Origin of the sequence: Veillonella rodentium (assembly GCF_900187285.1) — a bacterium.
GTDB classification, from domain to species: domain Bacteria; phylum Bacillota; class Negativicutes; order Veillonellales; family Veillonellaceae; genus Veillonella; species Veillonella rodentium.
In genome coordinates this window covers 985,857-1,101,199 of sequence record NZ_LT906470.1, presented here as the reverse complement: position 1 = coordinate 1,101,199, position 115,343 = coordinate 985,857, and the positions used below count along the sequence as shown (strand labels likewise).

General features: G+C 41.0%; 108 protein-coding genes, 1 pseudogene and 2 riboswitches (2 of these 111 cut by a window edge). Of the genes and pseudogenes, 51 read left to right on the top strand and 58 right to left on the bottom strand.

Going from position 1 to position 115,343, the window contains the following annotated elements; all coding sequences use genetic code 11:
• From ligA to hslU, 26 genes are all read left to right on the top strand, one after another.
• On the top strand, positions 1 to 1,170 hold the 3' portion of the coding sequence (ligA, locus tag CKV62_RS04980; protein ID WP_095065968.1) for an NAD-dependent DNA ligase LigA. 828 nt of this gene lie to the left of the window's left edge; only the last 1,170 of its 1,998 coding nucleotides appear in the window; its start codon lies beyond the left edge, outside the window; it ends in the stop codon at positions 1,168 to 1,170.
• A 60-nt stretch (positions 1,171 to 1,230) separates the two neighbouring features.
• Positions 1,231 to 1,521 (top strand): Asp-tRNA(Asn)/Glu-tRNA(Gln) amidotransferase subunit GatC, encoded by a 291-nt coding sequence (gene gatC / locus CKV62_RS04975; RefSeq protein WP_054673477.1) that lies wholly within the window; start codon positions 1,231 to 1,233, stop codon positions 1,519 to 1,521.
• 11 nt (positions 1,522 to 1,532) lie between these two features.
• A complete protein-coding gene (gene gatA, locus CKV62_RS04970; protein ID WP_095065967.1) occupies positions 1,533 to 2,993 on the top strand; it encodes an Asp-tRNA(Asn)/Glu-tRNA(Gln) amidotransferase subunit GatA in 1,461 nt (486 codons plus the stop codon).
• Positions 2,990 to 4,438, top strand: a complete 1,449-nt coding sequence (gene gatB, locus CKV62_RS04965; RefSeq protein WP_095065966.1) for an Asp-tRNA(Asn)/Glu-tRNA(Gln) amidotransferase subunit GatB — start codon at positions 2,990 to 2,992, stop codon at positions 4,436 to 4,438. The genes gatA and gatB overlap by 4 nt, the downstream gene beginning before the upstream one ends.
• A 172-nt stretch (positions 4,439 to 4,610) precedes the next feature.
• Positions 4,611 to 5,021 carry a DUF4229 domain-containing protein gene (locus tag CKV62_RS04960; protein WP_231968291.1) on the top strand — a complete coding sequence of 137 codons (411 nt, stop codon included), beginning with the start codon at positions 4,611 to 4,613 and terminating at the stop codon, positions 5,019 to 5,021.
• 58 nt (positions 5,022 to 5,079) lie between these two features.
• Positions 5,080 to 6,828, top strand: a complete 1,749-nt coding sequence (locus CKV62_RS04955) for a B12-binding domain-containing radical SAM protein (protein ID WP_095065965.1) — start codon at positions 5,080 to 5,082, stop codon at positions 6,826 to 6,828.
• Positions 6,829 to 6,909: 81 nt separating this feature from the next.
• Positions 6,910 to 7,875 (top strand): tRNA modification radical SAM protein MnmL/YtqA, encoded by a 966-nt coding sequence (gene mnmL, locus CKV62_RS04950; protein WP_095065964.1) that lies wholly within the window; start codon positions 6,910 to 6,912, stop codon positions 7,873 to 7,875.
• A gap of 8 nt (positions 7,876 to 7,883) precedes the next feature.
• On the top strand, positions 7,884 to 8,903 hold the full coding sequence (locus CKV62_RS04945; protein ID WP_095065963.1) for a PhoH family protein: 1,020 nt from the start codon (positions 7,884 to 7,886) through the stop codon (positions 8,901 to 8,903).
• Between the two features lie 2 nt (positions 8,904 to 8,905).
• The gene (gene ybeY / locus CKV62_RS04940; RefSeq protein WP_095065962.1) at positions 8,906 to 9,382 is read left to right on the top strand and encodes an rRNA maturation RNase YbeY; all 477 of its coding nucleotides are present in this window, start codon (positions 8,906 to 8,908) and stop codon (positions 9,380 to 9,382) included.
• On the top strand, positions 9,375 to 10,274 hold the full coding sequence (era, locus tag CKV62_RS04935; protein WP_095065961.1) for a GTPase Era: 900 nt from the start codon (positions 9,375 to 9,377) through the stop codon (positions 10,272 to 10,274). The genes ybeY and era overlap by 8 nt, the downstream gene beginning before the upstream one ends.
• Positions 10,275 to 10,408: 134 nt before the next feature.
• The gene (locus tag CKV62_RS04930; RefSeq protein WP_095065960.1) at positions 10,409 to 11,740 is read left to right on the top strand and encodes a hemolysin family protein; all 1,332 of its coding nucleotides are present in this window, start codon (positions 10,409 to 10,411) and stop codon (positions 11,738 to 11,740) included.
• Positions 11,727 to 12,434, top strand: a complete 708-nt coding sequence (gene recO, locus CKV62_RS04925; RefSeq protein ID WP_095065959.1) for a DNA repair protein RecO — start codon at positions 11,727 to 11,729, stop codon at positions 12,432 to 12,434. The genes CKV62_RS04930 and recO overlap by 14 nt, the downstream gene beginning before the upstream one ends.
• Before the next feature lie 106 nt (positions 12,435 to 12,540).
• Positions 12,541 to 14,058: a capsule assembly Wzi family protein gene (locus CKV62_RS04920; protein WP_095065958.1), complete on the top strand. Its 1,518-nt coding sequence runs from the start codon at positions 12,541 to 12,543 to the stop codon at positions 14,056 to 14,058.
• Between the two features lie 367 nt (positions 14,059 to 14,425).
• Positions 14,426 to 15,301 (top strand): glycine--tRNA ligase subunit alpha, encoded by an 876-nt coding sequence (glyQ, locus tag CKV62_RS04915; protein WP_095065957.1) that lies wholly within the window; start codon positions 14,426 to 14,428, stop codon positions 15,299 to 15,301.
• A 1-nt stretch (position 15,302) separates the two neighbouring features.
• Positions 15,303 to 17,354 carry a glycine--tRNA ligase subunit beta gene (glyS, locus tag CKV62_RS04910; protein WP_095065956.1) on the top strand — a complete coding sequence of 684 codons (2,052 nt, stop codon included), beginning with the start codon at positions 15,303 to 15,305 and terminating at the stop codon, positions 17,352 to 17,354.
• A 168-nt stretch (positions 17,355 to 17,522) separates the two neighbouring features.
• Positions 17,523 to 17,897: a MarR family winged helix-turn-helix transcriptional regulator gene (locus CKV62_RS04905; RefSeq protein WP_231968290.1), complete on the top strand. Its 375-nt coding sequence runs from the start codon at positions 17,523 to 17,525 to the stop codon at positions 17,895 to 17,897.
• Between the two features lie 154 nt (positions 17,898 to 18,051).
• Entirely contained in the window at positions 18,052 to 18,393 is a 342-nt protein-coding gene (rplS, locus tag CKV62_RS04900) for a 50S ribosomal protein L19 (RefSeq protein WP_038115149.1), read from the top strand.
• Between the two features lie 236 nt (positions 18,394 to 18,629).
• Positions 18,630 to 19,535, top strand: coding sequence for a ribosome biogenesis GTPase YlqF (gene ylqF / locus CKV62_RS04895; protein WP_095065955.1), 906 nt, complete (start codon positions 18,630 to 18,632; stop codon positions 19,533 to 19,535).
• On the top strand, positions 19,528 to 20,322 hold the full coding sequence (locus CKV62_RS04890) for a ribonuclease HII (protein ID WP_095065954.1): 795 nt from the start codon (positions 19,528 to 19,530) through the stop codon (positions 20,320 to 20,322). The genes ylqF and CKV62_RS04890 overlap by 8 nt, the downstream gene beginning before the upstream one ends.
• A gap of 216 nt (positions 20,323 to 20,538) precedes the next feature.
• Positions 20,539 to 20,937, top strand: a complete 399-nt coding sequence (locus CKV62_RS04885; RefSeq protein ID WP_038115143.1) for a YraN family protein — start codon at positions 20,539 to 20,541, stop codon at positions 20,935 to 20,937.
• Between the two features lie 13 nt (positions 20,938 to 20,950).
• Positions 20,951 to 22,513 carry a YifB family Mg chelatase-like AAA ATPase gene (locus CKV62_RS04880; RefSeq protein ID WP_095065953.1) on the top strand — a complete coding sequence of 521 codons (1,563 nt, stop codon included), beginning with the start codon at positions 20,951 to 20,953 and terminating at the stop codon, positions 22,511 to 22,513.
• Positions 22,514 to 22,521: 8 nt separating this feature from the next.
• Positions 22,522 to 23,721, top strand: coding sequence for a DNA-processing protein DprA (gene dprA, locus CKV62_RS04875; protein WP_095065952.1), 1,200 nt, complete (start codon positions 22,522 to 22,524; stop codon positions 23,719 to 23,721).
• Entirely contained in the window at positions 23,711 to 26,038 is a 2,328-nt protein-coding gene (topA, locus tag CKV62_RS04870; protein ID WP_095065951.1) for a type I DNA topoisomerase, read from the top strand. Before dprA ends, topA begins: the two co-directional genes overlap by 11 nt.
• A gap of 37 nt (positions 26,039 to 26,075) precedes the next feature.
• A complete protein-coding gene (gene trmFO, locus CKV62_RS04865; RefSeq protein WP_095065950.1) occupies positions 26,076 to 27,392 on the top strand; it encodes a methylenetetrahydrofolate--tRNA-(uracil(54)-C(5))-methyltransferase (FADH(2)-oxidizing) TrmFO in 1,317 nt (438 codons plus the stop codon).
• Between the two features lie 65 nt (positions 27,393 to 27,457).
• Positions 27,458 to 28,000 (top strand): ATP-dependent protease subunit HslV, encoded by a 543-nt coding sequence (gene hslV / locus CKV62_RS04860; RefSeq protein WP_095065949.1) that lies wholly within the window; start codon positions 27,458 to 27,460, stop codon positions 27,998 to 28,000.
• A 1-nt stretch (position 28,001) separates the two neighbouring features.
• Entirely contained in the window at positions 28,002 to 29,396 is a 1,395-nt protein-coding gene (gene hslU, locus CKV62_RS04855) for an ATP-dependent protease ATPase subunit HslU (protein WP_095065948.1), read from the top strand.
• A 64-nt stretch (positions 29,397 to 29,460) separates the two neighbouring features.
• Here hslU and lgt read toward each other — a convergent pair whose 3' ends face one another.
• The gene (gene lgt, locus CKV62_RS04850; RefSeq protein WP_095065947.1) at positions 29,461 to 30,288 is read right to left on the bottom strand and encodes a prolipoprotein diacylglyceryl transferase; all 828 of its coding nucleotides are present in this window, start codon (positions 30,286 to 30,288) and stop codon (positions 29,461 to 29,463) included.
• A gap of 169 nt (positions 30,289 to 30,457) precedes the next feature.
• Between lgt and CKV62_RS04845 the strand changes: the two genes are divergently transcribed.
• The 3 genes from CKV62_RS04845 to CKV62_RS04835 all read left to right on the top strand — a co-directional run bounded on the left by CKV62_RS04845 (position 30,458) and on the right by CKV62_RS04835 (position 35,117).
• Positions 30,458 to 31,999 (top strand): glycosyl hydrolase family 18 protein, encoded by a 1,542-nt coding sequence (locus tag CKV62_RS04845; protein ID WP_095065946.1) that lies wholly within the window; start codon positions 30,458 to 30,460, stop codon positions 31,997 to 31,999.
• Positions 32,000 to 32,090: 91 nt separating this feature from the next.
• Positions 32,091 to 34,559 (top strand): leucine--tRNA ligase, encoded by a 2,469-nt coding sequence (gene leuS, locus CKV62_RS04840; protein ID WP_095065945.1) that lies wholly within the window; start codon positions 32,091 to 32,093, stop codon positions 34,557 to 34,559.
• Positions 34,560 to 34,637: 78 nt separating this feature from the next.
• On the top strand, positions 34,638 to 35,117 hold the full coding sequence (locus CKV62_RS04835) for a deoxycytidylate deaminase (protein ID WP_038115121.1): 480 nt from the start codon (positions 34,638 to 34,640) through the stop codon (positions 35,115 to 35,117).
• A 131-nt stretch (positions 35,118 to 35,248) separates the two neighbouring features.
• On the opposite strand, the gene CKV62_RS04830 is transcribed toward CKV62_RS04835, so the two are convergent.
• The gene (locus tag CKV62_RS04830; RefSeq protein WP_095066707.1) at positions 35,249 to 36,478 is read right to left on the bottom strand and encodes an aminopeptidase; all 1,230 of its coding nucleotides are present in this window, start codon (positions 36,476 to 36,478) and stop codon (positions 35,249 to 35,251) included.
• A 112-nt stretch (positions 36,479 to 36,590) separates the two neighbouring features.
• Between CKV62_RS04830 and CKV62_RS04825 the strand changes: the two genes are divergently transcribed.
• The 4 genes from CKV62_RS04825 (at position 36,591) to CKV62_RS04810 (ending at position 44,113) form a co-directional block, all read left to right on the top strand.
• Positions 36,591 to 37,157 carry a ComEA family DNA-binding protein gene (locus CKV62_RS04825; protein ID WP_095065944.1) on the top strand — a complete coding sequence of 189 codons (567 nt, stop codon included), beginning with the start codon at positions 36,591 to 36,593 and terminating at the stop codon, positions 37,155 to 37,157.
• A 127-nt stretch (positions 37,158 to 37,284) separates the two neighbouring features.
• Positions 37,285 to 39,309: a ComEC/Rec2 family competence protein gene (locus tag CKV62_RS04820; protein WP_231968289.1), complete on the top strand. Its 2,025-nt coding sequence runs from the start codon at positions 37,285 to 37,287 to the stop codon at positions 39,307 to 39,309.
• An 11-nt stretch (positions 39,310 to 39,320) separates the two neighbouring features.
• Positions 39,321 to 40,298 carry a DNA polymerase III subunit delta gene (gene holA, locus CKV62_RS04815; RefSeq protein WP_095065942.1) on the top strand — a complete coding sequence of 326 codons (978 nt, stop codon included), beginning with the start codon at positions 39,321 to 39,323 and terminating at the stop codon, positions 40,296 to 40,298.
• 2 nt (positions 40,299 to 40,300) lie between these two features.
• Positions 40,301 to 44,113: a PolC-type DNA polymerase III gene (locus tag CKV62_RS04810; protein WP_095065941.1), complete on the top strand. Its 3,813-nt coding sequence runs from the start codon at positions 40,301 to 40,303 to the stop codon at positions 44,111 to 44,113.
• A gap of 457 nt (positions 44,114 to 44,570) precedes the next feature.
• On the opposite strand, the gene CKV62_RS04805 is transcribed toward CKV62_RS04810, so the two are convergent.
• Both CKV62_RS04805 and poxB read right to left on the bottom strand, forming a co-directional pair.
• Entirely contained in the window at positions 44,571 to 46,178 is a 1,608-nt protein-coding gene (locus CKV62_RS04805) for an IS1182 family transposase (protein WP_095065940.1), read from the bottom strand.
• A gap of 175 nt (positions 46,179 to 46,353) precedes the next feature.
• Positions 46,354 to 48,096: a ubiquinone-dependent pyruvate dehydrogenase gene (gene poxB / locus CKV62_RS04800; protein ID WP_095065939.1), complete on the bottom strand. Its 1,743-nt coding sequence runs from the start codon at positions 48,094 to 48,096 to the stop codon at positions 46,354 to 46,356.
• A gap of 168 nt (positions 48,097 to 48,264) precedes the next feature.
• Positions 48,265 to 48,380: riboswitch (FMN riboswitch) on the top strand.
• 74 nt (positions 48,381 to 48,454) lie between these two features.
• On the opposite strand from poxB, the gene ribD reads away from it, so the two are divergent.
• From ribD to CKV62_RS04755, 9 genes are all read left to right on the top strand, one after another.
• Positions 48,455 to 49,669 carry a bifunctional diaminohydroxyphosphoribosylaminopyrimidine deaminase/5-amino-6-(5-phosphoribosylamino)uracil reductase RibD gene (ribD, locus tag CKV62_RS04795; RefSeq protein WP_095065938.1) on the top strand — a complete coding sequence of 405 codons (1,215 nt, stop codon included), beginning with the start codon at positions 48,455 to 48,457 and terminating at the stop codon, positions 49,667 to 49,669.
• Complete coding sequence (locus CKV62_RS04790) at positions 49,650 to 50,306, top strand: riboflavin synthase (RefSeq protein ID WP_095065937.1); 657 nt, start codon at positions 49,650 to 49,652, stop codon at positions 50,304 to 50,306. The genes ribD and CKV62_RS04790 overlap by 20 nt, the downstream gene beginning before the upstream one ends.
• A gap of 20 nt (positions 50,307 to 50,326) precedes the next feature.
• Positions 50,327 to 51,529: a bifunctional 3,4-dihydroxy-2-butanone-4-phosphate synthase/GTP cyclohydrolase II gene (locus CKV62_RS04785; RefSeq protein ID WP_095065936.1), complete on the top strand. Its 1,203-nt coding sequence runs from the start codon at positions 50,327 to 50,329 to the stop codon at positions 51,527 to 51,529.
• A gap of 66 nt (positions 51,530 to 51,595) precedes the next feature.
• Positions 51,596 to 52,057, top strand: a complete 462-nt coding sequence (gene ribH / locus CKV62_RS04780; RefSeq protein WP_095065935.1) for a 6,7-dimethyl-8-ribityllumazine synthase — start codon at positions 51,596 to 51,598, stop codon at positions 52,055 to 52,057.
• A gap of 23 nt (positions 52,058 to 52,080) precedes the next feature.
• Positions 52,081 to 52,959, top strand: a complete 879-nt coding sequence (gene hslO / locus CKV62_RS04775; RefSeq protein WP_095065934.1) for an Hsp33 family molecular chaperone HslO — start codon at positions 52,081 to 52,083, stop codon at positions 52,957 to 52,959.
• Positions 52,960 to 53,069: 110 nt separating this feature from the next.
• A complete protein-coding gene (mtnP, locus tag CKV62_RS04770) occupies positions 53,070 to 53,864 on the top strand; it encodes an S-methyl-5'-thioadenosine phosphorylase (protein ID WP_095065933.1) in 795 nt (264 codons plus the stop codon).
• Between the two features lie 30 nt (positions 53,865 to 53,894).
• Complete coding sequence (gene mtnA, locus CKV62_RS04765) at positions 53,895 to 54,959, top strand: S-methyl-5-thioribose-1-phosphate isomerase (protein ID WP_095065932.1); 1,065 nt, start codon at positions 53,895 to 53,897, stop codon at positions 54,957 to 54,959.
• A gap of 53 nt (positions 54,960 to 55,012) precedes the next feature.
• Entirely contained in the window at positions 55,013 to 56,257 is a 1,245-nt protein-coding gene (locus CKV62_RS04760; RefSeq protein WP_095065931.1) for an adenosylhomocysteinase, read from the top strand.
• Between the two features lie 79 nt (positions 56,258 to 56,336).
• A complete protein-coding gene (locus tag CKV62_RS04755; RefSeq protein WP_095065930.1) occupies positions 56,337 to 57,626 on the top strand; it encodes an amidohydrolase in 1,290 nt (429 codons plus the stop codon).
• Between the two features lie 135 nt (positions 57,627 to 57,761).
• On the opposite strand, the gene CKV62_RS04750 is transcribed toward CKV62_RS04755, so the two are convergent.
• Complete coding sequence (locus CKV62_RS04750) at positions 57,762 to 58,511, bottom strand: class I SAM-dependent methyltransferase (protein ID WP_095065929.1); 750 nt, start codon at positions 58,509 to 58,511, stop codon at positions 57,762 to 57,764.
• A 234-nt stretch (positions 58,512 to 58,745) separates the two neighbouring features.
• On the opposite strand from CKV62_RS04750, the gene CKV62_RS04745 reads away from it, so the two are divergent.
• The 3 genes from CKV62_RS04745 to CKV62_RS04735 are packed head-to-tail and all read left to right on the top strand — an operon-like array spanning position 58,746 to position 61,403.
• The gene (locus CKV62_RS04745) at positions 58,746 to 59,684 is read left to right on the top strand and encodes a DUF1848 domain-containing protein (RefSeq protein WP_095065928.1); all 939 of its coding nucleotides are present in this window, start codon (positions 58,746 to 58,748) and stop codon (positions 59,682 to 59,684) included.
• 15 nt (positions 59,685 to 59,699) lie between these two features.
• On the top strand, positions 59,700 to 60,596 hold the full coding sequence (locus CKV62_RS04740) for an HAD family hydrolase (protein WP_095065927.1): 897 nt from the start codon (positions 59,700 to 59,702) through the stop codon (positions 60,594 to 60,596).
• A 60-nt stretch (positions 60,597 to 60,656) separates the two neighbouring features.
• Positions 60,657 to 61,403 carry a DUF4241 domain-containing protein gene (locus tag CKV62_RS04735; protein ID WP_095065926.1) on the top strand — a complete coding sequence of 249 codons (747 nt, stop codon included), beginning with the start codon at positions 60,657 to 60,659 and terminating at the stop codon, positions 61,401 to 61,403.
• A 255-nt stretch (positions 61,404 to 61,658) separates the two neighbouring features.
• On the opposite strand, the gene CKV62_RS09475 is transcribed toward CKV62_RS04735, so the two are convergent.
• The 3 genes from CKV62_RS09475 to CKV62_RS04725 form a co-directional block, all read right to left on the bottom strand.
• A complete protein-coding gene (locus CKV62_RS09475; RefSeq protein ID WP_169835174.1) occupies positions 61,659 to 61,808 on the bottom strand; it encodes a hypothetical protein in 150 nt (49 codons plus the stop codon).
• A 324-nt stretch (positions 61,809 to 62,132) separates the two neighbouring features.
• Positions 62,133 to 62,750: a phosphatase PAP2 family protein gene (locus CKV62_RS04730; RefSeq protein ID WP_095065925.1), complete on the bottom strand. Its 618-nt coding sequence runs from the start codon at positions 62,748 to 62,750 to the stop codon at positions 62,133 to 62,135.
• A 184-nt stretch (positions 62,751 to 62,934) separates the two neighbouring features.
• Complete coding sequence (locus tag CKV62_RS04725) at positions 62,935 to 64,257, bottom strand: VanW family protein (RefSeq protein WP_095065924.1); 1,323 nt, start codon at positions 64,255 to 64,257, stop codon at positions 62,935 to 62,937.
• Between the two features lie 110 nt (positions 64,258 to 64,367).
• On the opposite strand from CKV62_RS04725, the gene CKV62_RS04720 reads away from it, so the two are divergent.
• On the top strand, positions 64,368 to 65,378 hold the full coding sequence (locus tag CKV62_RS04720; protein WP_095065923.1) for a site-specific integrase: 1,011 nt from the start codon (positions 64,368 to 64,370) through the stop codon (positions 65,376 to 65,378).
• A 90-nt stretch (positions 65,379 to 65,468) separates the two neighbouring features.
• Here CKV62_RS04720 and CKV62_RS04715 read toward each other — a convergent pair whose 3' ends face one another.
• Entirely contained in the window at positions 65,469 to 65,777 is a 309-nt protein-coding gene (locus CKV62_RS04715) for a LysM peptidoglycan-binding domain-containing protein (protein ID WP_095065922.1), read from the bottom strand.
• Positions 65,778 to 66,016: 239 nt separating this feature from the next.
• Between CKV62_RS04715 and lexA the strand changes: the two genes are divergently transcribed.
• Positions 66,017 to 66,688 carry a transcriptional repressor LexA gene (gene lexA, locus CKV62_RS04710; protein ID WP_095065921.1) on the top strand — a complete coding sequence of 224 codons (672 nt, stop codon included), beginning with the start codon at positions 66,017 to 66,019 and terminating at the stop codon, positions 66,686 to 66,688.
• 169 nt (positions 66,689 to 66,857) lie between these two features.
• Here lexA and CKV62_RS04705 read toward each other — a convergent pair whose 3' ends face one another.
• The 29 genes from CKV62_RS04705 to cobU form a co-directional block, all read right to left on the bottom strand.
• The gene (locus tag CKV62_RS04705; RefSeq protein ID WP_095065920.1) at positions 66,858 to 67,778 is read right to left on the bottom strand and encodes a bile acid:sodium symporter family protein; all 921 of its coding nucleotides are present in this window, start codon (positions 67,776 to 67,778) and stop codon (positions 66,858 to 66,860) included.
• 8 nt (positions 67,779 to 67,786) lie between these two features.
• Positions 67,787 to 68,632: a pantoate--beta-alanine ligase gene (gene panC, locus CKV62_RS04700; protein ID WP_095065919.1), complete on the bottom strand. Its 846-nt coding sequence runs from the start codon at positions 68,630 to 68,632 to the stop codon at positions 67,787 to 67,789.
• Between the two features lie 79 nt (positions 68,633 to 68,711).
• Entirely contained in the window at positions 68,712 to 69,113 is a 402-nt protein-coding gene (gene panD / locus CKV62_RS04695) for an aspartate 1-decarboxylase (RefSeq protein ID WP_095065918.1), read from the bottom strand.
• Positions 69,114 to 69,398: 285 nt separating this feature from the next.
• Positions 69,399 to 70,289, bottom strand: coding sequence for a 4-hydroxy-tetrahydrodipicolinate synthase (gene dapA, locus CKV62_RS04690; RefSeq protein WP_095065917.1), 891 nt, complete (start codon positions 70,287 to 70,289; stop codon positions 69,399 to 69,401).
• 24 nt (positions 70,290 to 70,313) lie between these two features.
• A complete protein-coding gene (locus CKV62_RS04685) occupies positions 70,314 to 71,345 on the bottom strand; it encodes an aspartate-semialdehyde dehydrogenase (RefSeq protein ID WP_095065916.1) in 1,032 nt (343 codons plus the stop codon).
• Positions 71,346 to 71,368: 23 nt separating this feature from the next.
• Positions 71,369 to 72,166, bottom strand: a complete 798-nt coding sequence (gene dapB / locus CKV62_RS04680) for a 4-hydroxy-tetrahydrodipicolinate reductase (RefSeq protein WP_095065915.1) — start codon at positions 72,164 to 72,166, stop codon at positions 71,369 to 71,371.
• A 79-nt stretch (positions 72,167 to 72,245) separates the two neighbouring features.
• A riboswitch (Lysine riboswitch) is annotated at positions 72,246 to 72,419 on the bottom strand.
• Positions 72,420 to 72,460: 41 nt separating this feature from the next.
• Positions 72,461 to 74,125, bottom strand: a complete 1,665-nt coding sequence (gene recN / locus CKV62_RS04675; protein ID WP_095065914.1) for a DNA repair protein RecN — start codon at positions 74,123 to 74,125, stop codon at positions 72,461 to 72,463.
• 2 nt (positions 74,126 to 74,127) lie between these two features.
• Positions 74,128 to 74,583 (bottom strand): arginine repressor, encoded by a 456-nt coding sequence (argR, locus tag CKV62_RS04670; protein ID WP_038115034.1) that lies wholly within the window; start codon positions 74,581 to 74,583, stop codon positions 74,128 to 74,130.
• A 314-nt stretch (positions 74,584 to 74,897) separates the two neighbouring features.
• Positions 74,898 to 75,473 (bottom strand): tRNA 5-(aminomethyl)-2-thiouridylate-methyltransferase MnmM, encoded by a 576-nt coding sequence (gene mnmM, locus CKV62_RS04665; protein WP_095065913.1) that lies wholly within the window; start codon positions 75,471 to 75,473, stop codon positions 74,898 to 74,900.
• Between the two features lie 26 nt (positions 75,474 to 75,499).
• Positions 75,500 to 76,384 carry an NAD(+)/NADH kinase gene (locus CKV62_RS04660; protein ID WP_095065912.1) on the bottom strand — a complete coding sequence of 295 codons (885 nt, stop codon included), beginning with the start codon at positions 76,382 to 76,384 and terminating at the stop codon, positions 75,500 to 75,502.
• 10 nt (positions 76,385 to 76,394) lie between these two features.
• Positions 76,395 to 77,198, bottom strand: coding sequence for a TlyA family RNA methyltransferase (locus CKV62_RS04655; RefSeq protein WP_095065911.1), 804 nt, complete (start codon positions 77,196 to 77,198; stop codon positions 76,395 to 76,397).
• Positions 77,195 to 77,677: a divergent PAP2 family protein gene (locus CKV62_RS04650; RefSeq protein ID WP_095065910.1), complete on the bottom strand. Its 483-nt coding sequence runs from the start codon at positions 77,675 to 77,677 to the stop codon at positions 77,195 to 77,197. Before CKV62_RS04650 ends, CKV62_RS04655 begins: the two co-directional genes overlap by 4 nt.
• 30 nt (positions 77,678 to 77,707) lie before the next feature.
• Complete coding sequence (locus CKV62_RS04645) at positions 77,708 to 78,586, bottom strand: polyprenyl synthetase family protein (RefSeq protein WP_095066706.1); 879 nt, start codon at positions 78,584 to 78,586, stop codon at positions 77,708 to 77,710.
• A 10-nt stretch (positions 78,587 to 78,596) separates the two neighbouring features.
• Positions 78,597 to 78,803 carry an exodeoxyribonuclease VII small subunit gene (xseB, locus tag CKV62_RS04640; RefSeq protein ID WP_095065909.1) on the bottom strand — a complete coding sequence of 69 codons (207 nt, stop codon included), beginning with the start codon at positions 78,801 to 78,803 and terminating at the stop codon, positions 78,597 to 78,599.
• Complete coding sequence (gene xseA / locus CKV62_RS04635; protein ID WP_095065908.1) at positions 78,778 to 80,001, bottom strand: exodeoxyribonuclease VII large subunit; 1,224 nt, start codon at positions 79,999 to 80,001, stop codon at positions 78,778 to 78,780. The genes xseB and xseA overlap by 26 nt, the downstream gene beginning before the upstream one ends.
• Positions 80,002 to 80,003: 2 nt before the next feature.
• A complete protein-coding gene (locus CKV62_RS04630; protein ID WP_095065907.1) occupies positions 80,004 to 80,948 on the bottom strand; it encodes a Kae1-like domain-containing protein in 945 nt (314 codons plus the stop codon).
• On the bottom strand, positions 80,948 to 81,352 hold the full coding sequence (gene nusB, locus CKV62_RS04625) for a transcription antitermination factor NusB (protein WP_095065906.1): 405 nt from the start codon (positions 81,350 to 81,352) through the stop codon (positions 80,948 to 80,950). The genes CKV62_RS04630 and nusB overlap by 1 nt, the downstream gene beginning before the upstream one ends.
• On the bottom strand, positions 81,342 to 81,737 hold the full coding sequence (locus CKV62_RS04620) for an Asp23/Gls24 family envelope stress response protein (RefSeq protein WP_095065905.1): 396 nt from the start codon (positions 81,735 to 81,737) through the stop codon (positions 81,342 to 81,344). Before CKV62_RS04620 ends, nusB begins: the two co-directional genes overlap by 11 nt.
• A gap of 9 nt (positions 81,738 to 81,746) precedes the next feature.
• Complete coding sequence (locus CKV62_RS04615) at positions 81,747 to 82,127, bottom strand: Asp23/Gls24 family envelope stress response protein (protein ID WP_095065904.1); 381 nt, start codon at positions 82,125 to 82,127, stop codon at positions 81,747 to 81,749.
• A 137-nt stretch (positions 82,128 to 82,264) separates the two neighbouring features.
• Complete coding sequence (gene efp, locus CKV62_RS04610; RefSeq protein ID WP_038115007.1) at positions 82,265 to 82,822, bottom strand: elongation factor P; 558 nt, start codon at positions 82,820 to 82,822, stop codon at positions 82,265 to 82,267.
• Positions 82,823 to 82,837: 15 nt separating this feature from the next.
• Positions 82,838 to 83,911, bottom strand: a complete 1,074-nt coding sequence (locus CKV62_RS04605) for a M24 family metallopeptidase (RefSeq protein WP_095065903.1) — start codon at positions 83,909 to 83,911, stop codon at positions 82,838 to 82,840.
• A gap of 70 nt (positions 83,912 to 83,981) precedes the next feature.
• Positions 83,982 to 84,680 (bottom strand): pseudouridine synthase, encoded by a 699-nt coding sequence (locus tag CKV62_RS04600; protein ID WP_095065902.1) that lies wholly within the window; start codon positions 84,678 to 84,680, stop codon positions 83,982 to 83,984.
• Positions 84,680 to 85,318, bottom strand: a complete 639-nt coding sequence (cobC, locus tag CKV62_RS04595; RefSeq protein WP_095065901.1) for an alpha-ribazole phosphatase — start codon at positions 85,316 to 85,318, stop codon at positions 84,680 to 84,682. Before cobC ends, CKV62_RS04600 begins: the two co-directional genes overlap by 1 nt.
• Positions 85,319 to 85,326: 8 nt before the next feature.
• Entirely contained in the window at positions 85,327 to 86,457 is a 1,131-nt protein-coding gene (locus tag CKV62_RS04590; protein ID WP_095065900.1) for a pyridoxal phosphate-dependent aminotransferase, read from the bottom strand.
• A 30-nt stretch (positions 86,458 to 86,487) separates the two neighbouring features.
• Positions 86,488 to 87,153, bottom strand: a complete 666-nt coding sequence (locus CKV62_RS04585) for a GHMP family kinase ATP-binding protein (protein WP_231968386.1) — start codon at positions 87,151 to 87,153, stop codon at positions 86,488 to 86,490.
• A 274-nt stretch (positions 87,154 to 87,427) separates the two neighbouring features.
• Positions 87,428 to 88,321 (bottom strand): adenosylcobinamide-GDP ribazoletransferase, encoded by an 894-nt coding sequence (cobS, locus tag CKV62_RS04580; RefSeq protein ID WP_095065899.1) that lies wholly within the window; start codon positions 88,319 to 88,321, stop codon positions 87,428 to 87,430.
• Positions 88,318 to 89,313 carry an adenosylcobinamide-phosphate synthase CbiB gene (cbiB, locus tag CKV62_RS04575; protein WP_095065898.1) on the bottom strand — a complete coding sequence of 332 codons (996 nt, stop codon included), beginning with the start codon at positions 89,311 to 89,313 and terminating at the stop codon, positions 88,318 to 88,320. The genes cobS and cbiB overlap by 4 nt, the downstream gene beginning before the upstream one ends.
• Before the next feature lie 14 nt (positions 89,314 to 89,327).
• The gene (locus CKV62_RS04570; RefSeq protein WP_095065897.1) at positions 89,328 to 90,845 is read right to left on the bottom strand and encodes a cobyric acid synthase; all 1,518 of its coding nucleotides are present in this window, start codon (positions 90,843 to 90,845) and stop codon (positions 89,328 to 89,330) included.
• Positions 90,838 to 91,416, bottom strand: a complete 579-nt coding sequence (gene cobU, locus CKV62_RS04565; RefSeq protein WP_095065896.1) for a bifunctional adenosylcobinamide kinase/adenosylcobinamide-phosphate guanylyltransferase — start codon at positions 91,414 to 91,416, stop codon at positions 90,838 to 90,840. Before cobU ends, CKV62_RS04570 begins: the two co-directional genes overlap by 8 nt.
• Positions 91,417 to 91,479: 63 nt before the next feature.
• Between cobU and CKV62_RS04560 the strand changes: the two genes are divergently transcribed.
• A complete protein-coding gene (locus tag CKV62_RS04560; RefSeq protein ID WP_095065895.1) occupies positions 91,480 to 91,815 on the top strand; it encodes a hypothetical protein in 336 nt (111 codons plus the stop codon).
• Between the two features lie 45 nt (positions 91,816 to 91,860).
• Here the strand turns inward: CKV62_RS04560 and CKV62_RS04555 are convergent, their stop codons facing one another.
• From CKV62_RS04555 to CKV62_RS04505, 11 genes are all read right to left on the bottom strand, one after another.
• Entirely contained in the window at positions 91,861 to 92,376 is a 516-nt protein-coding gene (locus CKV62_RS04555) for a cob(I)yrinic acid a,c-diamide adenosyltransferase (protein WP_038114983.1), read from the bottom strand.
• Positions 92,377 to 92,443: 67 nt separating this feature from the next.
• Positions 92,444 to 92,851, bottom strand: coding sequence for a nucleoside-diphosphate kinase (gene ndk / locus CKV62_RS04550; protein WP_095065894.1), 408 nt, complete (start codon positions 92,849 to 92,851; stop codon positions 92,444 to 92,446).
• A 13-nt stretch (positions 92,852 to 92,864) separates the two neighbouring features.
• Positions 92,865 to 93,737, bottom strand: a complete 873-nt coding sequence (htpX, locus tag CKV62_RS04545) for a zinc metalloprotease HtpX (protein WP_095065893.1) — start codon at positions 93,735 to 93,737, stop codon at positions 92,865 to 92,867.
• Positions 93,738 to 93,794: 57 nt separating this feature from the next.
• Positions 93,795 to 94,709, bottom strand: coding sequence for a homoserine kinase (gene thrB, locus CKV62_RS04540; protein ID WP_095066704.1), 915 nt, complete (start codon positions 94,707 to 94,709; stop codon positions 93,795 to 93,797).
• A 5-nt stretch (positions 94,710 to 94,714) separates the two neighbouring features.
• On the bottom strand, positions 94,715 to 96,004 hold the full coding sequence (locus CKV62_RS04535) for a homoserine dehydrogenase (RefSeq protein WP_095065892.1): 1,290 nt from the start codon (positions 96,002 to 96,004) through the stop codon (positions 94,715 to 94,717).
• A 25-nt stretch (positions 96,005 to 96,029) separates the two neighbouring features.
• On the bottom strand, positions 96,030 to 96,479 hold the full coding sequence (locus CKV62_RS04530; protein ID WP_038114976.1) for an ACT domain-containing protein: 450 nt from the start codon (positions 96,477 to 96,479) through the stop codon (positions 96,030 to 96,032).
• 13 nt (positions 96,480 to 96,492) lie between these two features.
• The gene (locus CKV62_RS04525) at positions 96,493 to 97,485 is read right to left on the bottom strand and encodes a lysylphosphatidylglycerol synthase transmembrane domain-containing protein (protein ID WP_095065891.1); all 993 of its coding nucleotides are present in this window, start codon (positions 97,483 to 97,485) and stop codon (positions 96,493 to 96,495) included.
• Complete coding sequence (locus CKV62_RS04520; RefSeq protein ID WP_095065890.1) at positions 97,482 to 98,336, bottom strand: ChbG/HpnK family deacetylase; 855 nt, start codon at positions 98,334 to 98,336, stop codon at positions 97,482 to 97,484. Before CKV62_RS04520 ends, CKV62_RS04525 begins: the two co-directional genes overlap by 4 nt.
• Before the next feature lie 135 nt (positions 98,337 to 98,471).
• Positions 98,472 to 99,266, bottom strand: coding sequence for a TrmH family RNA methyltransferase (locus tag CKV62_RS04515; RefSeq protein ID WP_095065889.1), 795 nt, complete (start codon positions 99,264 to 99,266; stop codon positions 98,472 to 98,474).
• A 1-nt stretch (position 99,267) separates the two neighbouring features.
• Entirely contained in the window at positions 99,268 to 101,013 is a 1,746-nt protein-coding gene (locus tag CKV62_RS04510; RefSeq protein ID WP_095065888.1) for an ABC transporter ATP-binding protein, read from the bottom strand.
• Positions 101,000 to 102,724, bottom strand: coding sequence for an ABC transporter ATP-binding protein (locus CKV62_RS04505; RefSeq protein WP_095065887.1), 1,725 nt, complete (start codon positions 102,722 to 102,724; stop codon positions 101,000 to 101,002). Before CKV62_RS04505 ends, CKV62_RS04510 begins: the two co-directional genes overlap by 14 nt.
• A gap of 218 nt (positions 102,725 to 102,942) precedes the next feature.
• Between CKV62_RS04505 and tpx the strand changes: the two genes are divergently transcribed.
• The 3 genes and pseudogenes from tpx (at position 102,943) to CKV62_RS04490 (ending at position 106,741) form a co-directional block, all read left to right on the top strand.
• On the top strand, positions 102,943 to 103,458 hold the full coding sequence (tpx, locus tag CKV62_RS04500) for a thiol peroxidase (protein ID WP_095065886.1): 516 nt from the start codon (positions 102,943 to 102,945) through the stop codon (positions 103,456 to 103,458).
• Positions 103,459 to 103,661: 203 nt separating this feature from the next.
• Entirely contained in the window at positions 103,662 to 105,542 is a 1,881-nt protein-coding gene (locus CKV62_RS04495; RefSeq protein ID WP_095065885.1) for an alpha/beta hydrolase-fold protein, read from the top strand.
• Positions 105,543 to 105,660: 118 nt separating this feature from the next.
• Positions 105,661 to 106,741: pseudogene (locus CKV62_RS04490) on the top strand (IS30 family transposase).
• Between the two features lie 206 nt (positions 106,742 to 106,947).
• On the opposite strand, the gene CKV62_RS04485 reads toward CKV62_RS04490, so the two are convergent.
• The 9 genes from CKV62_RS04485 to dnaK form a co-directional block, all read right to left on the bottom strand.
• Positions 106,948 to 108,849 carry a type I glutamate--ammonia ligase gene (locus tag CKV62_RS04485; protein WP_095065884.1) on the bottom strand — a complete coding sequence of 634 codons (1,902 nt, stop codon included), beginning with the start codon at positions 108,847 to 108,849 and terminating at the stop codon, positions 106,948 to 106,950.
• 280 nt (positions 108,850 to 109,129) lie between these two features.
• Positions 109,130 to 109,573 (bottom strand): GatB/YqeY domain-containing protein, encoded by a 444-nt coding sequence (locus CKV62_RS04480; RefSeq protein WP_095065883.1) that lies wholly within the window; start codon positions 109,571 to 109,573, stop codon positions 109,130 to 109,132.
• Positions 109,574 to 109,702: 129 nt separating this feature from the next.
• Positions 109,703 to 109,882, bottom strand: coding sequence for a 30S ribosomal protein S21 (gene rpsU / locus CKV62_RS04475; protein ID WP_004695751.1), 180 nt, complete (start codon positions 109,880 to 109,882; stop codon positions 109,703 to 109,705).
• 158 nt (positions 109,883 to 110,040) lie between these two features.
• Positions 110,041 to 110,385, bottom strand: a complete 345-nt coding sequence (locus tag CKV62_RS04470; RefSeq protein WP_095065882.1) for a histidine triad nucleotide-binding protein — start codon at positions 110,383 to 110,385, stop codon at positions 110,041 to 110,043.
• An 11-nt stretch (positions 110,386 to 110,396) separates the two neighbouring features.
• Entirely contained in the window at positions 110,397 to 111,692 is a 1,296-nt protein-coding gene (gene mtaB / locus CKV62_RS04465; RefSeq protein ID WP_095065881.1) for a tRNA (N(6)-L-threonylcarbamoyladenosine(37)-C(2))-methylthiotransferase MtaB, read from the bottom strand.
• Between the two features lie 37 nt (positions 111,693 to 111,729).
• On the bottom strand, positions 111,730 to 112,461 hold the full coding sequence (locus CKV62_RS04460) for an RsmE family RNA methyltransferase (RefSeq protein ID WP_095065880.1): 732 nt from the start codon (positions 112,459 to 112,461) through the stop codon (positions 111,730 to 111,732).
• The gene (locus CKV62_RS04455; RefSeq protein WP_095065879.1) at positions 112,458 to 113,321 is read right to left on the bottom strand and encodes a 50S ribosomal protein L11 methyltransferase; all 864 of its coding nucleotides are present in this window, start codon (positions 113,319 to 113,321) and stop codon (positions 112,458 to 112,460) included. The genes CKV62_RS04460 and CKV62_RS04455 overlap by 4 nt, the downstream gene beginning before the upstream one ends.
• Before the next feature lie 55 nt (positions 113,322 to 113,376).
• Complete coding sequence (dnaJ, locus tag CKV62_RS04450; RefSeq protein ID WP_095065878.1) at positions 113,377 to 114,534, bottom strand: molecular chaperone DnaJ; 1,158 nt, start codon at positions 114,532 to 114,534, stop codon at positions 113,377 to 113,379.
• 16 nt (positions 114,535 to 114,550) lie between these two features.
• Positions 114,551 to 115,343, bottom strand: the end of a protein-coding gene (gene dnaK, locus CKV62_RS04445) for a molecular chaperone DnaK (protein WP_095065877.1). 1,046 nt of this gene lie beyond the right edge of the window; the window shows 793 of its 1,839 coding nt (coding positions 1,047-1,839); its start codon lies off the right edge, out of view; its stop codon occupies positions 114,551 to 114,553.

Here is a 115,343-nt window from a genome sequence, read left to right as displayed (position 1 = left end):
TATGATACGGACGGTATGGTTATAAAGGTCAATAGTTTTGATGATCAGGAGTTATTAGGTAGTACCGCAAAGGATCCGAAATGGGCTACAGCTTATAAATACCCTCCTGAAGAGGTGGAAACGGTCCTTAAGGATATAACGATTAATGTGGGGCGAACCGGTGTTCTCACGCCGACCGGTGAATTGGAGTCCGTATTCGTATCCGGCACTAATGTGAGTCGTGTCACCTTGCATAATCAGGATTTTATCGATGAAAAAGATATCCGAATCGGAGACCATGTAATGATTCACAAGGCTGCTGAAATCATTCCCGAGGTTATCCGTGTGCTACCTGAAAAACGTACCGGTTCAGAGGTTAAATTCACGATTCCTAGTACATGTCCCGTATGCTCATTTCCTGCGGTTCGACGTGAAGGGGAGGCGGCCGTACGCTGCACAAATAAGCATTGTCCTGCTATTGAAAAGGAACAAATCATTCATTTCGCATCACGCGATGCCATGAATATAGACGGTTTAGGACCGAGCATAGTAGAAAATCTGATCAATGCAAAATTGATTACCAATGTAGTTGATTTGTATCATTTAACTGTGGATCAGTTGGTTACGATGGAGCGAATGGGTACGAAGTCGGCTGAAAATTTGGTGAAAGCTATCGCCGATTCTAAAAATCGAGGTCTTGATCGAGTGTTATACGGTTTAGGCATCCGTCTTATCGGAGCAAAGGCGGCAGCTACTATAGCTCACGTGGTCCAATCTATGGACAGATTTCTTACGATCACGAAGGATGAACTTGTTTCTGTAGAGGAAATCGGGCCTACCATGGCGGACAGTATTGTAGAATATCGCGAAGATCCTTCTCATATAGAGATTATTGAAGGGTTACGGGCTGCCGGTTTAAAGATGAACGTTGATGTGGCTGAGCCTGCAGGCAATGAAATGGACGGAGAAATCGTCGTATTAACGGGAAAATTGGAATCCATGGGTCGCAGTGAAGCCGGTAAAATTCTTGAGGCACACGGAGCGAAGGTGACCGGATCCGTTTCGAAGAAAACAACCCTTGTCGTGGCAGGGGAAGACAGCGGCAGCAAATTAACGAAGGCCAATGAATTGGGAATTCGCATCATGAATGAAGATGAATTTCTGGAGCTCATAAAGTCTTGGAATGGTTAATGCCTTTGAAAATGTAAGCTATATGAATTATAATAATACAATATGAAAGGATGTGTATCGATGAAAATCAGCCAAGAGGAAATTAAGAATATTGCCTTGCTTTCACGATTAGAAGTAAAAGAAGATCATATGGCACATATAGAAAAAGAATTGTCCGACATCTTGTCCTATGTTGCGGAACTAAATGCCCTGGAACTTGATGGTGTAGAGCCGATGGCTCATGCCGTACCGTTGCAGAACGTATTGCGAGAGGATGAATTAAAGCCGTCTCTCGATCATGATTTAGCATTATCCAATGCGCCGGAAGCAGAGGACGGGTATTTTAAGGTACCTCGTGTCGTACAGGAATAGGAGGTTTTGCAGTGGCAACCATTCATGAATTACATAAAAAATTAGTGAATAAAGAGATCAGTGCCGTTGAATTGACGAAGGCTGTTATCGCTCATAAAGCACAAGTAGAACCGACTGTACATGCGTATCTTTCCGATTCTCATGAACGTGCGCTCGCTACGGCGAAGGCTGTAGATGAAGCTATCGCTAAAGGGGAAGCAATTTCTCCATTGGCCGGGATTCCGGGTGCATTGAAAGATAATATATGTGTAAAAGGAGAAACGACGACGTGTGCATCTAAAATGTTGGAGCACTTCGTACCTCCTTATAATGCATCTGTTGTGGAACGTCTTGATGCGAATCAGTCCGTTATTCTCGGGAAATTGAATATGGATGAATTCGCTATGGGCGGATCTACGGAAAATTCCGCTTTGGCTAAAACGGTTAATCCCTGGAATAATGATTGTGTTCCGGGCGGATCTTCGGGCGGTAGTGCGGCTGCCGTTTCCAGTGGCAGTGCAATTTGGGCTCTCGGTTCCGATACGGGCGGTTCCATTCGTCAACCTGCATCTTTTTGTGGTGTAGTAGGTTTGAAGCCGACTTACGGTAATGTGTCCCGTTATGGGCTTATCGCTTTTGCGTCCTCATTGGATCAGATTGGACCTGTTACGCGGGACGTGACGGATGCCGCCTTGGTATTAAATGCTATTTCCGGTCATGACGCGAAGGATTCCACATCGATTCCGGGGGATCGTGTAGACTATACAAAGGCCCTTGTAAATGATGTGACTAAGCTTAAAATCGGTGTGCCTAAGGAGTTTTTTGGGGACGGTCTTAACAGCGATGTTCGCAAGGCTATGGATGAGGCTATTGAAACATATAAGAAATTAGGTGCTGAAATCGTTGAGGTTTCATTACCTAATTCTAAATATGCGTTGTCCGCATATTATATCATCGCTTTGGCTGAGGCAAGTTCCAACCTGGCTCGCTATGACGGCGTAAGCTATGGTATGCGCGTACCGGCGGATAATTTGGTAGACATGTCCACGAAAACCCGTACCGAAGGCTTCGGTCAGGAGGTACAGCGTCGTATCCTCCTTGGTACATATGTATTGAGTTCCGGTTACTATGATGCCTACTATTTGAAAGCCTTGAAAGTACGTCGCTTGATAAAAAATGAATTTGATGAAGCATTCTCAAAGGTTGATGTATTGTTGACTCCGACAGCCCCTAATACGGCATATAAATTCGGTGAAAAGCTAAATGATCCGTTGGCTATGTACTTAGAGGATATCTGTACGGTACCGGCAAACTTGGCCGGTATCCCGGGTATCAGTATTCCTGCGGGCATGAGCAGCAATAATTTACCGATTGGGCTACAATTATTGTGTCCTGCTATGGGTGAAGAAACATTGCTTCGCGCGGCTTTCACATTTGAACAGGCCCGTCCGGATTGTCAATTAGTAGCACCGATAGGGGAGGTTTCTCTATGAGCAGTAAATATGAAACGGTCATCGGTTTGGAGGTTCATACGGAGCTTAAGACTAAGTCTAAAATCTTCTGTGGTTGCACTACTGAATTCGGCGGTGACCAAAATACACATGTATGTCCGGTGTGTCTAGGCTTACCGGGGGCCATGCCTGTGTTGAATAAAAAGGTCGTGGAATATGCTATTAAGGTAGGTTTAGCATTAAATTGCGATATTCTTCACTTTAATAAATTTGACCGCAAGAATTATTATTATCCTGATTTGCCTAAAAATTATCAGACATCTCAATATGACTTGCCGATCTGTCTAAATGGTCACTTGGATATCGAGGTAGACGGTGAAACGAAGCGTATCGGTATCACGCGTATCCATATGGAAGAAGATGCGGGCAAGCTCGTTCATAGCGGGAATACTATTTCCGATTCCAATTTCTCCAATGTTGACTACAATCGTACAGGTGTACCGTTGTTGGAAATCGTATCGGAACCTGATATTCGTTCCGGTGCGGAGGCAAAGGCATACGTTGAAAAACTGCGCTCCATTTTACAATATCTGGAAGTATCCGACGGCCGTATGGAGGAAGGTTCTCTTCGTTGTGACTGTAACGTATCCGTACGACTTCGCGGTGCTAGTGAATTCGGCACACGCACAGAAACAAAGAACGTCAACTCTTTGACGGGTATTCAAAAAGCTATCGAGTATGAAGCGTTACGTCAGGCTCAGTTGATTGAAGATGGCGGTACTGTGGATCAGGAAACGCGTACATGGGATGATGCTCAGGGCATTACATTGGGAATGCGCAAGAAGGATGCGGAAAATGATTACCGCTATTTCCCGGAACCTGATTTGGTACCGATTGTTATCACTGATGAAGAAATCGAAGCGGCTCGTAAGGCATTGCCAGAATTGCAGGATGCCAAGATTAACCGCTTCATATCTGAATACGGATTACCTCGTGAAGATGCGACTATCCTCACGGTATCCCGTAAGACGGCAGATTATCTTGATGCGACTGTGCAGGCCGGTGCGGACCCTAAAACGGTATCCAACTGGATGCTCGGCGATTTGTCCAAGATGATTAATGAAAACGGTTTAACCTTTGCTGAATCGAAGGTAAGTCCAGAAAACCTTGCCGGTATGATTGCTCTTATTGAGAAGGGCACAATTTCCGGTAAAATTGCGAAAAAGGTTATCGTATCCATGTGGGAATCCGGTAAGGATGCGGACACTATCGTTAAAGAAGAAGGTCTCGTACAAATTACCGATACCGGTGCGATTGAAGAGATCGTTAAGCAAGTTATTGCCAATAATCCGCAACCCGTTGCCGATTTTAAAGGCGGTAACGGTAAAGCTATCGGCTTCCTGGTAGGTCAAGTTATGAAGGAATCCAAAGGTCGCGCCAACCCTGGTATGGTTAATGAATTACTTCAGAAATTCTTAAAGGACTAATCTGAACCAGGCTTTTGACATATACCTTAACAGTTATAACATCCTCTACATACACATGTCATGTATTAATAGACTGTATAGTAGAGGATGTTTTTATATGTATAACAGTATTTTATGATATAATACATTGTATAAAATTTATTGATGTTTGTAACCTAAAAAGGATATAATCATGACTGACAGAACAGATAAACGAGAGAAAAATATACATCAAGATACTGAGCAATATACGGATTCTACAGGATATACGCAAAGTGAACCGAATACACGGATTTTGTCGGATGATGAACGTCGTGATTTTGATGGTGTCACCATCGATGAAGCGGGTGATTCTGTTCATGTCGAATCTACACCGACCGCTACGGATCAGGAGCGAGCGTACTATGAAGGATATGAGCAATACGGTCCGCGTGTTAAGGTATATCACTTTGGTGGTTCAAACTGGCTCAGCCGCATCATCATGTTGATAATCCTTGCGGCGGGCTTGGCGGCCATCGTGATTTTCGGTAGTCTTATTTTTACCGTCGTAGGTGCTATCATCCTGATAGGTGCCATCATTTCCTTTATCTTTGGTCTCTTTTAATGATATAATATTTATATTATGACTAGACGGTGGCGAGGCCATTCGATGATGAGGAAATATGAACGTAGTTTTATCGACATTGAATTCAAAATTTATACATTCTTCTTTGGCCTTACGCTATCTTAAGGCCTATGGCAAGGCTCATGGACAGGCATACGATATAGTGGAATACACTATTAATATGCCTGTTTTACATATTCTCAGCGATATAACGGAACGCAATATCGATGTGCTCGGCTTTGCGTGCTATATCTGGAATATCGAGATGACATTACATGTGGTGGACATGGTGAAAGCCGTCCGTCCGGATATTAAAATTATCCTCGGCGGTCCCGAAGTATCGTTCACGGCTGATGAAATTCTGGAGCGATGTTCTGCTGTAGATTATGTTGTGCAGGGGGAGGGTGAGGAAGCATTTTATCATCTGATTACGGCGCTATCCGATAATCGTGATGGGCTAGAGGAACCTATTGCCGGTGTACGAGGGCGTCATATATCCGGTGCTCTTATGGGATCTACGACAACTGTGGAGGTTAAAGATCTTAGCACCATTCCGTTTCCTTATGTAGAGGAAGATATGGTCGATCTGGAACATAAGATAATTTATTATGAATCGTCTCGCGGATGTCCGTTTTCCTGCCAATACTGTTTATCAGGCAATAAAAATACGGTACGTTTTTTTCCGCAGGAAAGAACGTTTAAAGAATTGCAATGGTTCATCGATCATAATGTCAAGCAGGTAAAATTTGTGGACCGCACCTTTAATTGCGCACCGGCTCATCATAGACCGCTGATGGAATTCATAAAAAATGCTGATACGGATACAAACTTTCATCTGGAAATGGAACCTGAGCTCATGACGGAATGGGAGACAAATATTCTGTGTGAAACACCGCCGGGACGAATTCAAATTGAAGTGGGCGTGCAGAGTACGCATAAGAAAACCTTGGATGCTATTAACCGTTACAATGATTGGCCATACATTCAGGCCGCTATTCGGCCGATTATCGAGGCGGGCCGTACACATGTGCACATGGATCTTATTGTAGGATTGCCGCATGAGGATAAAGCTCGCTTTGGAAAATCATTCAATGATCTGTTCAGCTTGCAGCCTCATGCGTTGCAAATTGGCTTTTTGAAATTGCTGAAAGGTTCCGGTGTACGTCGCATGGATGAATATCAATATGTGAGTGATCCGTTGGCACCCTATGAGGTGTTGAGCACGCATGTATTGTCCTATGAAGATGTACGTTTTTTAAAGCACTTTGAAGACGTATTTGAACGATTCTATAATAGCGAACGCTTTAGGACTGTGTTCTCGTATATTGGGGCTAAATTGATCAATGGTCCTGTTGATGCATTTACATATTTTGTGGAAATGACTGAAGCCTGGCTTGCGGCCGGACACCATAAGGTAAATCTGAAGGATATAGATCAGATAGAGTTTCTTTATAGATTTTTTCTGGACCGAAATGATATGATTGCTGCAGAACTATTGCAATATGATACATTGGTGAGCTATCGCGGAAAGATTCGCAGTGAGGCCGTAGGGCTGCCTAAGCAGACGAAGGAGCTTTTACAAGAAGGGGAAGCATTCTGGCGTAATGAAGAGCTGGCATCTCAATATATTCCAAATTACACGTTTAAGGAGTGGCGCAAGATCCGTCAGCAATACGTAGAAATGCCTATGTCTGAAGAGACGGCAAACGTACTGGGCATCAAGAATATACAGGATGAACCGTTTACGGTTGTCATCGATGTTAACAAAGAGGTGCCGCCGTTTATACGACCGTACGTTGAGTCTTAATAAAACGATATCGATAATTTCAAATCGTGATCCGATTGTATATTGTAATATATATGAATAGTGTATATAAACAGGAGTGTCATGACTGATACGATAAGACCGAAGCGATACCGTATGGTATCAAAATTTTATAAGGAACGATATGGTGAAAAGGTGTATAAATTGCCTGTCGCCTTACCGCTCACATGTCCTAACAGGGACGGTTCCGCCGGTGTAGGCGGATGCACGTTTTGCGGAGAAATCGGCGCAGGGTATGAAAATCTGCCCGCAACTATGACGGTTGCGATGCAGTTAGAGGAGAATATCGCGCATATCGGTCCCAAGTACAAGGCGAAAAAATTTATTCCCTATTACCAGAATTTCAGTAATACCTATTTGGGATTGGCCGCTTTCAAAAGTTATATGGAGCAGGGCTGCATCGATGCGGCTGTAGGCATTGCCATTGCCACGAGACCTGATTGTATTGCTGATGAATATCTGGATATTCTCGCCGATATTAGAGACCGCTTTCACAAAGATATTTATATTGAGCTGGGGCTGCAAACCGTTAATTATGATACATTGGAAAAGATTAACCGCGGTCATGATCTAGCCCAATTTATTGATGCTGTACTAAGGATCAAGCGGTATGGATTTAATGTGACCGCTCATATGATCGTTAATCTGCCGTGGGATACGATGCAGGATACGGTGGAAGGGGCGCGCATATTGTCAGCCCTCGGAGTCGATCAAGTTAAATTACACGCCTTGTATATTGTTAAGAATACGCTGATGGCGAAATGGTATCAGGAGGGTCGGTTTACATTGATCAATGCTGAAGAATATGCTGACCGCGTGGTTAATTTTGTGCGTCATCTGCATCCGGACATTGTGTTGCAGCGTTTAGTGGGACGTGCACCGGAGGATAATACCCTGTTTACCAATTGGTCCATGGGTTGGTGGCGTGTACAGGATTTAATAGATGATAAGATGGATGAACTGGATGCCCGTCAAGGTGATCTATGTGATTATCTGAACGGTAAGGCGGTTCGCCAGTTTATAGATTAGGAGGTTGTATGAGCGAACAAATCTTTACATTTCCTACATATGACCTAGCACAGTCGATTTTAGGTCAACATAATCGTTATCTGCATATGATGCTTGATGTCATCACGGCGGATGTGGTGGCTCGCGGCGATACGGTGGTCATCAAGGGCGACGAAGAACAAGTGGCCGCTTTGTATCGCACCTTGGAGGAACTCGTGTTTCTCTATCGTGAAGGCAGTACGATTACGGAATCTCAAGTGCGTATTGCGGCGAAGCTTGTAGCTAATGGCAAAGCGGATGCGGTACATACCATGTTTGAGGATACATTATCCGTAAATATGCGCGGTAAAAATATTACGCCTAAGACGGAAGGTCAGAAATATTATGTGGACAGTATCCGTAAGAATACCATTACATTTGGCATCGGTCCGGCCGGTACAGGTAAGACGTTCCTGGCGGTGGCGTTGGCGGCTTTTTATTTAAAGAACCGCAATGTGGATAAAATCATATTGACTCGTCCTGCCGTCGAAGCCGGTGAACGACTCGGCTTTCTACCCGGTGAATTGCAAGATAAGGTAGATCCGTACTTACGCCCTTTATATGATGCATTGCATGAAATGTTCGGTATCGAACAGGTACAACGGTTTATGGAGCGCGGCACCATCGAAGTGGCACCTCTTGCTTATATGCGCGGACGCACGCTTGAAAATGCTTTCGTCATTTTAGATGAGGCTCAGAATACGACGGCGGAACAGATGAAAATGTTTCTGACCCGTTTAGGGAACAATTCTAAAATGGTGGTCAACGGTGATAAAACACAAATCGATTTACCTCCACGGGTTGTGTCGGGCCTCGGTGAGGCGGAAAAGGTATTGCGCCATGTGCCGGGGATAAATATGGTTTACTTTAGTGATCAGGATGTGGTGCGCCATGATTTGGTGGGACGTATTGTGAAAGCATACGACGTCTATCGTGAACAGAAGTCGATTCGGGATGCAATTAAAGTAATTCCGGTTCAAGATGCTAATAAGGGTATGGTGAAAGAATAAGTATGTATATACATATCAGCTATGACGAAGATATAGAACAAGACTCACGAATTGAGGCGATTATCCGTAAGGTATGTGATGAAGTGAGTCGCGTTTATGGTCTTGAAGAGGATGAGATGAGTATTCTCCTCTGTAATAATGCGAAGATTCATGAACTTAATAAGCAGTACCGCGATATCGACCGGCCGACGGATGTACTCTCTTTCGCCCTTAATGAAGGGGATGACTATGAAGGTAGTGAAGAGGAGCATCATTTATTGGGTGATATGATTATCTCTCTGGAGCGTGCTCGTGAACAGGCTATCGAATATGGTCACAGCTTTGAGAGGGAACTGGCGTACTTAACGACTCATAGCTGTCTGCATATTTTAGGTTACGATCATATGAATGATGAGGATAAAAAGGAAATGAGAACGGAGGAGGAATTCGTTCTCGGTCATCTCGGTTATGTGAGGGAGGATGCACCATACAATGAATAACAATGAACATTTTAAATCGGGCTTCGTAGCCGTTGTAGGCCGTCCTAACGTGGGAAAATCTACCCTTATTAATGCCCTTATAGGCGATAAAATTGCCATCGTTTCCGATAAGGCGCAAACGACGCGTAATCGCATCATCTGCGTATATACGGATGATGCGAAACAAATCGTCTTCATGGATACCCCGGGTGTGCATAAGCCTAAACATAAGCTGGGAGAATTCATGGTGGATGCAGCCATCGAATCATTAAAGGAAACAGAAGCGGTCCTCTTCGTGGTGGCCGGCAATGAAAAGCGCGGTCCCGGAGATAATTTCATCATAGAACAGTTGAAGCGCGTAAAAGTACCTGTCTTCTTGGTGGTAAATAAAATCGATACCTTAAAAAAAGAAGAACTGTTAGAGGTAATCGTGTCTTATCAGGATGCGTATCCATTTGCAGGGGTTATTCCTATTTCCGCAAAGAATAAGGAGAATTTATCCGAGGTTTTGCGCGTACTGGAAGAAGTCTTGCCGGAAGGCCCTCAATATTTTCCTGAGGATATGATTACGGACCAACCGGAGCGGCTCATCATTTCCGATATTGTGCGTGAAAAAATTCTGCTCGCGACACGCGATGAAATTCCTCATGCCATTGCCGTAGACGTAGATGAAATGAAAACACGTCCCGATGGCACAACGTATGTACGTGCCACCATTTACTGTGAAAGGGACTCACAAAAGGGGATTATTATCGGAAAACGCGGTGCTCTATTGAAACAACTTGGTGCAGAGGCACGGGCTGATGTGGAAAAATTGTTGGCTACAAAGGTATATCTCGACCTCTGGGTTAAGGTTAAAAAGGACTGGCGCAATAAATCCGGTATGTTATCCGAATTAGGGTATAAGAAGTAATAAACAATAATCGATTGTTTTGATATACTCAATATATAATGTTCTGTAATTAAAATACGAAATCATACATATAAGTAAAATCGTATTTATAAGTTCGATGATATCATCATGTGATGATATGGAAAGGATATTGCATGGATAGTGTAGATGGCCTGATACCGTTAGGATTCGGTCTATTATGTATATTTTTAATTAACTTCTTTGTGGTTGCAAAGTTTTCATTTGCTCGGCTTAGAAAAGAACATGTCGAAGATATGGATATTCTCGCAGAAAGGGACAGGGAATTTCTGTTAAAGTTATATCAAAATCCGGAATACTTTTTGAATACGACCCAGTTTTTAATTCTGTTCTTTATTCTTGCTCTGGCAGGAACGGGGACTTTCGTATTTGATAATGTAGTGGATAGATTGATGTCCTTTCTAAATGTACAGACCGAGTGGATGCATTTCTTGTTGGATATTTTGTTGTTGCTGTTTATCAGTCTTATCGTGCTCATCTTCGGTGAAATCGTACCGAAAGCGTTAGGACTATCTTTTCCTACAAAATACGTAAATACATATAGCCGCATCGTTGTGGCTGCCGGTCGTCTAGTATATCCTTTCATCTGGATTGCCGGTAAGATTTCCACGGTTATTCTTAAGTTTTATAAAACAAAATACCTTACAGAACTTGATTTGGTGTACACGGAAGAAGAAATCCGTATGATGATTTCCCGCAGCCATGAAGAGGGACAACTGGATCAGGTTGAATCGGAACTCATCGATAATGTATTCAACTTTGTGGACCGTATGGCTAAAGAGGTTATGGTACCGCGGCAAGATGTGGACTGTGTCTTTGTCGAGGACGGCTATGATGAAGCGATGAAGGTGATTCGATCGACCGTTCATACGAGATATCCTTTGTGTGTAGAGGATAAGGATCACATCATCGGCCTCGTTCACATTAAGGACCTCATGGAGCGTCCTAACCAAGCGAAGAAGGATTTACGGAACATCAAGCGGGATATTTTAACGGTTCCCGAAGTCATGAAGTTATCCACATTGCTGCAATATATGCGTACGCGCCGAATCTATTTAGCGGTTGTCGTCGATGAATATGGCGGCATGGTCGGCCTTGTTGGCCTTGAAGATATCATTGAAGAACTGGTCGGAGATATTCAGGACGAGCATGAACCTCATTTGCCGGCAACCATGTCGTATGCGGACGGGTCATTTGAATTTGACGGAAAGGTTCTCGTTGACGAAGTTGAGGAAATAATGAATGTTGAGATTGAAGATTCCGATTCAGACACTATCGGCGGATATGTATTCGGTTTACTGGAGCGCACGCCAATCGTAGGGGATACGGTAGATGCTAACGGATATACCTTCGAGGTAACACAGATGCAGGGATATCGTATTTCACGACTCAAGGTAACGCCGCTTCCTGAAGAGGAACCTGTGGAAGAAGAACATGAAGAATCTTAACGGCGCTTTCAATACACCGGCTATCGTTATCAGTCGAAAAAAGTATAAGCTTTATTCTGTTTTTACTTTTATCACGCCGAGCTTAGGTATCATACGGGCATCGTTACCGCATAAGCGCCTGCAGAGCATGCGTAACAGTTCTTATCTACGACCTTTCAGCGCCATGTACATTACAGTTGTTCCCGATGGGGAATACGTGAATGTAACGCAGATTGACGGATCCTATGTGGTGGAGCCGTTAGATACTAATCTTGAAAATATCGCTTATGCGGCAGTGGCCAGTGAACTCATACAGGAACTATTTGCGCTGTATGATGCGGATCGCAACGTATTCGATGTGGTGGTAAATTATTCAAAGTCCATTCGGCAACGTAATGTCCGATTGGGAACGATTATGCTGGGATGGCAACTGTTGTCATTGGCCGGTGTTGTGCCTAAAGCACATTATTTCATGAATCGGCAAAATGCCGATAATTTCTGGCGGGAACTTTACACTGTAACACAGATGAGTGTATCTCCGTCAGTAAAGAAAGCATTACCTATACTCTTAGGTTTTCAATGGCGTGATGAGCTGCAGACGGAATTTTCCGGTTCTCTCTGGACCGAGCTGGAAAAAATATTATATGCCTATGCCTCTCATGAGATTGGTAAACCCTTAAACAGCGTTATTTTTCTGAATACTATGATAAAATAAAGTGATTTGAATCTGTTGGAAGAATTTTAATCAGATTTTAGTATTTCTTACATTAAATTGTGTGTGTTCGTTATGTGTGATTTAGTATAGTGAGGAGAGTTATTCCGTGAAAGTAAATAAATTATTGATTACCGCTGCTATTATGACCATGTCATTTGGTGCTGCTTATGCGACACAAATCGTATCGCCAAATATTAATCTCAGTTCAACAACTTATGATATGATTGATTCTTTGCATGCACAAGGATATATTGATACATTACCGACGTCAAAACCGTATACGCGTTTACAGGTAGCACAATGGATTGCAGAGGCTAATAGTAAGGTAGACAGTAATACACCTCAATTCATCCAATCCATGATTCATAATCTTGAAACTGAATATGCCGATGATATGCAGACCTTGGCAACTGGTAAACAGGATTCCAAGATTGTTGTTGACTCCGTGAAAGTATCGGTAACATCCACCAATTTACCGGCTTATAACCAAAATCAAGGTGGATGGACTCGTACCGCCAGTACATATCAACCGTTAAATGGAAATAATAACGGATATACGTATAATCGTGGTACTACGGTAAGTGGTGAAATGAATATTCGCGGTACCGCCGGTAATCATGTGGCGTATGCTGTTACACCTCGTACCGATTTATTTGCCGGAAATAACAGTGCACGATTTATCAACGGTTATGTTAAAACACATATCGGGGCCGTAGAGGTTCAAGCCGGTAAAGATGAACTCTGGTGGGGCCCGACGCATCAATCATCCCTTAATTTGTCCAATAATATGAATGCCTTAACCGGTGTGAAAGTGACGACAATTAACCCTGTAAAAATAGGTGGTACATTTAGATTTTTACGATCTGTAAAACCTACATTCGTATATGCAAAATTGTCGGATGATAGAAACGATGTTAAGCATCCGGACTTTTTCGGTGCCCGTATTGAGGTATCTCCGACTAAACGACTTGTATTGGGTGCCAGCTTGACATCCATCATGGGTGGTGAAGGTCGTCATTTAAGTTTATCTGACTACGGTCGTTTCTTAACGGGAAAAAATGAATCGGTACGTTCCAAAGATAAGTGGAACAGTATTGCCGGGTATGATATAAAATGGACATTACCATCTATGGAAGTATATGGTATGGTATATGGCGAGGATCAGGCGACAGGATTAGGATTCATACCGAGTCCATCCCGTATTGCGTGGACCGCAGGGGTATACGTACCGAAAATTGGTAAAAACCATGATTGGAATCTTCGTTTAGAAGGTGGCAAGACAAGTAACTGGTGGTATTCTCATTGGTCATATAGTGACGGCTATGTGCATAAAGGTCATATCATTGGCGACTATATGGGCAACAGCAGTAATCGTTTATATGCTCGACTTGGCCATTGGGATAAGAAGGCAAACCTGACAGCCCTTAATGTGGAATATTTACAGTTAAATCGTGAAGTTAATACTGATGTGACGGCTCTCAATGTATGGCTTGATCACAGTCGTAAATTATCTCAAAATTGGTCCCTTGGCGCTAAAGTTGGCGTATCCAGACTCCATAATATGACTGAGAAGAAAGATAAAACGGCTTATTTAGTCGGCGTTGATGTGAAACGTACATTCTAAAAAATGATGATTAAATGATAGAATTTGAATAATGTAGTATTGAGATGTTGATTATGTGTATAAAAGTATTAGATTGACATTCTTCCCTCTGTATTGCTACAATATTATGTATAATACATGCGATGAAGCAGAGTAGTAGACCTCTCTAGCGAGTGAGGACGGTGTAAGCTCACATTTGGTTGAAGGCGCTGTAGAGCATTGGCAGGAACGCAGTTTTGTTAGTAAAGGCCAACATAGAAAAAAGAGGGCGCAAGCCAAATAGGGTGGAACCGCGGGTATACTCGTCCCTGTAACGTTTTTCGTTACAGGGACTTTTTGTTTGTAACGAAAATACTTTCACAGAAAGCATTGTATAGTGGAGGCAACAATGACATTTCAAGAGATTATTTTAAACCTACAAAAATTCTGGAGCGAGCAAGGTTGTATCGTTCAAAATCCATATGATGTTGAAAAGGGCGCAGGTACAATGAATCCTGCAACATTTTTGCATGCTATCGGTCCTGAACCTTGGGCCGTATGTTATGTGGAGCCGTCCCGTCGTCCGGCAGACGGTCGTTATGGTGACAACCCTAACCGTCTGTTTCAACATCATCAATTCCAAGTTATCGTGAAGCCGTCACCTGATAATATCCAAGAATTGTATTTACAGTCCTTAGCTACATTGGGAATTCACGCTGAAGATCATGATATCCGCTTTGTAGAGGATAACTGGGAATCTCCGACACTCGGTGCGTGGGGGCTTGGTTGGGAAGTATGGCTCGACGGTATGGAAGTGACTCAATTTACATATTTCCAACAGGTCGGTTCCATCGACTGTAAACCAGTTTCGGTAGAAATTACATACGGTTTAGAACGTTTGGCTATGTACATTCAAGGCGTAGAAAATGTATATGACCTTAAATGGAATGAAAATGTTACATATGGTGATGTATGGCATGCTAACGAAGTTGAACAATCCGTTTACAATTTTGAATTAGCAGATACAGATATGCTTTTCAAATTGTTTGATATGTACGAAGCAGAAGCAAAACGCGTTTGCGAGGCGGGTTATGTTCTTCCTGCTTATGATTATGTGCTGAAATGTTCTCATACGTTTAATCTGCTTGATTCCCGCGGTGCTATTTCCATCAGCGAACGTACTGCTTTTATCGGCCGCGTACGTGCATTGGCGCGTATTTGTGCACAACAATACCTCGCTAAACGCGAAGAATTAGGTTTCCCGCTTTTGAAAGGAGATAAATAAGATGGCAAAGGATTTATTATTTGAAATCGGTGCAGAAGAAATTCCTGCCGGCTTTATGCCAAATATCTTAGGTCAATTGAAACAATTGGCTGAAACAAAATTAAATGATGCCCATCTTCCTTTTGAAAGCATCGCAACATACGGCACACCACGTCGTTTGGCTCTTATCGTGAAAGGCATTGCCGATACATCTGCTGAAATCAGCGAACGTCATAAAGGTCCTTCCGCCTCCATCGCATATGATGCAGACGGTAATGCTACAAAGGCGGCAATCGGCTTTGCTCGTGGGAAAGGTCTTGATGTAGATGATCTCGTCGTAGAAGACGGATATATCTATGCGGAAACTAAAACCGCAGGGGTTCCTGCAAAGGATATCGTAACAGATATGTTACCGCAGTTGATTACAGGGCTTAATTTCCCTAAATCTATGCATTGGGGCGATTTAGATGCTAAATTCGTACGTCCTGTACGTTGGCTTGTGGCATTACTTGATGAAGAAGTAATCCCTGTAGCGTTTGCCAATGTAAAATCCGGTAATGTAACACGTGGTCATCGTTTCTTAGGTGCTGATGAAATTACTATAAAAAATGCAGCATCTTATGTAGACACATTAAAAGAAAACTTTGTCATGGTTGATCAGGATGCACGTCGCGAATTGATTTTCAAGCAATTACATGATATAGCAAAATCTAAACATGCATCCATTGTGTGGGATGACGACTTGTTGGAAGAAATCAACTATCTCGTTGAATGGCCTACCGCTTTATGCGGTGGTTTTGAAGAATCCTATTTGGCGTTACCTGATGCTGCTATCATCACACCGATGAAAGATCATCAACGTTACTTCCCGTTGGTCGATAAAGACGGTAAATTGTTACCGATGTTTTTAACTGTTCGCAATGGTTCTGATCATTCCATCGAAGTGGTGCAGGCCGGTAACGAACGCGTATTGCGCGCTCGTTTAGATGACGCAAAATTCTTCTTTAATGAGGACCGCAAGAAACCTCTTATCGACCGTCAGGAAGGTTTGACTAAAATCGTATTCCAAGAAGGCCTTGGCAATTTAGCGGATAAAACGGAACGCTTGTTAGAATTAGGTCGTATCTTCGGTGAAGAGTGCGGTTTACACGAAGATGCAGCTGTTGTGCTGGAACGAGCCACCATTCTTGCAAAAACGGACTTAACTACTGGTATGGTTACAGAATTTACCGAATTACAGGGTGTTATGGGTAAGGAATATGCGCTACTTGATGGTGAATCCGAAGACGTAGCGGAAGCGATTTTTGAGCAATACTTACCTCGCTTTGCAGGTGATGTATTACCTCAAACAGAAGCCGGCAAAGTATTATCCATCATTGATAAAGTGGATAATATCGTTGCTACCTTCAGTCGCGGCTTGATTCCTACAGGTTCTCAGGACCCATATGCGTTGCGTCGTCAAACTATCGGTATCTTGAATATTTTACTGGGCAGTGACTGGAATATCAGTTTGCGCCCTATCTTTAAAGTGTCTATGAAATTGCTTAACGTACCGGACGATAAGCAGGATGAATTGCTTGGCCAGATTGAGGAATTCTTTACTCTCCGCTTGAAAAATATTTTCCTTGATCGCGAAGTGCCGCATCATGTTATCGATTTGTTGTTATCTAACAACGAATTGTCCGTTGCAGATGCGGAAGGCCTTGTAAATGCATTGCTTGCAAATCGTATCGACGATGATGTTGAATTTGTTCAAGCCTACACACGTATGTATAACTTAGTGAAAGATGTGACATATGAATCCGTTAATGTGTCACTTCTCAAGGAAGATGCGGAAAAGGCGTTGTTTGAGGCGGCTTCTAAAGCATATGAAGCTAGTCTTGCTGCATGGGATGCTCATGATTATGATGCCGTTGTTGCCGTACCGGCTATGTTGGTTCCTGTAATCAATACATTCTTTGAAGATGTGATGGTTATGGATAAAGACGAAGCAATTAAGAATAATCGTTTGCAATTACTTCGGTTAGCTTATAATGTGATGGCTATTATCGGTGATATTAACGCATTGAAATAGAATGGTGAAAGGACGAGTTGCGACTCGTCCTTTTAGCTGTGTACTTTTACAGAGAGAGTACAATATACAGATTAAAAGTTATAATTCATATGAAATTTGTAATCTATGCAGGATTTTATAATGTGACGGCGAATACAAATAGTATACAAAGTTGTAAGGAGAAATCTTATGATTACAGAGGTTGAATTATATAAGGCCTTACGAAAGGTGCCAAGTGGTAAAGAAAATTCCCGCCAACGGATTCTTATAGAGCTATACATGAGAGGTCAGGGCGCATCGCAAAAAGATCTTGTTAATGCCCTTGATATGAGGCCGGCCACGGTTTCGGAACAACTGGATATTCTTATCGAGCAAGGATATGTAACTAAACATATTGATTTCATGGATAAGCGGGTATCTATTATAGGTCTCACTTCAGAGGGAGAAAAACTGGGTAAAGAATTGTCGTTATCCTACGAGGATTACCTAAAACATATATTTTCCGGATTGAGCGATGTTGAAAAGGATGAATTGTTCAGTCTATTACAGAAACTTTGTAAATAGACTCGATTATGAAATCTAAATGATATAGTATAATTTTTTATATAGATAATACTTGATTAAAGGTCCTGTTATATGGTATTATTGTTCTGTTAATTTGAGACAGTCCGCTGCCTATAAGGTGTAGGTATTGAATGTCTGCAAACAGGAGGAAACAATGAACATTATTAACGTACTCGAACAGGAACAATTACGTACAGACATTCCTACATTCCGCTCCGGTGACACCGTGCGTGTACACGTAAAAGTAGTGGAAGGTAGCCGTGAACGTATCCAGGTTTTTGAAGGCTTGGTAATCAAACGTCAAAATGGTGGCGTACGTGAAACTTTCACAGTTCGTCGTATTGCATCCGGTGTAGGTGTAGAACGTACATTCCCGCTTCACAGCCCACGTTTAGCTAAAATCGAAGTTATGCGTCGTGGTGTTGTTCGTCGTGCTAAATTGTACTACTTACGTAACCTTACTGGTAAAGCTGCTCGTATTCGCGAAAAACGCTAATGTTCTTAAAAGGCTGCCGATGGCAGCCTTTTATTTTTGCCTAAATCCGTATGATTCAGTTATGTCGTTTGATGAAATACCGAATATGCTATATATTTAAGATACAGCTGATATATAATACAGTTAACATACAGTTAATGTGAATGATTTTTAAGATATAGTAATCATATATGTAATTATTGAAAGATTCTGATAATCGCATTTGATTTAATACGTAGAAACAGAAAGGGTATACTATGGCAGATTCACCTGTTGTACATTGGTTCCCCGGACATATGGCGAAAGCCACCCGAATGATTACCGAGTATATCAAAAAGGTAGATGTAGTTATCGAGCTGCTTGATGCACGTATTCCAAGGTCTAGTGCCAATCCCGTTATTATCGAATTAATCGGACAGAAGCCGCACATCGTACTATTGAATAAGGCCGATCTGGCCGACCCGAAAGCTACAAAGGAATGGACCGAGTTTTTTATGAATAAGGGTATTACCGTGCTTTCCATTGATTCCAAGTCAGGAAAGGGAAATAAGAAACTCTTATCTACAGTGGAACGTCTCAGTAAACCTATCATCGACCGCTGGATGGCAAAGGGGATTCGAAGTCGTTCCGTACGAACCATAATTTTGGGTATTCCTAATGTCGGTAAGTCTACATTGATAAATTCTTTGGCCGGTTCTGCCGCTACAAGAACGGCTAATAAGGCGGGGCACACTCGGGGGCAACAATGGGTTAAAATCGGTAAAAATCTGGAACTCTTAGATACACCCGGTGTATTATGGCCAAAACTCGAGGATCAGCGCGCGGCGGCTCGTCTGGCCATGACAGGGGCCATATCCGATGATGTATATGATTTAGAGCATGTCATCAAGCAACTTATTACGCATCTCTTAACTAATGAACCTCAGATTTTAGTTGAGCGCTATAAATTAAAAGAGACTGAGATGACGGATATTGATACGATTATTGAAAGTATCGGTCGTCGTCGCGGGTGTCTTGTAAGCGGCGGTATTGTTGACTTTGACAAGGCGCGTCGAATTATACTACAGGATTATCGTAACGGAAAACTCGGCGTGATTACCCTGGACAGGGTCGATGAAGAACCGTATTATGCTGATGATAATGAGGGGTCCCGTAATGGATAAGATAGAATTATCGGATTTAAAGGTACAGGATATTAAGGCACTTTTTGAAACAGATAAAGCCTTGGATATTTTACCGCTAGCTCAAGCGGATTCACGCAGTTCCGTGCAGAAGTTGGCCGCGGCTTATATTAAACGTCAGGAAAAAGAGCTGAAAGAACAGCAACGCCTTATGGGAATGTATGATTATGAAGGCATATTCTATGATCAGGATTTATATCATGTTGCTGGTGTGGATGAGGTCGGACGGGGTCCTATAGCGGGACCTGTGACGGTAGCGGCGGTTATATTGCCGCCGATGACACTTATTCCCGGCCTTAATGATTCGAAAAAGTTAACCGAAGAGAAACGAGAGGCTTTATATGATATCATCACGAAAGAGGCTGTGGCGATAAGCTGTGTTTCTTATGGTCCGGAAAAGATTGATGAACTCAATATTTATGAAGCGACCCGTCAGGCCATGTATGAAGCTGTTCGCACATTATCGGTACCGGCCGAGGCCGTAGTGGTCGATGCCATGAAGTTGCCTGATTTAACTGTTCCCGTAGAGTCTATTATCAAAGGGGACAGCAAGAGCGCCAATATTGCGGCCGCATCGATTATTGCAAAGGTTACACGCGATCGGTATATGAAGCGTTTAGACGAGGAATACCCGGGGTATGGTTTCGGTATTCACAAGGGTTATTACACTGAACTGCACAAAGAAGCCGTGGAACAGCAAGGGGTGACACCGCTTCATCGGAAAAGTTTTGAGCCTATAAAATCAATTGTAGGCTGGGTAAAAGAATAGATTTATAAATTCAAATTGTATATAGTTAAAATCCGTATAGAGGTTCCTGATGGTCACCTGTGTGACTATTGGGAACCTCTTTTCTATTTACTTTATGAGTCAATCATTCTACGCTACACATATAAATGTATAACGGCTGATAATTGCACATCAGATACATTATGATGAGTTTTTAATACATCACTGTGCATTGTTGTTAATGATTGAGGAGGTAGTATGCAAACGATGAGTACCGGAAAGTCATTTAATGAACTCGATTCGAAAGCCCTCGGTGAATGGGGAGAGCGTGTAGCTGTTTCTTATGTAGAAAAGATGGGGCTGTCCATTGTGGAAACGAACTATCGTACAAAATTGGGAGAAATCGATATCATTGCTAAAAAGGATTTGGTCTATCATTTTATCGAAATAAAGGCGCGTCGCGGCGTGCAGTTCGGTTTGGCGCGTGAGGCGGTATCAAAGAAAAAGCAGAAGCATATAAAACGAGCTGCCATGCTGTACTTATATGATTTATATCAAAAGAAGCGGCGCTGGAAAGAGATTTCTTTTGATGTCATCGAAGTGTATCTGCATGAAGACTTTCAAAGTTCCATTCATTATTTACCGCAATGTTTTTAAGAGAGGTACGGTTATGTATGCAAAACTATATGGTGCAACACTGCACGGTATCGAAGGATGTGTCATAACGGTAGAGGTCGATATTTCGCAGGGACTGCCCGTATTGGATATCGTCGGATTGCCGAATCAGTCCGTAAAGGAAGCACGCGAACGTGTGCGGGCAGCTATAAAAAACAGCGGCTATGAATTTCCTATGCGGCGTATCGTGGTCAATTTAGCCCCTGCCAATATACGAAAAAGCAGTGCAGGCCTTGATTTAGCGATTGCCATAGGTATCATTTTGGCATCCGGACAGATTAAAGGGCGGAAGAAAAATTTACAATCGCTGTTCGAGCGGTGTATATGCATGGGTGAACTCGCTTTGGACGGAACAATTCTTACAACGTACGGAACCCTTGCCATGGCTCTGTCCGCAATGGAGAATAATTGCCGAACGGTCTATACTAATCCTGTTAACGGACGTACCTTAGAGGCTATACCTAATTTGACGGTCCATAGTGATTCCACACTACAAGGGATTATTTCCTTAATTGAAAGTCATGCCAAAGGTGGTCAATCACAGTCGGATGTTATTTGTAATCCCGTTATAAATACAGATGAGTCCTATGTGCCCGTAATGGGAGAATACGGTGTCGATTTTGGAGATGTGCGCGGACAGGATTTAGGTAAACGCGCTATGATGCTCAGTGCCGCAGGACATCATCATTGTATTATGGTGGGACCGCCCGGTGCGGGAAAGACGATGATGGCTGAGCGTTTACCCACCATACTGCCGCCCATGTCATGGTCTGAAATAGTTGAAGTGAGTAGGATTCAGGATGTATTGGGATTACTTGGTGGTGAAGGGCTCGTAAAAACGAGACCGTTCAGGCATCCGCATCATACGGCAACCGTAGCGAGTATGGTGGGCGGCGGTATCTCAGGGAAGCCCGGTGAGATCACGTTGGCTCATGGCGGTGTGCTTTTTATGGATGAGGCGCCGGAATTTCAACGGCAGGTTATAGAGGCGCTTCGACAACCGCTGGAGTCGAGGACGATAACGATTAACCGGTCGCAAGGGAATTATATTTATCCGGCCGACTGTATCTGTATTTTTGCGGCTAATCCATGCCCTTGCGGATATTATAATGATCCGTATAAGGAATGTTTATGTTCTCAAACGGACATTCATAATTATCAGCGGCGTCTGTCGGGACCGATCATGGATCGCATCGATCTACATATCCCTGTGGAGCGGCCCACATTAGAACATATGCTGGATACGACGTATTCCTCCATGGATAGTGAAAGCATGCGCCAACAGGTCGTTGAAGCCGTAGCATTACAATGTAAACGATATGAAGGGCTTCCTTTCAACTCTAACGGACAATTACCGCATAGAGCCATACGGGAATTATGCAGTGTGACGGATTCCGCATGGCATGTACTCGGTACTATTTTTGAACGCTTTCATATGAGCGGTCGTGCCTTTGACAGGATTCTGAGAGTATCTAGAACCATTGCTGATTTAGAGGGAAATCCCGAGGTGGAAGAAAAACACATATCTGAGGCGATGATGTTTCGCAGTGAACAGTAGGAGCGATTATGACTAGAATTTATGGGGATAATTTTTATATAGCAGGGCTTCAAAGCTTATATTATATAGGCTCTGCACACATTCGTGAACTGATTAGAAAATTCGGAACTCCTTATGATGCATGGGAAGCGGTTAAAAATCCTAGTAATCTGCAGTCATTTACGTCAATGACAACACAGTATATAAACTGCATTTCCGCTAATGCCAAGGATGAACGATTGCAAATCATATATGATAAAATTCAGGAATATCATATGTCATATATAACGTATTTAGATGCGGATTTTCCTGAGATTCTTCGACATATTTATAATCCGCCGGCCATCGTTTTTATGCGAGGTAATCGGGCGCTACTGGATGAACGCATTCCTAAAATCGGTATTGTGGGTGCCCGTAAATGTTCCCTATATGGTCGAAATGTGGCTCGTATGCTCGGTAAAGAATTGTCAAAGTATGTGGCGGTTATCGTCAGCGGAGGGGCAAGAGGCATCGACTGTCATAGCCATGAAGGCACGTTGTCGGCACATGGATACGGTATTATCGTCATGGGATGCGGTCTTGATATCGCTTATCCTCGTGATAATGCGAAATTATTTGATCGCATGTTACAAGAGGGGGGCCTGCTCCTATCCGAATATCCACCGGGAACGCCACCTTCAGCCAAGCATTTTCCGGCTCGTAACCGTATTATCAGCGGTCTATGTAAAGGCGTTATCGTCGTTGAGGCGCGTGCCAGCAGCGGCTCCTTAATCACTGCGGATATGGCCAACAGCGAAGGGCGTGATGTATTTGTCGTACCATGTAATTTATTGGATCATGTGGCGGATGGAAATAAGTGGCTCATTCGACAAGGGGCTCATGTATTGACGGGTGTTGAGGATATCGTAAAGGAATACGGCCTGATAATGAGAGATAGTGTAACAGGACAACTTTCACAAGCACAAGATACGGATACATCTATAAATAATGGTAAAAGTGTTGATACACAAGGGGGCGGTGTGTTAAGCTGTAATTTGGATAGGAGTAAGGTATTGGATGTAATACCGTTTGACAGATGTATCACTGTCAGTGATATACTGCATGAAACTCATATGCCATTACAGCAAATACAACCTATATTGCTTGACTTGGAACTGGAGGGTGCCATCGAGCATAATCCGCCGAGAGGCTATATTAATATTACTAGGAGTGATATACTTGTCCATTAAACGATCAATCGTTATTGGCGAGCCTAAAACAGCTGGCGCAAGTACAGAGAAAAAGAAGAAAGAGAAAACTAAAAGCACAGGTACTACCATAACAGGAAAAATTGGCAAGGAAACACTGAAACCTGTTGGAATTGTACGGGATAAGTCCGTATTACAAACATCGATGCCCCCTGAACAGCGTGAACCTCGTGTATATAATCCTGAAGGTAAAGTTCTGGTTATCGTGGAATCACCTGCTAAGTCTAAAACCATTGAGAAATTTTTAGGACCTAATTATGTGGTAAAAGCAAGTATGGGTCATTTACGGGATTTGCCTAAATCGCAGATGGGGATCGATATCGAACATGGCTTTACACCTCGGTATAGTAATTTGGTGAGTCGAAAAAAGGTCATTGATGAGCTTATATCTTATGCCGATGACAGCAGCGCTGTTTTATTGGCGACTGACCCGGACCGTGAAGGTGAAGCCATTTCTTGGCATTTAGCATACATTTTAAATGTGGACCCTACGTCTACGTGTCGTATCACATTTAATGAGATTACTAAATCCGCTGTAGCGGATGCGCTTAATGCGCCGCGTACTATCGACATGAATATGGTGGACGCTCAGCAGGCGAGACGCGTATTGGACCGTATTGTGGGGTATAAATTAAGCCCCCTTTTATGGAAAAAGATATGTAAAGGTCTCAGCGCCGGTCGCGTACAGTCCGTAGCGGTACGTCTTATTTGCGAGCGGGAACGTGAGATTCAAGCCTTTGTTCCGCAGGAGTACTGGAGTATTGAAGGTAATTTTGAAACTTCAAAGAAAGAGTCTTTTAAAGCAGAGTTAACACATATTAAAGGTGAGAAAATCGATATCACCGCTGAAGATCAAGCACAATCCGTGGTTGATGCTATCGGCGATGCTGATGCGGTGGTAACGAATATCGAGAAACGTAAGCGCTCTCGTAAAGCGGCACCTCCGTTCACGACATCCACATTACAACAGGATGGTGTGCGTAAGTTGAATTTTGGTGCTAAGCGGACCATGATGATTGCGCAGCATCTTTATGAAGGTTTGGAAATCGGCTCATACGGCCATGTAGGTCTGATCACTTATATGCGTACGGATTCTACGCGTATTTCCAAGGAAATGCAGGTGGCGGCGAAGGACTATATTATTCGTACATATGGTGATGAATATTATCCATCCCGACCTAATGTATACGGTTCAAAAGGTTCGGCTCAGGATGCGCATGAGGCGATTCGTCCGACCTCTCTCGAGTTGACACCTAAAATGGTGGAACCGTTTTTAAGTCGCGATGAACTCAAGTTATATACATTAATCTGGAATCGATTCATGGCAAGCCAAATGGCACCGCAGCAGAATGAGTCGACAACGGTTGAACTTTCAGTTCATGATGAATATACATTTAAAGCGACGGGAACCCGTGTATTGTTCCCCGGGTTCAGTGTCGTTTATGAAGACTCTAAAAAAGATGAGTCTCCACAATTGCCGGCATTTAAGAAGAATGATGCGGTTCATACCGTTGAAGTATTGCCGGAGCAGCATTTCACACAGCCGCCTCCACGATATTCGGAAGCGAGCCTCATCAAAACTTTGGAAGAACTCGGCATCGGTCGTCCTAGCACCTATGCTCCGATTCTGGATACGATTGTGAGCCGCAACTATGTGGAGAATACAAACAAGCAGTTTGTTCCGACAGAGCTGGGTTTTGTCGTGGTAGACTTTTTAATTGCCTATTTTGAAAAAATCATCAATACCGGATTTACCCGTGATTTGGAAGAAGAGCTTGACGCCATCGCATCCGGAAAAGATACGTATCTGAAGGTATTAACGGATTTTTATAAGGTTTTTGCAAAAGAATTAGAGGAAGCCAATGATGTGGAGCGTGTTGAAATCGCATCTATGGAGAGTGATGAAACATGTGAAGTCTGCGGTAGTCCTATGGTTTATAAATTCGGACGTTACGGTAAATTTTTAGCATGCTCTAATTTCCCTGAGTGCAAGAATACAAAACCAATCACCGTAAGAACCGGTGTAACCTGTCCTAAGTGTAAGGAAGGGGAAATCGTAGAACGCAAGTCTCGCAGAGGTCGTTTGTTCTATGGCTGTAATCGATATCCACAATGTGATTTTACATTGTGGGATAAACCGACACATGACTTCTGTGATACATGCGGATCGATTATGGTCGAAAAAACGTATAAGAACGGAACGACAAAGAAATTCTGCTCTAATGAGTCATGTCCTACACGTCCGCCTAAGAAAACTAGAAAGAAAAAAAGTGAGCCCGTTGCTGAGGAGTCTAAATAAAAGCTTCTTTGCGGGTAGCACTATAGAGGAATAACTATTGAATACAAAACATGTTATCGTCATCGGTGCAGGACTCGCCGGTTCCGAGGCGGCCTGGCAGTTAGCCAATCGCGGCGTTCATGTGGATCTGTATGAAATGCGTCCACATAAAAGTTCGCCTGCTCATCAGACTGATCAATTTGCCGAACTTGTATGCAGTAATTCGCTACGGGCAGGCAATATAGAGAACGCTGTAGGCCTTTTAAAGGAGGAGATGCGTCGATTAGGGTCTCTCATTATGGAATGCGCCGACGCTACGGCTGTTCCCGCGGGAGGGGCTTTGGCGGTGGATCGTCATTTATTCAGTGGAATGGTGACTCGAAAGGTAAAAGCTCACCCGAATATTACGGTCCATTATGAGGAAGTTACAGATATTCCGTCAGAGGGGATTGTAATTTTTGCATCGGGTCCACTTACATCTGAAACATTGGGCGATAAGATAAAAGCACTTACCGGTGAAACGGGATTTTATTTTTATGATGCGGCGGCACCGATTGTGACAGCTGAATCCTTAAATTACGATAAGGTCTTTGCGGCCTCCCGATATGATAAAGGCGATGCGGATTATCTTAACTGTCCTATGACAGAAGAAGAATACAAAGTGTTCTGGCATGAATTGATCACAGCTGATGCGGTGCAGCCGAAAGACTTTGAAAAGGAAATATATTTTGAAGGATGTATGCCTGTAGAAATCATGGCGAGTCGCGGCGAGGATACATTGCGTTACGGCCCATTAAAGCCTGTAGGTCTTGTAGATAAGAGAACAAATGCGGAATCGTATGCGGTTGTACAATTGCGTAAGGAGAATAAGGAAGGCACCATGTTCAATCTGGTCGGCTTTCAGACTCATTTGAAATGGGGCGAGCAGAAACGTGTATTCGGCATGATTCCGGGACTTGAAAATGCGGAGTTTGTTCGGTATGGTGTGATGCATCGCAACACATATATCAATTCGCCGGAGTTATTGAACCATGCTTTTCAATTGAAAAAAGAACCAAGGTTGTTCTTTGCAGGGCAAATGACGGGGGTTGAAGGCTACCTGGAATCTGCTGCCAGCGGGTTGATGGTAGGGCTTCAGGTTGAACGATATATTTCGGAACGTCCGTTCATAGAATTCCCGAGGACTACGGCTTGCGGAGCACTGAGCCAATATATCTCAAACTATGAAGGCTCAAATTTTCAGCCGATGAATATAAATTTTGGTATAATGGAATCATGGCCGGAGAGAATTCGTAAGAAAAAAGAAAAGAATGCTCTCATTGCAGGTCGTGCTCTTGATGAATTATCATTATTGAAAGAACGGGAACAAATTTAATACCATATGATAAGGCTTGTGAATATGAATTTTCGAGCCTTATCATGTTATTGGGGAGGTTTAGAATGTCTGAATTTCATTCCACTACAATATGCGCTGTAAAGCGCGGTAATACGGTTGCCATCGCCGGTGACGGTCAAGTAACGTTTGGACAAGCCGTTGTGATGAAGAATACGGCTAGAAAGGTACGTCGTATCTATAACGGTAAAATCGTTACGGGCTTTGCCGGTTCCGTTGCGGATGCTTTCAGCCTATTTGATAAGTTTGAAGCAAAATTAAACAGCTATAACGGAAATTTATTGCGCAGTGCCGTAGAACTTGCTAAAGATTGGCGCAGTGATAAGATGATGCGCAATTTGGAAGCTTTATTACTCGTGTCCGACGGAGAAACAATTTTACTTCTTTCCGGTAATGGCGAAGTTATTGAGCCGGATGACGGTATTTGTGCTATCGGCTCAGGCGGCAATTACGCATTGGCGGCGGCTCGCGCGTTGGCGGAGAATACGGAACTGTCCGCTCGGGATATTGCGGAAAAATCCCTGCATATTGCGGCGGATCTCTGTGTATATACAAATCATAATGTCATTGTAGAAGAATTGGAGGCATAATATGAAAGATAATTATACCCCAAAACAAATCGTTGCCGAGTTGGATAAATATATTATCGGACAAAAAGAAGCAAAAAAAATGGTAGCCATCGCCCTTCGAAACAGGTGGCGCGCAAAACAGTTGCCGGAAGAAGTCCGCGATGAATATGTACCGAAAAATATTCTTCTCATCGGACCTACCGGTGTCGGTAAAACGGAATTAGCTCGTCGTTTAGCTAAAATTATGCATGCTCCCTTTGTGAAGGTAGAGGCTACAAAGTATACAGAAGTCGGCTATGTAGGCCGCGATGTTGAATCCATGGTTAGAGACCTTTTATTAAACTCCATTCGTATGGTGAAAGAAGATAAAAAGGCAAAAAATCATGTAAAGGCGACCAGGCTTGCTAATCAACGTTTGGTAGATATCTTATTGCCCTCATCCGGAGGGGGAAAGAAATTTACTAATCCGTTGGAAATGCTGTTTAATAATAATGAAGAGAAGTCTGAGTCTAAAGCTGATATAAAGCCTGAAAGTAAGGCGGACGAACGGGAAACCTTATTAAAGCAAATTTCCGGCGGACTGTTAGATGATAAGGAAATCACTATAGAGGTTCGGGATCAACAGAAAAATGTGGCCGGTATCGGGGCCGGAACGAGTCAGGAGGATATGGCGAATAACATTCAGGATATGTTGAATGCCATGATGCCGAAACGTATGAAAAAGCGGACCACTACCGTGAAAAATGCACGAACAATCTTTGCAGAGGAAATTGCGGAAGATATGCTTGATATGGATGAGGTCCACGAAGAAGCCATCAAATTGGCGGAACGGGAGGGCATAATTTTTATCGATGAATTCGATAAAATCGCCGCAGGAAATGAAAATGTACGCGGCGTCGTATCCCGTGAAGGTGTACAGCGTGATATTTTGCCGATTGTAGAAGGATCCATGGTATCTACAAAATTTGGTCCTGTCAATACGGAGCATATTTTGTTTATTGCAGCCGGCGCATTCCATGTGTCAAAGCCGTCTGATTTAATTCCTGAGCTGCAAGGTCGTTTTCCTATCCGCGTAGAATTGAACAGCCTCAGCAAGGAAGACTTTAAGGCTATTTTGACAACACCTCAACAAGCGTTGTTAAAACAATACTATATGTTATTACAGGCTGATAATGTAACTATCCATTTTACCGACGAATCCATTGATAAGATTGCCGAGTTGGCATATCGTGTCAATAATGAAACGGAGGATATCGGTGCTCGCAGATTGCATACGATTTTGGAAAACCTGTTACAGGATGTTTCCTACAATGCACCGGCACCTGAACCTGTAGAGGTAACCATTACGGCCGCCATGGTTGAAGATCGATTAAACACATTGGTTGAAGATCAGGATTTGTCACAGTATATTTTGTAGATAACAGAAAAACAAAGCCCCTCCGATAATAATATTACGTTATCATCGGAGGGGCTTATTGTCATTATTTCCTTTTATGTTTCTTCGTGTTTTGTACTGTAGCCGTTTCGGTAGCCAGTAATTGTTTTTTCTCCAAATATCCCAGATAGATGAAGAGGATAATACTGATGACGATAACGATAACACTCGTCATTTGTGCCGACTTAAGACCGAGCGTTAAATCAACATAATCACCGCGTAAGAATTCCAGGCAGAAACGTGCAATTGAATACAGGATGGCATACAGTACGAATACTTGCCCTTTAGCATGTTTAAACGAGCTGAATAACAGTAACGCTACAAAGATGAGAATATCGATTTGTCCTTCCCATACCTCTGCAGGCCATAATGGTTGGTTACCGTATGTTCGATAAGCAAGGGTGCTTTCAGGATAAATAATACCGAAATTTCCCCCTGTAGGATGGCCGAAGGCGTCGCCGTTTAACAGGTTGGCCATGCGTCCTACAGACTGTGCTAAGATAAGGGCCGGCGCAAAAATATCCCCGAAAGCCCAGAAATCGATCTTATTCTTTCGTAAATACCAGTAACCGGCAATCGTACCGAGGACAACACCGCCTTGAATAGCCATGCCGCCTTGCCAAACGAAGGGTATTTCCAAAAGATGATTTCCGTAATAATCCCAATCGAAAAAAAACACATCCCAGAGACGTGCTCCGATGAGCCCCGCAACGGCGACGGTAATTGAGAAATCCACGATGTGTTCATGCCAGCCGCGGCCGTCTTTTTTTAGTAAAACATAGGCTACAGAGGCTCCGCATAAGATGGCCAATGCTAACATGGCTCCATAGGCTCTGATCGGGAAATCCCCAATAAAAAATAAATATTGATGCATATAAATCTCCTTATACTTTTATCGTTATTATATATTTTTAAAATGTATAATTTAAATTATAGTGTACATATGTGCTGATGACAACACATGTCTGTGAATCTAAATAAATATGGTATAATATAAGAATTGTTATTATGCTCTTTGAAAGAGACTAGAGTTAGGAGATTCAATGTTCCGTAAATCTAAAATTATTCGATCATTAACAGCATTGGTATTGTCCGCATTAGCTACTACTGCAGTGCAAGCGGAGGTCTTGGTACCGCTGGATCAGTATTTGAATACCACTACACGTCGTTATGAGACGAATCAATATAAAACATCCTATACCGTTTATGTACCTCAATTGGAACTAAAAGGTAACACGATCTTTATCAATCCTTTTAATGTGGGGGAACCCGTTAAATTACCGATAACAAAGGTTAACGGAGCTAATTATGTGGATATCGAATCCGGTGCAGCGATGTTGGGGGTCAGCTATACAAAGAATCAGGACAGCATCACTTTGAGTCCCGGTGCTGATACGGCAGATGTTAAGGAATCGTATACATTACAAACACCGTTAGCTTGGGTTTTCGATCCGTGGCCTACGGAAGGGGCTCCGTATCGAACAAAACTTAACACCAGTGGAGATAACATCATTTCCCCGAGCTGGTTTAAACTACATAGTACAGGTATCGAATCAAGCCCTAATGTTAGTATCGACTATGTGAAAGCCTATAAAAAGAATGGCTATCACGTCTGGCCATTGATTACGAATCGATTTGATCCGGGTTTTACGAGCGGTATTTTGGCAAATGAAGCATTATGGAAAAAATATGCCCATAATCTCGTACAATATGCATATATATATGGTTTTGACGGATATAATTTTGATTTTGAAAATATCAATTATGTCGACCGGGAGAGATTGACAAAATTCGTAGCGTATTTGTCGAGTTATCTACATCAGTATAATATTAAATCATCTATTGATGTAACCGGTTACTCTAACAGCCCTGAATGGTCTTTGGTCTATGATCGCAAGGCTTTTGCCGATACGGTAGATTATGTGGTTCTTATGGCATATGATGAAACGTGGGCAAAAAGTACCTTTGCCGGACCTGTATCAAGCTATCCATGGGTGCGGAAAAATGTGGAAAAAATGATTCATGAAATACCGTCGAACAGGCTTGTACTCGGTATTCCGTTTTATATGCGTCTATGGCGGGATACAAACGGATATGCCAAGGCTGAAACCTTACCTATGCGAAATACAGCACAATATTTTTCCGCATATAAAGATCAAATGCAATGGGATGACCAGTTAAAACTGTATTATTTATCGATTCCTAGAGGCAGCAGTCATGACCGTATCTGGTTTGAAGATAATACTTCATTAGGATTTAAGTTGGACCTTATTAAAGAAATGAACCTGGGCGGTTTTGCAGCATGGCGTAAAGGTTTTGAAGATGAATCGACCATTTCCATGATTCAGCAAAGAGATTTGGGAAAAGGTGTACCTAAATCTGCTGATGCTATAGTTAATGAACCGGTAAAAACAGAGAAGAAATCATTATCAAAGGTAGATGCCTATAAACAACGTTTAGAAGAAAAGGCGAAGGAAAAAGCTGCTAAGAAAGAAGCAAAGCGTAAAGCAAAAGAAGAAGCTGCCAAGGCCAAAGCGGAAAAGAAACGCTTAGAACAGGATGCGATACAAGTCGTAAGACGCTAGAGTTTGACTGCTTTCATAGTAAGTAGTAAAATAAAAATATTAATTAGAAATCGGCAAATTGTTAAGATTGCCATTGTTTAGGAGGCCCTACATGAACGAAAAATATGTAGCCCAAGATATTGAGAAAAAGTGGCAGAAGTATTGGGAGGAAAACCATACTTTTAAGACAGAATATGATGAATCCAAGGAAAAGTATTATGTACTCGAGATGTTCCCATATCCATCGGGAAATTTGCATATGGGGCATGTGCGTAACTATTCTATCGGTGACGTTGTAGCCCGTTTCAAAAAAATGAAGGGCTTTAATGTATTACATCCGATGGGGTGGGATTCCTTTGGTATGCCTGCAGAAAATGCGGCTATCAAGCACGGTATTGCACCGAAAACATGGACTCTTGATAACATCGAGAACATGAAATTACAACAAAAAGCCCTCGGCTTGTCGTATGATTGGGACCGCGAAGTAGCGACATGCAAAGAAGACTATTATAAATGGACACAATGGTTCTTTACACAATTTTATAAGAAAGGATTGGCCTATAAAAAAGAAGCAAAAGTAAACTGGTGTGAAACATGTCATACGGTATTAGCGAACGAACAGGTTATCGACGGTGCATGCTGGCGTTGTGACAATCCGGTGGAAAAAAAGGATTTATCTCAATGGTTCTTGCGAATCACCGAATATGCCGATCGTCTATTGGCTGATTTGGATACGCTCGATCACTGGCCTCAGCGCGTTAAGTTGATGCAGAAAAACTGGATCGGCCGGTCCGAAGGTACTGAGTTTTCTTTTGATGTGCCGTCCATTAATGAACGTATTTCCGTATATACTACGCGGGTAGATACGATTTACGGCGTCAGCTATGTCGTGCTGGCCCCTGAACATCCTTATGTGGAACGCTTGATTGAAACGGCTCCGAATAAGGCGGAACTGGAAGCATTCATCACGCGGATGCGCAACATGAGCGATATCGATCGTACCTCTACAGAGGCTCCGAAAGAAGGTATGTTTACCGGGTCTTATGCCGTAAACCCGATGTCCGGTGAACAGGTACCGGTTTGGATTGCAAACTATGTACTGGTAGATTACGGTACCGGCGCTGTCATGGGTTCCCCTGCACATGATGAACGTGACTGGGAGTTCGCTCATAAATATGATTTGCCGATTAAACAGGTCGTTGCCCGTGACGGTGAAGCGTACAGCCTTGAAAAATGGCAGGAATGGTATCATGAAGATGGTATATTGGTAAATTCCGGCGAATTTAACGGCCAAACCTCTGAAGAGGCCCGTAAAAATATTACCGCAGCCCTCCATGAAAGAGGCATCGGTGAAGGTAAAGTCAATTTCCGTCTTCGCGACTGGTTGATTTCCCGTCAACGCTATTGGGGCGTGCCGATTCCTGTCGTATATTGCGAAACATGTGGTGAACAGCTCGTTCCCGAAGAAGATTTGCCTGTACTTTTGCCTGAGGATGTTAAATTCGAATCAGGCGCCGTATCTCCGTTGGCGACGTCTGAAAGCTTCCTGAATACAACCTGTCCGAAATGTGGAGGCCCCGCACGTCGTGAGACCGATACGATGGATACATTTATCGATTCTTCCTGGTATTTCCTGAGATATACGGATGCGAAAAACGGTAAGGCGCCTTTCGATAAGAAAATTGCTAACTACTGGATGAATGTTGACCAGTATATCGGCGGTATCGAACATGCTATCCTGCATTTGTTATATTCCCGATTCTTTGTGAAGGTTATTCACGATTTAGGTCTTATCGAATCAAATGAACCGTTCCGCGGACTATTGACACAAGGTATGGTGCTTAAAGAAGGCAGCAAGATGTCTAAGTCCAAAGGTAATGTGGTATCTCCTGAGGAAATCATCAACACATATGGGGCCGATACCGCTCGTCTGTTTATCCTTTTTGCAGCGCCTGTGGATCGTGATCTCGATTGGTCCGATCAAGGTGTTGAAGGGTCGTATCGTTTCTTAGGTCGTGTATGGCGTATTGTAGATGCATATCATACGGAAGCCCAGAAACATAATGCAGGTGAGCTTACAAAAGACGAAGTGGCATTGCGTCGTGAATTGCACCGCGTTATCAAAAAGGTTACGGAAGACCTTGATAACAACTTCAACTTCAATACGGCGATTTCCGCTATTATGGAACTTGTAAATGCGATGTATGCTCACAAGGATAAGGCAGGGTCCATCAATAGTGTATTGGCGAATGAATTGACGCATTCCTTATTGCTTCTCTTGGCACCGTTTGTTCCTCATATGACAGAGGAATTGTGGCATGAATTGGGGGAAACTACATCCATTCATACTGAAAGCTGGCCTGTATATGAAGAATCCGCTCTCGTTGTAGACGAAGTGGAGGTCGTGTTACAGGTTAATGGCAAAGTACGTGATAAATTAACTGTTTCTGTAAATATAACGAAGGAAGAATTAGAGGCTATGGCTAAAGAGTCCAGCCGTGTTCAGGAATTTACAGAAGGTAAAAATATCGTAAAGGTTATTTACGTACCCGGTAAACTCGTAAATATCGTTGTAAAATAAATAACGATATACTATTTGTTTAAACATGTAAGCCCCCAACTACATAGGTAGAAGGGGGCTTATTTAAGTGAGGTAAGCATGGCAAAGCGCAGTGATTATATTACTTGGGATGAATACTTCATGGGGGTTGCCATTTTAGCGGCACAACGCTCAAAGGATCCGAATACACAGGTCGGAGCCTGTATTGTAAGCAATGATAACAAGATTTTGTCCATCGGCTATAACGGAATGCCGTTAAACTGTAGTGATGATGATTTCACATGGGAACGGGAGACAGCGGACGATAATAAATACTTTTACACTGTTCATAGTGAACTGAATGCGATTTTAAACTATCGTGGAGGCTCGCTAGAAGGTTCTAAAATTTATGTAACTTTATTTCCCTGCAATGAATGCGCCAAAGCAATTATTCAAAGCGGTATCAAGGCTGTAATATATAGAGATGATCTCTACAAGGATACAAAGGAGGTTAAAGCCTCTAAACGCATGCTGAAAACGGCCGGTGTAGATATCATTGAATATCAGGCTACTGGACGGACTTTAAATATTACTTTGTAAGATACGATATAACTGATTATTCGACGATATAAAATAAATAACCCTATCTGTTGATATTTTTATGATAACTTCCTTTTAATGGATTATCCATTTGAGAGGTTCATATCATTCAATAGATAGGGTTTATTATATTAAAATTGCAGGTGACCATCTACCATAATATCTATCTTCTGTCCATCATGTGTATAACCTTTGATGTTCATTTTTTCATGACCGATCATGAAGTCCACATGTGTTAAGGAATGATTTAAACCGCGCGCTTTTAATTCTTCTTCTGATAAACCGTCGCTATCCTTGAGGCATGTCGGATAGGCTGCACCGATCGCTAGATGACAGGATGCATTTTCATCGAATAGAGTCTCATAGAAAATCTGGTTGGACTGGCTAATTGGGCTGTAATGATCGACTAAGGCGACTTCACCTAAATATAGTGAACCTTCGTCCGTTTCCACTAATTCTTTCAGCACATCGAGCCCATCTTTGGCCGTATATTCCACGATTTTGCCTTCTTTGAACGTAAAGGAAAAATCGGAAATCGTATTGCCCTGGTAGATGAGCGGTTTTGTACTGTATACAACACCGTTGACGCCATTATATTGCGGTGCCGAGAATACTTCCTCTGTCGGGATATTGGCATTGAAAACAGTGCCATCTTTGGAATGTTCTTCACCGCCTTGCCAAATATGGCCTTCCGGCAGTTCAAGCAGTAAATCGGTTCCGTTTTCACAGGTATAGTGCAATGCTTTCAGATCCAGCTTGTTTAATGCTTCACGGCGATGACGTAATTTAGCCATATGATGTTTATACGTATCTTTAGGCTCTATATCTTCGATACGGCATAGTTTTAATAAGGTCTGCCATAACTGGTCGATTTTTTCTTCATCGGTACCCTTATAGCCTAATAAATCAGCCCATAGTACCGTAGGTACGGATGCAACGCACCAGGTGACAGTAGAATTCATAATCGCCGCATGATAGAAGGATAATACCTTGTTAAGATTTCGAGATTGCAGTGAAATTCGTTCGGTCGGAATACCTGTAAGTGCATTAGGATTTGCACTGATTAATGATAAAAAGGCTGCTTTATCGTCTAGGTATTGTTCATAGAATATAGGAATCCAGTCAGCCGGATTCTCCAATACAGTCGCTTTTGCATGCAATAAGCGTTGTCGTGTAATCAGGGAAGAGCGCCAATTTACTACAACCTCTTTAGCGCCTAGCCGGTACGCTTCTTCCGTGACGATGACGGCAAAATCTTTATTTTCCACATCTACTGAAACGATGAGTGTTTGGTTCTCTTGTAAATTAACGCCGGACTGTAATAATGTACGGGCGTATTTTCGTAATGTATCTTGATTCATACAATCCTCCTTATATTCGATATCAATCGCGAAAATCCTGCCGAGGTGACCAATAGTGTCACCGGCAGGATTTTTTTCTTTCATAAGGAAATCCTTACATAGGAGGTGCATTATGAGAGAACGGTTGAAACGATTTATGATACCTATATTAATCCTGTGTGTTTTAGTAGGAATTTATTTCCTATGGCCTATTATAACAGATGGGGGCAATGTATTGCCAGGTGGTGATGAAGTTAATCAGGAGATGGCAACGATAACGGCAGACAATAACCATAAGCCTGTTGCCTATGTGAGCGGCGCCGTTATTACGCCTGGACTTTATGAAATAGAAGATAATGCGACGGTAGGTGATCTGATTACACTTGCAGGAGGATTGCTGCCGTATGCCGATGTGGATTCGCTGAATATGGCTGATAGTGTCAGTGGAGGGGCCCATGTACATGTGGTATTTAACTTTCACGGTAATCCTGAAATGTTGTTGAGAGGTAAAAAAATCAATATCAATACGGCTACAATTAAAGATCTTGATACATTGCCGGGAATCGGCCCCGCCACGGCAAAACGCATAGAGGAGTATCGTAATCAAAAGGGACCTTTTACGTCCATTGAAGGCATCAAGGAGGTGAAGGGAATTGGGGAAGGACTGTTTAAGAAAATTCACGACAAGATTACGATTTGACAATAAGAAGCGTCACATACCCTCATCACATATGATTACCCATAGCATATGGGCTCATCTCATTTTATGCGCTATGATATGCGGCATCATATCAGGTTACGGACAGCATTATGTTATATTGCAGAATATGTATTACATAGTGGCCGTTTGCGCCGGATACATGTGTATAACAGTGGTGAAAACGGTATGGAAAGGATGTTCCGTCAGACATTTTCTTTTAGCTATCATAATTATGGTTGTCAGCAGTTTTGTAGCGTATTGGCATATATCCAGAGTTATTCTGGATTACAATGCGTATGAACCCTATTATTTACATCAGGAAGGAGAATACTTGGGAATCGTTACGTCTGCACCGGAGGAAACGGTTCTTCATGATACTTCGTATTACAAATATGATATTGAGATTAAAAAGGTCCACCCCTTTAAAGAGACGGCTAAGGATGTATATACAATGGGGAAAGGGGGCATAACTGTATATACAAAGGTGATAGATTCTGAAATAAAGCCATGCTTAGGTGATATAGCCGTCGTCACAGGCGAACCGAAATCTCTGTTTATGGTGGAGGAAGAGGGGCGTATTAACTGGCGTGGTCGATATATCAGTAATTTTCAGACGGGGCGTATGTATGATGCTATGTATCGCATAGCATCGATTCAGGATATTCAGACATTTCGATACGCAGAGAGTGTAACGGTCAAGGTACATCGATGGTGTTTGCATAGTTGCGGCATCGTGCGACAGTCTGTGGACACGCAAATAGGTCAACAGATGACAGGAACCGCTAAAGTTCTGGCTCAGGCGTTATTTCTCGGTGGTCATTATAATGAACTGGGCCAAGAAACGATGAAAAGTTTTGCCTATACGGGACTCATTCATATTCTATCTATATCAGGTTCACATATAGCCTTGCTTCTTGCACTAGTTTACGGAATAGGACGTCTCTTACGACTGAAAAAACGAACCTGTCTTATAGTCGGTGTGTGTATGGCGATTCTTTATTGCGCTATTGTCGGCGGCAGTGCCCCGGTGGTACGTGCTACATTGATGAGTTTACTACTGTGTATTGCATATATAAAAGGTCGTTTTTACCAGGCGAAACAGGCTTTGTGTATCTGTGCCATATGTTGCATCATATATGACCCTTTATCCGTACTGGATGTGAGCTTTCAATTATCCTTTGGGGCCACTTACGGTTTACTGTTATGGGGAACCACGTTATATCAGCGTATTCAATGGCTGCCGTCGTGGTTGAAAGCACCCGTGGTTCTATACCTGTCGGCGCAACTATTAATATTGCCGTTACAGTTATATTACTTTCATTATATAAGCCTTGTAGGTATTATAGCGGCCTGTATAGTAGCGCCGTTATTAGATATAGCTATCATGTGTATAGTCTGTACCGTATTAATCAGTTATATTGTGACGATACCCTTATTGTGGTACATGATAGACTTCTTATTGCGCAGTTTCTTATATATAAATTATTTGCTGAGTCATAGTCATATCGGCTTGATCTGGATCGGTATGATGGAGCCTTGTTGTGTTTATTTATATTATGTTCTCCTCTATGTCTTTACTTATTTATTAGAACCGGAAACGAATCGGTCTGGAAAATTAATTTTTCTTTGTTCTGTCTTAATGATTTCTACATATATACTTTCCTTTATATCGATGCAATATCATAAAGATACTATTCTTCATTACATACCGATGAAGCAGTGTAATGTTTTGCTATGCATAACGCCAAATCATGAGAAAGCATTTATATATATTGATGCACCGGATAATATTAAGGTGACCCTCAATGAATATTACATTTATAATGCTGTTCGTGCCTATGGTGTAAAGCCTCGTGACGTGGAGGCTATATACTTTCACAGTAATGGAAAATCTGCTGTGCTATATCAAAATCATATGGCACAAATTATGGTATATAATGGACAAAGAGCGGAAAAAAATCTACAATTAAATGATGAGATTCATACGGTTTTTATAACAAGTCGGTCTCATGTCATCGATGAGCTGTTCGTTCAGGCTCCACGCAGTGAAATATTGTTCGGTAGCGCTCATGGCGCTATGCGTGATGTAGATCCGTCTGATGAACATATTCACATATTAGGATATAAATTTATAGGTGATGTACATCTGTGAAAGGGGGATATATGGCGCAAATTTATCTTATCTACGGTGATGAACCGCAGCTGATAGAAGAAGAAAAACAAAAATTTCTCGCTACATATCCGGACCTTCCCGTAGTGGTACTCGATGATGAGGCGGGGCCACAGAAAATCAGTGAACAACTTTGTGAGGATTCATTGTTTGGGGATCAGAAGGTATTTTGCCTTGTAAACCTGCCTATTATTCGTAAAAGCGGTAAAAATAGCGATGCATGGACACCTTTATATGAACTACTCATAGATTATAAAGGTGATAATCCCATAGTGCTTATCTATCACGATATGATCGACAAGCGAATCAAGCAGAATAAAGAGATTTTGGAGAGGATTTCCAATCATCAGTGTAAACGTCTTGAAGGGGCCGACCTTGTGATGTGGATACATCAATATTGCACGTCTCAGGGATTTAAACTAACTCCTGATGCACAGGAATATGTGTCTCATCTCATAGAGCTGTGGCAGAATGTTCCGGTTTCTTTTATGCGAACCGAGTTTGACAGATATTTTTTACAAATTACGGGTGAACGGGTCATTACGGAAAAGTTTCTTGAGGAAAACAGCAGTGACTACGGAGCAAAAAATATTTTCGCTTTTAAGGAAGCGTTATTGAAACGCGATGTCAATACCTTATTGGAGCTGTTTCCGTTTATGTTCAGTTATAAGGAACTGGACCGCGCCATGAGCTATATTGAAGGTCAATTACGTCTTCAGCTGCTCGTCAGCGAATGTCGTCAGGCCGGCATGTCCGTAAAAGCTGTCGAAAATCTATGTAAGGATAATAATTCGTCTTTTAAGCCGTATCCGATCAAGCTGGCCTATGAAGCGAGTTCACGTATATCGATTAAGGCATTACGTGCCTTACTGAAGGGGCTGTACGAGATTATACTTGACAGTCGCAGCAGTAAAGGCGATATATGGCGATTTAGAGATTTATGTATGACCTATTGTGGGTATAAAGGATAAAGATGAAAGTACGTTATCGTGTTGTACCAAAACAGAATAAAAAATCTTCGTTTTATGTGAACTGCCATAGTCAACAAGTCACCATTCAAGCTGCAGATTCAGCTTTTACAACATTGTTAAGTCTTCGTGAGCGATTGACTAGATGGTATGAGGAAAAAAATATTTCCTTTGATGCTATTCCTACAAATACAGATACGGCTTGCTGCTTTGCCTGGAAGGTTGACACTGAAACAGGAGAAGGACTAGACACGTATTATTACGGTGGCGGCTGTGGTGCCGGTGAATGGATTGAGGAGGCGGAAGCTCGTCGGGAAGAGGAAGAAGCCGCATTGCGTCCTAAATACGGGCAATCATTTGCAGGCATACAGGATTCGGAAACGGAGAGTCATCGAGACTGTTACGATGAATATGATGAAGACGATTTTGCTCCTTTCGTCGAGGCCGTAGAATTAGGGTATTTTGACAATAGTCCCATTGTGATGCCATCACAAACTGCAGCGGCATCAACGCAAGGTAATACGGTTGCATCTATCAGCAGTGGTCAAAAGAAATCCGGCACGAAATCTCTGTCATCTAAAGGGAGGAATTCAAAAGGGGCTGTAAAGGCTTGTAATGGAGACGGAAAATATCCTCGTCGTGCATCGAAGGAGATGCCTCCTGACGAAGGTATGATTGTAGGTCCACGCTTTGACGGAGATCCGGTTTCGATTATGTCCGTTCAGTCCAATGAAAACAGTGTTATTTTCGAAGGCGTATTTGTAGGACTTGAAAAACGGGATACGCGGACAGGAAAATCCATTGTTTCTGGCAGTATCTGCGATAAAACGAATAGCATGAAATTTATCAAATTTACAGATTCCCCTGAGGATGGCGATAAATTATTAAAGCAGCTTAAAGGTCTTAAAACCGTTATGGTACAGGGAAATGTGGCCTATGAAGAGCGCTTCGATAAAGATTTTGTTTTATCTATCCGTAGTATTAAAGAAGTGGATCGTACCTTTGAACGTTCGGAAGACCGTCCGGATTCTCGAGTCGAGTTACATTTACATACGAAGATGAGTGATAAAGACGCTCTCGTTTCCGTTAAAGATCTCTTTAAAACCGTAAAAAAATGGGGTCATCCGGCCGTGGCCATTACTGATCACGGTGTAGTACAGGCATTTCCTGAAGCGCAAGCCCTCGGTAAGGAATTGGGCGTTAAGGTAATTTACGGTGTGGAAGGATATCTCATTGATGATGCTACCGTAGAACGTGATGAAGAGCCTGTATTAGATAAGAAGAAACCGAAGGTTAAGGATAAACGATATCATATTATTCTGTTGGCGAAAAATATGGTAGGTCTTCGTAATCTCTATAAGATGATTTCTATTTCTCATCTGGAACATTACAAGGTTCGTCCTCGTATTCCTCGTTCCGTCATTGAAGAACATAGAGAGGGAATCATTATCGGCTCCGCCTGTGAAGCCGGTGAACTGATGCAGTCCATCGTTCGAGGGGCGACGAAAGAAGAATTGCTACAAGTCGCGTCCTTCTATGATTATCTGGAAATTCAACCGCATACGAATAATACCTTCCTGGTTCGTAAAGGATTGATGCCTGACGAACAAGCTCTTATCGACATGAATAAGACTGTTATAGAGCTTGGTGAAGCATTGAATAAACCTGTATGCGCTACTTGTGACGTACATTACTTGCATCCGGAGGAAAAAATCTATCGTGAAATTATGCTTACCGCATGCGGCTATCCTGATGCTGATGAGCAACCGGACCTGCATTTGCGTACAACCGATGAAATGTTGGCATCATTCCCTTATTTGACTCCGGAAAAAGCCTATGAAGTAGTCGTAACGAATACACGAGCTATCAATGACAGTATCGAAGAGATTAAGCCTGTTCCTGACGGAACATATTCACCGAAAATCGAAGGTGCCGATGAGGCTTTTACAGAAATGTGTTATCGCAATGCGAAGGCGATTTACGGAGATCCGTTGCCACGTGTCGTACAGGAGCGTCTGGACTATGAACTGGACTGTATCATTACCAATGGATACGGCGTATTGTACTATATCGCTCATAAGTTGGTAAAAAAATCACTTGATGACGGGTATCTTGTTGGTTCCCGTGGATCCGTAGGCTCATCCTTTGCGGCTACCATGTCAGAAATCACGGAGGTTAATCCGTTGCCTCCCCATTATGTATGTCCGCATTGCAAGTGGTCGCAATTCTTTGAAAATGGCGAATATGCGGGCGGATTTGATTTGCCTCGTAAACAATGTCCTGAATGCGGTCATGATCTAGAAACCAACGGTCACGATATTCCGTTTGCTATTTTCCTCGGATTTGAAGGGGATAAGGTACCTGATATCGACCTTAATTTTTCCGGTGATTATCAGGCAAAGGCCCATAAATATACGGAGGAACTATTCGGACGTGATAATGTATTTAAAGCAGGTACCATTGGTACTATTGCGGATAAAACGGCTTTCGGTTATGTAAAAAAATATGCCGAAGTGCGTGGAATACAGGCTCGAAACGGTTTTTTCGAGAATCTTGCCAAAGGCTTCACAAATGTTAAGAATACGACGGGACAACATCCGGGGGGGATCATGGTATGTCCTCGTGATATGGATGTGCATCATTTTACGCCGATTCAATATCCGGCGAATAAAAAGGATAGCGGTGTTATTACAACACATTTCGATTATCACTCTATCGAAGGGCGTATGACGAAGCTTGATATTCTCGGCCATGATGATCCGACTATTATTCGGATGTTAGAGGATTTAACAGGTATAGATGCGAAAACGATACCGTTTGATGATCCGAAGACATTGAGTCTCTTCTCATCTACGGAGGGAATCGGATTAACACCCGAACAATTACAGGGGGATCAGGTGGCGAGCCTTGCTGTACCGGAATGCGGGACGAAATTCGTACGCGGTATGCTTGAGGATTCAAGACCACAAACATTTTCCGACTTGGTTCGTATTTCTGGATTTTCTCACGGTACTAATGTATGGCTTGATAATGCACAGGATCTCATTAAAAATGGAACCTGTAAATTGAATGAAGCTATTTCTACCCGTGATGACGTCATGAACTTTCTTATTCATCGCGGTATGGACAGGAAACATAGCTTTTTTGTTATGGAAAATGTCCGTAAAGGTAAGGGTATTGAAAAGCGGAATAAACAAGGTGAGGCAACGACGGAATTTGAAGCGGAAATGCGAGATAATAATATTCCGGAATGGTTTATTGAATCCTGTAAAAAGATTTCTTATTTATTCCCCAGAGCCCATGCGGTGGCCTATGTAATGATGGCGTTCCGTATCGCATGGTTTAAGGTTTATCATCCGCTTGCATTTTATGCGGCGTACTTCTCTATTCGGGCGAAGGCCTTTGATTTACGAATTATGACAGGGGACCTTAAGACCCAGTTAGCTGAATTTAATCGGATAAAAGCTCTGGATAAAGCTGCCGGCCCGAGAGAAAAAGATCTTATGTCCGCTTTAGAAGTATCGATGGAAATGTACCAGCGAGGCTATCGATTCAGCAATGTTGATATACAGCACTCGCAGGCTCGACGCTTCAGTATTAAGGACGGTGCCTTATTACCGCCGTTTTTAGCTATTGATTCATTGGGTGAGAAGGTTGCTGATGCCATAGTAGAGGAACGGGAACAAAAACCGTTTACGTCCTTGAAGGACTTGCAACGACGTTGTAAAGTATCTAATACTATCATTGATCTTATGAAAGACCTCAAATGCTGTGGTGAATTGCCTGAAGACGAACAAATGTCACTCTTCGGGGCGTAATCTGAACTTACTACGCACTATAAAAATATCAAATCTTTGGACAGATGGGAGATAGAAAGAATGGTTAGTGAATTATTAAAGTCTTTTGATCTTAATCTGTATTCATCGGATATCCCGGGTGTGTATTTTAATGAATTTGGAGAATATGTCGATGAGGACGGTAATCTGTTGACTCCCTCGCAGATCGACGAAATAAGACATAAAGACGATTACGAGGACGATTATTATCGTTAATAAACAATAATAGATATAGGACTTTATCAGCGTATACAATTGTTAAATTAATCAACAAAAGGGGCTGTAACAGAATGTGGTTTTACCACATTCTAGTTGCAGTCCCTTTACAATATAAGAAATACCAAGAAAATTAGGTTTATAAAATCCTAGATTTTCTTGGTGTTTTTTGTTTTTAGACGCACCTAAATAGGCCATTAGGCCTATTTGCATTTTTCTTAGTTTAAGCAGTTCCTTTTACGGTGAATACTGTTGTATGAATTCGTCCTGCTTGTATTCGGTTGTGTAGTTTTGTAAGATTAAATCCCATCGCTAATAGGTACAACATTTTATGTACTTTACCAGTCCCTCGATGTAAAAAACGTCTAAATCCAAGATCCTGTTTTAAGACACCAAATGTACCTTCCACTTGAATGGAGCGGTTAATCCGCAATTGGACACCTGTATCACTAAGCAGTCTACGTTGGTTTTCTGCCAATACGGCATCATAAGCAGGGGTAATCTCAATTCTCTTTATAGGATTTACTGTTGTCTGTTTCGCATACGGTTGGCAGTCTTTTTTGTATCCACATCGGTTACAGGATTCACAAATATATACCTTTCGCTCAGATACAAATCCTGTTTTCTTTTTAATGTTACGTGTATAGGCATATTTTAATTGGCGCCCTTTAGCACATATAAACGAATCCTCTTCCGGTATATATTGCATATTACGAGCTTTACCAATATCGGTAGTCCATACCTTAGTCTTTTGTCTTTCATAATACTGTGGTTTTATACAAGATAGATACTGGTTGTGTTTTAACCACGTTAGGTTTTCATGGCTATCATAGCCGGCATCTGCCACTACATATTTGAAATGTTGTGTGTGAAGTCGTTCTAATTGTTGTACAAACGGAATTAATGTATTGGTATCATTAGGATTAGGGAATACACCAACTCCCATAATATATTCAAAATGAACAGCCAATTGTATATTGTAAGCAGGCTTAAGCTGTCCATTACGCATATGGTCTTCTTTCATACGCATAAACGTAGCATCAGGATCCGTTTTAGAGTAACTGTTACGTTCACCCATAATATACAATTGCTGTTCGTATTCTTTTCGCTTCTCATATAAGGATTCTGCTCGTTCGTACAAACGTTGTAACGGTGTTTTATGCTTGCCTTTCCCTTGTACCAACACCATATGCCGTACTTCAATTTCTTTAGCTAAAAAGGTATATACAAATTCATCGTTCATATAAAATGCATCTAAGCCCAATTCATTCCAGATATCTTGCTTGAGTACAGATAATTTAGTGGGTAACATAGATAGCTTTTTCTCTACAGCTTTACGCCATACAAACGTATATTTATTGGCATTAGCTTCTAGCTTGGTCCCATCAATAAATACTTCATTAAAGGTTAGTGTGTCACGTCTCGCAATCGTTTCCATTATCTGCGAAAATAAATTCATGAGTATATCTAGCGTACAACGTGCAAAAAATCGTTGAAACGTCATATGACTGGGGGTAGCATAACCTTGTAGTAGCCACATATAATTAATATTTTCCTCGCATTGTTGTTGGATCATACGTGTAGAATACACGCCGTTGGACATAGCATAGACAAAAATCTTAAACAGAATGTGCGGTGGAACTTTAGATTTTCTCCCGTTAGGAGAATACAAATGCTGTAACTCTGTATAGTCTAATTCCTCCAATACAGCATCGAGTAACCGCACAGGCGCTATTTCTTTTATCAAAAGGCCATATTCCAATGGTAAAACTAGTTGGCGAGGCATCGCTAGTTTGGTATAATTAAATTTATTGGTGTGGTTCTTTTTCATACTTAAATTATACCAATGGAATGGGTCCTTCGGGACCCTTTTTCCTTATAAAATACAGAAAAATAGCTATTAGTTGATTGTATATAATCAACTAATAGCTATTTTTAGTAGAAAGGGGCTGTTTTGTTACAGCCCCTTTTGAAAGATTTGCAGGATTAAATTGTAAAGTTAATCATTAATATAAGGATTTATATTTCATCCAGTTTGTTTTTGCCATTTCTTTGAGTTCCGTACCGCGACCGTCAAGAATTGCATTAATCAAATATTTACTGAATCCTTTAGCTTGCTGGTATGCAATCTTAGGAGGCATAGCAAGTTCCTGTTTATCGACGCGCACATTGATGATAACAGGTCCGTTATGGTTGAGTGCTTCCTTTATTTTTTCGTCTACCTCACTGGAATTTTCAATGCTGATACCCTTAATGCCGGCGGCTTCAGCCAGTTTTCCAAAGTCCGGATTTACGAAATCCGTTGCGTAGTCAAGATATCCGGAGGCCTTCATTTCCATAGCGATAAAGCTCAGTTCCTCGTTGTTGAATACAAATACTTTCACAGGAAGATTTAACTGTTTAAGTGTAAGCATTTCACCCATCATCATCGTAAAACCACCATCGCCGGAGAGGGAGATGACCTGGCGATTCGGACAGGCATTCTGCGCCCCTATGGCATGCATCATAGCATTAGCCATGGACCCATGATTAAAGGATCCTAGAATGCGGCGTTTACCATTGGTTTTCAGATGCCGTGCCGTCCAAATGACAGGAGTTCCCACATCAAAGGTAAAAATTGCATCCTCAGCAGCTAATGTATTGAGACGGTTCACGAAATATTGAGGGTGAATAGCTACACCGTCCGGTTCTGCCACGGCATAGCTGTCAAGATCGGAGCGGAATTTTTTATATGCCTTGCGGATTGTATCGATAAATTCCGTGTCGTCACGTTGAGAAATCAGTGGTAACAACTCCTTCAAGGTATCCTTCACATTGCCTATGATTCCCTGTGTTAAAGGAACACGACGCCCTAAGGCGCCAGAATCTCTATCGATTTGAACAACCTTCGCGTTTTCAGGATAGAAGGGACGATACGGAAAATCTGTGCCGAGCATGACAAGGGTATCACATTGTTCAATAGCGCGATATCCTGATGTATATCCCAATAAACCCGTCATACCTACATCATACGGATTGTCCCATTCCACCCATTCTTTGCCTCTGAAAGCGTGTACAACAGGGGACTGTAAACGTTTAGCCAATTCCACAACTTCGTCATGAGCGCCTTCACAACCGGCACCGCAGAATAAGGTAATACGCTTACCGGACTCAAGATGAGCTGCCATTTCTTCTATATCACTTCGTTGCGGGATGATATGAGGTAATTTAGGATGATGCCATACCGATAATTCATCAACTTCCATTTCCATAACTGCAATATCTCCAGGAAGGACAATAACCGCAACATCCTGATTGCCTACGGCCGCATTCATGGCTCGGAATAAGATTTCCGGCATTTGTTTAGGACTTGATACCAGTTCACAGAAGCAGGAGCACTCTTTAAACAGATTTTCCGGGTGTGTTTCCTGAAAGTAACTCAAACCGACTTCAGACTGGGGGATGTGAGAGGCAATCGCCAATACGGGCACACGGTTGCGATGGCAATCAAATAGACCGTTTATTAAATGTAAATTTCCTGGACCGGAGCTACCCGCACATACTGTGAGTTTGCCCGTTAATCCTGCTTCAGCACCGGCGGCAAAGGCTGCAGTTTCCTCATGGCGTACATGTTCAAACGCAATCTTACCGTTGCGACGCAAACTATCGTTTACAGAGTTCAGACTGTCTCCTGTAATACCATAAATACGTTCTATACCCGTATCGGCAAGAACTTCTATTAGAACATCTGAAATACGTTTTTTTGCCATACTATCACCTATATCTATATATAATAATAAATATCAAAATAATGATTTATTAAACCATATAATCTATACTAAACCTGTTCAAATACTAATTATGTGAGAAATGTTACAATTGTCTTATCCTTGCATAAGGCTTATAAAAGTGTTACTATTAATTTATAAACAAAATAGATGAGTCTTTGGGGATAGGTGAAATTCCTTACCGGCGGTATAGTCCGCGAGCCTTATAGGTATGAATCGGTGTAATTCCGATACCGACAGTAGAGTCTGGATGAGAAAAGACGGAGCACATAATAGGTATGTGCTATTTATGATGACCCGAAGGACTATGCATATAGTCCTTTTTTTATTGAGGTGATATGTGATGGATGACGTAGTATATATGAAACGCGCCATTGCACTGGCAAAATTGGCCGCAGGCCATACGGCACCCAATCCGCTGGTAGGGGCCGTAGTTGTAAAAGATAATGAAATAGTAGGTGAAGGGTATCACCATAAAGCGGGGACCGCCCATGCGGAGGTTCATGCTTTGGATCAAGCCGGAGATCGGGCAGAGGGTGGAACTTTATATGTAACATTGGAGCCTTGTTCTCATTACGGCAAGACCCCTCCATGTGCATTACGTATTATTGAATCCGGTATACGTCGAGTTGTTATCGGCAGTACTGATCCGAATCCGCTCGTATCAGGTAAGGGGATTACTATGTTGAAAGAGGCAGGTATCGAGATAGTATCCCCAGTTTGTTTATGCGAATGCAGTGAATTGAATGAGCACTTTTTTACTTATATTCAAACGGGTAAACCCTTTGTCACCTTAAAGAGCGCCATGTCATTAGATGGTAAAATCGCCACTTTTACAGGTCAATCTCAATGGATTACAAATGAATCATCACGGCGTGACGGTCACGTATTGCGAGCCACACATGATGCGATGCTTATCGGCATCGGTACGGTATTGGCCGATGATCCGCAGCTGAACTGTCGTCTTAGTGATGAAGAATTAGGTAATGCCTTGCTGGATAATGATATTCTCAATAGTCCCATTCCGGTCCATCAACCGGATGTTATCGTTCTGGACAGTTTGGGTAGGACGCCTGTTACAAGTCGTATTTTTGATGTGAAGGAGCGGTCGGTGCATATTTTCGTATCTGACGGTTGTCCTAAGGAACGCATTAAGGCCCTTGAAAATGCAGGGGCGATTATTACGGTTATAGAGACCACATCTACACGTAAGAGTCATAAAACGGATATTCTCATCGATATAAAGAAATTATCTATTGATGATGTTCTCACAAAACTGGGCAATTTAGGATATACATCTCTTTTAGTCGAAGGGGGCTCCGCCATCATCAGTTCCTTTGTAGAAACGAAGAACTTTGATAAGATTGTTACCTATATCGGTGATACGATTATCGGTGGCACCGATGCGACACCGGCTGTAGGCGGCAGAGGTTTTGAAAGTTTAGACGGTTCACCTCGGTTAACTTTCACGAAATCGACGGTGATTGATAATAATATTCGTATCGAGGCGTATCGTCAGGGAAGGAGGGGCGCTTATGTTCACGGGAATCGTTGAAGAAATCGGACGTGTTGAAAACATAAAAAAAGGCCCTAAATCCTTAGCCATAACAATACGGGGTAAAAAGATCTTTGATGATTTGAAAATAGGCGATTCCGTAGCGGTCAACGGGGTATGCCTGACGGCTAGAACAATCGGAGATGACGTGTTCACCGCTGATGTTATGCCCGAATCGATTAAGATGACGACGTTTACAAATCTGAAGGTTCATCAACCGGTCAATCTGGAACGTGCCATGCCGGCAAACGGTAGGTTCGGTGGACATATTGTGGCCGGTCATGTGGACGGGACAGGACGTATTATCAACCGTGAGCAAACGGACAATGCCGTAATTTTTACTATTGATGCACCGACATCCGTTATGGATTATGTCATTTATAAAGGTTCTATTACTATAGATGGCATCAGCCTTACCGTTATGCGACGTACAGACAGTAATTTTTCCGTATCCATTATCCCTCATACATTGAGTGAAACTATACTAGGTACTGCTCATATCGGTACGGAGGTGAACCTGGAAACGGATATTGCGGGACGTTATATACGTCATTTTATGAATATCGGTGTTGAACCGACTGAAGATAAAGAAGAAAAATCAATGCATTCCCTCCTGGTAGAGAATGGATTTATATAAGTAATAAGGAGAGTGTTCCCATGAGTGAACAATTACATTCTATTGAGGAGGTTTTACAGGACCTAAAGGTCGGTAAACCTGTTATCATCGTTGATGATGAAAGCCGCGAAAATGAAGGCGACCTCATCATCGCCGCTGAATTTGCCAGTCAGGAAAATATTAACTTCATGGTCAAATATGCACGCGGCATCGTGTGTACGCCGATGCGTCGCGAAGCTCTTGAGAAGCTTGGCATTCCTGCGATGGTATCTAAAAATACGGATAATCACGAGACGGCTTTCACAGTGACCGTGGATCATGTAGATACCACAACGGGCGTATCGCCGGCGGAACGGGCGTATACGATTCAAAAATTGTTAGACCCGAATGCCAAACCGGAAGATTTCCGTCGACCTGGACATGTGTTCCCGCTTGTCTACAGAGAGGGAGGCGTTTTAGTTCGTCAAGGCCATACAGAGGCATCTATTGATCTTTGCCGCCTGGCCGGGCTACAGGAGGCAGCCGTTATCTGTGAAATAACAAAGGATGACGGTGATATGGCCCGCTTGCCGGATTTGTTGTCATTTGCAAAGAAACATGATCTTAAAATCGCATCCGTTGCAGAACTTATCGAATATCGTAAGCAACATGAAGATATGATAGAACTTGGAGCTTGCTCCAAATTGCCCACAAAATTCGGTGATTTCAATATCTTTGTATTTAAGAATGAATTAGATCACAAAGAACATTTGGCAATCGTTAAGGGCGATGTACAGAACTGTGATGACGTTCTCGTACGTATTCACTCAGAGTGTCTGACGGGTGACGTATTCGGTTCAAAACGCTGTGATTGTGGTGAGCAACTAGATCACTCATTACGTGCCATTGAGAAAGAAGGCAAAGGCGTAGTTGTCTATATGCGACAGGAAGGCCGTGGTATAGGATTAACCAATAAGATTAAGGCCTATGCATTACAGGAGCAAGGTCTTGATACGGTGGAGGCTAATGAGCAATTAGGTTTTCCTGCAGATATGCGCGAATATTCATTGGCGGCTCAAATCATCCGTTTCTTGGGCATCAAGAGCATTCGTCTGTTGACGAATAATCCGGAAAAACGCCATGGACTGGAGCATTGGGGGATCGATGTAAATAGTCGAGTGCCGCTCATCATTGCCGCGAATAAATTTAATGCAGGCTATTTAAAAACAAAAGAAGAGAAAATGGGTCATATGTTAGAGAATTAACTCATATCGGCTTCAACACTATTCGTATAATAAAAATTCTTTTGAAAAAATACAGGAGGATATAACATGATGGTTCAAGAAGGTAATTTATTAGGTGCCGGTAAAAAATTTGCTATTATCGGTTCCCGTTTTAACGAATTTATTACGACAAAGTTGATCGGCGGTGCAGAGGACTGCTTATTACGTCATGATGTAAAACAGGAAGATATCACTGTAATTTGGGTTCCCGGTGCTTATGAAATTCCGTTAATTGCTAAAAAAGCGGCTTTGTCCGGACGTTATGATGCCGTAATTTGTGTAGGCGCCGTTATCCGCGGTGCTACAAGCCATTATGATTATGTATGTAATGAAGTGGCAAAGGGCATTGCTCATGTTTCTCTGGAAACAGGTATTCCTGTAATGTTCGGTGTCGTTACGACAGAAAATATTGAACAAGCTATCGAACGTGCCGGTACCAAGGCGGGTAATAAAGGATATGATTGTGCTATGGGCGCTATCGAAATGGTTAACCTTATTGATCAAATCTAATAGAATGTGCAGGAAATACTGGAATGGATTATATAAAACGTTTTACCACTCGTGAAGGGGTCCGTATGTCATTGGCCGTTACAACGGATACGGTTGAAACGGCACGCATACGTCATGATTTATGGCCGGTTGCGACGGCTGCATTAGGTCGTGCCATAACAGGGGCCATTCTGTTAGCCGGAGACTTCAAGAACCATGAAAATGTAAGTCTTCGCATTAAAGGTGATGGGCCTCTTGGCGTTGTCCATGTGGATGCTTTTTCGGATAACACGGTGCGCGGCTACGTAGATGAACCACATGTGGATGTACCGCTTAAATATGAAGGAAAGCTTGATGTAGGTGCGGCGGTTGGTCATAATGGCGAAGTGCAGGTGACTCGTTTCACACAGCTTGCACAGGATTATACATCCGCCAGTCCTATCCAAAGTGGTGAGGTGGCGGAGGATTTGGCTTATTATTTGTATGCCTCTGAACAGGTGCCGTCAACTATCAGTCTTGGTGTATTGGTTGACCCTGATTATCACACGGTTGTAGCCGGCGGATTTATCGTACAGGCTTTACCGGATGCAACGGATACGGCATTAGCACAGGTAGAAAAAAACATCAACGAATTAGGCCCTGTAACTGAATATTTAAAGGCTCATCCGGATGGTACAGGCCTTGTAGAACGAGTGCTCGACGGACTGACTGTTAATGAAGTATATAATGAACCGATTCATTTTCAATGTCGTTGCGGTCGAGATCGTTTTGCCGGTGTTCTTATGACATTACGTGAAGAAGATAAAAAGGCTCTTCTAGAAGACGAAACGACAGAACTTGTATGTCATTACTGTAATGAAAAATATCATTTCAGCCGTGAGGAACTGAAAGAGATGTTCAGCTCGAAAGGTCTTATACAATAAGACCTGTAAAGATGATTATAAAATATAGAGGCTATAGGCTTTTGGTATAGCCTCTTTTTCTATTCTGTGAGACAATAAAGACGAACATGTATTAATTACAGGAGGTTACTATGAGTGCAATTGGTGTAATCGGCGGTACCGGTGTATACGATCCATCTATCTTTGAAAATATTCATGAAGAATCATTAATGACACCATATGGTGAAATTGATTATGTACAAGGTACATACCACGGAAAGACCGTTATTTTTGTGGCCCGACATGGTAAAGATCATACGATTCCTCCGCACAAGATAAATTATCGTGCTAATATTTGGGGTTTAAAAAAATTAGGTGTTACCTTTATCATTTCTACGACCGCAGTAGGTTCATTAAACGAAAACTTTAAACCCGGTCATTTTGTATTAACGGACCAATTCTTAGATTTTACCAAAAACCGCATCACCACATTTTATGAAGGTGGTGATCGTCCGGTGGCTCATCTGGATGTAACTAATCCATATTGTCCGGAATTGCGGGACATTCTGGAAAAGGTCGGCACAGAACAAGGCTTATCTATTCATAACGGCGGGACCTATGTATGCACAGAGGGCCCGCGATTTGAAACGCCGGCCGAAATTAAGATGTTCCACATGCTTGGTGGCGATACGGTAGGTATGACAAATATACCTGAAGTAAATCTCGCAAATGAGGCGGAAATAGCATATTCCACAATTTCTATGATTACAAATTATGCAGCAGGAATTTCCGAAGATGTCTTAACGCATGGAGAAGTGGTTGAAATGATGGCGAATATGGCATCACAACTTAAATCTCTTATTCTGGGTGCCATTGATGTTATCGATGTGGATGCCCGCTATGATGCACATAATCGTATGCATGAATACGGCGGCTTTAAATTATAATAAGGTTCTGAACCGTACAAAGGGGGATCTATGAATAATATTGAGTGGCAAGAGTCTACTTTAATCTTATTGGATCAGACGAAATTACCTACAGAGATTTCATATATTAACTGCACCGACTGGCGTCAGGTGGCAGAGGCGATTAAAATGCTTCGTGTTCGCGGGGCTCCGGCTATCGGCGTTGCTGCCGGCTATGGACTTATTTTGGCGGCTATGGAGGCAGCAAGACTTGATGCTCCGTTTAACGAGCAGTTAGTTACTTTTTATGACTTTAGTGAAAATCTTAAGGAAACACGTCCTACCGCCATTAATTTGGCATGGGCCGTAGAGCGCATTGTAAACCTGGTGAAAGCTGAGGCTAAAACTTCATCTGACATGGAGCACATTATAAAAATTATTACAGCAGAAGCCGAATTGATTCATAAAGAAGATGTAGGACTTAACAGACGTATGGCCGAGGCCGGGGCCTCTTTATTTGAAGGGCAGCGCAATTTACGTATTCTGACGCATTGCAATGCGGGGGCATTAGCTACAGGCGGAGTAGGTACGGCATTGGGTGTCATTCGCAAACTACATGAAAAAAGTCAGTTGGAACGCGTTTATGCGGACGAAACGCGTCCGTTACTTCAAGGGGCACGTCTCACAGCCTTTGAATTATATGAAGACGGTATTCCCGTTACATTGGAGACGGATAATATGGCGGCTTATGCTATGCAACAAGGATTAATTGATGCCGTAATTGTCGGTGCGGACCGTATTACCACAAAAGGCGATGTAGCGAATAAGATCGGCACTTATGGATTGGCTGTTCTCGCTAAATTCCATAATATTCCGTTCTATGTGGCTGCATCGTACAGTACATTTGATTTTACCTTAAAAAATGGTAGTTACATTCCCATTGAAATGCGAGATGATTATGAAGTTACATCATTCCACGGCGTACAAACTGCACCGGAAGGCATAGATGTACTCAATCCCGCTTTTGATGTGACCCCCCATGAATTGGTTACGGCCATCATCACGGAAGAAGGCGTTCTTACACCTGACTTTGAGGAATCTATCGGTAAATTGCGCCATATTGTACATAACAAATAATTGTATTCGTTTTTTCATAGATTTATATAAGAAATTTTATAGAGGTAGATATTATGCAGTCGTTGATCAAAGATATTAATCTTGCTCCTGAAGGACGCAAGAAGATTGAATGGGTTTCCAATTTTATGCCTACATTGAATACATTGGGCGATCGTTTTGAGAAAGAACAGACTTTCAAAGGACAAACCATCGTGGTAAGTATTCATTTAGAGGCTAAAACCGCATATCTTGCAACCGTATTAAAACGAGGCGGTGCCGATGTTATCGTAACAGGTTCTAATCCGTTATCCACTCAGGATGATGTGGCGGCAGGGCTCGTAGACATGGGAATTACCGTATACGCCTGGTATGATTGTACGGATGAAGAATATTTCAATTTCCTTCATAAGGCACTTGATCACAAACCTCATATTATTATCGATGACGGTGGAGATCTTGTAAATTTATTACATACTTCGCGCCAGGATGCAAAGGAACGTCTCATAGGCGGCAGTGAGGAAACAACGACAGGTGTACATCGTCTATATGCATTGGAACATGCAAAACAGTTGACGTTCCCTATGATTGCCGTCAATGATTCGAATTGTAAATATCTTTTTGATAATCGCTATGGTACGGGACAATCCGTATGGGACGGCATCATGCGTACGACGAATCTTACCGTAACGGGCAAAAATGTCGTCGTTGCCGGATATGGATGGTGCGGCAAGGGTGTTGCCATGCGTGCCAAGGGACTCGGTGCCCATGTATACGTAACCGAAGTGGATCCAATCAAGGCGATTGAAGCTGTATTCGACGGTTTTACCGTATTGCCTATGATTGAGGCCGCCAAGGTGGGGGATATTTTCTGTACCGTAACAGGCTGTAAAGATGTTATCGTAAAAGAACATTATGAAGTGATGAAAGATCGGGCTATCATGTGTAACGCAGGTCACTTTGATTGCGAAGTGAATGTAAAGGATCTCACGGAGGTTGCTGTAAGTCATGAACGTGTACGTCAAAATATTGAAGGATATACGATGTCTGACGGTCGCAAACTATATGTATTAGCTGAAGGTCGACTCGTAAACCTTGCGGCCGGAGATGGTCATCCTGCTGAAATTATGGATTTATCTTTCGCTATGCAGGCATTGGCAGCGGAACATATTTTGCATAACGGTGCCAATATGGAAGCAAAAGTGTACGTATTACCTCATGAACTGGATAGGGAAGTTGCAAAAATCAAATTATATTCCATGGGATATAATTTGGACACGTTAACACAGGAGCAAATCGATTATTTGACAAAGGTGAATTGATAGATTTAGTTCTGCTAGAGCGAAATCTGTAAATGCTTAGAAAAGGCTTATGTTGCAATGTTAACTTAAAGGAGATATTATGTCCGATTTATTAATTACCCATGTGGACATCCTCACCGATGAGGGGGTTCTTAAAAATCACGCCATTGAAATTGAAAATGGCTATATCACATCAATTCTAACCGATGATGAAGCCTCAAGCGTGAAAGCAAATGCGAAGGAAACTCTGGATGGGAAGGGGCAGTTGGCCGCACCTGGCCTTGTAAATACTCATACTCATATTGCGATGGGGCTGTTTAGGAATTACGCGGATGATTTGGAATTGATGGACTGGCTGGAAAATGCAATCTGGCCGACAGAGGCCAAATTAAACGATGATTATGTGCGTTGCGGCACACAGCTGGGCATAGCGGAAATGTTACGATCCGGCACGACTACTTTCAGCGATATGTATTTCTTTATGAATACGACTGCGGAGGTGGTGAAGGAAACGGGGATACGTTCCGTACTGTCTCGCGGGCTTGCCGGTGTTTCTCCGACAGCAGACCAGGCATTGGCGGAAAATACGGATTTATATCGCACTTGGAACGGATTCGATAATAATCGTATCAAGGTTTTACTGGGACCTCATGCACCCTATACATGTCCCGATGCATACATGGAAAAGGTTATCGCTTTATCACATGAGCTCAATTGCGGCATTCACATGCATCTATCCGAAACAAAGGGGGAAGTGGAGAATGTGATGAAAGCAACCGGTAAAACACCGATTGCTCATATGTATGATTTAGGACTCTTCTGGAATACGACATTGGCGGCGCATTGTGTACATGTGACCGACGAAGATATGAACATTATGGCTGAAAATAATGTAGCCGTTGCCCATAATCCTCAATCCAATTTGAAATTGGCAAGCGGCATCGCCCCTGTTCCTGAAATGATTGCCAAAGGTATTACCGTAGGTCTTGGAACCGATGGCTCCGCTTCTAATAACAATGCGGATATGCTTGAAGAAGTCCGTTTAGCGGCGACCCTTCATAAAGCTCGTCTATACGACCCTAAAGCTATTCCCGCGCAAGTTGCATGGGCTATGGGGACTGTAGAAGGTGCAAAGGCGTTAGGGTATAATGATTTAGGACTTTTGAAAACAGGTTATCGTGCTGATATTGTATTATATGATGTATCGGGCATGCACTGGATGCCTCGCTACAATGATTTAGCCGCACTTGTATACTCCGCTAACGGCTCTGATGCCAATACCACAATTGTAGGTGGTAAAATTCTTATGAAAGATAAGGAACTGCTTACTATTGATGAGGAAAAATTAAAAGCTGAAATCAATAAGGCTCAAGCTTATTTTAGTAATTAGAAGCGGCCAATCCTAAAATATAATTTATCGTGAACTATACCTTTGTTGATTCTATCATTACGGATAATCAACAGTAAAAAGAAAACCCACTCATGATCATTGTAGAGTGGGTTTTGTATTATATAGAGGCTTACTTTATTTAACTGCTTTTACCAAGAACATGGGTACGGGAATGTAAAATTCGTCTTCTTCATTGTAGATGCGAGGTCCTACTGTCGGATCAACGGTGACAGATGTAACCCCTAATGTATTGAGTAATTCTGTATCCCAACGGGGGCGTTGAAAGGATGAAATTTCTAACATATGGTATATAGTATGGCATTTATCGAGTAATTCAGGTCTGATATGTTCGTGTGCATTGTGCACAGATGCGGGCAAGTGATGATGATTTCTAGCGTGCTCCGCGTCATAATTGAGCAACAGTCCTCCGGGTTTCAATACGCGAAGCCATTCTTTATAGGCATGATCCGGATTCGGTAAATTCCATGTTACATTACGTGCTACTACAACATCAAAGATCTCATCATCAAAGGTTAAATGCTCAGCATCCATAACGAAAAATGTAGCGTTGCAGGCCAATGATTTACTTAATGAGTTGGCCTCATGAATCATATCAGGTGTAATATCGATACCGTGAACTTCATGTTCTTGCTCTGACAGAATGATACTGAAAAAACCGGTCCCGCATCCGATGTCCAATATATGTAGATTTGAACCTAACTTATTCAGATGACTCATCAGTTCATTACGCCATAGATTTAACTTTGTACTGTTAAGCTCCTTAGCACGTAAAGCACTGAAATCATGAGCGCGCTCGCTCCAGTATGATGTAATAAATGTTTTATCCTCCTCCGTAGGAGTATGATGGTTAAATATATCGTTCATAGCTCTTCCTTTTTATGTATATTATATATAGTATCATAGATTGAATATGAACTATACAAGAAATATCACATAAATTTATAAAGAATCATTCATGAAAGACATCTAATCTTTATGCTATAATACTGTTATATTTCGAATCGATAGAAATCAAACGGCTTTATGGTATCGATTATTATGTAAGAATCATAAATTAATTCGTAAATTTGCTGAGAGCTTGTGATAAGAGGAGAGTACATGATTTTACAAACGGGACAGCGCACGGATATTCCCGCCTTTTACGGCCTCTGGTTTGCAAATCGTATACGTGAAGGGTATGTAGATGTACGCAATCCGTATCATCCCGAATTGATAACGCGTTACAGAATTAATCCCGATATAGTGGACGGCATAGCCTTTTGTACAAAAAATCCGGGTCCCTTCATACCTTATATGGATGTAATCGACCCTTATCGTCAATATTGGCACATGACTATAACACCGTACGGAACCGATATTGAACCCTTTGTGCCGCCTTATGAAACGGTCATTGCAGGATTTAAGAAAATCAGTATGCTTTTAAATCCTCAATCTATGGTGTGGAGGTATGATCCGATTATGTTAACTCATGCCTATACCTTTGATTATCACTGTGAAAGCTTTCATAAAATGGCAAAAATGCTTGAAGGATACACTGATACGGTTGTGGTCAGTTTTATAGATATGTTCGATAAGGTAGCTCAGAATTTTCCTGATGGGTACCGTCCGGATATAGAGACACAGATGAAGCTCATCGGTGAATTCGTATCAATTGCGAAGGCTCATCATATGGAGCTTAAGACCTGCGGGGAAGGGCCTATATTTTTCAATATAGGAGCAAATACCTCCGGATGTTTGACTCTCGATTGTTATGAACGGGCGTGGCGTGTTAAGTTGAAGGCGCCTAAACGTACACCGGCTCGGCCCGAGTGTAGTTGTTACTTGCACGGGGATATCGGTGCTTATGACAGTTGCAGTCATCTTTGTAGGTACTGTTATGCCAACACTAATCAAGAAGCGGTACGACGAAATCGACTGCGTCACGATCCTGATTCAAGTTTACTGTTGGGACATGTCTTAACAGGTGACATAATTCGAATGAGTAATGAAACGAGTTGGATTATCGATGAACCATATACACAAGATTCTTTATTCTAGTAGAGTAGGTGCTGTATGATTACACGAGAGAGAACTGAAGAACAACAAGAAAATAATTCTAAACCTGTATTGGCCATATGTTATGACTTTGATAAGACATTGACGCCTGACGATATGCAGGCTCAGGGATATATTCAATCCCTGGATATTGATGTGGATGCGTTTTGGAAGGAATCGAACGGACTAGACAAGCAGCACGATATGGATAATAATTTAGCCTATATGTATATGATGGCCACTAAATCATATGGTAAACAATTTCTTACAAAGGAGTTGTTAGCAGCTTATGGCGCTAAGGTGAAATTATATGACGGTGTACGAACCTGGTTTGAACGAATTCGACAATACGGAGCGGAAAAGGGCGTATGTATTGAACATTACATTATTTCATCGGGACTGAAGGAAATGATTGAAGGTACGGAAATGGCAAAAGAGGGGGCTTTCACCAAAATATATGCCAGTGCGTTCCTGTTCGATGATAAGGGCGTTGCCACATGGCCTGCACAAGCCATTAATTATACAAATAAAACACAGTTTTTATTCCGCATTCAAAAAGGTGTGCTCGATATCAACGATCCTCGTGTTAATGACTATCTCAAGCCTGAGGAACAGCGCGTACCGTTTCGCAATATGATTTATATCGGTGACAGCGATACGGATATTCCTTGTATGAGCCTTGTTAATGCTAACGGCGGTCATTCCATCGGTGTGTATGATCCGGAAGTGCAGAATAAAGATAAAGTCTATAAAATGATGCGCCATCATCGTATACGGTATTATGCGCCGGCCGACTATAGTGAAAGCTCACATCTTGACACGATAGTTAGGCAGATTATCGATAAAACTGCCGCTTATGAAGCTCTTGAACGCCAATATGTAAAAGATAAACAAGAGGCTGAAAAGAGTTACTAAATTATATAATGTAACATATACATAATAGAAAGATTATTTACCTGTTTAGAAAGGATACACATGAATATCAAAGAGATTCCTCAAAATTGGATAGATACCTTTAATCGATTAGGCTCGGAGGGCGTATGGAAACCTACCGTTGATTATCAAGATTTATTTAATCGGGATGAACTGATGGGAAAACCTTTATTTACATTACCTATGGGGACGGTAAATTTTCCAACAGGTCAACTTACATGTTGTGATCCGCTTATTATGTTGCCTCATATGCCCGATACATATGTTCGGACCGTAGAACCCGGAACCTATTTATTAGAGACTAAGGTAGCTGAATTTGAGCAGAATACATTTCGTTATGTAGCTACTCGTGTCATTTTTACCGCTAATGAACCGGTTTACTATGAATTGGCTTTAAAAGGGTCTGAGAATCTTGACGAACTGAATAAGGACAGCTATGTAGGATTTCCCGTTGAAGCGGGCTTAGCAACAATTGTTGATGAAGCGACAATACAAGCTTATGATATGTTCTATAAGGATTGGCATCAACAGAATCCTGAAAAAAATATATATGATGATTACTATAGTACTCTTTTTCAGCTGAATGCGTTGGCTTATCCAAGATACCAACGATCAAAAGGGGATTGGATTAATTTCACGATTCCTAATACGGAATTATCGATTCCCATGATTCAATCGGGATTTGGAGATGGTTTATATCCTGTATATTGGGCATTTGATAAAGATGGTAAGATATGCCAAATTATCATGGATTTCATTGATTGTACAGAAGCATATAAAACAAATTAGATTTCTTTTAGGCAGTATTTCATTAAGAGTCATTATTGATAGATCAATATAAATTGAATAAGCCGTCATGTATTCTCATTTGTTATCAAATAAAACAGTAAATAAGCATTAAATAAAAAAGCACCTGGATTGATCATATCGATATTAATATGATTAATCCAGGTGCTTTATTTTAATTAAATTTTCATAGTATAAATATATCTGAATATTATAAGACTAGGTTAGATTATATTATAGGTTAGATTATATTATAGGTTAGATTCCAAAGACCCAACGGACAACAACGCGTAAACAGCTGAGCAGTAAAACCGTTTCCGCCATAAAATGCAGGGAAGCCTCCATACCTTGACCGAGACGTTTAAGACTACCTAGTTTAGCTTTTGTTACAACTTCGCACCAGCACATATAAAAACCTCCGTAAGAGTTGATATGAGTAATTTAGATAATTTATATGACTATTTTACAATTGAATCCAATTAAATTCAATAACAATTTATGCCAATTGTTATTGATGAATTATATGAAACAAATAATTCATTGATAGATAAGGAATCTTTTAGGTGTAATATAAATACCGTGAACTTTATAAATAAAAACTGGCTTATTAAAATATTGGTTAGTTTTCTTTTGTTTTTAATTACTTCCGATAACGATATATTATCGGAAGTAATTTATATTAAAGAAATTGGGCTCTAATGGCCCAATCACTTATATTATGCGTTTTATAACTTATTTACGTTTAAATGTATAGGGTTCGTATTCTACATCTTTGTGACGGTTAGTCCACCAGTCCCAACCGATTCGTGCAAGCTTCCAAGCTATACAGCCTATAATGATGCCTAGTACTAAGCTAGTTAATACATCTGTCGGATAATGTGCAAACAGATATACTCTTGAAAATCCTACGATTAACGATACAATCAATGCTATAATTCCTAAATATCGCTTCTGAGGCGCGATTTGACCCAACCCTAGGTAAATGGTCATGGCTGATGCAAATGAACCAAAGGTATGTCCTGACGGGAATGAATACGTGTTAGCTAATGGCAATGCTGAAATCGACGGTACCGTAACTTCCGGAAAATCTACAAATGGTCTTAATCTTGCTACATGCGGTTTTAAACCTTGGTCACCGATAATAAGTACAAATCCTAATGCAATGATGATTGCAATGCCTAATACGCGATATTTTTTCTGAATCATCAATAATAAAGCGATTATAATCCATAAAATACCGCTACCGGTTATTTTTGACAAGAATGCCATGATAGGCGTTAAAAAACTATATACAAGGTGGTCATGTACATAGAAAATCAAGTTGTGATCAAATTGTAATATTGCGTCCATAGTATCCTCTCATATCATAACCAAATGAGAAAGAGTGAGAATGATATATATTCAAATTATTTCTCGTTATTCGGTTCTTTTACAACTAATTTATATTACTATCTCATTTACGAGTACAAACAATAGCCTAAACTATTTATAACGTATGGTCAATAGTTCAGGCTATAATTAATGAAATCTTTAATTAATGTTTTTTTACGGATTGAGCCGATCTTGTCGTAATAATCGTATCTACCGGATCATATACGGACTCGTACACATCGGTTTGACTGACACCGTTGCCATAGGTAATTTGTCGATATGTATTCATCGATAGACCGATATGGCCTTCCTGCGTCTGATTTTCTTTGATTGATGGATCCACCTTGTTAATCGTTTTATTAGGAATTTCCTTTCGATCACCTACATATATGGATACATCTTTGGGCTTGTCCTGAGGTGTACCGATGATATATATCGTCAATGTTCCTCGGCCTATCACACTTATGATATATACGGATTGCTGATATGGATTTTTAAACTGAAAGTCCAAATAGCACCATGCGACGGTGGCATCACGACCGGCCGGAATATATCCGACAGGCTCAAAATGCGGCGTACGCTCAACTATTGTCATACCGGATAATAAAGCGGTATTAAATATTGTGGAACTCACCTGGCAAATGCCGCCACCGACTCCGGGTACGAGTTTACCGTTAATCATAACCGGTGCATCATCATACCCGGCTTCTGGTGTACGCTCCCCTACAATTTTATTGAAGGAGAATACTTCACCTGGTTTTAATAAGGTGCCGTTGATTTTATCGGAGGCCAACTGAATATTATGCGTACGACTCGTATTATTGGCATCATAATTCGTCGTATAGGACGCTAAAACCGCAGTTAAAGGCTTAATGTCCTGATCCGTTACTTTTATTGTATTTTTCGTAGTATAAACCATATCTATATGCGTTATGGTATTTCCTGCAGCTATATTGTCTTTAATTTGCTGTAATGTAGCATCAATATCGATCCGTTTGCCTTCTTTCCCGGGATGCATGACAACCTGACCGCCTTCTACTGATAGATATGCGTCATGACCGGGTGTATCAATAGTCTTTGCTAACTCCGATAAATAGGTTCTGCTCTTCACCTCATCCAGCTTGTATTGTATTTCAAAGTGCTGTCCGTAATATAACGCATGGAAACGATGATTAATGAGTGTCCATAAATCATCTTCGTAGCCATATGTTGAAATCGCTTTCACCAATGTCTCCGTATCGACATTAATGCCGAGATCATTATATGATGCCTGTTTGCTGGTCTGTCCAATATCGATAGTTACCGTATGAGATGTAGCATTAAATAATTCAGTAATACGATTTTTCAGCTCATCCTTTGGCGTATTGGATAAATTCATATCGTTATAATACACGCCGTATGATACATGTTCTGTCGGTATATACGTGCAACCACTGGTATTAATAGTCAGTATGATGGCACATAATAAAAGATATTTCCTGTTCATAAATCCTATATGACTCTCCCTGATTAGTATTTGTATTCCTTATATTATAGCATATGAAAAGTTATTCTATGATACAATTAGAGTATACATGTAAGGTAAAAGGTGAACTAATGTCAGGATCCAAGGAACAACAGAAACATTTTTATTTACGTCATAATGATGCCCTTATGAACAGTACTAAACTTTCTATGAAAGCAAAGCAAAGTATTTTGTTATCCAAGGCGGAAAATACGGTAGACGCCTATGAATCGGATTGGAAAGATTTTGTAGACTGGTGCACGTATCAAAAGGTATCTTATTTCCCTGCTACACCGGAAACAATCGTAAACTATATCAATGATTTAGCGGATTATGCAAAGGCAAATACTATATCACGTAGAATCAGTGCCATTTCAGAAAATTATAATGCTTCAGGCATTGGAGAAAATCCCTGTATGGCCCCCATTGTAAAGCAGGCACTTCGCGGTATTCGTCGATTAAAAGGTACATTCCAACAGGGGAAAACCCCGGTATTACTGGAAGATATTGAAGATATTTTAGATTGTATGGATAAGCTCGATATGCCTGAGCTGCAGTTATTGCGGGATAAAGCTATCTTACTGATCGGTTTTATGGGGGCTTTTAGACGCAGTGAAATAGCGGCTTTAACAATAGAAAATTTACAGTTTTCCCCTCAAGGATTGGAGATTTTTATAGAGTCCTCAAAGGCGGATCAGGAAGGTCAAGGCGCGGTGGTAGCAATTCCATCTATTCCCGGGTCACCTCTCGATGCAGTACGCGCCTTACAGCAATGGCTTCGAGCAGCTGGGATTACAGAAGGGCCGGTTTTTAGAGGTTTTACAAAGAACATGAATATTCGTAAAAATGCTATTTCCGATAAAATGATTGCGGAGATTGTAAAAAAATATGTATCTCTTATTGGTCTTGATCCGGCCATGTATGGTGCTCATAGCTTGCGTCACGGATTTGCTACTACGGCTGCAGCTTATGGCGTAGAAGAACGTAATATCATGCGCCAAACACGCCATCACAGCGTTAATATGGTACGTAGATATATTAACGAGGCCAATAAGTTTGTAGATAATCCGATTGCCACAATTTTTGAGAAACGATTTAAATAATGATTTCAACCAAAATATAATAATATAACAAAAAGCAGCCGGTTTTGTAACTGGCTGCTTTTTGTGTGGAACATATAATTCCATATATATTTAGTTTTGAGCCACATAGTCCAAAGCTCTAACTGGACTACCTTTAAGATTAGTCGGTACCTTTAATACCGTACCGGGAACGAGTGTACCGGAATCGTCAATTTTATTTAATTCCTTCATGGCATATACTACTTCCCGTACATCCATATCCGTATGAGCTGTACGCGCCGCAATATCCCACATGGTATCCCCCGCTTGTACTTTTACCTCACGTACAGCATGCGGATTAATCTGCACTGCAGGATTTGTCATATGATATCCAAATAATACTGTTAAGCACATCCCTACCATTATCATAATCTGTTTCATCTCATACCTCACATTTATATCGAACATAAATTTAGGAACATTTGTTTGTTTACATGTTAATAATAGCATGCGAACGAATGTTCGGTCAAGTCTTTTCAGAACAAATGTTTGCAAAAAATTATAATTTTATCTATAATAGACCTATAAGATGATATTAATGATGTAATTTCTATTTTTATAACATGATAAGATGACCTATTTTACTGTATCGAAGATATTAAGACATTGGAGGTAGCCCCGTGAGACGCCCTGCAACAGATATAAATACAAAACAGCGACGTATACTAGATTTTATTAAGGATTCTTTACATAATGAATACCGTTGCCCTACAGTTCGTGAAATTTGTACACATGTAGGCCTCAGCTCCACTTCTACGGTACAGTCTCATCTCAATGCGTTAGAGAAATTCGGTTATATTAAGCGTGATCCGAATAAAAATCGGGCAATTACCGTATTAGAGGATATAAAACCAAATATTTCCGTCAGCGGTAACAAAACTTCCAGCTCCGATAATTTTGAATTTCTCGGTGCCGGACTCAAGCAGGTGCCTCTTATCGGGACTGTACAAGCCGGCATGCCTATTACGGCTGTCGAAAATTTAGAGACTACATTGACTTTACCTGTACAATTAACTGGTGATTCCGATTGCTTTATGCTCCGCGTTCAAGGGGAATCAATGATGAATATCGGCATGTATGAAGGCGATATGCTTATTGTACGCCATCAGAATACAGCGAATAATGGCGATGTTGTCGTTGCCCGCATCGATGATGAAGCGACGGTTAAACGTTTTTATAAAGAAAACGGACATATTCGCTTACAGCCGGAAAATGATGATTTTGACCCTATCATCGTTGATGATTGCCATATTGAAGGTTTAGTTATCGGTCTAGTACGAGATCGTATTTAATGTTAAAAATATGCCTGATGAATATCTTTAAACGATAATATTTTTAAATGATATCTAAAAAATACCTTTAAACAATATTTTTACAATATAATACTCTATATACTATATAAATAAAAAATGTTGGAATGTCTCGAGTAAGAGTTATCATTCCAACATTTTTGTTTTTACCCTATCTACGCAGACTGGCAAAGACTGATCCTGATACATTATGCCATACGCTGAATAGGGCGCCGGCTAAAGTCGCTAACGGATTCATTGCAAAATTGGTGGCTGCTAATGTAACGGCCAGCCCACTGTTCTGCATCCCCACTTCTATGGCGAGTGCCGTAGCTTTGTCGTGTTCCAGTTGAAAAATTTTACCTACACTCAGCCCCAAAATAAGTCCCATTATATTATGGATTCCTACCACGGTTAAAGTCAGTAACCCGGAAATCAGTATTTTATCCCTATTAATAGCGATGATCGCAGCTATTAACAGAACGATAGCAAATATGGATAGTATAGGGCTGATGGATCTGATTTCCCGTATATGTGATTTACTTATCCATTGTACGACGCCTCCCAGTATGATAGGCAGTAAGACAACTTTTACCGTCGTAATCATCATGGGTAATAACTCTATATGGACCCATGCTCCACCAAGATATAGAATGAGTAATGGCGTTACAAGCGGTGCCAATATGGTTGAGGCTATGGTCATTCCCACAGATAAAGCTACATCACCACGGGCAAGATAGGTTATGACATTACTGGCGGTTCCACCCGGGCAGCATCCGACCAGAATAATTCCTATCGAAATATCCGCAGGTAGAACAAATATATGACATAACAGTAAAGCGCTCAAAGGCATAATCGTATATTGCGCAATAACCCCTATACAAATATATTTGGGATGCTTAATGATGCCCTCTATATCTTTCAGACTGATGGTAAGGCCCATGCCAAACATAGCTATTCCCAGTAAATATGGCGTGTAGGATATGGCCCATATAAAATAATCAGGTATCATATATGCGATACATGAAAAGCCTAAGATCAATAAGATTATATATTTTGATACGAAACGATTAATGGATACCATGATATTCATATAACACCTCATTGATGTAATTCATAGGAAAAGTTATCAATAAGGCGTGTATGACCAATGTATACCGCTAAGGCGATTAATACAGGTCGATCTATTGTATCAACAGGCTGCATTGTGACGGCATCAACAATCGAGACATAATCAATGTCGGCTAAAGGTTCTGTATTGATTACATCTGTCATAGCATGGATAATGGAACTAGTTGAACTGCCGGGGGCTATGGTAGTTTGACCTACCTGTATGGATTTATATAATATGGTAGCCGCTTTTCGTTCTGCTGGAGATAAGTATGTATTGCGCGATGATTTGGCTAATCCGTCCTCCTCTCTTACGATAGGAACACCTATAATTGTAACCGGAAAATTTAAGTCTTCTACCATTTTACGGATAATAGCCAGCTGTTGCGCGTCCTTTTGTCCAAAGTAAGCGTTATTGGGCTGCACTATATTAAATAGTTTACTCACAACAGTGCAAACGCCTTTAAAGTGAATCGGTCGCGTAACACCGCATAGGGTTTTAGATAGATCGATAATATCCACAAATGCCTTTGGATTGTGATACATCTCGGTTGCATCCGGTGCAAAAATAGCATCTATACCTATAGAGTCACATAAGCTTGTATCACCCTCAAGATTACGCGGATACGCATCTAAATCTTCATTTTCTCCGAACTGAGCAGGATTTACAAAGATTGATACAATGACCTTATCGTTTTCCGCACGGGCTCGACGCATCAGTGCGGCATGTCCTTCATGCAGATACCCCATCGTCGGTACAAAACCGATTGTATAGCCTTCTTTTCTCCACTTATTTACAAGTGATCGTACATCATGTACTGTGTTTATAACGTTCATGAAAGTATCCTCCGTCAATTTATAGAATCGAAGATAGTCCTATACAGTCTACTGTATTTTCAATCAATTACAGCTATAATCAATTACCGTTATTTTGATCAACTAATAAACCATGTTTTTCATAGTTTCTTATATGACTTATCTTATTTTTTTCATCTACAAATACAACGAGAGGTTTATGACTCTCAATGTCATGCTCATCGATTTGTGCATAACACATAATAATGATTTTATCATTTACCTGCACATTTCGTGCGGCCGCTCCGTTAAGACAGATTACCCCGCTACCGGGTTTGCCTGCTATGGTATACGTGGTAAATCGTGCACCATTATTAATATCTACGATTTGAACTTGCTCATATTCTCGTATTCCGGATGCATTCAATAGATTTATATCAATAGTAATGCTCCCTACATAATCAAGTTCGGCTTGTGTTACCGTAGCTCTGTGAATTTTGCCTTTCAGCATTGTTAGTATCATGTTAAACTCCTTGTGTAATAAATGTATCCGCCATCAGGTCGGTTCTGATTTTCACAATCATTCTGTTTATCATGAAATTAACAGTAGACTAGAGTATAGTTAAAAATACTATCTCCACGTCAGATTATATCATAATTTAAAATTAATTCGAGAATTTGTAATTATATAAATTTGAAAGTCCATTAGGTCCTTTATAGGATCATAAATATATACACAAAAATAGCCGTCACTACATCTGTAATGACGGCTATAAATTGTTCTCTATTTAAATGGGCGAAGAAATATTTACTGCTCGTTATACTCAGCTAGCGCCTTATCTATATAAGCTGCTTCTTCTTCTGATGGTTCACACATAGGCAAATTAAATGCACCTGCAGGCAAACCAAGTTTACGAACTGCATATTTTACAGGAATCGGATTTGTTGTAATAAACATGGCTTTTGTAATTTCAGCCAAAGTCTGATGAATACGTATCGCTTCGTGATTATGCCCTGCTTCAAAAGCCTGAATCATAGCATTGATATCCGTGCCGGCTACATGGGCAACAACGGATACGACACCACATCCGCCAACGGATAAAATCGGTAATGCCAAACCATCATCTCCGCTATAGAGCATAAAGGACGGATCCGGTAATAATCGTTTAATTTCAGAAGCGATCATTAAATTACCGCTTGCTTCTTTAATTGCACAAATATGCGGATATTCTTTATGTAAACGGGCTAAAGTATTTGGAAAAATACCGGTACCTACTCGCCCCGGTACATTATACACCATAATAGGCAATGTAGTCGCCTCGGCGATAGCTTTAAAATGTAAATATTGTCCCTGCTGATTTGGCTTATTATAGTATGGAACAACTACGAGTAAACCATCAATTCCAGGAATCATTGACACTTCTTTTACAAAGTCTACAGATCCTGCCGTGTCATTTGATCCCACATTAGCGATAATTGATCCCTTGTGACCGCATTCTTTGGCAATTGCCGAGAAGAGTCTCAATTTATCCTCTCTGGATATTGTTGGATTTTCACCTGTTGTACCGCATACGACTAAACCATCCGAGCCATGATCTAATAAATAATTTGCAATTGAAATGCAATTTTGAATATTTACAGATCCATCCTCATTGAATGACGTAACCATAGCTGTTAATACACGTCCGAAGGTTTTCATATCTGTCCTCCCCCTGATCGATAATTAGAATGCTTGTTTTTCCACCAAGTATTCGGCAATTTGTAAAGCGTTTAATGCAGCGCCTTTACGTATTTGGTCCCCTACAATCCAAAAGTTCATTGCCTTATCGTTATATAAGTCTTTACGGATACGACCGATTTCACAGTCGTTTTTATTAGATGTATATAGTGGCATAGGATAAATTTGTTCCGCCGGATTATCCTTTACCTGTAGTCCAGGGAATTTTTCACATGCCGCCTTGAAAGCTGAAACAGATACAGGTTCTGCAGTTTCCACTAATACGGATTCAGAGTGCGAACGGTATACAGGTACACGTACCGTAGTCGGAACCACTTGAATCGAATCGTCATGAAGAATTTTTTGAGTTTCATAAACCATCTTCATTTCTTCTTTAGTGTAATCATTATCGAGGAAAACATCTATTTGTGGTAATAAATTGAAAGCTACGGGATAATGTTTCGGTGCCGATCCTGTTGGTAACAAATTAGCCGTCATTTCCTCGCCTGCCGTATATTGTTTAACTTGATTTTCAAGCTCTTCAATACCTTCCTTGCCGGCCCCGGAAACGGCTTGGTATGTACTTACAATGATACGTTTAATTGGAGAAATATCATGTAGCGGTTTCAATCCTAAGCTCATGATAATAGTGGAACAGTTCGGGTTAGCGATGATGCCTTTATGTTTCAAAATATCCTCCGGATTAACTTCCGGCACCACGAGCGGTACTTCAGGATCCATTCGGAATGCACTTGAGTTATCGATGACGATGGCACCTCGTTTAGCCGCCTCCGGTGCTAATGTTTTAGAAATTGAACCACCTGCAAACAGTGCAATATCGATATTTTCAAAGGACTCAGGCTTTGCCTCCTCAACTACATATGTTTTACCGTTTACCGTTAATTCAGTACCGGCGGAACGTGCGGAAGCTAATAATTTAAGGTTTTCATAAGGAAAGTTTCGCTCTTCGATCAGTGTAATAAATTCGGCCCCTACAGCACCGGTTGCACCAAGAATTGCAAGATTTGGTTTTTTCATGAACATGTCTCCTTGATTATATATTATAAATAATGCTCCAATCCGTATGTTAAGCCCGGCACAGAAGCTATCTTTTTACAAGCCAGTACAACACCCGGCATAAAGGATAAACGGCTTAAGCTGTCATGGCGTACGGTCAATGTTTCATCGTACCCGCCGAATAAGACTTGTTGATGTGCCACATAACCGGGTAGGCGCACACTGTGTATCGTTACATCATCCACCTTGGCACCGCGTGCACCGGGTAAACTTTCACGTGTCAAATCCTCATCAGCTGTAACCTGTGCCGCCAGTTTAGCATCATTAATTAATTTCGCTGTCAGAATTGCAGTACCTGACGGTGCGTCATATTTGTGATTGTGATGCAATTCAATGATTTCCACATTCGGAAAATAAGGTGCCAACTCAGAGGATACCTTCATCATCATAACGGCACCGAGTGAAAAGTTAGGTGCCACCAGACAGTTTGCATTATGTTTACGACCGATTACATCGAGCTCATCCCGCTGTACCGCCGTTAAACCTGTTGTACCGATTACAACGTGAATACCGGCAGCGAGCATTTTTTTTGCGTTTTCGTAGATAACTGCAGGACTCGTGAAATCGACGATTACATCAGGTTTTGTATCACCTAAGATCTCATCCACAGAAGAATTCATGGTAATACCTAAAGGTTCAATACCCGCTACTGTGCCTATATCCTGACCTGATTTTGTAGGATCGATACCGCCTACCAAAGCTAATTCGGAATCATTATGTACCGCTTTGACCACTTCACGGCCCATTTTGCCGCCGGCACCGTTTACCGTTACTCGAATCATATATCCCCCTCCCAAAAAGGCCAGTGGAAGTATCCACTGGCCTCATAGTTTATACAAATAATATAACTAATACTAAAAGATCAATGATAGCACTCCACCAATAATGTATTGATGACAGTCATCCACTTATTAAATAGACAACCAGAACGATGTTTTGGCAATCATCGAACTTCGGCAAGCATCCCTTTTATCATGATTCAATGCATGCCGGCTCCTCATGATTACTCTTTATACTCGCTCCTCTACCAATTTATTTAGTTAATATAATTAGTATAAGAAATTATACGCTTTTAGTCAATGAAAATGGTCAATTAGTTCCTGTGCCGCCGCTAATGCCGTCTCGGACATACTGCGACCTGACATCATTGATGCTATCTGTATAACCCGTTCTTTACTGTTTAAAACCGCTAATGTTGATACAGTTCGATCATCCTGTTCTATCTTGGATAAATGATAGTGCTGTTTCGCAATACTTGCCGTCTGCGGTAAGTGTGTAATACAAAACACCTGATTCGTTTTTGATAAACCCAAGATTTTTTCAGCTACCTTTAGAGCAATATCGCCGCTGATGCCCACATCAATTTCATCGAATACCATCGTTTTGTATGTATCGGTACGAAATACCGATTTGAAAGCCAATGCTATACGCGCCAGTTCACCGCCGGAAGCTACCTTATGAAGCGGTAATAACTGCTCCCCTTTATTCGCTGTAAACAGTAATTCGATGGATGCTGCGCCCAAAGCCGTCAATTCATCGGATTGAACGATTTGAAATTCTATATTTCCTTTAGGCATGCCGAGGTCGACCAATTCTTTCTGCAATGCAGCAGTGATGATCTTTGCATTTTTTGAACGGATTTTTTCCAATTCAATAAGGGCTGCTTTTGCCTTACTTTCAGTTTGATGTAAACGCTCCTCCAATTTATCCTGAGCGAATACCAAATGTTCTAATTCCTCAAGTCGAGCCTGCGCCTTGTCCTCATAAGCTAGGATATCCTCAACGGTTTCACCGTATTTTTTCTTCAATCCATAGATTGTAGTATCGCGATCCTGGCAGAATTTGTAACGTTCCTCATCATAGCTGATATTATCTCTATAGCGATCTAGCGATTGAGCCGCTTCTTCCAATTGAAAGTAAGCCGAATTTACCATTTCGGATACATCTTTTAAAGATTCATCGTATTTAAGGAGATCATTGACCTCTATCTTGATTGAATTCACCGTATCGAGTAGTGGTTGCCGACCGTTATAAAATGCATCATAACAGGAACCGAGGACCTTATCGATATGTTCAAAGCTATCGAGGCGTTTAAGTTCTTCAGAAATAGCTGTATCTTCGCCTACCGTAAGACCTGCATCCTCAATCTCGTCGATTTGATATCGTAACATATCAAGTTCGCGAGCTCGTTCCGCCATATTTTCCTGTAAATGATCCACCTCTCGCTTTGCTTCCTTATAAGCCTTATAAGCCTCTACATATTTTTTATAAGCCCTCCGGCCTTCCGTATTATATGTATCCAAGTATTCGTGATGCGTATCGGCCTGCAATAGGCGTTGATTACTATATTGACCATGAATATCCGCCAAACACTGTCCGATTTCCTTAAGTGCTTTAAGCGGTATGGGCTGATCATTTGCAAGAATCGTAGACTTACCGTTCTTGTTAAATGATCGAGATAGTATCAAATCATCGTCTTCGACAATAATATTTTTCGCTTCCAATAATTCTTGTATACTTTTGTGATTGGCGATGTCGAATATTCCATCTATAACAAAACTATCTTTACCGTGACGAATAAACTCGCTACTTGCGCGCTCTCCTAAAAGGATACTGAAGGCATCCATAAGAATGGACTTCCCTGCCCCAGTTTCGCCGGTAAAGATAGTAATACCATCGTTAAATGAAATATTCATTTGCTCAATCAACGCAAAGTTATGAATGCTCATTTGCGTCAACATATTTAGTCCTTCATTAAATCTTGAATTCTAGCTAAAATTGCAGGAACTTCCGCTTCCGTTTTGGCAATTAACAAAATTGTATCATCCCCGGCTAAGGTACCGATGATTTCATTCCATTTTGCATGATCGATAGAAAATGCAACAGATTGAGCTGAACCCGGAATTGTATGTAGCACGACTTGGTTTAAACTGTGATCTACTTTGATTAGAGAATCTTGGAATAATCGATTGATGCGGCTGCGAGAAAGAACTACGTTTTCCTCCGGAGATAATGCATATCGATAATGCCCATCACCTGTAGGGATTTTGATTAACATCAGTTCCTTAATGTCTCTGGAAACGGTAGCCTGTGTTACCTCAATCCCCTCTTCTAATAAGGCCGCTGCCAATTCTTCCTGGGTCTCAATCGCCTTAGACTGTACGATTTCTTTAATTTTGTTATAGCGATAACGTTTCATGTTGAACTCCCTTTTTTAAACCTGCACATAAAAGAGAATAGTATCTTTCTATTTATTATTATACCATATATTCATAATTAATATATGGTATATATCGCATATAGTATACGTCTTATGCATATTATACTAATATTTAAAATATTGTTAACATTCAATATACTGATTAGCTATAAATGCATAGCCTATAGTATTCATCTATTTATACGAAATTAATAATTTAAGAATTACTATATACCAATGTATAAATAAAAGACCCGTTCTCGGGTCTTTTATTAGTTATATATGCATTAAAGTTATTAATAATAACAAATACACTATCGCTTCTGTAAAATAAATAATTCAGGGGGCTGGTTTACCTGATTCATCGGCTGCCAATGACATACATTATACAGCTTCTGATTCAATTTTTTTAAATACGATTGCAAGTATTCTTTTTCTGCTAACCCCTCTTCCGTTCCAGGATAAGCAACAACCGTAATAACTCCGGAGTTATCTAATTTTTCCAGACCTTCTTGAATGGCATTAATGGTATGATGCGGTTCAGTTATAATTTGATGATTACTTCCTGGTAAATATCCTAAATTAAAAATCATCAGATCAATATCGTTATCCTTAATATCTTCTGATAACGCTTTGTCGTGAGATCTATGAATAAATGTGAGACTCACGTCCTGGGCAATTCCGTTAGACCGCAGCAATTCTTTACTGGCATTAATGGCCTGCATTTGAATATCAATACCGTACAAGTGACATCCTTTTTGTGCACGCTCAGCCAGATATAATAAATCATGACCGTTTCCGCAAGTCGCATCGACTACGACTTTGGCATTCGTCATAACGCGATCCCATATGAGATGTTGAAATTGAACGGCATTATTAATATTTATCATAAAAACATCTCCCTTGAGAATGTATATTATAAAAGCTCATCCCTGCGTGATGCCAGTTTCTTAAATAAGGTGCCAAAAAAACATTGATCTTTAAAGCGAACGAACAGACAATATACGGGATTTGAACTGATATGCAGTACTTCCTGATTTGTAAAAGTATAATCAAAGGTACCATCAATACAGATATGAAGTTGCGGCTCCCGTTCCGGCATCGTGATTTGAATGGTATCATCTTCTTCAAGGACCATGGATATGCCCTGAATCAAATGAGGTGCCACAGGTGTGACGATAATCGATCGGTTATCCGGCTTCATAATCGGACCTCCTGCCGAAAGGTTATAGCCGGTGGACCCCGTAGCTGATGCGATAATCAATCCGTCAGCAGGATACATTTGCGTATGTTGATTATTAACGGACATATTGATGCGAGCCATCTTAGCCGGTTCCGCACGGGTGATAACGATTTCATTAATAATAGGGACTAATTCTTCTTCATCGCCATTATTGCGATCTATATATGCATATAAGTGGCCCCGTTTTTCAATATTATAATCACCTTGAGCTATACGTTTTATATGACTTTGTAGCTGATGAACCTCAATCTGATTTAAGAAGCCCAATTCGCCTAGGTTAATACCGCATACGGGTACTTTATAAGGATAAATTTGACGCGCCAAATGGATGATTGTGCCATCTCCACCAAAGCTGAATGCGATATCAATCTGTTTGAATATATCAGGACGCGGTAAGATATTTGTTTTTGGAATTTGTAACACTCGAGCAGGTGCATCGGATTCCAAGTCATCCGGCAAAAAAACTTCAATCTGTTCTTCTTTACAAATATGAGCCGCCATTTTTAAGACTGCCATAATATTGCTTTTTCCCATGTTTGGAAAAAATCCGATACGCATAGTATATCTCCTATAATGAATGAGCTTCACTTACGACACAATTTATCAATTCGTCATCTATCGGCAAAGCTCCTTCTTTACTTTTCTTAAAATATCCTAAGAACTCAATATTACCTTCCATTCCCTTGATGGGAGAATACGTTAAGCCGTAGAGATAAAGACCGCAATCAAAAGCGACATGTAATATTCTTCGTAATACATCCTTATGAACAGCTTCATCTCGAACGATGCCGCCCTTACCTACATTTTCCTTACCGGCTTCAAACTGAGGCTTAATCAAGGCAACAAGAGAGCCTTCCGCCTTTAATAACGTGGTTGCCACCGGCAATACTTTATCAAGAGAAATAAAAGCTACATCGATGGATATAAAATCAACTTGTTCGCCTAATTGCTCCGTTGTGACGGTGCGAATATTCTGCTTTTCCATATTGATAACGCGAGGATCCTGGCGTAATTTCCAAGCTAATTGATTATATCCCACATCGATTGCGAAAACCTTCGTAGCACCGTTTTGTAATGCACAATCCGTAAATCCGCCCGTGCTGGCCCCGATATCAACCATGACCGCATTCTGCAGATTGATGGGATACATTTTGATAGCCTTCTCCAATTTAAGCCCCCCGCGGCTTACATACGGCAAAGTGTTTCCTTTAACGTGAATATCGGCATCTACAGGAATCTTTGTCCCCGCCTTATCGATACGTGTAGTATCCATAAAGATAAGGCCTGCCATGATAGCGGCCTTCGCTTTTTCTCTGCTTTCAAAAAGTCCCCGGTTGACAAGAAGCACATCTAATCGTTCTTTAGTACTCATATGACACCATTATACACATAATAAAATTGAATATACGCTACGAGAATACCGAGAATCAATCCGCCGAATACTTCAACCGGCGTATGTCCCAGTAATTCCTTTAGGGCTTCCTTTCTGGTTATAACGACCGGTATATTACGTTTCGAAAAGTAGTCCACAATCTGATTCAGGATCTGTGCTTGACGCCCCGCCTCTAATCGTACACCGGATGCATCATACATGACGACAATAGAGAACACCAGAGAAAGGACAAATAAATCCGATACGCCTCCATGTTTTAAAAATATTGCCGTCGTGGTAGCAATGACAAAGGATGTATGAGAACTTGGAAATCCTCCCGATCCTACCAGCCGTTCGAATCGCAATCGACGAAAACGCACTAACTGCCATATAAATTTGATGGCCTGTGCGGAAAACCAGCCCCAAAATGCGGCCTGAGCTATATAATTATGTGCTGTTTGTAGCAATATATCAATCATTCCATGTACCTATATCAGGTATAAACCTCTCTAATTTGTTCGTTCTAACAGATAATCAATTAACGATTCAAGGATGTCGGTATCATAAGCGACGCTCTTCAATGCATCATGTGCCTGTTTGCCGACCATATGGGCCTGTCGTATCGCCCCTTCGAGACCCAGTAATGATACATAGGTCGACTTGTGTTGTCGAATATCGCTTCCTGGCGTTTTACCGAGTTCCTCTATCGTACCTGTTACATCTAGGATATCATCGGTTATTTGGAATAGCAATCCTAAACAATTGGCATACTCCATAAAAGCCTGATATGTATCTGCATCCGCATCTCCTAAAATGAGCCCCAGTTCAACAGCGGCATTAAACAGTGCTCCTGTCTTGCCTCGATGTAAGACCTTCAGTTCCTCCAGCGGGATATGCCGATTTTCGCTCAACAAGTCAAAGGCCTGCCCCCCTACCATACCCTCGGGACCTGCCGTTTTAGCGACACAGCCAATAGCTTTGATTCTCTGCTCTGCGCTGGCAGCTTTATTGGAAACCATTAACTGAAATGCATAGGTTAAGAGGCCGTCTCCGGCAAGAATTGCCATTCCTTCACCGTAAACTTTGTGATTTGTCAAATTACCGCGACGATAGTCATCATTATCCATGGCAGGTAGATCATCATGAATTAAGGAATACGTGTGAATGCATTCCATAGCGCAGAGAAACTCTTTATAATCCGCAGGGTTCTTATCAAACATTTCAAGAACAGCCTTGGTCAGTATAGGGCGAATACGTTTACCGCCTTGCATAAGACTATATTCCATGGATTCATAGAGCGGTGCATATTCTGCGTTAGGACTCTTCAATATTTCTTCGAGCCATTGTTCAATATTGTTTTTACTCGATTCCAAGTATGTTTTGAACATATGAATCTCCTTATTCACTGATGCGAACCTCTTCGATAATCTGTTGGACCTCAGTTTCTACGGAATCTAACATGACCGCACATTCTTTTACCAAGGTGAGCCCTTTTTTATACTGCGTCAATAATTCAGAGATTGTCATGTCTCCTTCATCTAATTTTTTAACGATTTCTTCTAATGCTTTATATTTTTTCTCATAACTTTTCAGTGATGCGCTCATCTATATGCACCTCCTTAATCGTGGCAGATACATTACCGTCTGACAATATAATACGGATATTATCTTTAGGCTGTACCTGTGATACGGATGTAACCGATTGTCCTTTATGTTCAACTTTAGCATAGCCTTTCAGCATCATGTGCAATGGATTAAGTGATTCCATTTGCTGAGCCAGTAATGCTAAATTATGACGTTCTGTACGACAGGCTTCAACTGCCGATGTATTCATCGATTGTGAAAGCTGTTGCAACAGTGTCTTCTGTTTATGTAAAAATTGAAGGGCCGGAATCCCCAGCTTACGATTAAACAGTACGGTTAAATCCGTTCTTTTTTGTTGTAACGTATATTGTATGAACTGATGTAGGAATTCTTCTTTCTCCAGTAACTGTTCCTGTAATGTCGTAAGCGGTAAAACCGATAATTCCGCCGCATGGCTTGGCGTGGCCCCGCGGACATCTGCTGCGTAATCGCATAATGTATAATCCGTCTCATGTCCCACGGCTGAAATGATAGGCGTATGGGCTTTATAAATCGCCTCCACCACAGCACGGTCATTGAAGCACCATAGATCCTCCATAGATCCGCCGCCACGCCCGACAATAATTACGTTTACATCTGGATCCGCATCAGCAGCGGCAATACCTTTGGCAATAACGGGTCCTGCTGCCGGTCCTTGAACCGGCACGGAATACAATTTAAATTGTACCAGCGGATTACGCTTTTTACTCACGTACAATATATCATGCAGTACCGCGCCCGATTGAGATGTGACGATGCCGATACACTTTGCCATATACGGCAGAGGCTGTTTATGACTGTCATCAAAATATCCTAATGCTGTTAATTCCTTTTTTAATGCATCAAATTCAAGCTGTAACGGACTCTTTTCCCCTATCTGCATATCCGATGCGATCAGATTTAAACGCCCCATTTTATTATAAAAGTTTACGGATGCTTTCACAGTTACCAACAAGCCGTTTTGAATAGATGAGGCAAGCCCTTTTTGCATGACTGTACTGGACCACATGGTTACATCGATAGCGGACTCCTCATCCTTTAATGAGAAATACATATGACCGCTGCTATGCCGCTTTGCATTGATAATAGTGCCGCTTACATAGACGTTTTTCAGCAGATATTCGCGATCCAAGGTCCGTTTTATTAAGTTGTTTAATTGCGTAATAGTTAACACATTCACGATTATATGATAACCTCTTGTAAAAAAGCCGCCCCGAATGCATTACCTGTCGCATTATCAACGGAAAACCGAGGATCTGCTACATGTAATTGTATATGTTGACGTTTACAATATTGTTCGAGCCGTTTTCGTAAAATGGAATTACTCATGACTCCACCCACCGCAACGAGTGTTCTTACCGGATATTTCTCTAAATGGTAGGTAAACATTTTTTCCAAAGAATTGCCGATACATGAAAAGACGGCACGCGCCAGATCAGACTTATCCACATTTGGCTCAATCCGCCTCATAGCGGCGCTACAAGGACCGGCAAAACTGATCCATCCCTCTTTTACAGAGGACGGCAATGAATTGTAGGATTCAGCTTGTAATGCGAGTAATTCTAGTTCGCGTCCGGCAGGAAATGACAGTCCCATCGCGACACCGATACGATCCACAAATTGACCGCCCTGTAAATCTTTAGATCCGCCGATGATATGAGATGTAAACATACCGTTTCCTTCATATCGGCAATGAACGAGTTCCGTTGTACCGCCCGATAAATGTAATGCCAAAAACGGCTCTGTCGGTATAGTCTTTATATTCCGTAAAGCCGCCAGGATATGATTTTCCTGATGGGAAAAGATATGAAGCGGCACATCCATCAAATAGCTTAATGTCTGTCCTTGTCCCAACCCCACCATGAATGCCGGCATATAAGAACATTCTTCACGGCGAGGAAATCCGCTGACACCGATACCTTCGATAGATACCTTGGGAAGTTGTTTGATTAAATCGGGTAATGCTCTCGTATGTTGAAATACCATATTTGATTGTTGCAGCCCTCGTTCGCCGGCTTTTACATGGAGGAGTTTTCGCGCTTCTCCGACAATATTGAAGTTGTTGTCGACAATAGCGCAACTGGTCGTATAGCAACTCGTATCGATACCTAAATAATAACGCTTCATTACTTGCTCTTATTGTATGCATCCAGTATGGCGTTTACCAGCTTATAGGATGCATCGGACCCGAAAACTTTTGCCAATTGAACCGCCTCATTGATAGCAATGGAGGGCTCCAATGATTCTTTATCATTTGTCATTTCCCAAAGGGCCAATCGTAAAATTGTGCGATCCACCTTATCCAGATGTTCAACCTTCCGGCTTTTGCAAAATGGTTGTAATTGTTGATCCAGATTATTTTGATTTGCTAATACGCCCTGTACTATTGACTTAGCATATTCCATATTCATGGCTTTCGGTACATCCCCTTCAGGAAATTGTACATCCACTTGATCGGTATGAAATTCATTGGCAAATAATAATTGAAAAGCATATTGACGGGCTTCTCGTCGATTTTTTTTAGTTCCCATGTGAAGTCGGCTCCTTTTCTTTCACAATCCCTTCAATATGTACATCCACCTTTACATGGTCAAGATCGAGCATATTTTTTAAGGTCTGTTGTATTTCTATTTGTAACTGTTTGGACAAGTCGATGAGATTATATCCATATAGAGCTTTAATATATATATTGACCTCTAAAAATCCTTTGCGATGCTTTACGTTAATCCCCGGTAAATTACGTTGACCAAAGGCATGTGTAATACCTTCTACCAGTTCATCATAAAAACGGGGGCTCAACGAGTGAATCCCCGGGATAGTTCCCAGCGTTTTAGTCGCCACATCAATAATAACCGAATCGGCAATGTTAATAGTATCCACATCGAGTCCATAATTTAGTTTATTATCTGAAGTCATAGATACCTCCTATGTCTGAGGTGTGGGTACAAGATCGTCAAAAACGATATCCTGTACAACAATATCAATAGTTTGTACTTCAATTTCAGTATAGGATACCAATGCTGTTTTAATACGTTCCTGTAATCGCAAAGCTACATCAGGAATTCGATATCCGTATTGAATGCACACATATAATGTAACCGCAATCGCACCTTCATCATTAAAAGATATCTTAACGCCTTCATGATCGGTTTTGCGACGAAGTAGGGTATTTACTCCATCGTTAAAGGTGGAGCTCATATGATGAACACCCTTAGTATCCAAAGCGGTAATGGTAACAATGGTGGCATACACATCATCACTGATCTTAATTTTTCCAGATTCTAGTTCAGTATTTTTTTTAGTCATACTGGCCTCTTTCATAAAAAAGCACTTATCCCCTATATATAATTACATAGACGACAAGTGCTCATAGTGTAAATGTTACGATATATGGGGAATAAAATTCCATGAAAAGATCTGTCCCCAATACATATCAAAACGTATTAGGCGCGTTCGATGTATTGACCTGTACGAGTATCAATACGAAGTACATCATCTACTTCAATAAAGAGAGGTACTTTTACAGTATAGCCGGTTTCGAGTACAGCCGGTTTGTTACCGCCCGTTGCAGTATCGCCACGGATGCCGGGATCTGTTTCAACAACACGAAGTTCCACAGCTACAGGCAAATCAAGACCGATTACGATACCTTGGAAGAACATGATAGAAACTTCCATATTTTCGAGAAGGAAATTTTTAGCATCACCTAATTGTTCAACATTCAATTCAACTTGATCATAGGTTTCGTTATCCATGAATGTATAAGCACCGTCGGATTCATACAAGTATTGCATACGACGACGATCAACATGTGCTTTAGGCACTTTTTCACCGGCATTGAATGTACGTTCAACTACGGAACCGGTTTGCAAATTTTTCATTTTTGTACGCACGAATGCCGCACCTTTACCGGGTTTTACGTGTTGAAAGTCAACTATCTGCCATACATTACCGTCAATTTCAACGGTTACACCTGGACGAAAATCATTACTGGAAATCATCTAACTCTTCTCCTTTTAAATACCTATTTCAACTAACTCTTTCGGACTGTGTGTCAACACCTCATAGCCGTCAGATTTGACGATGACACTATCCTCTATTCTCAATCCGATAACACCGGATATGTAAATTCCCGGTTCTACCGTAATGATCATATTTTCTTCAAATACCGTATCGGATTTCGGATTGGCTACCGGTTCCTCATGAATCTCAAGCCCTACACCGTGACCGGTCCCATGGTTAAACTCCTTGGTATAACCTTTATCACGTATATAGTCACGACAAACCGAATCCAGTTCTTTGCCTGTAATACCGGCTCGAACTGCGGCAACACCTCTTTTTTGTGCTTCCAATACGATACTGTACAATTTTTTTTGCTCATCTGACGCCGGTCCCATAACTATGGTTCGGGTCATATCGGAATGATACCCCTTATATACGGCACCAAAATCAAAGGTCACAAAATCTCCGATTTCAATTACCTTATCACTGGCTACACCGTGAGGCATACTGGAGCGTTTGCCTGAAGCGACGATGGTCGCAAAAGACGGTTCTTCCGAACCGCGCTTTAGCATTTCCGTTTCTAAGACGATTCGCGCCTCATTTTCTGTCATACCGACCCTTAATTGCGGTAATAATGCGGAAAATGCGTCTTCCCCAATCCTGGCAGCTTTCCGCAATAAATCGAGCTCATCTTCTCTCTTTACGGCACGAAGCTTAGCAAAATTAATAGACGTAAAATTAAACCGTTCATCCAACGTATCACATAAGGTCTCATATGTATCGACAGGCATATATTTACCTTCTATACCGAAAAATCCCTCATGAATATGATTATCGTTGCAAATATCTACAAGAGAATCCATAACAGTCGTTTCATATTGAATTACCTCATACCCCTCACATTGCATTTGAGCCTGTTCGGTATATCTGAAATCGGTAATCATAAACGCTTTTTCCGAGGTGATAACCGCAAAGCCAGTAGATCCTGTAAATCCTGCAAAATAGTGAAGATTTGTAGGACTCACTAAAATAACACCTGTTAACTCTTGTTCTTTAATATACTGCTGTAGCCGATTTAATCCGTTCATAATCATGCTCCTAGTCTATAAAGTACATCTAATATTACCATAAATTGCCTATATTGAATAGGATTTCATGCTACTTTTTAAATGCGTCCACCTCTGATGGGGTTAATTCCAGCATGGATCCGACCGTCTCGATACCGTTTAAATCAACAGATCCGATGGAAAGGCGCTTTAAATAAGTTACCGTTCCTCCCGCAGCACCGATCATGCGTTTTGCCTGGTGATACTTTCCCTCTTCGATTGTTATGTGCAAAGTGTTTTGCGAAAGAATTTCTAATTCAGCCGGTTTACAGATCGTTCCGTCACCTAATACAATTCCCTCACGGATGCGCTGCAATCCGTCAGCTGATAATGTACCGTCATACTCAACATAGTATACCTTTGGTATATGTTTATGACCGTTTATGATAGAATGCCCCCATATACCGTCGTTAGTCAATAACAGAAGGCCTTCCGTGTCCTTATCAAGACGTCCTACGGGGACGACGCCCATCTTCCGAAATTCAGGCGGCAGTAAATCCATCACGACAGGATGCATCGGGTCTTCCACAGCTGTCACATACCCTTTCGGCTTATGAAACTTAATATAGTATGCCTGCGTACTATTAACCGGTTGCCCGTCAACAGTGATATTATCCGAATCCAGATCAATATGCATATCTTTTTTTGTTGCCACTATCCCATTCACAGATACACGTTTATCTTTGATAATTTGATGTACTTCCTTGCGACTGCCGTAGGCTTTATTGGCCAATAGTTTATCAAGTCTCATTACTGATGTCCCTGTAACGTATCTACGTGAGCCGTATCATTCAATAGGTTCAGTATATTATGATCGAATTCACCCATGCCATTGTAAAAGACACGATTAATCGCCGTGTTGCCTTGACTGAAATTCCAGCAATGACTAATGGAGATATCCAGCAATTTGCATAACAATGTCCGAATGGTGCCGCCATGACAAGTAATGAGTAATGTTTCCTCTTCGTCATTAGCGGAGATAAAATCTTCCAGTCCTGCCCATGCGCGCTCCTGTAATTCCTTAAAGCTTTCACCATTTGGAACTCTGACAATATGAGGTTTTAAATACATTTCATCGATTAAACCGGGCCAACGTTCTTCAATTTCTGAAAACAATAAAGCCTCCCAATCTCCGAAGTTTAATTCCCGCAATCGTTTATCAGTCGTGATCGGTATCGACTGCTCTTGTCGAATCGATTCGGCCGTCACCAATGCACGCGATAAATCGCTTGATAAAATTCTGTCAAAGTGTACATGACTGAGAGCCTCACCACAAGCCTTAGCCTGTGCCAACCCGTTTTTATTCAAAGGAACATCAGTGATACCCTGATATTTTCCCATCTTATTCCAGTCAGTTTCACCGTGACGAACGATATATAACGTTTTCATATATTTTCCTATGTCTTAAATATTTCTTCCATTATACCTGATACGGCCACATTTGATTCATGGTCCTTGATAGCCAGACGAATCCATTGATTACCCAGTCCTTCATAGTTGTCACAATTACGCACAATCATGTTATGCTTCTTCAAAACTTCATTGATCGAATCCGCTGTAATACCGTCTCTCTCAATGTGTAACAGCATGAAGTTCGCTGATGGCGGATATACCGTAATGCCTTCTATAGCCGACAAACTTTGATACATAAACTTCTGTTCGTCCTGTAAGTCGGATTTTGTTCGTTTTACGTAATCGGAATCATTGAGGGCTGCCTCCAGATAGGCCTGTGCCAAAGTATTGACAGACCAGGCTGGAATAAAAGATTGTAGCTGTTTAATGATATTCGGATTTGCAAATACAGCACCGATTCTTAGCCCCGGCACGGCATAAAATTTAGTAAAGGAATGAACTATAATGATGTTATCAAATTCATTAATGAGCTGTCGCATGGATTGCTCATTATCACGAAGCATATCATTTCCAACAAAATCTATAAATGACTCATCGATGACGAGCAGACTGCTTGCATCGGCTAACATACCGGCAAGGATACGTATATGGTTGATATCAAGTAAAGTTCCGTCCGGATTATTTGGATTCCCCAGGAAAACGATAACTCTACCGTCCTGCCCCTTTAATTCTGCCGAAAATGTTTCTAATGCTAAATAAGGTATCTCAAAATACGGTACACCATTATCATCGATACGGGATCGATAGAATATATCACGGACCGGAATATGACTGGCCTCCAAAGCTTCTTTATATTCAGAAAATCCCGGCGCTGGAACAAATGCCCCTGTATAATTCGGCAGACGACAAATCGCGTAGAGCAGTTCAGCCGCTCCGTTCCCCACAACGATCTGGTTTTTATCTACGCCATATGTATCGGCAATCGCATTTAATACATCGTCATTTGTAGCATCCGGATAATGATTAATATACCGCAATCGTTTATGTAGCGCATCAAGTCCTTTCTGATTAGGTCCTAACGGATTAATATTAGCGCTGAAATCGATAACTTCATACGGTTCAATACGTTGTTCATGGGCAAACTTAAAAATATTGCCCCCATGTATATCTGACATAATATTCTCTTTCTGTTATAAACTTTATTTTCATCGCTTGATATAGGTCAATCCCTCATTGGTTGTTTCTACAGTATCTACATACGTTAGATGTGGTAAAGTTCGCATGATTTCATGCTTACAATCATCAATACCGCGATAATCAACGGGAAATAATAAGCCCATAATAGTACCGCTATGAGCGATAATAGTACCGACACTATGATAATGTACACCGATATCGTGAAAGTTGTATAAATCAGGTTTATATAGAATTCGTTGATTGCCGAAGGCGCTCAATGTAGCGGCTTGCCCGATAAGATTAATATCATGGGTCTTTAATCCTCGTTTAAAAAGATCCAATGATTCTTTTATAATTGGTTCTTTCTCCTTGATTTTTTCCGTTAAATCATCCTGTCGGTTGAAAGCAATCGTATCGATACTGCCGCCTTCATCAAAAACGAGAATGTTTAAGGGGGGACACATACCTAAATGTTCGGATATAGTCCCTTTAAAATAGTCAAATTGCGTAATTCCCGGATAAAACGAAGCATCTGTAGGTTCAACGGTTAAGCAGATACGCTCCAGCTCTTTAAATGATAATTCACGATGTATTGCAAGGGCTGTCGCCATGGCCGTAACGGCGATATCAGCGGAACTGGATGCCATCCCCTTTCCTTGTAAAATGTCCGATCTCACATATACTGATGTATCCATTTTATCCTGTTGGTTTCTATCTAAAACAAGTTGTCTGGCACGAGCTGATTTTGGTTGCAGGGAACAAAAGTAATTATAAAAAGGATGTTTCACATCGCTTAATGCATAGGAGTATCGATTTATGGGACAAGTCACTAAAAAGGACTGTCCATCAATGGACCCTTGGAGAAATTCTCCACATGTACCGGGGGCTCTCACATAATAGGTCACCATGAACTCCTTTCATCAAATGCATTAATATTAGGCCGGAGGTAAATACTTTGTGATTTACATTCTAAAATACTGCTGGATTGGATGCAACCGTAGCGGATAAGATAGATAAAATGATGATATATACAAATAAAAGCAATACCTCTGTCACTTCTGTAACAAAACCATATGTATCGCCTGTAGTACCGCCCAATTGTTTTACGATATATCCGTTTAAAGCTATATTGATAACATAAGCGATAATCATGCTTACCACATTGATTTGGAAAATACCTAATGTAGCGTATACCAAAATGCCTAACCCTGCTATATATTCTACATCAGGCACGGAAATCACCGCATAGATTCCATATAGTACGGTATACAAAATGCTGCCGATGAAAAGCAATATAAGAGGCATACAGAATGTAGAAATCGTATTATATAGCATCACATGCTTGGGGGCAAAATTTGCAAAGGCCGCGCCCATGCCTTCTTTACGCGCATAAGGATACGCTCGAATACTGAATACCATGGTCCATCGACTCATGAGAGGCATCATGATAAGTGCCATCGGAATAAATTCAGCGGATGGAATAGCCGCCAATAATTGCCATTTTAAAAGCGTAACAAAAATAAAGGCAACGACCCCGAATGAACCAACATGACTATCCTTCATGATTTCAAGCTTTTGCTCCCGCTCACGGCCGGAAAACAATCCGTCGCTGGTATCCATCAAGCCATCCGCATGAAGTCCTCCGGTCACCAGAAACTCAGCTACTACGATGATCAGCATTAGGGGCATGCGGGGTATAAATAAGGACAAAATACCGTATAATAAAGCCAAGGATAATCCTATAATCAAGCCTACATAAGGAAAAGCGGCCACGGATTTACCGAAATCCTCTACTGACCAATCTGTCTGGTTTACTAATTTTATACGTGTTAAAAATTGCAATGCAATAAAGAAAGGTGTCATTGTTCCATCATCCCATAGGTTATAACTGTACTGATAATAACCATCAGCAATGTTGTAAAGTACATCATATAAATAGATCTCGTAATATGATTGCGATTCATAGCTTCAATAGGGTCGCCCATATATTCGCGAAAGGTCATTTTATTGAAATATTGATTGTATCCGCCTAAACGAATGTGTAAGGCTCCTGCTACCGGTGCTTCGGCATAACCGCCATTTGGACTTGGATGCTTATTGGCATCTCGAAATCCTATTTTTAAAGCCGACTTTGCATCAAATCGTAGGAAAAATGCGGATATGACTAGAAGAATAAATGTAATACGGGCCGGAATCCAATTTAAGATATCATCCAAACGGGCCGCTACACGACCGAAAAATAGATATTTCTGATTTTTATACCCCATCATGGAGTCCATCGTATTTGCGGTTCTATAAAGAATAGCACCCATCGAACCGCCAAGGATGAAGAAAAATAGCGGTGCAACGATACCGTCAACTGTATTTTCAGCAATTGTTTCTACCGTAGCGCGTGTAATTTCACCTTCATCAAGATCGGCTGTATCACGACCTACGATCCAGGATAGTCGTTGGCGGGCACCTTCAATGTTTCCATGTTTTAAAAGTTGTCCGATTTCAAAGCCCGCTCCTGCTAAAGAACGAGGTGAAATAGAAATATAAAGTAAAAGTACTTCAATGGCGTAATAAACCCATTCGTGAATCACGCCGCCAATCCAAAGTATAAGCGAAGCGAGAATATATACGATCAATAAAATAAGACCTACCGCAATACCTCCGTACCATAATTTCTTTGTATCATTATCGGTTTCCTTGTAAAGAACGGCTTCAAAAAAGGAGATAATGCGTCCGATAATCGCTACCGGATGATATTTACTTTTAGGATCGCCTATAAAGATATCCAATAAAAATGCTAACACAGGAATACAAACTAAACTATATTTTGTAAACCATTGCCATATTGTTAACTGTTCCATTTAAATCCTCTATGTTAATTCAAATTAGACATGATATAATTCATATCCAGATGTTCTTCCACGATATCAGCCAAGCGATTATATGCCGCATCCTTATGTTCAAAATAATGGAATACGACATCCAGCGGTTTCAATCCCTTTCGTTCACGCAATTGGTTAATGATAAAACGTCTAAATTCGTCATTATCGAATATGCCGTGAATATACGTTCCCATGACCTGGTGATTTCCATCAATAAAACCGTCCACCACCTGTACAGGTGTTTCACTGCGACTTGTGATAGAAAAACATCTTGTAACGGAATCTTCCAGCGGGGTCGTATCCCCCATATGAATCTCATAACCTACTAAATCCGAGCCCGTATAGGTGCCGTTAAGAAACTGTAAGTTCGATGCGTTGAATTGAACCTGATGAGTTGTTTTTTGATCCTTCATGGTCGTTGTCGATTCAACGAGTCCAAGGCCCTCTACTTCATCGATATCACCTTCCATGTGATGCGGATCAAAAATCGTCTTACCGAGCATTTGATTCCCTCCACATACACCGATAACAGGTATTCCGGCAGCAGCTAGCTTCTTAATCTCTTCAGCAAAGCCGGAATTTCGCAGATATGTAAGATCCGCCAAGGTATTTTTAGAACCGGGCAATATGATGAGATCCGGTTCGCCTATTACGTCTCCCGGTCCTACAAAGCGCACTGAAACATCCGGTTCATAATTGAGCGCATCAAAATCCGTAAAATTGGAAATCTTCGGGGTCTGTATAACGACAACTTGAATGTCCTTGCCGCCGCTGTTGTGTTTATTCTCCAATGCTACGGAATCTTCTTCATCAATATCAAGATTTTCAATAGCAGGAATAACACCGACCACCTTTTTACCGGTTTTTTCCTCTATAAATGTCAACGCCGGTTCCAATAACTTAATATCTCCGCGGAACTTATTGATTACAATGCCTTTAATTAAATTCCGTTCTTCAGGCTCCAGTAAGTCTAATGTACCTACAATTGATGCGATAGCACCACCGCGGTCGATGTCGGCAATGAGATAAACAGGTGCATTAGTCATCTTTGCAATGCGCATATTGACGATGTCGTTAGCCTTGAGATTAACTTCCGCAGGGCTTCCGGCCCCTTCGATGACAATCATATCAAAATTGGAATTCAAAAAATCGATGGATTCCTTGACCTTATCCAGTGCAGTTAATGAATATTTTGTGTGATATTCATTAGCGCTATATACACCTACAGGTTTTCCCATGAGAACAACTTGAGATGACTGATTACCTGTAGGTTTTAATAAAACCGGATTCATCTGAACGATCGGATCAATGCCGGCAGCCTCCGCCTGTGCCACCTGAGCACGACCGATTTCATCGCCCCATTTCGTAACGTATGAATTGAGGGCCATATTTTGAGCTTTAAAAGGAACTGTTTTATACCCTTTGCGGTAAAAAATTCGACATAAAGCGGTACACAGAATGCTTTTACCTACGTTGGAACTGGTTCCTTGAAACATGATTTTTTTAGCCATTTATATGAACCTCCTGAGATTTTAATTCAATGGTTACACCGCTAATCGTCAAATATAACTGGTCTGCCGCATCGGCTACCGCGCGATTAACACGCCCCGCAATATCTCTGAAATACCGAGCCAATTTATTATCAGGTACAATACCCAATCCGATTTCATTCGTAACAAATATAACGGTCTTATCTTCCGTTGATTGAATCGCCTTCAATAATGTATGTAACTCTGAAAGTATAGATGCTTCTAGCTCATTTACATCTTCTTGTCCCGTGATAGAGCCGTGTTTTAACATATGATTCGTGGTAAACATGGTCAGACAATCAATGAGCACCACATCAGCAGATGAGGAAATATCGTCCCATGATGATGCAAGATGAAGCGGTACTTCATAGTTTCTCCATAACGCCCCTCGTCTCTCCTGATGCTTTTTGATTCGATCCGACATCTCATCATCAAAGGCTTGCCCTGTCGCCACATAGGCCTTTTGTCCTTCGAATGAAAGCGCTAAAGATTCCGCAAATTCACTTTTTCCGCTACGTGCTCCACCGGAACACAAGATAATTCTGGATTTCATAATGCACCTATACAAGAATTTATAATTTCAGTATCATTATAAGTATAACAAAGGAGCGATACTATGGAAATTATGAATATGAAATTAAAAATGATGGCCACCTTATGGGATAATACCTATCGAGTAGCTATCGACGACGGTCAAGGTAAATACATCGGTACCGTACGCGTGGTGGTAAATGTACCTCTACCTCCGGAGGCGTTACCAGATAATGCACCGCAGGTAGAACCACAACTATTGGTTCTCGTGGAGGATTTCGACTTTGGCGCTGACAAAATCATCAGCTTTGAAGCGACATTATCAGATTTATTACGAGAAAAATTCAGATATGAAATTCCTCATATCTTCTTCTATTACCCAAGCCCTCAAGATGTATTAAACCAAACTATATCTCAATAAGGTCTATAACGAGCAAAAAGCTATGTATAAACATAGCTTTTTTATTTATTCAGCTCCGATTTCTTCCTCTACGCGGCACAGGATAAAGCAAAGGTCCGATAAGCGGTTTAAATATCGCAAATTCGATTCATGAACGCTTTCGCCGCTATCTAATACACGCCATAAAGCTCGTTCTGCACGGCGTGCTATCGTTCTCGCTACATGCAAATACGCAGAGGATCGTTTATCCCCTGGAACGACAAAATTAGATAGAGGTTCTAATTTCTCATCAAATTTATCGATCACTTTTTCAAGATGCCTTACCTGTTGGTCCGTTACATCCGGAGCCTTATTGAGGCTCGCGATATCCGCCATCAGCGTCCATAATGTACGTTCCAAATCATATAATTCTACTTGAACTCGCGCATTTTCCGCATACGCTCTGGCAAGACCTATAAAGGCCTGTAATTCATCGATTATACCATAAGCTTCCACTCGTAATGATGATTTCGGTACTCTTTCGCCCGTATATAAACCTGTCGTACCGGTATCACCCGTTTTAGTATATACACTACTAGCCATATAAATACCTCCTTATAAAGAGAACATGATACGAATGTAAACGAGTTACATGATATGAACGTTAAAATTATTTATATTCCGGAAACCAAAGATGTACTTCACGCGCTGCCGATTCAGGAGAATCGGACGCATGAACCACATTGGAATCCATCGTTAAAGCATAGTCACCACGAATACTGCCAGGGGCCGCATCTACAGGATTAGTAGCCCCGTTTAAAGCACGTACAGATACAATTGCATTTTCACCTGCTAAAACAAATGCAAGAACAGGTCCGGATGTAATAAAGTCAACTAATTCACCGAAGAACGGTTTGTCTTTATGCTCCGCATAATGCTCTTCCGCCAGTTCACGAGGCACCTGTAGCAGTTTTAATGCCTTAATCACAAGACCTTTACGTTCATAACGGCTTAGAATTTCACCGCTTAATTGGCGTTTTACACCATCCGGTTTGATTAAAACTAATGTTTCTTGCATGGCTTACCTCCTGTTAAGGCTGAATGTATTTAGAATTTTGTGCTTGTTTTTTCAATTTTTCAATACGTTCCTCTGTACGTGGATGTGTACTGAAAAGATTACTGAAACTTTCACCAATACCGACCATAGGATTGATGATAAACATATGTGCCGTCGCATTACTTGCATTAGGTAATGCACCATGTTTGGAGTAGTAATCGATTTTAGCCAGAGCCGATGCCAGGGCCATCGGATTACGACACATGTCACCGCCGCCTTCATCAGCCGCAAATTCACGAGTTCGAGAGATACTCATTTGAATGAGTCCCGCAGCAAGAGGTGCCAGTATAATCATACCGATGAGGGCTAAAGGATTGCTTCCCTGTCCATCTCGGCTGTCTCCGCGGCCCATGAAAGCAGAAAACTGCAACACCTGAGCTATCATTGAAATTGCACCCGCCAACATAGCGGCAATCGTACTGATCAACGTATCGCGATTCTTAACATGTGTTAATTCATGACCGAGAACGCCTTCAAGTTCATCATCCGTCAATAGCTGTTGAATACCTTGCGTAACAGCTACCGCCGCATTGCTCGGATTTCTGCCGGTAGCAAACGCATTCGGCACCTCGCTGGGGATGATGTAAACCTTCGGCATAGGCAATTGGCCGTTTTTGGCCAATCTTTCGACCATACCGTACAATTTTGGATTTGATTGCGCTGTTACAGGCTGTGCATGATATTGGGCAAGAACGATTTTGTCACTGTACCAATAGGACATGAAATTCATCCCCATTGATATGACGAACATCAATAGCATGCCGTTTCTTCCGCCGATCATATCGCCTGCAGCCATTAAAATAGCTGTTAACAGCGCTAATAAAAGAGTTGTTTTTATATTGTTCATAGTTTCCTCCGATTATAGTGTTGTGGCTATGCTACAACACTATAATTATACCATAAACTATATAATTCTTGCTCCTTTTGTATCAGCTTCCAGACAATATATTTTATTTTCAACGCCATGAGATTTGAATACCTCGCCCATAGCTTTTGCGACGTTTTCAACATGACGTTTATCGGTATAAGCGATTAATGTAGAACCGGATCCGCTAATAGTTGCACCATAGGCCCCTTCCGTTTTAGCGGCCATAAATACATCATCACAATGAGGAATTAAAGCTTTTCGATATGGTACATGTAAATTATCCTCTAAAGCTGTAGACAGATTATCTAACTGATGTGTAATAAGACTCGTTACAAACAGAGATGCATGGCTCACGTTTTGAACCGCCTCTTTAAAAGGAATATGATTAGGCAGTACGGACCTGGCATATTCCGTAGAAACCAATACCTCCGGTACAACTACGGCAAAATGCAGCTCCTCCGGAACGGGAATTACCGTATTCAATACTTTTGTTTTCAACCCGGTTGCACAACATAAGTTTCCGTAAATCGCCGGCGCTACATTATCAGGATGACCTTCCATGCGATTGGCAATTACCAGAAGTTCTTCCTTAGTCAACGGATTTTTAACGAGGGTATTCGCCAATAATAAACCGCCCACAATAGCGGTGCTGCTACTACCTAAACCACGCGAAGGAGGAATTAATGTTTCTGAAGTAATATGACCGTAACGTATGGGTTCCTGAACCGTTGCAAAGACCTGATCCATGGCAAATCCGATGAGATTTTTCTTAGGATCCTCCATGCGGAGGATGTCGGCACCAAATCCTTCAAATGTATACGTGTACGCCGTGGCATCCGCAATAGGTGTAAAAGTAAAGATATTATACAAATTTAAAGCTAATCCCAGACAATCGAAACCGGGGCCGCAATTAGCACTGGTAGCCGGAACTTGAACGCGTATGGTTTTCATATCCATTAATCTTCCATAATACGAATAACACTGTTGACTGATTGAACAGATCGCAAGCTGTTAAAAGAGTCTATAAGATTTAAAATGTACGAGCGAGGGCATTTAGACGTGACGATAGCAAGCACTGCCATTTCAGGATCCATATTGCGTTGCACAATAGACAGAACGGAAATTTTTTGTTCCGCTAATTTAGCGGAAATTTTTGCTAAGACACCCGTTTTATTATCTACAGCGAGTCGTATATAATAACTGGATTGAATTTTACCTGGTGCGTAAATATTCTTTTGGTCGTAATAGAATGATTTCAATTGACCGGTAGATCCGTTAGAAATATTTTTTGCAATCTCCATAATATCGCTTACTACGGAACTGCCCGTCGGCAAGCTGCCAGCGCCGCGACCATAGAACATGGCATCATCGATTCCGTTGCCTTTCACATAAATCGCATTATAAGAACCGCGTACGGAAGCCAACGGATGAGTAACCGGTACAAATGCCGGATATACATTAAGCGATAACCCTTTATTTGATTCTTTCGCAATGCCTAGTAATTTGATGTTATAACCGAATTCTTTGCCGAATGCAATATCTTCCGTATCAATTTTTGTAATCCCTTCAACGGATACATCGTCAAAGAAAATACGGCGATTAAAGCTGATGGATGCCAAAATTGCCAATTTACGGGCCGCATCGAGACCCTCTACGTCAGCCGTCGGATCCGCCTCAGCATAGCCCAATTCTTGGGCTTCTTTTAGTACATCTTGATAGCTTAAACCTTCATCGGTCATCTTGGATAAAATAAAATTCGTCGTACCGTTCATAATACCGATGAGTTCCGTAATATGATTGCCTCCTAAAGATTCGTACAATGTACGAATAATAGGAATACCGCCTAATACAGAGGCTTCAAAGCGCAGATCCACCCCATTTTTACTTGCCAGTTCCAATAAATATGGACCCGATTCAGCCAATAAATCCTTATTAGCCGTAACGACGTTTTTCTTCGCTTTAAGAGCTTCCTCAACACAATCCTTAGCAAAGGTTGTACCCCCCATTAACTCCACAACGATTTGAATCGAATCATCTTCTATAATATCTTTTATATCGGTCACATATTTGGTTGCTGCAGGCAAAGTAATATGACTGTATTTATCGGGATTGCGCACAAAAATTTTAGCAATATCAATATCAACACCGGTACGATCTTTAATGATTGCTGCATTAGTCTGCAATAAATTAAATGTCCCTTGCGCGACCGTACCGAAGCCTAATAAAGCGATTTTAACAGTGGTCATAATAATTCTATCCTCAAAATACGGACTAAGCCTGTCCTAAAATCTCTACCTTAATAATGCCCTTCATAGAGCGGATTTCATGCAGCAAATCCTCTAGAGAACCTTGTAAATTTTTTGTCTCAAAAGAAATACTGCTGTTGGCAATCCCCTGTAGCGGAATATCCTGATTAATCGTTAAAATACTGCCGTTTCGATCGGCGATTGCTTTCAATACACTGGATAACATCCCCGATTCGTTCGACATAGATACGGTTATGCTTACAATCTTACCTTGAGCGATTTCAAAAAACGGAAATACATAGTCCTTGTATTTATAATATGCAGAACGACTCAAATCCATTCTTTCAACGGCTTCGTTAATCGTCTTAACCTCACCTAATTTTAAAATTTCCTTTACCTTAATGGTTTTTTTGATCGCTTCCGGTAAAATATCTTCTTGCACAAGATAAAATTTATCTTTTTTTGGTTTAGACATACGATACACTCCCTTACTGTTCATGCGACGTTTCCTGAGCCACAAATTGTCGCCCATATAATGTTAACACCGCATACATTCCAATAAAAAACGGTAAATACTCCGCTACAACGCGCCATGCAACAGCCACAATACCAACTGTCCCGGCCGGCACAAATGAACCGAATAAAACTACGAACAATCCTTCTGCGATTCCTGTTCCCCCTGGTGTCGGTGCAAAATATAGAATGAGATTTAATAGAATCATCCGATCCAACACATCGATGATATGAATATCCGATGTAAAAGCATACATTAAAGCCGGTGCAATACAATATAAACAAAGAAGACTCAATCCGGATTCAAGAAATACGACAATAGACTGTCCCGGTTTCTTATATAATAACCCCAGTCCCTGATTTAAGGTTTCAAGCTTCGATAACCAGTCTTTGGTTTTATCTTCTTTAAAATACTTAGCTAAACGATATACAAATTGTCGCATATATTTAGTTTGTAATATATATGTTCCTAATAAGGTCGCTATTACCGCCACAACAGCGAATACAAGCAGCATATTCCGTGAAATATACGGTATTTCAATGGCGTCGTGAAGAAAAACGAACGGTAACATCACTACGAGAAACATAATCGAGAATACCGTACGTATCAATACGATAGGTGTCCCCTTTCCCAACGGTACACCATAACTTTTAAGAACCAAAACCTGGGCTACGGCCCCTCCGCTGGCCCCCGGCGTCAACATGGCCATAAAGTAGTTACTAAATATAACGCGAAGTACAGCTTGAATTGACAGCTTATAACCACCTATTTTTACGAGTCTCTGCAATCGTAATCCATCAAAGTACATTCCCAAGATTAAAGCCAGAAGTGCTAACAACAACGAAGCAGCATTAAAGTCTCTTATCGTTTTAAGCGCTTCCAGATCGATGGTGTAATATATGATACCTGCAGATACACTGATGAGTAAGAGAAACATAAGAATGCCTCTCTTCATCATCTTACTCATACCAAATCTCCGTAATTAATCAACTCAATCTTATGCTGATTAATATATAAACGCGTATGATGCGAGCAAACTGCTTTCAATTCATCCTCCCAGTGATATCCCCAGTCATAACGACTGCTGAGGGCTCTATCATCATTGCCCGGATGCATCATCAACTCGTGGGTACCGCTACGGTGATTGACCTCTTTCAAAATTCCCATTAAAGTCTTTTGATTGATATGACCTCCATTTATCATGCCCCAGAAGAATTGGGTACTCATAATATTATTCCTTCTGATAAAGGAACGTGCATTATCCGCTACCGATGAGAGACCCACTTTGCCGAGAAAGCGGACGGGATTGTACGAATAATTGATAAATCCGCTCATCTCCTGAGGAATGCGAATCGCCTTTATACCATACTTTTTCGCCTGTTCAACCACAAGTGGTAATACGCTTGGAAGAATGTGCATATGTTGATGCCCGTCAATATGTGTTACATCAAGACCTGCATTCATAATTTTGGATACTTGACTCTGTATTTCCTTACACAATTCATCAAAATTAATTTTATCCGTATAAAGTCTTTTTATAAACTCCACATAGGTATCGGGAAATCTTCCCTGTTCCGTCAATAGTGACGATACCTCAGATGGATCACATACCGGTTTAAGGCCTCCAACCAAAGCGATATGAATACCGATGCCCAACTTTGGGTTTTCTTTAGCCATACTTATGGCTTCTGTAAAAGCTTCGCCTCCTGCTAATAAGGAGGTACTCGTAATAATACCTGTACGATGACCGTCAATAATCCCTCTGTTTACAGAACTATGAAGGCCAAAATCATCAGCATTTACAATAAGTTTGGACATAATCATCTTCCTTTTCATTAAAAAAGGGAGAACTTTGTTCTCCCACAAAGGATATATGTTATTGTACCAAATACAGATATCAAAAATCAATACAAAAGTCCTCTACTTGTATACTAGCAGAGGACTTTTAAAATATTATTTGATAAGCTGTTCCTGCACTTTATACATGCAAAGTGCCGCAGCTATCGATACGTTGAGAGATTCTATATTTCCATACATAGGAATAGAAATACGTCGGTCAGAGAGAGCTAATATCTCCTTTGATACACCATTACCCTCGTTGCCGAATATTAATAAACTGCGCGAAGCGTACCGTATATCCTGATATGGTACTGAGTTCTCCAAGGATGTTACATAAGTTGTTATTCTCTGTTCTCTGATTACATCATAAAATTCCGATAGCGATACATCCTCATATAAAGGAATCTTATGTAGTGCACTCATTGTGCTGCGCACGGTCTTATCATTAAATGGGTCCACGGTTCCTTTCAACAAGAATATTGCCTTCACGCCTGCCGCTACGGCCGTACGTATAATGGTCCCTAAGTTTCCCGGATCCTGTACCCCGTCCAAGGCTACATATAAACCGTCCGTTATCTGCAAATCATCAATAAAATATTTAGGTTTATTTGCTATGGCCATCACACCTTGACCATGAACGGAGTTTTCCAACTTATCGAACAAAGGGTTCTGAACGATATATATCGGTACAGATTGTATATCTGATACACTTAATAGCTCCTGAACAGTGTTTTCCCGCATTTTCGATTCTCGTATAACGATAACTTTAATAGCTCCCGTTTTCGCCACATCACGAATCGATCGAATACCTTCGAGGACATATTCATCATATTTCTGACGATACTTTCGATTGCTTAAGGCGACCATGCGCTTAATCGTCTTATTGTCTTTTGATTGAATATACTCCATACTATCTCCCGTCACGTTGTTGTCGCCATAAATTATAAAATGCGCCCTTATTCTTTATAAGTTCATCAAAAGAACCGATTTCTTTCATTTTACCATATTCCAAATATACGATTATATTCGCATCCTCAACCGTGGATAAGCGATGAGCCACGCTGAGAATGGTCTTACTGCCCCGTATACGCTCGATGCCGGCTTGAATCGCTTTTTCCGTATGACTGTCGATATTTGCGGTTGCTTCATCCAATAATAATATTGATTTCTGGCTCAATAATGTACGGCCGAAAGCGAGCAATTGTTTCTGTCCGTCCGACAATAGAGAACCCAGATAGCCTACAGATGTTTTATAACCGTCCGGCAACTGTTGAATCATGCCGTCCAAATTCACCTGACGGGCCGCTTCCACCATATTCTCATCGGGAATAGAGGTATCGAATAACTTAAGATTATCCTCTATAGTTCCTTTAAATAAATAGGCCTGTTGAAAAACATAACCCATAATATGTCGTAGTAAGGAACTGTCATAATCCGCAATATTGATATCATTTATATAAATTGCACCCCTGGTTGGTTTATGAATGCCCATCAATAGTGAAAGTAATGTAGTCTTGCCGCTGCCCGACGGACCGACAATGCCTATAAATTCACCGGCATTAACGGATAATGTAAAGTCTTCCAAAGCATATTCATCATTATCAAGATAAGAAAACCAAACATGGTCAAATCGAATACTGCGAATCACTTTAAATTCATCGGGAACAGATGTAATCAACTGTCTATCTTCTTCCTCCAGCAAAGGAACTAACCGTTCCGCACCGGCCAAAGCACTCTGCAGTGAATTGTATTTATCGGCGATTTCTTTCATAGGCTGAAAGAAGCGGTCCATATATTGAATGAACGCGAAAACTGTACCTGCATCGGCAACGGAGTCGACCAGATTTGTCGTCGTAAATATAACGATAAGGGCAACGAAAAACAGCCCATCCACAAGAGGCCTGAAAATAGAGAATGTGGTAACCTCGAAAATACCTGCCGCTAAAAATCTTTTGTTTACCTCGTCATAACGATCCTCTATATTGCGTTCACCACGATAGGTTTTTACGATGACAATATAATTTAACAGTTCTTTAATACTCGCATTGGATGCCGCCACAGAGGTACGTACCTGGCGGAACGCCTTGCGGGAAAACTTCTGGTATATCCATATGATACCTCCCATAATAGGCACAAGTATTGTCATGATAATGGCTAAAGGGATATTGATGAGATACATAAAGCCTAAAATACCGATAATCATGAGAGAACTGCTTAAAAGACTTAAGATAACTTCTGTATATAGTGTTCGTAATGATTCTACATCATTGGTAATACGCGTCACCCAGTTGCCTATAGGTAGTTTATAAAAATCTTTATATGATTTATTGAGTATTTTCCGAAAGATAATTCCCCGTATATGGTAAATAATCTTTTGACCGAATGATTTTAAGAAATAGTTTTCTACAAATATACATATAATACTGCCCAAAATCGTTATGGCATACAAGACAGCGTAATATTGAATTACATGTATATCACTTGTAGAAAAACCAAGATCGATGACCTGCTTAGATAAGTAAGGCCGCAGCAATAATAAGATAAGATTTCCTAACAAAGCAACTGCGGCTATCATCAATATACCCATATATGGGCGTATATAGGCACTTAAATGTTTAAATAAAGCCCAATCATTCCGGACATTACGCTTCTTCATGTGCAGCCCCTCTCTGTGCCATATATAATGTATAATACAAGCCCTTATTATTTAATAGTTCTTGATGATTTCCGGATTCTACGATACGCCCTTCATCAAAGACGAGAATGCTGTCAGCCTTTTCTATTACCTCTAAACGTTGAGAAACACAAAGTATGGTTTGTTCATGAACGGAACGTAGTGTATCGAGAATCGTATGTACCGTAATCGCATCTAACGCAGAAAAGCAGTCATCTAATAACAAGTAAGGAGCATTTTTATAAAACCCGCGTGCCAAATTGATACGCTGTTGTTGTCCGCCGGACAGGTCACGTCCTTCTTCCCCTAAGACATGTAGATCATCGTGCAGATAATCACCCAAATCTCTATACAAATCCGCTTTTTTGGCGGCTTCCTCCAATGATATGTGATGAATGGAACTCTGTCCGAAGGTAATATTGTCTGCAATTGTAGAACTCAATAAATAGGATTGTGTAGGCACATAGGCAACGGAATTACGCAATATGCCTAAAGGAATATCCGTAATATCACGGCTGCCGAAATAAATTGATTTTCTAGGACTTTTCTGCAAGCCGATCAATAATTTAAATAGTGTACTTTTACCGGATCCCGGTTTGCCTACAATGCCTATAAAAGAACCCTTCGGTATTGTTGTCGTCACCTGCGATAATGCCTGAGCCTTTGCGTTATCATAAGTAAAGTTTAAAAATCTGACATGAATATCCTCTAACGGCAATATGGAACCGGTATCCCTGATATCTTCCGGCGGTAATTCCATAAAATCCATGATGCGGTCTAGCGATGCCAAACCCTTCTGTATGATGGATATGAGTGAACCGACACTGATTAAAGGACCTATAATGAGCATGATAAAAGAATTAATGGTAACAAACTCACCGATGCTCATACGCCCCTCCACAGCGAGATGCCCACACACAAAGATACTGATACTGATACAGATAAACGGTGCAATCCGTGTGAGCGGTGTCAAAATAGAATCATATAAAGCGACATCCATATTCTTGTTGTAATTTAACCGATTGATATTATCAAACAACTTTTCAATGACGGATTCACGATTGAAAGCTCGCATCACATCCATTCCCTGAAACAGTTCCTGTCCAAATTCAGTCATATCGCTGTACGTCGTTTGTGCACTTCTCTGTTTAATCCTCAACTTACGTCCCAACAGAAAAATTGCAATCAATGTAAATAATACAGGGGTCATAATTTGAGCCGCTAAGAAAATGTCAATTTTTTGGATTAATACTACGGAGCCCACAATGGAATAAAATACGATATCCACGACGATCATCACACCCAATCCTAAAGCAACGCGCAACGATGTCACATCATTGGTCATCAGCGCCATCACCTTGCCGGGGCCGTTCATTTCGTAATAAGTCGTCTCGATCTGCAGCGCCTTTTTACAGAGTTTCTGACGAAACTGATACTCCATCCTACGAATGGACCCCAATAAAGTACGACGGGAGATAACTTTCAAAATGGTTATAATAATTAATAATGCCACAAAATACAAAATATAACGAACAAGTCCCTCTTTATTATGACTCAATGTATCGATAGCATTCCCGATAAATTGAGGAACCAATAAAAAAGCCACATCAATTGCCATCAACAACATGATACCTATTGCATAAACCCAACCCTCACGGCGGAAAAAATCTTTAAAAAAATCTACAGATTTCATAATTCCTCTCAATTATATTTAACATAGTCTATATGTATCATAGTATGTTTACTATATAAATGCTACTATTTTTTTCGTTCTATTATCAATACTATTTCTTTTCTGAAAGTATATCGAAATTTTTGATTTACTTATAGATGTGTAAATGATATACTATGCATAGATACAAGACGTATCCTTAATTTACTTAACATTGAAACTCTTAGGAGGAATACAACATGGAAAAACGTACTGGTGTAGTTACATTTGCAGGTGGTCCTATTACTTTGGTGGGCCCTGAAGTTAAAGTAGGTCAACAAGCTCCTGATTTCACGGTTTTGAGCAATGATTTACAACCTAAAACATTAAAGGATTTTGACGGTAAAGTAAAAGTAATCTCCGTTGTACCATCTCTTGATACAGGTGTTTGCGACGCTCAGACACGTTGGTTCAACCAAGATGCTACTTCCCTTTCCGACGATGTGGTAGTATTGACTATCTCTATGGATTTGCCATTCGCTCAAAAACGTTGGTGTGGTGCTGCCGGAGTTGATAAAGTTGTAACTTTATCCGACCATAAAGACACTTCTTTCGGTGAACACTACGGCTTCCTGATCGAAGAACTTCGTCTTCTTTCTCGCGGCGTTGTGGTAATCAACAAAGATAACAAAGTGACATATGTTGAATATGTACCTGAAGTAACTCAAGCGGTTAACTTCGATGCTGCATTAGAAGCTATTAAAGCAGATATCTAATATACAAAAAAAATTAGTTTATATTGCACAGCTATTTTCAACTATAATAATATATGAATTCGTTTTCGAGGACCGTACATTGTACGGTCCTTTTTAATATATGAAATAAACGGTTAAAAGATCTCGTCTAATAGTATATAATATTCGTGAAAACACATATAAAGTATCGATGAAGTAAATTAATCAAGAAAGGTTTTGTATCCATGAAAAACGCCTTAAGAATAATCCTCTTTATTTCTTTTACCCTTCCACTATGGATAAATACAACACCGATTACCTATGCAAATTCAATAGAGCGGAACGCATCTGCAATTACCGACACCGATATAAAGATATCTAAATCACCGGTAATTACAAAAGAGTCTGCAGACCAGTCAATTCAGGAAATCAAAGCTATTGGTTTTGTAGACACTGATGGTTCCAAGCTAAAAGCCATAGCGATTCATTATAATATGGATCTTAATGGTGCAACCATAGATACATCAACTTATACAATCCATGATTATGGAATGACACTTTCCGATAAAGAACTCACACAAGGAAATAATCCAGGAGCCATAAAAAAAGTATATATTAATGACAAACCAGAGATTTCTAAGCGTGCCAAATCACATGGCTCCTACGTCATTATCGAAACAAATACCGCCTATCAGGGAAGCCGTTTTCCCCGCTCCTACGAGATTACTATGGCTGTAGGCGTGAGACAAGAAAAAATGCTTTATCTAAAAGATAAAATCATAACACCATCGATAAAAGAAAGCAGCAATTATACAAAACAGTCTTATATCGGATATGATCCAAATACAGGAAAAAATCGTACCCCCGAAACATATGATTATGCAAAACCAGGCACTTATATAATCAACGGGCTTGATGGTTATCAATTACATACCATTGAAAATGGTACCGCTTTTCATGCTGCACATTGTTTTGACGAAGCTAATGGGAAATTCTGGGATTTCGATTTGCCATATGCTATTTATGTGCCAAAGGATTATAATCCGCATAAACGATATGGACTCATCCTGCATATCCACGATGCTGGTTCAATGAGTTCGGATCCGATGTTAACATTGACAGAATCACAGGCTGCAACAAACTATGCTTCCGATATATTCCAAAAAGAAGCTAAAAAGCAAGGTCTAGACGGAGTTATTGTAGTCTGCCCGGCAATCACTGAATTTTACAATATGGATAAAGATAATCCACACTATTCTCTGCGTATGGCGCGCGATAATTGGACACTTAGTTATGCGGTCCCAGCAATTTGGAAACTTTTGGATTATATTACTGAAAATTATTCTATTGATAAAAATCGTATTTATGGTAGCGGACAATCAATGGGTGGTATGACAATAATGGCAATGGCAGCTCAACGTGATAATTACTTTGCTGCTCTTCTTCCCATTAGCTGTAAATGGGGAAATAATTTCAACAAAGATTATCCGTTTAATGACACTGTCTATTACAATGCTCCTGCCGATGGTACCGTCATCTGGAAAACAGATAGTGATGGCAATCCAACAGATTATAACAACTGGTTCTATATGGTCTCAGATGATAACATACTCTACCTCAATACACCTAATGAAAATATAGAATATCGTTTGCTTTATCAAGACCTTCAAAACATAACAATTCCCACGGCAAAACTTGTATTGGATAAAAACACCACAGCAAAAAAACGCAACAAAGTAATTCAAAAGCTCACTAAAATGCCCAATAAAACCGGAATTTATCAAGCCATTCTAACGGGTAATGTTGGACATATGTCAGCATGGTTTTATGGTCATGGTACACCAGCTTGTTATAACTGGTTGCTATCGCAAAATAGAAAAACGGAGCTTGCACGCCAAAAACTGCCACTCAATCAGCCGTTTATTCTGGCTGATACACAAATTCATACGGAAAATCGTATTTTTTCACAAGATCGCCAGAATTTAAGTAAAAAAATCTATTATCCAACAGGAAAATATGGATCCGGTACCGAAGGCTATAACTCCGGTTTAACTGTATTGGGGTCAGATAAAACCCTTTCTCCGGGGTGGACTCCGCAAAATAAGAAATCATCCGTAAATATGTAATATGGATATTTTGTTTATTTTGCTTAATTGTAGAATGAAATTGAACAAATAAAAAATCCATAGTGAACCTTGTGTTATGATTTAGGTGCCTAATCAAAATATAACCGAGGTAATCACTATGGACTACAATAATCATAACACGACATTACGCACAAACAAACACTTAAACTTCGAAGAACGATTTTATTTAGAAAAGAGAATCGTTCTAGGAGACAGTATTACTGCAATTTCACGTGCACTGGGCCGTTCCAGAACAACTATTTATACAGAATTAAAACGCGGTACTGTAATTCAAATTCGACAAGGTAAATCGCAACTTGTATATTTAGCTGATTCTGGACAGGCAACCTATGAAAGACAACGTATGGGCTCCTTTAATACCATGAGAGTTGGTGCTATAGAATCTTTTATAAATTGGATTGAAAGCAAAGTTCTAAATGATCATTGGTCCTTTGAGGCTGCTGTTGGATATGCTAAACATAAGGGTTTGTTTGTGCGTAATGAAATGGTTTGTGCTAAAACTTTATATAACTATCTTCACAAAGGTGTATTGGGAATAAAAGCAATTGATTTACCATTGGTAGTACAGCGTTCCCAACGAAAATCTATTTCTAGAAAACATAAGCGAGAACTTGGTAAATCCATAGAGCTTCGCGATCCTAAGATTGAAACGCGCGAGGAATTCGGACATTGGGAATTAGATACCGTCCGTGGAATAAAAGATAAGACAGACCATGTTTTAATCTCTTTACTTGAACGTAAAAGCAGATTGTATGTGGCTTTACGATGTCCATCAGCACGGGCTACTGATGTAAAAGAAACACTGTATGCATGGTTAAATACGTTTAAAGATGTTAATCTAGCCTGCTTGCTTATGTAAAACAATAGCTGCAGATAACGGTTTAGAGTTTTCAGAGATATCTGATTTAGAAAATGAAACTTTGTCTATTTATTTTGCTCGACCTTATTCTGCTTGGGAACGTGGGTCGAACGAAAGGCATAATGGTTTACTTCGTAGATGTATACCGAAAGGAATGCCAATAAAAGCCGTTTCAGAGGAAACAATTCAACGAACACTTCAATGGTGTAATAATTTGCCACGCAAGCTTCTAAATTATAGAACCCCTTTGGATGTCTTTCTTGAAGAAGTTAATAAAATTGTAGATTTGGATACTGTTCAATTTCATATTGCAATTTAAGTTTTGTTTATTTTTCTTATTTTCCTTATTGTATGATTTTAACGAGCCTTCCAAATTAATATGAAAAATGAAATAAGCCACCTAAGAATCAAATTAATGATCCTTAGGTGGCTTATTGCTCGTAAAAATATCATCAGATACATTAGTTTTATTAGATCTCATTCTGATAAATTCAAAAACGGTCAAATCTCTTTATAAAACTTATATCAAAATATGTTTTTGCTGTAATTAGCGTATTTAGCTTCCAGTTCTTCCATTTTATCGTTCATTTCAATTTGCAATTTTGATGCTGTATCATACTCGCCTTCATACAAAGCATCGATAATTCTCGTAAATAAAGATTTTCGATCATCACTATCTTTAGCAAGATAAAAACGTAAATCATTAACCTCTGCAAAACGCTTATCATCAACACTGTTGCGGCTGTCCGTATGAATCGCCACCATATTGCGAACGGTTTCAAGATTGTCAGGAATGATACGGTTCGCTAAAACAAGTCTCCACCGTTTTAAAATAGATGCGATAAAGGAGTCCATCAAATCTTTACTGAAAGCATCCCCCTGAGCCAATGTTTCCACTAATTCAGGGTTGTTCTTATAGCCGAGAACATTTTCCCATACAGTAGCCGGCGCAATACCGAACATCTGATTACGTTCCTCTTGTGTGAAATCTTCAAATACATCCTTTTCAGAACGATATGCACGATTCGTATCCAAATAATCTGCTGTTTCACCCGGTGCTTTAGATAATTCAGCCTCCAATTGAACCTGTGTTTTTCCGGAGCTAATAGCATACTTCATACCGTCAAAGGCGGAGATAAAAATCAAAGCTAATGCAGTATACGTATTTGTATATGGATTTGGAGAACGTAATTCATAACGTGTAGCCATCGGATTATCGATATCGCGGATCAAGCCGCAAAGAATTGTACGGTTACGACTCGGCTCAGATGGATCCGTCCCCAAGGAAGTTACAATACAAACAGGGGCTTCAAAACCCGGTTTTAAACGATTTAGCGAATCCGTTGTAGAACTGATGAACGGATTAATTGCTTCATAATGCTTCAATAACCCCATAATAGCCCCGATACCCAAAGCGCTTGTAGCTTCTTTACGCATATCTTCTGGACTGAATAAGTTGACTAATTTACCATTTTTTAGTTTAGCCATTACACCGAAGTGTGTATGTTCACCGGAGCCGGCTACCCCGATGATAGGTTTTGCATTGAACGTAACATCCAATCCATTTTCACGGAATACTTCACGGACAATAATACGGGCCTGTAATTCGTTATCCGCAGTTTGCATCGGATTGTTCGAAAATTTCCAGTCTATTTCAAGTTGTTCCAATACGACAGATTCATGTCCATCCTCATCAAGTTTAGCCTTTACACCACCAACTTCTTTATGGCCCATTTCTGCAACCATACCATATTGATCAAGACGCTCTACCGCCTGCTCCAAAGCCGTGCGTACAGAGCCGTGCGTACGTTGCCAATACTGTTCCTGTAATTTTTGAGAAACGGATAATTCCTTTTTTGTTACCGTTTTAGATGGTGTTTTAACCCAGAATTCCAACTCTGTTGCAGATGTGAATACAATGTCGACTATATCGTCTTTACGTATATGAGGCATACTTGGAAGGCCATGTTCCTTAATGAGCTCAAGTAATTCTGAACGTACATAGTCACAAGCGCGTTTTAATATGGAACGGGAATCTACATATCGATAGTTATGCATCAAAAATGCTGGAATACGAAGCGTTCCTGTAGGAAGACCCGTCACTTCATCGATGTTTTCATAGTTGTAATCGATAAACCAGTTTACGGTAGGATCCCCCCACATATCTACGCGTGCATTATTTAGTGTAGCAATATTTGTAAGTACTACAGAGGAACCGTCTGTCTGAACAGCACGACCTTCAAAGAATGATTCATAATCATCAAAGAATGAGGACATCGGAATTTTTTCATCCGTGTCATTGCCGGCCAAATCAACCCCTACCAAGGATACGAATTTAATCTCCGGATGCTGTTCCAATAACGCCAGCACACCTTCTTTTCCGTATTGACCTGCAGGGATGTAATACAATAATTCATTAGTAGCCATAACTGTTCCTCCTAAACTTTATAAAATAAAGACTCCAACAGATAGATGTGAATACATCTACATGTGGAGTCTTCGTTGACTGATTATTTTCTTGAACACATAATAGCATATCCTGAAAATACATGTCAATAACTTTTTATAGAATTTTAATAGCGCAATTAATACATTATTACTAAATCCAATCTTAATAGTAACAATTTGGTAATTGATATATCTGGAAAAATTACTGTATCTATCAAAATCGGCCTAATGTAAATAATCTTAAAACAGCCGAATATAACTACCCTAGTTGTTCTTTAACGATGGAATTAACGAGTTTACCATCAGCACGACCTTTTGTTTTAGGCATAACATGTTTCATGACATTACCCATGTTAACATTATCACCGCAGGCTTTAATCGCATCTTGCACAATCGTACAAATTTCATCCTCGGTCAATTGAGCAGGCATATACTTTTGCAGCACCGCCATTTCATCTTTCACATGAGCAATTAAATCCTCACGTCCGGCCTTGATAAATTCCTCCAGGGAATCCTGACGTGTTTTCATTTCCTTCGCCAAAATGCCGAGAACACCGGCATCATCAAGTTCTACCTTATCGTTGATCTCCGTGTTTTTAATTGCGCTATTTACCATGCGGATAACAGATAATGCGGTCTTTCCTTCTTCACGAGCCTTCATTGCGGCTTTCATATCTTCTTTTAATTGATCCTTTAAGCTCATTATAGCCTCCTTTTAAAATAGTAGAATACTCTAATCTTACAGACTAACCTTTAGATAGCCGAATTATATAAAGAAACCCTAATTCCGGATTTCATGAAGCCATGAAAAGGCAGAATTAGGGTAATCATCTTATGCTCTGAATTTGCGTTTTCTTGCTGCTTCAGATTTTTTCTTTCTTTTTACGCTCGGTTTTTCGTAGTGTTCGCGCTTTCTAACTTCAGACAAAACACCTGCTTTTTGGCAGGAGCGTTTGAATCGGCGAAGAGCACTTTCAAGCGTTTCGTTTTTACCGACTTTGATTTCAGACATCTATATCCCTCCCTCCAAAAATAATCTCAGGGAAGTGCTGATAATTTATATACGCACATATACATATTATATGCAGTGTACCAGTATCTGTCAATATTTTCCGGTATATTTTACAGGATTTTTAATAGGCCTTGTAAAGTAGTCTGACATCTGCATAATCAAGCTTCAGGCCATCCCATCTCTTCACCGCCCAAAAGATGAGCATGCATATGAAATACGGTTTGACCGGATTTTTCGCCAGTATTGAAAATCAAACGATAACCATCTTTAGAAATGCCAAGCTCTTTTGCAACATCACGAACAAATGGTAGTAATCCCTCAATATAATCTTCGTTCTTTTCATTAAGATGAGCAATGTTAGAAACGTGATTTTTGGGCACAATCAGTACATGTACTTTTTTGACAGGTTGAATATCATGAAATGCATAGAACTTATCATTCTCTAAAACTTTTTTAGAAGGAATTTCACCATTGATAATTTTACAGAAAATGCAGTCGCTCATAATTAAACTCCTTATTCAATAATCAAATAATTATCCTCTAATCCTGTAACAATCCCACCGATGAGATCACCAATTTTATGTAATCCATCAGATTTAATTTTACCATTTACATATTCACTTGTTAAACCCGTATAGTAACCATTCTCTTCTTTCTCGATCAGGATTTCGCCGGGCTTGCCGATGCGGGACTTAGCATATGCTTCATAACCGGATTGGCTAAGACTATTTAAAAGCGCTACGCGAGTCTTTTTAACAGCCTCGGGTACTTGATTCGGCATGGTTGTCGCCGGTGTGCCTTCGCGAATGGAATACGGAAAGGCATGAATATGAGTAAAACCGATTTCTCGAACGGTCTGTAAGGTTTCTTCAAAATCCTCATCCGATTCCTGAGGAAACCCGGCGATGATATCCGTCGTAATCGACAGATCTTGAATGCGAGCTCGTAGATTTGCTATCAAATCCTTATATTCTTGCAACGTATAATGTCGTTTCATAAGACTTAATACATGATCGGATCCGGCCTGTAACGGCAAATGTAGATGCGGACATACCCGTTTGTCTGTCGCCATTAATTCTACCAACTCATCAGATACTTCAACGGATTCGATGGAGCCGAAGCGGATACGATATAAGTTTGGAATTTCAAGCAATGCTTTCACCACATCCGCTAATGTAGGACGCCCCGGTAATTCAACACCATAATTTCCCAAATGAATGCCGGTCAGAACAATCTCATGAAACCCGTGTTCCACCAATCGATTCGCTTCCCGTACAATATCATCGATTTTACGGGATTTTAACTGGCCTCTCGTATAGGGAATGATACAGAATGCACAATAATTGTTACAGCCTTCCTGAATTTTCATAAACGCTCGTGATTTGTCGGATTCATTACCATACAGTGGCATTTCTTCAAAATTTGATTCCTTCATAATATCTCGGACAGCATTAATTTGACGTTCTGTAGATTCCAATTGTTCAACAAGCTCTACGATTTTAGACCGATTATTCGTGCCGATAACGAGATTAACCCCATCAATGGCCGCAATGGCATCGGGATCAAGCTGTGCATAACATCCCGTCACGATAACATAAGCATCCTTATTTTGGCGCTTTGCCTTGCGAATCAACTGCCTGGATTTTTTTTCCCCCATATTCGTAACGGAACAGGTATTAATTACATAAATATCCGCCTTTGTATCGAAGTCGACCGCCTGATAATCATTCTGTAGAAATAAACCTTTCATGGCATCCGTATCATATTGGTTAACGCGACACCCCAAGGTTGTAAAAGCAACGGTTTTCATTGCACCTCTCAATTCTAAATCTATATCTGTTCTAACCTTATAATTCCAATTCATATTGAATCATCGCTAACGCGCCTATGGCAGCCGTTTCAGCTCGCAAAATAGTATTTCCCAATGATACCGATTGACCACCACATTCTATAATAGCATTGATTTCCTTCTCTTGATAGCCCCCCTCAGGGCCTATACAGATGAGGACTTCCGAGATTGACGAATCGGATGATATATTTTGTAGTATATTCTTCATGGTCAGACCGGTTTCATTTTCATAGGCCACCAGTTTTAATGCTTCTTTTTCAATCGTTAATACTTGTGAAAGTGTCTCTCCTACAACAAGAGACGGTAACTGATTTCGTCCGCATTGTTGGGCCGCCTCCAGCATAATCTTTTCCCATCGTAATGCCTTGGAAGTCAGTTTTTTATCATCGTATTTAGCAACGCAGTTAGATGTACTTACTAAATAGACCGTATCTACATTTAGTTCGGTCGCTTTCTGTAATACCCACTCCAGCTTTTCACCTTTTAAAAAAGATTGGACCAACACAACACGATACATAACCTCCTGTGAATCTACGTACTCGATAAGTTCAGCCTTCGCTTTCCCATCTATTTCTTCCATAATTCTGTAACTACCACATCGTCCATCACTACCGGTGACGGTTATAGGTCTTTCAAGACGATGACGAAATACATGAAGTACATGATGGGTCACATCTTTCGGTAATTCAATATATTCACTTAATGGCGTGGAAATAAATATTTTTTTCATCGTTTCTTTAATGCAAATGTATGCCAGGGACCTGACATTCGCTCCTCAGTAATATTCCAGTTATTCATGATGTACGGCATAATTTCCTCATAGCGCTCATCAATGATTCCGCTGATAATTAAAACGCCCTTATCATCCAATTTTGATCCTATCTGCGGCAACAATATTTTTAACGGATCTACCGTCAGATTAGCAAGAATAATCTGTGCCGATCCATCAAAGTCACTATCCAGATTACCGCAAATAATATCCGCCTTTACATGATTAGTATCACAGTTGAGACGGGCTTGCTGAGCCGCATACTCTTCGATATCAATCCCTACAAGATGTACAATTCCTAAATAAGCTGCTACCAATAGGAGTATGCCTGTACCGGTTCCTATATCGAGACAGGTCACATCATCAAGATTCATAGATTTGCTATATTTATCTAGCAACTCCGCACAGGTTCTCGTCGTTTCGTGAGATCCTGTACCGAAGGATATGTCCGAATCGATTTCTATAATTGTTTTATTATCAGTATTATCATAATCCTGCCAAGCCGGCTTGATAATCAATCCGGGAAGTATTTCAGTAGACCCGATATATTGCTGCCACGAATTCAGCCATGTCGATTCATCAAGCATATGTGACTCAATTGATGAAACTTCGATATCGGCCTCTATAAGTCGACTCTTTAAATCCGCCTCTATCATCCTCACATCTGAGGTTGCATCAGCATATAGGGTGTATTTAACCAAATCTGGACTATCCTCAATATCCTCTTCTACGATTCCATTGTCTGTATAATCGTAAAAAAGAGTAGTCACCTCATCGGTGGCTACTCTTTCACAGACAATGGATATTTCTATCCATTGCATATATGCTCCTTTATAGGGAATGTGAAGGAATAAACCATTCTTTCACATGAGCTGTTCATTTCGTTAAACAGTCCTTTATCTTATCAAAGAGACTTTTACTTACTTGTAAATTATTGACGTCCTCATCGCTTTCATTAGCAAATCGCAATAATAACTCACGTTGTGTATCGGTCAATTTCTTAGGTGTTTGGACATTTACCACGATATGTTGATCCCCCCGCTGTTTAGGGTTGCGCAAATAAGGAATACCTTTGCCCTTTACGCGGAACGCCGTTCCCGTTTGAGTACCTTCCGGAATCTTTAACTCTACTTTACCATCTAAGGTGTTCACTTGTATAGAGGCACCTAATGCAGCTTGAGCAAAGCTGATATTCACACGACTGATAACGTCATTGCCATTTCGTTCAAATTCCTTGTGAGGTCGAACGAAGATATACACATAAAGATCACCCTTAGGGCCACCTAAGATACCAGGTTCCCCTTCATTGGCAACGCGCAATCTGGATCCGCTATCCACGCCGGCAGGTATTTTGATAGAAATTTTTCGTTTTGCCAACATCTCACCGGATCCACGACATTTAGAACATGGTTTCTCAATGATCTTACCGCTACCGTGACAACGTGAACATGTACGGACAGATTGCATCCGCCCAAAGGGGGTATTTTGAATAACCGTTTCTTGGCCGGATCCCTGACAGTTTGGACACGTATCGACACGAGATCCCGGTTCACCACCGGTACCATGACAGTGATCACATTCTTCATGACGATGTACTTCAATGTCCATAGACTTACCAAAAGCCGCATCTTCAAAGGAGATATCTATATCTTCGCGTAAGTCATTGCCTTTTTGAGGTCCCTGTTGTTGGCGTCCACCCCCAAACATACCTCCAAAGATGTCGCCGAAAATATCACCGAAGCCACCGGCTTGACCGCCAAAACCACCAAAGCCGCCTTGGAAACCTCCGGCCCCCGCACCGCCTCCTTGTTTGAAGGCGTCGTGACCGAACTGGTCATACTGTGCTTTTTTAGTTTCGTCAGACAATACTTCGTAAGCTTCGTTTGCTTCTTTAAACTTCGCTTCCGCTTCCTTTGGATTATCTTTATTTACGTCCGGATGGTATTGGCGAGCCTTTTTACGGAAGGCCTTTTTAATTTCATCCTGAGTGGCATTTTTACTGACCCCCAGGATGTCATAATAATCTCGTGCCATTCGTTACCAACCCTTCTTATTTCTTTTCGTCATCCACTACCGTATAATCCGCATCTACAACATTATCATCAGCTTTTGCATTACCTTGTTGTTCAGTACCGCCTGCAGCTTGTTGTGACTGTTGAGCAGCTGCATACATTTGTTCAGCCAACTTATGTAATGGAGCAGTCAAAGCTTCGCTGTCTTTCTTAATGTCATCAATGTTGCCGGCTTCGATAGATTTCTTCAATTTATCTTTTGCTTCTTCCACTTCTTTCATCAAAGCAGCATCGCCCTTACCTTCAAGGTCTTTTAATGCTTTTTCAGCTTGGTAAACTAAAGAATCCGCATTATTTTTAACATCTAATTCTTCTTTTTTAGCCTTATCTTCCGCTGCATGAGCTTCCGCTTCTTTTACCATGCGATCGATTTCCTCTTGTTGTAAACCGCTGGAAGATGTGATTGTGATTTTTTGTTCCTTTTGAGTACCTAAATCCTTAGCTTTTACGTGTACGATACCGTTAGCATCGATATCGAATGTTACTTCGATTTGAGGAACCCCGCGAGGAGCTGCTGGAATGCCATCCAAGTTAAAACGGCCCAATGTCTTATTATCCGCCGCAAATTCACGTTCACCTTGTAATACATGGATGTCTACAGACGGTTGATTATCTGCCGCCGTGGAGAATACTTGAGATTTAGATGTAGGAATTGTTGTATTACGGTCGATAATGCGTGTAAATACACCGCCCATCGTTTCAATACCGAGAGACAATGGAGTTACATCGAGCAACAATACATCTTTAACTTCACCTACCAATACACCGCCC

What these genes read in the sequence shown, in the direction of transcription:
- gatC (WP_054673477.1), top strand. Translation starts at nt 1,231, where the DNA reads ATGAAAATCAGCCAAGAGGAAATTAAGAATATTGCCTTGCTTTCACGA.
- gatB (WP_095065966.1), top strand. Translation starts at nt 2,990, where the DNA reads ATGAGCAGTAAATATGAAACGGTCATCGGTTTGGAGGTTCATACGGAG.
- CKV62_RS04960 (WP_231968291.1), top strand. Translation starts at nt 4,611, where the DNA reads ATGACTGACAGAACAGATAAACGAGAGAAAAATATACATCAAGATACT.
- CKV62_RS04955 (WP_095065965.1), top strand. Translation starts at nt 5,080, where the DNA reads ATGAACGTAGTTTTATCGACATTGAATTCAAAATTTATACATTCTTCT.
- mnmL (WP_095065964.1), top strand. Translation starts at nt 6,910, where the DNA reads ATGACTGATACGATAAGACCGAAGCGATACCGTATGGTATCAAAATTT.
- CKV62_RS04945 (WP_095065963.1), top strand. Translation starts at nt 7,884, where the DNA reads ATGAGCGAACAAATCTTTACATTTCCTACATATGACCTAGCACAGTCG.
- ybeY (WP_095065962.1), top strand. Translation starts at nt 8,906, where the DNA reads ATGTATATACATATCAGCTATGACGAAGATATAGAACAAGACTCACGA.
- era (WP_095065961.1), top strand. Translation starts at nt 9,375, where the DNA reads ATGAATAACAATGAACATTTTAAATCGGGCTTCGTAGCCGTTGTAGGC.
- CKV62_RS04930 (WP_095065960.1), top strand. Translation starts at nt 10,409, where the DNA reads ATGGATAGTGTAGATGGCCTGATACCGTTAGGATTCGGTCTATTATGT.
- recO (WP_095065959.1), top strand. Translation starts at nt 11,727, where the DNA reads ATGAAGAATCTTAACGGCGCTTTCAATACACCGGCTATCGTTATCAGT.
- glyQ (WP_095065957.1), top strand. Translation starts at nt 14,426, where the DNA reads ATGACATTTCAAGAGATTATTTTAAACCTACAAAAATTCTGGAGCGAG.
- glyS (WP_095065956.1), top strand. Translation starts at nt 15,303, where the DNA reads ATGGCAAAGGATTTATTATTTGAAATCGGTGCAGAAGAAATTCCTGCC.
- CKV62_RS04905 (WP_231968290.1), top strand. Translation starts at nt 17,523, where the DNA reads ATGATTACAGAGGTTGAATTATATAAGGCCTTACGAAAGGTGCCAAGT.
- rplS (WP_038115149.1), top strand. Translation starts at nt 18,052, where the DNA reads ATGAACATTATTAACGTACTCGAACAGGAACAATTACGTACAGACATT.
- ylqF (WP_095065955.1), top strand. Translation starts at nt 18,630, where the DNA reads ATGGCAGATTCACCTGTTGTACATTGGTTCCCCGGACATATGGCGAAA.
- CKV62_RS04890 (WP_095065954.1), top strand. Translation starts at nt 19,528, where the DNA reads ATGGATAAGATAGAATTATCGGATTTAAAGGTACAGGATATTAAGGCA.
- CKV62_RS04885 (WP_038115143.1), top strand. Translation starts at nt 20,539, where the DNA reads ATGCAAACGATGAGTACCGGAAAGTCATTTAATGAACTCGATTCGAAA.
- CKV62_RS04880 (WP_095065953.1), top strand. Translation starts at nt 20,951, where the DNA reads ATGTATGCAAAACTATATGGTGCAACACTGCACGGTATCGAAGGATGT.
- dprA (WP_095065952.1), top strand. Translation starts at nt 22,522, where the DNA reads ATGACTAGAATTTATGGGGATAATTTTTATATAGCAGGGCTTCAAAGC.
- hslV (WP_095065949.1), top strand. Translation starts at nt 27,458, where the DNA reads ATGTCTGAATTTCATTCCACTACAATATGCGCTGTAAAGCGCGGTAAT.
- hslU (WP_095065948.1), top strand. Translation starts at nt 28,002, where the DNA reads ATGAAAGATAATTATACCCCAAAACAAATCGTTGCCGAGTTGGATAAA.
- lgt (WP_095065947.1), bottom strand. Translation starts at nt 30,288, where the DNA reads ATGCATCAATATTTATTTTTTATTGGGGATTTCCCGATCAGAGCCTAT.
- CKV62_RS04845 (WP_095065946.1), top strand. Translation starts at nt 30,458, where the DNA reads ATGTTCCGTAAATCTAAAATTATTCGATCATTAACAGCATTGGTATTG.
- leuS (WP_095065945.1), top strand. Translation starts at nt 32,091, where the DNA reads ATGAACGAAAAATATGTAGCCCAAGATATTGAGAAAAAGTGGCAGAAG.
- CKV62_RS04835 (WP_038115121.1), top strand. Translation starts at nt 34,638, where the DNA reads ATGGCAAAGCGCAGTGATTATATTACTTGGGATGAATACTTCATGGGG.
- CKV62_RS04830 (WP_095066707.1), bottom strand. Translation starts at nt 36,478, where the DNA reads ATGAATCAAGATACATTACGAAAATACGCCCGTACATTATTACAGTCC.
- CKV62_RS04825 (WP_095065944.1), top strand. Translation starts at nt 36,591, where the DNA reads ATGAGAGAACGGTTGAAACGATTTATGATACCTATATTAATCCTGTGT.
- CKV62_RS04820 (WP_231968289.1), top strand. Translation starts at nt 37,285, where the DNA reads ATGTATTACATAGTGGCCGTTTGCGCCGGATACATGTGTATAACAGTG.
- holA (WP_095065942.1), top strand. Translation starts at nt 39,321, where the DNA reads ATGGCGCAAATTTATCTTATCTACGGTGATGAACCGCAGCTGATAGAA.
- CKV62_RS04810 (WP_095065941.1), top strand. Translation starts at nt 40,301, where the DNA reads ATGAAAGTACGTTATCGTGTTGTACCAAAACAGAATAAAAAATCTTCG.
- CKV62_RS04805 (WP_095065940.1), bottom strand. Translation starts at nt 46,178, where the DNA reads ATGAAAAAGAACCACACCAATAAATTTAATTATACCAAACTAGCGATG.
- poxB (WP_095065939.1), bottom strand. Translation starts at nt 48,096, where the DNA reads ATGGCAAAAAAACGTATTTCAGATGTTCTAATAGAAGTTCTTGCCGAT.
- CKV62_RS04790 (WP_095065937.1), top strand. Translation starts at nt 49,650, where the DNA reads ATGTTCACGGGAATCGTTGAAGAAATCGGACGTGTTGAAAACATAAAA.
- CKV62_RS04785 (WP_095065936.1), top strand. Translation starts at nt 50,327, where the DNA reads ATGAGTGAACAATTACATTCTATTGAGGAGGTTTTACAGGACCTAAAG.
- ribH (WP_095065935.1), top strand. Translation starts at nt 51,596, where the DNA reads ATGATGGTTCAAGAAGGTAATTTATTAGGTGCCGGTAAAAAATTTGCT.
- hslO (WP_095065934.1), top strand. Translation starts at nt 52,081, where the DNA reads ATGGATTATATAAAACGTTTTACCACTCGTGAAGGGGTCCGTATGTCA.
- mtnP (WP_095065933.1), top strand. Translation starts at nt 53,070, where the DNA reads ATGAGTGCAATTGGTGTAATCGGCGGTACCGGTGTATACGATCCATCT.
- mtnA (WP_095065932.1), top strand. Translation starts at nt 53,895, where the DNA reads ATGAATAATATTGAGTGGCAAGAGTCTACTTTAATCTTATTGGATCAG.
- CKV62_RS04760 (WP_095065931.1), top strand. Translation starts at nt 55,013, where the DNA reads ATGCAGTCGTTGATCAAAGATATTAATCTTGCTCCTGAAGGACGCAAG.
- CKV62_RS04755 (WP_095065930.1), top strand. Translation starts at nt 56,337, where the DNA reads ATGTCCGATTTATTAATTACCCATGTGGACATCCTCACCGATGAGGGG.
- CKV62_RS04750 (WP_095065929.1), bottom strand. Translation starts at nt 58,511, where the DNA reads ATGAACGATATATTTAACCATCATACTCCTACGGAGGAGGATAAAACA.
- CKV62_RS04745 (WP_095065928.1), top strand. Translation starts at nt 58,746, where the DNA reads ATGATTTTACAAACGGGACAGCGCACGGATATTCCCGCCTTTTACGGC.
- CKV62_RS04740 (WP_095065927.1), top strand. Translation starts at nt 59,700, where the DNA reads ATGATTACACGAGAGAGAACTGAAGAACAACAAGAAAATAATTCTAAA.
- CKV62_RS04735 (WP_095065926.1), top strand. Translation starts at nt 60,657, where the DNA reads ATGAATATCAAAGAGATTCCTCAAAATTGGATAGATACCTTTAATCGA.
- CKV62_RS09475 (WP_169835174.1), bottom strand. Translation starts at nt 61,808, where the DNA reads ATGTGCTGGTGCGAAGTTGTAACAAAAGCTAAACTAGGTAGTCTTAAA.
- CKV62_RS04730 (WP_095065925.1), bottom strand. Translation starts at nt 62,750, where the DNA reads ATGGACGCAATATTACAATTTGATCACAACTTGATTTTCTATGTACAT.
- CKV62_RS04725 (WP_095065924.1), bottom strand. Translation starts at nt 64,257, where the DNA reads ATGAACAGGAAATATCTTTTATTATGTGCCATCATACTGACTATTAAT.
- CKV62_RS04720 (WP_095065923.1), top strand. Translation starts at nt 64,368, where the DNA reads ATGTCAGGATCCAAGGAACAACAGAAACATTTTTATTTACGTCATAAT.
- CKV62_RS04715 (WP_095065922.1), bottom strand. Translation starts at nt 65,777, where the DNA reads ATGAAACAGATTATGATAATGGTAGGGATGTGCTTAACAGTATTATTT.
- CKV62_RS04705 (WP_095065920.1), bottom strand. Translation starts at nt 67,778, where the DNA reads ATGAATATCATGGTATCCATTAATCGTTTCGTATCAAAATATATAATC.
- panC (WP_095065919.1), bottom strand. Translation starts at nt 68,632, where the DNA reads ATGAACGTTATAAACACAGTACATGATGTACGATCACTTGTAAATAAG.
- panD (WP_095065918.1), bottom strand. Translation starts at nt 69,113, where the DNA reads ATGATACTAACAATGCTGAAAGGCAAAATTCACAGAGCTACGGTAACA.
- dapA (WP_095065917.1), bottom strand. Translation starts at nt 70,289, where the DNA reads ATGAAAACCTTCGGACGTGTATTAACAGCTATGGTTACGTCATTCAAT.
- CKV62_RS04685 (WP_095065916.1), bottom strand. Translation starts at nt 71,345, where the DNA reads ATGAAAAAACCAAATCTTGCAATTCTTGGTGCAACCGGTGCTGTAGGG.
- dapB (WP_095065915.1), bottom strand. Translation starts at nt 72,166, where the DNA reads ATGATTCGAGTAACGGTAAACGGTGCCGGCGGCAAAATGGGCCGTGAA.
- recN (WP_095065914.1), bottom strand. Translation starts at nt 74,125, where the DNA reads ATGTTGACGCAAATGAGCATTCATAACTTTGCGTTGATTGAGCAAATG.
- argR (WP_038115034.1), bottom strand. Translation starts at nt 74,583, where the DNA reads ATGAAACGTTATCGCTATAACAAAATTAAAGAAATCGTACAGTCTAAG.
- mnmM (WP_095065913.1), bottom strand. Translation starts at nt 75,473, where the DNA reads ATGATAAATATTAATAATGCCGTTCAATTTCAACATCTCATATGGGAT.
- CKV62_RS04660 (WP_095065912.1), bottom strand. Translation starts at nt 76,384, where the DNA reads ATGCGTATCGGATTTTTTCCAAACATGGGAAAAAGCAATATTATGGCA.
- CKV62_RS04655 (WP_095065911.1), bottom strand. Translation starts at nt 77,198, where the DNA reads ATGAGTACTAAAGAACGATTAGATGTGCTTCTTGTCAACCGGGGACTT.
- CKV62_RS04650 (WP_095065910.1), bottom strand. Translation starts at nt 77,677, where the DNA reads ATGATTGATATATTGCTACAAACAGCACATAATTATATAGCTCAGGCC.
- CKV62_RS04645 (WP_095066706.1), bottom strand. Translation starts at nt 78,586, where the DNA reads ATGTTCAAAACATACTTGGAATCGAGTAAAAACAATATTGAACAATGG.
- xseB (WP_095065909.1), bottom strand. Translation starts at nt 78,803, where the DNA reads ATGAGCGCATCACTGAAAAGTTATGAGAAAAAATATAAAGCATTAGAA.
- CKV62_RS04630 (WP_095065907.1), bottom strand. Translation starts at nt 80,948, where the DNA reads ATGAAGCGTTATTATTTAGGTATCGATACGAGTTGCTATACGACCAGT.
- nusB (WP_095065906.1), bottom strand. Translation starts at nt 81,352, where the DNA reads ATGGGAACTAAAAAAAATCGACGAGAAGCCCGTCAATATGCTTTTCAA.
- CKV62_RS04620 (WP_095065905.1), bottom strand. Translation starts at nt 81,737, where the DNA reads ATGACTTCAGATAATAAACTAAATTATGGACTCGATGTGGATACTATT.
- CKV62_RS04615 (WP_095065904.1), bottom strand. Translation starts at nt 82,127, where the DNA reads ATGACTAAAAAAAATACTGAACTAGAATCTGGAAAAATTAAGATCAGT.
- efp (WP_038115007.1), bottom strand. Translation starts at nt 82,822, where the DNA reads ATGATTTCCAGTAATGATTTTCGTCCAGGTGTAACCGTTGAAATTGAC.
- CKV62_RS04605 (WP_095065903.1), bottom strand. Translation starts at nt 83,911, where the DNA reads ATGAACGGATTAAATCGGCTACAGCAGTATATTAAAGAACAAGAGTTA.
- CKV62_RS04600 (WP_095065902.1), bottom strand. Translation starts at nt 84,680, where the DNA reads ATGAGACTTGATAAACTATTGGCCAATAAAGCCTACGGCAGTCGCAAG.
- cobC (WP_095065901.1), bottom strand. Translation starts at nt 85,318, where the DNA reads ATGAAAACGTTATATATCGTTCGTCACGGTGAAACTGACTGGAATAAG.
- CKV62_RS04590 (WP_095065900.1), bottom strand. Translation starts at nt 86,457, where the DNA reads ATGTCAGATATACATGGGGGCAATATTTTTAAGTTTGCCCATGAACAA.
- CKV62_RS04585 (WP_231968386.1), bottom strand. Translation starts at nt 87,153, where the DNA reads ATGGATACATCAGTATATGTGAGATCGGACATTTTACAAGGAAAGGGG.
- cobS (WP_095065899.1), bottom strand. Translation starts at nt 88,321, where the DNA reads ATGACACCTTTCTTTATTGCATTGCAATTTTTAACACGTATAAAATTA.
- cbiB (WP_095065898.1), bottom strand. Translation starts at nt 89,313, where the DNA reads ATGGAACAGTTAACAATATGGCAATGGTTTACAAAATATAGTTTAGTT.
- CKV62_RS04570 (WP_095065897.1), bottom strand. Translation starts at nt 90,845, where the DNA reads ATGGCTAAAAAAATCATGTTTCAAGGAACCAGTTCCAACGTAGGTAAA.
- cobU (WP_095065896.1), bottom strand. Translation starts at nt 91,416, where the DNA reads ATGAAATCCAGAATTATCTTGTGTTCCGGTGGAGCACGTAGCGGAAAA.
- CKV62_RS04560 (WP_095065895.1), top strand. Translation starts at nt 91,480, where the DNA reads ATGGAAATTATGAATATGAAATTAAAAATGATGGCCACCTTATGGGAT.
- CKV62_RS04555 (WP_038114983.1), bottom strand. Translation starts at nt 92,376, where the DNA reads ATGGCTAGTAGTGTATATACTAAAACGGGTGATACCGGTACGACAGGT.
- ndk (WP_095065894.1), bottom strand. Translation starts at nt 92,851, where the DNA reads ATGCAAGAAACATTAGTTTTAATCAAACCGGATGGTGTAAAACGCCAA.
- htpX (WP_095065893.1), bottom strand. Translation starts at nt 93,737, where the DNA reads ATGAACAATATAAAAACAACTCTTTTATTAGCGCTGTTAACAGCTATT.
- thrB (WP_095066704.1), bottom strand. Translation starts at nt 94,709, where the DNA reads ATGAAAACCATACGCGTTCAAGTTCCGGCTACCAGTGCTAATTGCGGC.
- CKV62_RS04535 (WP_095065892.1), bottom strand. Translation starts at nt 96,004, where the DNA reads ATGACCACTGTTAAAATCGCTTTATTAGGCTTCGGTACGGTCGCGCAA.
- CKV62_RS04530 (WP_038114976.1), bottom strand. Translation starts at nt 96,479, where the DNA reads ATGTCTAAACCAAAAAAAGATAAATTTTATCTTGTGCAAGAAGATATT.
- CKV62_RS04525 (WP_095065891.1), bottom strand. Translation starts at nt 97,485, where the DNA reads ATGAGTAAGATGATGAAGAGAGGCATTCTTATGTTTCTCTTACTCATC.
- CKV62_RS04520 (WP_095065890.1), bottom strand. Translation starts at nt 98,336, where the DNA reads ATGTCCAAACTTATTGTAAATGCTGATGATTTTGGCCTTCATAGTTCT.
- CKV62_RS04515 (WP_095065889.1), bottom strand. Translation starts at nt 99,266, where the DNA reads ATGGAGTATATTCAATCAAAAGACAATAAGACGATTAAGCGCATGGTC.
- CKV62_RS04510 (WP_095065888.1), bottom strand. Translation starts at nt 101,013, where the DNA reads ATGAAGAAGCGTAATGTCCGGAATGATTGGGCTTTATTTAAACATTTA.
- CKV62_RS04505 (WP_095065887.1), bottom strand. Translation starts at nt 102,724, where the DNA reads ATGAAATCTGTAGATTTTTTTAAAGATTTTTTCCGCCGTGAGGGTTGG.
- tpx (WP_095065886.1), top strand. Translation starts at nt 102,943, where the DNA reads ATGGAAAAACGTACTGGTGTAGTTACATTTGCAGGTGGTCCTATTACT.
- CKV62_RS04495 (WP_095065885.1), top strand. Translation starts at nt 103,662, where the DNA reads ATGAAAAACGCCTTAAGAATAATCCTCTTTATTTCTTTTACCCTTCCA.
- CKV62_RS04485 (WP_095065884.1), bottom strand. Translation starts at nt 108,849, where the DNA reads ATGGCTACTAATGAATTATTGTATTACATCCCTGCAGGTCAATACGGA.
- CKV62_RS04480 (WP_095065883.1), bottom strand. Translation starts at nt 109,573, where the DNA reads ATGAGCTTAAAGGATCAATTAAAAGAAGATATGAAAGCCGCAATGAAG.
- rpsU (WP_004695751.1), bottom strand. Translation starts at nt 109,882, where the DNA reads ATGTCTGAAATCAAAGTCGGTAAAAACGAAACGCTTGAAAGTGCTCTT.
- CKV62_RS04470 (WP_095065882.1), bottom strand. Translation starts at nt 110,385, where the DNA reads ATGAGCGACTGCATTTTCTGTAAAATTATCAATGGTGAAATTCCTTCT.
- mtaB (WP_095065881.1), bottom strand. Translation starts at nt 111,692, where the DNA reads ATGAAAACCGTTGCTTTTACAACCTTGGGGTGTCGCGTTAACCAATAT.
- CKV62_RS04460 (WP_095065880.1), bottom strand. Translation starts at nt 112,461, where the DNA reads ATGAAAAAAATATTTATTTCCACGCCATTAAGTGAATATATTGAATTA.
- CKV62_RS04455 (WP_095065879.1), bottom strand. Translation starts at nt 113,321, where the DNA reads ATGCAATGGATAGAAATATCCATTGTCTGTGAAAGAGTAGCCACCGAT.
- dnaJ (WP_095065878.1), bottom strand. Translation starts at nt 114,534, where the DNA reads ATGGCACGAGATTATTATGACATCCTGGGGGTCAGTAAAAATGCCACT.